100 protein-coding genes, 6 tRNA genes and 2 pseudogenes (2 of these 108 running past the window's edge) are annotated in these 115,343 nt (G+C 42.0%); 54 read left to right on the forward strand and 54 right to left on the reverse strand.

Annotation, left to right across the window (positions count from 1 at the left end):
- The 3 genes from rbtA to cxpE all read right to left on the reverse strand — a co-directional run.
- Positions 1–1,666 carry the 5' portion of a rhombotarget A gene (gene rbtA / locus AC0KVP_RS10650; RefSeq protein ID WP_473336558.1) on the reverse strand. The gene continues 140 nt to the left of window position 1, outside the view, so only the first 1,666 of its 1,806 coding nucleotides appear in the window; its start codon is at positions 1,664–1,666; its stop codon lies off the left edge, out of view.
- 122 nt (positions 1,667–1,788) lie between these two features.
- Complete coding sequence (gene hda, locus AC0KVP_RS10655) at positions 1,789–2,493, reverse strand: DnaA regulatory inactivator Hda (RefSeq protein ID WP_004980630.1); 705 nt, start codon at positions 2,491–2,493, stop codon at positions 1,789–1,791.
- 15 nt (positions 2,494–2,508) lie between these two features.
- Positions 2,509–3,729 (reverse strand): chloramphenicol efflux transporter CxpE, encoded by a 1,221-nt coding sequence (gene cxpE / locus AC0KVP_RS10660; RefSeq protein WP_087010788.1) that lies wholly within the window; start codon positions 3,727–3,729, stop codon positions 2,509–2,511.
- 132 nt (positions 3,730–3,861) lie between these two features.
- Here cxpE and purM point away from each other — a divergent pair, with 132 nt between their 5' ends.
- Positions 3,862–4,932: a phosphoribosylformylglycinamidine cyclo-ligase gene (gene purM, locus AC0KVP_RS10665; protein WP_473336560.1), complete on the forward strand. Its 1,071-nt coding sequence runs from the start codon at positions 3,862–3,864 to the stop codon at positions 4,930–4,932.
- 5 nt (positions 4,933–4,937) lie between these two features.
- Positions 4,938–5,567: a phosphoribosylglycinamide formyltransferase gene (gene purN, locus AC0KVP_RS10670; RefSeq protein ID WP_473336562.1), complete on the forward strand. Its 630-nt coding sequence runs from the start codon at positions 4,938–4,940 to the stop codon at positions 5,565–5,567.
- Between the two features lie 53 nt (positions 5,568–5,620).
- On the opposite strand, the gene AC0KVP_RS10675 is transcribed toward purN, so the two are convergent.
- On the reverse strand, positions 5,621–6,421 hold the full coding sequence (locus AC0KVP_RS10675; protein ID WP_473336564.1) for an alpha/beta fold hydrolase: 801 nt from the start codon (positions 6,419–6,421) through the stop codon (positions 5,621–5,623).
- Entirely contained in the window at positions 6,418–7,437 is a 1,020-nt protein-coding gene (gene sppA / locus AC0KVP_RS10680; RefSeq protein ID WP_010326396.1) for a signal peptide peptidase SppA, read from the reverse strand. Before sppA ends, AC0KVP_RS10675 begins: the two co-directional genes overlap by 4 nt.
- Before the next feature lie 127 nt (positions 7,438–7,564).
- Here sppA and AC0KVP_RS10685 point away from each other — a divergent pair, with 127 nt between their 5' ends.
- Positions 7,565–8,554 carry a lysophospholipid acyltransferase family protein gene (locus AC0KVP_RS10685; RefSeq protein WP_473336566.1) on the forward strand — a complete coding sequence of 330 codons (990 nt, stop codon included), beginning with the start codon at positions 7,565–7,567 and terminating at the stop codon, positions 8,552–8,554.
- Here the strand turns inward: AC0KVP_RS10685 and AC0KVP_RS10690 are convergent.
- The 3 genes from AC0KVP_RS10690 to AC0KVP_RS10700 form a co-directional block, all read right to left on the reverse strand.
- Positions 8,454–10,925 (reverse strand): DNA internalization-related competence protein ComEC/Rec2, encoded by a 2,472-nt coding sequence (locus AC0KVP_RS10690; protein WP_473336568.1) that lies wholly within the window; start codon positions 10,923–10,925, stop codon positions 8,454–8,456. The genes AC0KVP_RS10685 and AC0KVP_RS10690 overlap by 101 nt on opposite strands.
- Before the next feature lie 101 nt (positions 10,926–11,026).
- A complete protein-coding gene (gene lolD / locus AC0KVP_RS10695) occupies positions 11,027–11,710 on the reverse strand; it encodes a lipoprotein-releasing ABC transporter ATP-binding protein LolD (protein WP_004693913.1) in 684 nt (227 codons plus the stop codon).
- Complete coding sequence (locus tag AC0KVP_RS10700) at positions 11,703–12,938, reverse strand: lipoprotein-releasing ABC transporter permease subunit (protein WP_004980646.1); 1,236 nt, start codon at positions 12,936–12,938, stop codon at positions 11,703–11,705. Before AC0KVP_RS10700 ends, lolD begins: the two co-directional genes overlap by 8 nt.
- A gap of 24 nt (positions 12,939–12,962) precedes the next feature.
- Between AC0KVP_RS10700 and AC0KVP_RS10705 the strand changes: the two genes are divergently transcribed.
- Complete coding sequence (locus AC0KVP_RS10705) at positions 12,963–13,532, forward strand: PilZ domain-containing protein (protein WP_004693916.1); 570 nt, start codon at positions 12,963–12,965, stop codon at positions 13,530–13,532.
- A gap of 15 nt (positions 13,533–13,547) precedes the next feature.
- Here the strand turns inward: AC0KVP_RS10705 and AC0KVP_RS10710 are convergent, their stop codons facing one another.
- Both AC0KVP_RS10710 and AC0KVP_RS10715 read right to left on the reverse strand, forming a co-directional pair.
- Entirely contained in the window at positions 13,548–14,459 is a 912-nt protein-coding gene (locus AC0KVP_RS10710; RefSeq protein ID WP_332476977.1) for a DMT family transporter, read from the reverse strand.
- Positions 14,460–14,472: 13 nt separating this feature from the next.
- Complete coding sequence (locus AC0KVP_RS10715) at positions 14,473–14,943, reverse strand: YaiI/YqxD family protein (RefSeq protein WP_004693920.1); 471 nt, start codon at positions 14,941–14,943, stop codon at positions 14,473–14,475.
- A 265-nt stretch (positions 14,944–15,208) separates the two neighbouring features.
- Between AC0KVP_RS10715 and AC0KVP_RS10720 the strand changes: the two genes are divergently transcribed.
- The gene (locus AC0KVP_RS10720) at positions 15,209–16,141 is read left to right on the forward strand and encodes a hypothetical protein (protein ID WP_473336572.1); all 933 of its coding nucleotides are present in this window, start codon (positions 15,209–15,211) and stop codon (positions 16,139–16,141) included.
- A gap of 419 nt (positions 16,142–16,560) precedes the next feature.
- A complete protein-coding gene (locus tag AC0KVP_RS10725; RefSeq protein WP_004693924.1) occupies positions 16,561–16,701 on the forward strand; it encodes a hypothetical protein in 141 nt (46 codons plus the stop codon).
- A 312-nt stretch (positions 16,702–17,013) separates the two neighbouring features.
- Here AC0KVP_RS10725 and sthA read toward each other — a convergent pair whose 3' ends face one another.
- Positions 17,014–18,429 (reverse strand): Si-specific NAD(P)(+) transhydrogenase, encoded by a 1,416-nt coding sequence (gene sthA / locus AC0KVP_RS10730; protein ID WP_004693926.1) that lies wholly within the window; start codon positions 18,427–18,429, stop codon positions 17,014–17,016.
- A gap of 208 nt (positions 18,430–18,637) precedes the next feature.
- Here sthA and lipA point away from each other — a divergent pair, with 208 nt between their 5' ends.
- Both lipA and AC0KVP_RS10740 read left to right on the forward strand, forming a co-directional pair.
- Positions 18,638–19,651 carry a lipoyl synthase gene (gene lipA / locus AC0KVP_RS10735; RefSeq protein ID WP_004693928.1) on the forward strand — a complete coding sequence of 338 codons (1,014 nt, stop codon included), beginning with the start codon at positions 18,638–18,640 and terminating at the stop codon, positions 19,649–19,651.
- 290 nt (positions 19,652–19,941) lie between these two features.
- Positions 19,942–22,386: an acyl-CoA dehydrogenase gene (locus AC0KVP_RS10740; RefSeq protein ID WP_473336574.1), complete on the forward strand. Its 2,445-nt coding sequence runs from the start codon at positions 19,942–19,944 to the stop codon at positions 22,384–22,386.
- Between the two features lie 127 nt (positions 22,387–22,513).
- Here AC0KVP_RS10740 and AC0KVP_RS10745 read toward each other — a convergent pair whose 3' ends face one another.
- Positions 22,514–22,774: a hypothetical protein gene (locus AC0KVP_RS10745; protein ID WP_058869316.1), complete on the reverse strand. Its 261-nt coding sequence runs from the start codon at positions 22,772–22,774 to the stop codon at positions 22,514–22,516.
- 274 nt (positions 22,775–23,048) lie between these two features.
- Between AC0KVP_RS10745 and AC0KVP_RS10750 the strand changes: the two genes are divergently transcribed.
- The 4 genes from AC0KVP_RS10750 (at position 23,049) to AC0KVP_RS10765 (ending at position 26,067) form a co-directional block, all read left to right on the forward strand.
- Positions 23,049–23,399, forward strand: a complete 351-nt coding sequence (locus AC0KVP_RS10750; RefSeq protein ID WP_473336577.1) for a hypothetical protein — start codon at positions 23,049–23,051, stop codon at positions 23,397–23,399.
- Between the two features lie 7 nt (positions 23,400–23,406).
- On the forward strand, positions 23,407–25,134 hold the full coding sequence (locus tag AC0KVP_RS10755) for a PepSY-associated TM helix domain-containing protein (RefSeq protein WP_473336579.1): 1,728 nt from the start codon (positions 23,407–23,409) through the stop codon (positions 25,132–25,134).
- Positions 25,131–25,469, forward strand: coding sequence for a DUF3325 domain-containing protein (locus tag AC0KVP_RS10760; RefSeq protein ID WP_473336581.1), 339 nt, complete (start codon positions 25,131–25,133; stop codon positions 25,467–25,469). The genes AC0KVP_RS10755 and AC0KVP_RS10760 overlap by 4 nt, the downstream gene beginning before the upstream one ends.
- Positions 25,470–25,548: 79 nt before the next feature.
- Positions 25,549–26,067: a tetratricopeptide repeat protein gene (locus AC0KVP_RS10765; protein ID WP_473336583.1), complete on the forward strand. Its 519-nt coding sequence runs from the start codon at positions 25,549–25,551 to the stop codon at positions 26,065–26,067.
- A gap of 268 nt (positions 26,068–26,335) precedes the next feature.
- Here AC0KVP_RS10765 and AC0KVP_RS10770 read toward each other — a convergent pair whose 3' ends face one another.
- Entirely contained in the window at positions 26,336–27,286 is a 951-nt protein-coding gene (locus tag AC0KVP_RS10770) for a DUF4424 family protein (protein ID WP_473336584.1), read from the reverse strand.
- Between the two features lie 20 nt (positions 27,287–27,306).
- Entirely contained in the window at positions 27,307–27,840 is a 534-nt protein-coding gene (locus tag AC0KVP_RS10775; RefSeq protein WP_473336586.1) for a cysteine peptidase family C39 domain-containing protein, read from the reverse strand.
- Positions 27,841–28,061: 221 nt separating this feature from the next.
- On the opposite strand from AC0KVP_RS10775, the gene ahcY reads away from it, so the two are divergent.
- The 6 genes from ahcY (at position 28,062) to AC0KVP_RS10805 (ending at position 38,006) form a co-directional block, all read left to right on the forward strand.
- On the forward strand, positions 28,062–29,444 hold the full coding sequence (gene ahcY / locus AC0KVP_RS10780; protein ID WP_473336588.1) for an adenosylhomocysteinase: 1,383 nt from the start codon (positions 28,062–28,064) through the stop codon (positions 29,442–29,444).
- Between the two features lie 183 nt (positions 29,445–29,627).
- On the forward strand, positions 29,628–30,464 hold the full coding sequence (metF, locus tag AC0KVP_RS10785) for a methylenetetrahydrofolate reductase [NAD(P)H] (RefSeq protein ID WP_473336590.1): 837 nt from the start codon (positions 29,628–29,630) through the stop codon (positions 30,462–30,464).
- 40 nt (positions 30,465–30,504) lie between these two features.
- Positions 30,505–31,221, forward strand: a complete 717-nt coding sequence (locus tag AC0KVP_RS10790) for a 16S rRNA (uracil(1498)-N(3))-methyltransferase (RefSeq protein WP_473336593.1) — start codon at positions 30,505–30,507, stop codon at positions 31,219–31,221.
- Positions 31,222–31,402: 181 nt separating this feature from the next.
- The gene (locus AC0KVP_RS10795) at positions 31,403–34,279 is read left to right on the forward strand and encodes a bifunctional diguanylate cyclase/phosphodiesterase (RefSeq protein WP_473336595.1); all 2,877 of its coding nucleotides are present in this window, start codon (positions 31,403–31,405) and stop codon (positions 34,277–34,279) included.
- Between the two features lie 140 nt (positions 34,280–34,419).
- Positions 34,420–36,699, forward strand: a complete 2,280-nt coding sequence (locus tag AC0KVP_RS10800; RefSeq protein ID WP_168159180.1) for an NADP-dependent malic enzyme — start codon at positions 34,420–34,422, stop codon at positions 36,697–36,699.
- 83 nt (positions 36,700–36,782) lie between these two features.
- Positions 36,783–38,006, forward strand: coding sequence for a multifunctional CCA addition/repair protein (locus AC0KVP_RS10805; protein ID WP_473336597.1), 1,224 nt, complete (start codon positions 36,783–36,785; stop codon positions 38,004–38,006).
- 52 nt (positions 38,007–38,058) lie between these two features.
- Here AC0KVP_RS10805 and epmA read toward each other — a convergent pair whose 3' ends face one another.
- From epmA to AC0KVP_RS10830, 5 genes are all read right to left on the reverse strand, one after another.
- Positions 38,059–39,042 carry an EF-P lysine aminoacylase EpmA gene (epmA, locus tag AC0KVP_RS10810; RefSeq protein WP_473336600.1) on the reverse strand — a complete coding sequence of 328 codons (984 nt, stop codon included), beginning with the start codon at positions 39,040–39,042 and terminating at the stop codon, positions 38,059–38,061.
- Positions 39,039–40,106, reverse strand: a complete 1,068-nt coding sequence (locus AC0KVP_RS10815) for a 4-phosphoerythronate dehydrogenase (protein WP_473336602.1) — start codon at positions 40,104–40,106, stop codon at positions 39,039–39,041. Before AC0KVP_RS10815 ends, epmA begins: the two co-directional genes overlap by 4 nt.
- A 303-nt stretch (positions 40,107–40,409) precedes the next feature.
- Complete coding sequence (locus AC0KVP_RS10820; protein WP_473336606.1) at positions 40,410–41,585, reverse strand: OmpP1/FadL family transporter; 1,176 nt, start codon at positions 41,583–41,585, stop codon at positions 40,410–40,412.
- Positions 41,586–42,209: 624 nt separating this feature from the next.
- Positions 42,210–42,374 carry a rubredoxin gene (locus tag AC0KVP_RS10825; protein WP_473336608.1) on the reverse strand — a complete coding sequence of 55 codons (165 nt, stop codon included), beginning with the start codon at positions 42,372–42,374 and terminating at the stop codon, positions 42,210–42,212.
- Positions 42,371–43,588: an alkane 1-monooxygenase gene (locus AC0KVP_RS10830; protein WP_473336610.1), complete on the reverse strand. Its 1,218-nt coding sequence runs from the start codon at positions 43,586–43,588 to the stop codon at positions 42,371–42,373. Before AC0KVP_RS10830 ends, AC0KVP_RS10825 begins: the two co-directional genes overlap by 4 nt.
- Positions 43,589–43,702: 114 nt before the next feature.
- Between AC0KVP_RS10830 and AC0KVP_RS10835 the strand changes: the two genes are divergently transcribed.
- The 3 genes from AC0KVP_RS10835 (at position 43,703) to AC0KVP_RS10845 (ending at position 46,749) form a co-directional block, all read left to right on the forward strand.
- Positions 43,703–44,737, forward strand: coding sequence for a helix-turn-helix domain-containing protein (locus AC0KVP_RS10835; protein WP_473336612.1), 1,035 nt, complete (start codon positions 43,703–43,705; stop codon positions 44,735–44,737).
- Between the two features lie 172 nt (positions 44,738–44,909).
- Positions 44,910–45,872, forward strand: coding sequence for a hypothetical protein (locus AC0KVP_RS10840; protein ID WP_473336613.1), 963 nt, complete (start codon positions 44,910–44,912; stop codon positions 45,870–45,872).
- Positions 45,873–45,876: 4 nt separating this feature from the next.
- On the forward strand, positions 45,877–46,749 hold the full coding sequence (locus tag AC0KVP_RS10845) for an arginase family protein (protein ID WP_411370997.1): 873 nt from the start codon (positions 45,877–45,879) through the stop codon (positions 46,747–46,749).
- 50 nt (positions 46,750–46,799) lie between these two features.
- Here AC0KVP_RS10845 and AC0KVP_RS10850 read toward each other — a convergent pair whose 3' ends face one another.
- The 10 genes and pseudogenes from AC0KVP_RS10850 to AC0KVP_RS10895 form a co-directional block, all read right to left on the reverse strand.
- Positions 46,800–47,156 carry a roadblock/LC7 domain-containing protein gene (locus AC0KVP_RS10850; protein ID WP_004693972.1) on the reverse strand — a complete coding sequence of 119 codons (357 nt, stop codon included), beginning with the start codon at positions 47,154–47,156 and terminating at the stop codon, positions 46,800–46,802.
- A 39-nt stretch (positions 47,157–47,195) separates the two neighbouring features.
- Positions 47,196–48,188: a hypothetical protein gene (locus AC0KVP_RS10855; RefSeq protein WP_473336616.1), complete on the reverse strand. Its 993-nt coding sequence runs from the start codon at positions 48,186–48,188 to the stop codon at positions 47,196–47,198.
- Positions 48,189–48,271: 83 nt separating this feature from the next.
- Positions 48,272–48,688 (reverse strand): roadblock/LC7 domain-containing protein, encoded by a 417-nt coding sequence (locus tag AC0KVP_RS10860; RefSeq protein ID WP_411370999.1) that lies wholly within the window; start codon positions 48,686–48,688, stop codon positions 48,272–48,274.
- A 9-nt stretch (positions 48,689–48,697) separates the two neighbouring features.
- Positions 48,698–49,242: pseudogene (locus tag AC0KVP_RS10865) on the reverse strand (GTP-binding protein).
- A 649-nt stretch (positions 49,243–49,891) separates the two neighbouring features.
- Positions 49,892–50,950: an enoyl-CoA hydratase/isomerase family protein gene (locus AC0KVP_RS10870; RefSeq protein ID WP_473336619.1), complete on the reverse strand. Its 1,059-nt coding sequence runs from the start codon at positions 50,948–50,950 to the stop codon at positions 49,892–49,894.
- Between the two features lie 13 nt (positions 50,951–50,963).
- Positions 50,964–51,767 carry an enoyl-CoA hydratase gene (locus tag AC0KVP_RS10875; protein WP_473336621.1) on the reverse strand — a complete coding sequence of 268 codons (804 nt, stop codon included), beginning with the start codon at positions 51,765–51,767 and terminating at the stop codon, positions 50,964–50,966.
- Positions 51,768–51,861: 94 nt separating this feature from the next.
- Positions 51,862–52,986 carry an acyl-CoA dehydrogenase family protein gene (locus AC0KVP_RS10880; RefSeq protein WP_473340499.1) on the reverse strand — a complete coding sequence of 375 codons (1,125 nt, stop codon included), beginning with the start codon at positions 52,984–52,986 and terminating at the stop codon, positions 51,862–51,864.
- 126 nt (positions 52,987–53,112) lie between these two features.
- The gene (locus tag AC0KVP_RS10885; protein WP_473336623.1) at positions 53,113–54,768 is read right to left on the reverse strand and encodes an AMP-binding protein; all 1,656 of its coding nucleotides are present in this window, start codon (positions 54,766–54,768) and stop codon (positions 53,113–53,115) included.
- Between the two features lie 85 nt (positions 54,769–54,853).
- Positions 54,854–55,744 (reverse strand): 3-hydroxyisobutyrate dehydrogenase, encoded by an 891-nt coding sequence (gene mmsB / locus AC0KVP_RS10890; RefSeq protein ID WP_473336625.1) that lies wholly within the window; start codon positions 55,742–55,744, stop codon positions 54,854–54,856.
- A gap of 11 nt (positions 55,745–55,755) precedes the next feature.
- Positions 55,756–57,273 (reverse strand): CoA-acylating methylmalonate-semialdehyde dehydrogenase, encoded by a 1,518-nt coding sequence (locus AC0KVP_RS10895; protein WP_473336627.1) that lies wholly within the window; start codon positions 57,271–57,273, stop codon positions 55,756–55,758.
- 169 nt (positions 57,274–57,442) lie between these two features.
- On the opposite strand from AC0KVP_RS10895, the gene AC0KVP_RS10900 reads away from it, so the two are divergent.
- The gene (locus AC0KVP_RS10900) at positions 57,443–58,324 is read left to right on the forward strand and encodes a LysR family transcriptional regulator (RefSeq protein WP_234965711.1); all 882 of its coding nucleotides are present in this window, start codon (positions 57,443–57,445) and stop codon (positions 58,322–58,324) included.
- An 18-nt stretch (positions 58,325–58,342) separates the two neighbouring features.
- Here AC0KVP_RS10900 and AC0KVP_RS10905 read toward each other — a convergent pair whose 3' ends face one another.
- The 7 genes from AC0KVP_RS10905 to lldP form a co-directional block, all read right to left on the reverse strand.
- Positions 58,343–58,810: a surface-adhesin E family protein gene (locus AC0KVP_RS10905; RefSeq protein WP_332476948.1), complete on the reverse strand. Its 468-nt coding sequence runs from the start codon at positions 58,808–58,810 to the stop codon at positions 58,343–58,345.
- A gap of 521 nt (positions 58,811–59,331) precedes the next feature.
- Positions 59,332–59,422 (reverse strand) — tRNA-Ser (locus AC0KVP_RS10910).
- 87 nt (positions 59,423–59,509) lie between these two features.
- Positions 59,510–61,546 (reverse strand): NADPH-dependent 2,4-dienoyl-CoA reductase, encoded by a 2,037-nt coding sequence (locus AC0KVP_RS10915; RefSeq protein ID WP_234964097.1) that lies wholly within the window; start codon positions 61,544–61,546, stop codon positions 59,510–59,512.
- A 188-nt stretch (positions 61,547–61,734) separates the two neighbouring features.
- Entirely contained in the window at positions 61,735–63,432 is a 1,698-nt protein-coding gene (dld, locus tag AC0KVP_RS10920; RefSeq protein ID WP_473336630.1) for a D-lactate dehydrogenase, read from the reverse strand.
- A gap of 331 nt (positions 63,433–63,763) precedes the next feature.
- Entirely contained in the window at positions 63,764–64,918 is a 1,155-nt protein-coding gene (lldD, locus tag AC0KVP_RS10925; RefSeq protein WP_473336632.1) for an FMN-dependent L-lactate dehydrogenase LldD, read from the reverse strand.
- 2 nt (positions 64,919–64,920) lie between these two features.
- Entirely contained in the window at positions 64,921–65,664 is a 744-nt protein-coding gene (gene lldR / locus AC0KVP_RS10930; RefSeq protein ID WP_004694009.1) for a transcriptional regulator LldR, read from the reverse strand.
- Between the two features lie 32 nt (positions 65,665–65,696).
- Complete coding sequence (gene lldP, locus AC0KVP_RS10935) at positions 65,697–67,364, reverse strand: L-lactate permease (RefSeq protein ID WP_473336634.1); 1,668 nt, start codon at positions 67,362–67,364, stop codon at positions 65,697–65,699.
- Between the two features lie 626 nt (positions 67,365–67,990).
- Between lldP and argG the strand changes: the two genes are divergently transcribed.
- The gene (gene argG, locus AC0KVP_RS10940) at positions 67,991–69,334 is read left to right on the forward strand and encodes an argininosuccinate synthase (protein ID WP_004694013.1); all 1,344 of its coding nucleotides are present in this window, start codon (positions 67,991–67,993) and stop codon (positions 69,332–69,334) included.
- 55 nt (positions 69,335–69,389) lie between these two features.
- On the opposite strand, the gene AC0KVP_RS10945 is transcribed toward argG, so the two are convergent.
- Positions 69,390–70,652, reverse strand: a complete 1,263-nt coding sequence (locus AC0KVP_RS10945) for a GGDEF domain-containing protein (protein WP_473336636.1) — start codon at positions 70,650–70,652, stop codon at positions 69,390–69,392.
- Positions 70,653–70,803: 151 nt separating this feature from the next.
- Between AC0KVP_RS10945 and pyrC the strand changes: the two genes are divergently transcribed.
- The 11 genes and pseudogenes from pyrC to AC0KVP_RS11000 all read left to right on the forward strand — a co-directional run bounded on the left by pyrC (position 70,804) and on the right by AC0KVP_RS11000 (position 77,605).
- Positions 70,804–71,838: a dihydroorotase gene (gene pyrC / locus AC0KVP_RS10950; RefSeq protein ID WP_224466791.1), complete on the forward strand. Its 1,035-nt coding sequence runs from the start codon at positions 70,804–70,806 to the stop codon at positions 71,836–71,838.
- Positions 71,823–72,482 (forward strand): ribonuclease T, encoded by a 660-nt coding sequence (rnt, locus tag AC0KVP_RS10955; RefSeq protein ID WP_005399764.1) that lies wholly within the window; start codon positions 71,823–71,825, stop codon positions 72,480–72,482. The genes pyrC and rnt overlap by 16 nt, the downstream gene beginning before the upstream one ends.
- A 20-nt stretch (positions 72,483–72,502) precedes the next feature.
- Positions 72,503–72,578, forward strand: a tRNA-Glu gene (locus AC0KVP_RS10960).
- Positions 72,579–72,697: 119 nt separating this feature from the next.
- Positions 72,698–72,859: a hypothetical protein gene (locus AC0KVP_RS10965; protein ID WP_162841305.1), complete on the forward strand. Its 162-nt coding sequence runs from the start codon at positions 72,698–72,700 to the stop codon at positions 72,857–72,859.
- A 125-nt stretch (positions 72,860–72,984) separates the two neighbouring features.
- A pseudogene (locus AC0KVP_RS10970) lies at positions 72,985–74,415 on the forward strand (amino acid permease).
- 175 nt (positions 74,416–74,590) lie between these two features.
- Positions 74,591–74,666 (forward strand) — tRNA-Glu (locus AC0KVP_RS10975).
- Between the two features lie 109 nt (positions 74,667–74,775).
- Positions 74,776–76,188 (forward strand): amino acid permease, encoded by a 1,413-nt coding sequence (locus AC0KVP_RS10980; RefSeq protein ID WP_473336639.1) that lies wholly within the window; start codon positions 74,776–74,778, stop codon positions 76,186–76,188.
- 80 nt (positions 76,189–76,268) lie between these two features.
- Positions 76,269–77,174, forward strand: coding sequence for an alpha/beta fold hydrolase (locus AC0KVP_RS10985; RefSeq protein ID WP_224466795.1), 906 nt, complete (start codon positions 76,269–76,271; stop codon positions 77,172–77,174).
- A gap of 132 nt (positions 77,175–77,306) precedes the next feature.
- Positions 77,307–77,382, forward strand: a tRNA-Glu gene (locus AC0KVP_RS10990).
- Between the two features lie 24 nt (positions 77,383–77,406).
- Positions 77,407–77,482: transfer RNA gene (locus AC0KVP_RS10995), tRNA-Glu, on the forward strand.
- Positions 77,483–77,529: 47 nt separating this feature from the next.
- Positions 77,530–77,605, forward strand: a tRNA-Glu gene (locus AC0KVP_RS11000).
- A 77-nt stretch (positions 77,606–77,682) separates the two neighbouring features.
- On the opposite strand, the gene AC0KVP_RS11005 is transcribed toward AC0KVP_RS11000, so the two are convergent.
- On the reverse strand, positions 77,683–78,291 hold the full coding sequence (locus tag AC0KVP_RS11005) for a YiiX family permuted papain-like enzyme (protein ID WP_224466797.1): 609 nt from the start codon (positions 78,289–78,291) through the stop codon (positions 77,683–77,685).
- Between the two features lie 62 nt (positions 78,292–78,353).
- On the opposite strand from AC0KVP_RS11005, the gene AC0KVP_RS11010 reads away from it, so the two are divergent.
- Positions 78,354–78,671 carry a glutathione S-transferase N-terminal domain-containing protein gene (locus AC0KVP_RS11010; RefSeq protein ID WP_473336642.1) on the forward strand — a complete coding sequence of 106 codons (318 nt, stop codon included), beginning with the start codon at positions 78,354–78,356 and terminating at the stop codon, positions 78,669–78,671.
- A complete protein-coding gene (locus tag AC0KVP_RS11015; RefSeq protein ID WP_473336644.1) occupies positions 78,631–79,008 on the forward strand; it encodes a glutathione binding-like protein in 378 nt (125 codons plus the stop codon). Before AC0KVP_RS11010 ends, AC0KVP_RS11015 begins: the two co-directional genes overlap by 41 nt.
- 8 nt (positions 79,009–79,016) lie before the next feature.
- On the opposite strand, the gene AC0KVP_RS11020 is transcribed toward AC0KVP_RS11015, so the two are convergent.
- The 6 genes from AC0KVP_RS11020 to AC0KVP_RS11045 all read right to left on the reverse strand — a co-directional run bounded on the left by AC0KVP_RS11020 (position 79,017) and on the right by AC0KVP_RS11045 (position 89,187).
- A complete protein-coding gene (locus AC0KVP_RS11020) occupies positions 79,017–80,261 on the reverse strand; it encodes an NADH:flavin oxidoreductase/NADH oxidase family protein (protein WP_473336646.1) in 1,245 nt (414 codons plus the stop codon).
- Positions 80,262–80,380: 119 nt separating this feature from the next.
- A complete protein-coding gene (locus AC0KVP_RS11025) occupies positions 80,381–81,970 on the reverse strand; it encodes an ABC transporter ATP-binding protein (protein ID WP_473336648.1) in 1,590 nt (529 codons plus the stop codon).
- Positions 81,945–82,958 carry an ABC transporter permease gene (locus AC0KVP_RS11030; RefSeq protein WP_473336650.1) on the reverse strand — a complete coding sequence of 338 codons (1,014 nt, stop codon included), beginning with the start codon at positions 82,956–82,958 and terminating at the stop codon, positions 81,945–81,947. The genes AC0KVP_RS11025 and AC0KVP_RS11030 overlap by 26 nt, the downstream gene beginning before the upstream one ends.
- Positions 82,958–84,019, reverse strand: coding sequence for a microcin C ABC transporter permease YejB (locus tag AC0KVP_RS11035; protein WP_473336652.1), 1,062 nt, complete (start codon positions 84,017–84,019; stop codon positions 82,958–82,960). Before AC0KVP_RS11035 ends, AC0KVP_RS11030 begins: the two co-directional genes overlap by 1 nt.
- 21 nt (positions 84,020–84,040) lie before the next feature.
- The gene (locus AC0KVP_RS11040) at positions 84,041–85,882 is read right to left on the reverse strand and encodes an extracellular solute-binding protein (RefSeq protein ID WP_473336654.1); all 1,842 of its coding nucleotides are present in this window, start codon (positions 85,880–85,882) and stop codon (positions 84,041–84,043) included.
- 35 nt (positions 85,883–85,917) lie between these two features.
- Complete coding sequence (locus tag AC0KVP_RS11045) at positions 85,918–89,187, reverse strand: LysM peptidoglycan-binding domain-containing protein (protein WP_473336656.1); 3,270 nt, start codon at positions 89,185–89,187, stop codon at positions 85,918–85,920.
- Positions 89,188–89,396: 209 nt separating this feature from the next.
- Between AC0KVP_RS11045 and dnaQ the strand changes: the two genes are divergently transcribed.
- The 3 genes from dnaQ (at position 89,397) to nudC (ending at position 93,364) form a co-directional block, all read left to right on the forward strand.
- On the forward strand, positions 89,397–90,818 hold the full coding sequence (gene dnaQ / locus AC0KVP_RS11050; protein ID WP_473336658.1) for a DNA polymerase III subunit epsilon: 1,422 nt from the start codon (positions 89,397–89,399) through the stop codon (positions 90,816–90,818).
- Between the two features lie 126 nt (positions 90,819–90,944).
- Positions 90,945–92,588 (forward strand): chemotaxis protein, encoded by a 1,644-nt coding sequence (locus tag AC0KVP_RS11055; protein ID WP_234951500.1) that lies wholly within the window; start codon positions 90,945–90,947, stop codon positions 92,586–92,588.
- Entirely contained in the window at positions 92,588–93,364 is a 777-nt protein-coding gene (gene nudC, locus AC0KVP_RS11060; protein ID WP_473336661.1) for an NAD(+) diphosphatase, read from the forward strand. The genes AC0KVP_RS11055 and nudC overlap by 1 nt, the downstream gene beginning before the upstream one ends.
- A gap of 42 nt (positions 93,365–93,406) precedes the next feature.
- Here nudC and AC0KVP_RS11065 read toward each other — a convergent pair whose 3' ends face one another.
- The 3 genes from AC0KVP_RS11065 to AC0KVP_RS11075 are packed head-to-tail and all read right to left on the reverse strand — an operon-like array spanning position 93,407 to position 95,432.
- Positions 93,407–94,291: an alpha/beta hydrolase gene (locus AC0KVP_RS11065; RefSeq protein ID WP_010326353.1), complete on the reverse strand. Its 885-nt coding sequence runs from the start codon at positions 94,289–94,291 to the stop codon at positions 93,407–93,409.
- Complete coding sequence (locus tag AC0KVP_RS11070; RefSeq protein WP_010326352.1) at positions 94,281–94,964, reverse strand: BON domain-containing protein; 684 nt, start codon at positions 94,962–94,964, stop codon at positions 94,281–94,283. The genes AC0KVP_RS11065 and AC0KVP_RS11070 overlap by 11 nt, the downstream gene beginning before the upstream one ends.
- 60 nt (positions 94,965–95,024) lie before the next feature.
- The gene (locus tag AC0KVP_RS11075) at positions 95,025–95,432 is read right to left on the reverse strand and encodes a YraN family protein (protein WP_473336665.1); all 408 of its coding nucleotides are present in this window, start codon (positions 95,430–95,432) and stop codon (positions 95,025–95,027) included.
- A 329-nt stretch (positions 95,433–95,761) separates the two neighbouring features.
- On the opposite strand from AC0KVP_RS11075, the gene rsmI reads away from it, so the two are divergent.
- A complete protein-coding gene (gene rsmI / locus AC0KVP_RS11080; RefSeq protein ID WP_473336667.1) occupies positions 95,762–96,607 on the forward strand; it encodes a 16S rRNA (cytidine(1402)-2'-O)-methyltransferase in 846 nt (281 codons plus the stop codon).
- A 212-nt stretch (positions 96,608–96,819) separates the two neighbouring features.
- Here the strand turns inward: rsmI and AC0KVP_RS11085 are convergent, their stop codons facing one another.
- The 4 genes from AC0KVP_RS11085 to AC0KVP_RS11100 form a co-directional block, all read right to left on the reverse strand.
- Complete coding sequence (locus AC0KVP_RS11085; protein ID WP_010326350.1) at positions 96,820–97,749, reverse strand: LysR family transcriptional regulator; 930 nt, start codon at positions 97,747–97,749, stop codon at positions 96,820–96,822.
- Positions 97,750–97,844: 95 nt separating this feature from the next.
- Positions 97,845–98,663 (reverse strand): peptidoglycan DD-metalloendopeptidase family protein, encoded by an 819-nt coding sequence (locus AC0KVP_RS11090; protein ID WP_176537436.1) that lies wholly within the window; start codon positions 98,661–98,663, stop codon positions 97,845–97,847.
- A gap of 153 nt (positions 98,664–98,816) precedes the next feature.
- Positions 98,817–99,587 (reverse strand): 5'/3'-nucleotidase SurE, encoded by a 771-nt coding sequence (surE, locus tag AC0KVP_RS11095; RefSeq protein ID WP_473336670.1) that lies wholly within the window; start codon positions 99,585–99,587, stop codon positions 98,817–98,819.
- A 472-nt stretch (positions 99,588–100,059) separates the two neighbouring features.
- Positions 100,060–100,764 (reverse strand): DUF1003 domain-containing protein, encoded by a 705-nt coding sequence (locus tag AC0KVP_RS11100; RefSeq protein ID WP_473336672.1) that lies wholly within the window; start codon positions 100,762–100,764, stop codon positions 100,060–100,062.
- A 247-nt stretch (positions 100,765–101,011) separates the two neighbouring features.
- Between AC0KVP_RS11100 and AC0KVP_RS11105 the strand changes: the two genes are divergently transcribed.
- Complete coding sequence (locus tag AC0KVP_RS11105) at positions 101,012–102,166, forward strand: catalase family protein (RefSeq protein WP_473336673.1); 1,155 nt, start codon at positions 101,012–101,014, stop codon at positions 102,164–102,166.
- Positions 102,167–102,174: 8 nt separating this feature from the next.
- On the forward strand, positions 102,175–102,450 hold the full coding sequence (locus AC0KVP_RS11110) for a putative quinol monooxygenase (protein ID WP_473336675.1): 276 nt from the start codon (positions 102,175–102,177) through the stop codon (positions 102,448–102,450).
- A 184-nt stretch (positions 102,451–102,634) separates the two neighbouring features.
- Here AC0KVP_RS11110 and AC0KVP_RS11115 read toward each other — a convergent pair whose 3' ends face one another.
- Positions 102,635–103,399, reverse strand: coding sequence for a COG4705 family protein (locus AC0KVP_RS11115; RefSeq protein WP_473336676.1), 765 nt, complete (start codon positions 103,397–103,399; stop codon positions 102,635–102,637).
- A 233-nt stretch (positions 103,400–103,632) separates the two neighbouring features.
- Between AC0KVP_RS11115 and AC0KVP_RS11120 the strand changes: the two genes are divergently transcribed.
- The 5 genes from AC0KVP_RS11120 to AC0KVP_RS11140 all read left to right on the forward strand — a co-directional run bounded on the left by AC0KVP_RS11120 (position 103,633) and on the right by AC0KVP_RS11140 (position 107,321).
- Positions 103,633–104,154: a MerR family transcriptional regulator gene (locus tag AC0KVP_RS11120; RefSeq protein WP_473336678.1), complete on the forward strand. Its 522-nt coding sequence runs from the start codon at positions 103,633–103,635 to the stop codon at positions 104,152–104,154.
- A gap of 311 nt (positions 104,155–104,465) precedes the next feature.
- Complete coding sequence (locus AC0KVP_RS11125) at positions 104,466–104,840, forward strand: MCR_0457 family protein (RefSeq protein WP_087010636.1); 375 nt, start codon at positions 104,466–104,468, stop codon at positions 104,838–104,840.
- A 192-nt stretch (positions 104,841–105,032) separates the two neighbouring features.
- Entirely contained in the window at positions 105,033–105,419 is a 387-nt protein-coding gene (locus AC0KVP_RS11130) for an MCR_0457 family protein (RefSeq protein WP_039889732.1), read from the forward strand.
- Between the two features lie 117 nt (positions 105,420–105,536).
- Entirely contained in the window at positions 105,537–106,685 is a 1,149-nt protein-coding gene (gene dacC, locus AC0KVP_RS11135; RefSeq protein ID WP_004694204.1) for a D-alanyl-D-alanine carboxypeptidase PBP5/6, read from the forward strand.
- A 99-nt stretch (positions 106,686–106,784) separates the two neighbouring features.
- Positions 106,785–107,321 (forward strand): gamma carbonic anhydrase family protein, encoded by a 537-nt coding sequence (locus tag AC0KVP_RS11140; RefSeq protein WP_473336680.1) that lies wholly within the window; start codon positions 106,785–106,787, stop codon positions 107,319–107,321.
- 78 nt (positions 107,322–107,399) lie between these two features.
- Here the strand turns inward: AC0KVP_RS11140 and AC0KVP_RS11145 are convergent, their stop codons facing one another.
- Entirely contained in the window at positions 107,400–108,296 is an 897-nt protein-coding gene (locus tag AC0KVP_RS11145; RefSeq protein ID WP_473336682.1) for a LysR substrate-binding domain-containing protein, read from the reverse strand.
- Between the two features lie 130 nt (positions 108,297–108,426).
- On the opposite strand from AC0KVP_RS11145, the gene AC0KVP_RS11150 reads away from it, so the two are divergent.
- Complete coding sequence (locus tag AC0KVP_RS11150) at positions 108,427–109,104, forward strand: hydrolase (RefSeq protein WP_473336684.1); 678 nt, start codon at positions 108,427–108,429, stop codon at positions 109,102–109,104.
- A gap of 291 nt (positions 109,105–109,395) precedes the next feature.
- Positions 109,396–109,905, forward strand: coding sequence for an SRPBCC family protein (locus tag AC0KVP_RS11155; protein ID WP_473336686.1), 510 nt, complete (start codon positions 109,396–109,398; stop codon positions 109,903–109,905).
- Positions 109,906–109,924: 19 nt separating this feature from the next.
- On the opposite strand, the gene AC0KVP_RS11160 is transcribed toward AC0KVP_RS11155, so the two are convergent.
- Complete coding sequence (locus AC0KVP_RS11160) at positions 109,925–110,824, reverse strand: LysR family transcriptional regulator (protein WP_473336688.1); 900 nt, start codon at positions 110,822–110,824, stop codon at positions 109,925–109,927.
- A gap of 189 nt (positions 110,825–111,013) precedes the next feature.
- On the opposite strand from AC0KVP_RS11160, the gene AC0KVP_RS11165 reads away from it, so the two are divergent.
- The 5 genes from AC0KVP_RS11165 to AC0KVP_RS11185 all read left to right on the forward strand — a co-directional run.
- Entirely contained in the window at positions 111,014–111,499 is a 486-nt protein-coding gene (locus AC0KVP_RS11165; RefSeq protein WP_473336690.1) for an NUDIX hydrolase, read from the forward strand.
- Between the two features lie 4 nt (positions 111,500–111,503).
- Positions 111,504–112,637, forward strand: a complete 1,134-nt coding sequence (gene mnmA / locus AC0KVP_RS11170; RefSeq protein ID WP_005399800.1) for a tRNA 2-thiouridine(34) synthase MnmA — start codon at positions 111,504–111,506, stop codon at positions 112,635–112,637.
- Positions 112,638–112,650: 13 nt separating this feature from the next.
- Positions 112,651–113,382: a high frequency lysogenization protein HflD gene (gene hflD / locus AC0KVP_RS11175; protein ID WP_004980842.1), complete on the forward strand. Its 732-nt coding sequence runs from the start codon at positions 112,651–112,653 to the stop codon at positions 113,380–113,382.
- 57 nt (positions 113,383–113,439) lie between these two features.
- A complete protein-coding gene (gene purB / locus AC0KVP_RS11180; protein WP_473336693.1) occupies positions 113,440–114,828 on the forward strand; it encodes an adenylosuccinate lyase in 1,389 nt (462 codons plus the stop codon).
- 97 nt (positions 114,829–114,925) lie between these two features.
- Positions 114,926–115,343, forward strand: the 5' portion of a protein-coding gene (locus tag AC0KVP_RS11185; RefSeq protein ID WP_473336695.1) for a DUF2238 domain-containing protein. 239 nt of this gene lie beyond the right edge of the window; the window shows 418 of its 657 coding nt (coding positions 1–418); the start codon lies at positions 114,926–114,928; its stop codon lies beyond the right edge, outside the window.

The following is a 115,343-nucleotide window of genomic DNA, read 5'->3' on the forward strand; positions in this document are numbered from 1 at the left end:
GAATATGTTCATCAAAACGTGTCGTGGTTGTGACCAGCTGTAACCTGAAAATATCAGCACCATGCCATGCTCCATTTGGCGTGTAAGTAATATTTCCTAGCTCATCAATCACTACTTTACCTTTGGATACCGTTTGAGTCTGCTGCACCCGCATACAACCGGGTTGCCATTCTTCACCATTTGGCGCTTTAGCCGATTTGAACAAGCTTGCACATTCGGTTTTGGACAGTAGATCACTATCTCCAAGCAGATCTGCAACAGAAAGTTTAGCTACTTGCCCCGCAATCAGATCTTCACCAATTAAGCTAATGGTCGTTGGGACCTCAATTTCGATTGCTCCACGGTCACAAAAAGTATTATTCGTATTTCGATTCACACCGCGTTGATCTGAATTTTCACAGCCAATTAAAGAATCCGTTGTGTTTACAACCACTTTCCCCTTGTTCACAATTGGAGAGTCTAACCAATGTGTCTGACTCATTAAAATGCGTGGACGGATATAGCCTAAAAATTTTTGGTTGGGCACAATATAAGGACACAATAAACTGTCAGCATCTGCAGACATGGTTTTACACTCACCCACCACATCATTGCCTGCAATCAAAGCGCCAGACCAAAACTCATTCGGATAATAACTCGCACCACTGCCACAGTCACTTTGTGTGACTAAGTTGTTCTGAAGGACTGCTTTACTTAAATCCCCAGCGCAGTTTTGTGAGATGGTATTTTCACTATTCCCTAAAATGATACTATTGGCCAGATAAGCCAAGTTTGTAGATGGATTGAAATAAATCCCTTTACTGTTTCCCACCACCGTTAAGTTATTCAAAGCCATGCCATCTCGAACATTGACGACATAACCTGTATTTTTCACAAAGGTACTACTGACCAGACGTGATGCTAAACTGGATAAGGTTGTATCTTCTTTAACCGCTGCATTATTGACAGAGTAAATATTGGCACTGCTTGCATCTGTTGTTTTATTTTCTTTGAAAACTGAATTATAAATCCGAAAAGAAGGCGCGTCCCCATACAATATTGCCCCTTGTACTGCTTGGTTTTGTTCAACCAGAGTAGAGCGAATTTCGACTAGACTACGACTAGTACCATCTTCGAGCAAGGTTGCGACATTATAAATCGCCCCCCCTTGCCCTGCAAAACCACCTGTTAATTTGACGTACTCAAGACCTAAATATTCATTGTTATAAATTAAACCACCTTGATTCACACCGCAGTCTTTCGCACAGCCCTGTAGAGTAACCTCTTTTACTAACACACGAATTAAAGCATTCTCAGCATTATCAACCCTTAATAAGTTGTCAGAACCATTCATTTTTAAGATGGCATTACTTAAACCCTGAACAGTTTCTTCCCCCACAGAACTATCATAACTTGTTCTGAGTGTTAAATCTTTTTTGATCGCAAGATGGGTATTTAGCACATAAGTTTTATTTTTCTCAAGCATGACGGTGGAAATCGCATCTTTGCCCCCGCAGCCATAATAACCCGCCTCAGGCATACCTTGATTAATATAGTCGATAGCTTCGCGAAGTGAACATTCCGTGTCATTTTTGACAATATCGTCAGTGATGGTCACCTTAATATTGTCCGAATAGGCATGACTCGCCACCAATAGCGTAGCTACACCTATGCTCTTCTTGAGCATAACGATCTCCTTGCTTTTATTTTATCTTTTCTTTTTATTCTTAGATTGCAAAATCCCTGCAATATCTAACAATTTTTCGTACTCTGTCACAGCTCGGACAATTTCTCAAGTAATATTATGATTTACCGATATTCGTCAATTAACGCATAAATTTGTCTGAGGTTTGCATTACTCAGTTTGGTTTTCTCACCTTTAAGTAGTTGAATCAGTTGCTCTAAACTTTGCAATAACACCGAGGTTTGATGTGGCCCATGCGCGAGTAAATAATCAATAATCTGTTGATCAATATGAATCCCACGACGCGATAAAACCGACATCACCAGTGTAGAACGATCGGCATACAAACTTCCGTTTGGTACTTTCACACTTACAGCCTGCGTCAGGCGAGATTGTAAATCGGGTAGTTCAAGTTTTAACTCAATCGGCGCAACACGAGAAGAGAACACCAACTGCCCGCCTTCTTCATTGTTGTAGTTGATTAGGTGAAAAACCGCTTTCTGCCAATGCGGCACACCGCTTATGGCTTCAATATCATCTAAAGCGACAAGGTCAAAACGCTCTAAAGAGGTGATTGCTTCTGTTGGCGCATCCAGCAACTCAAGTAATGAAACCTGAATCGCTGTTTTACCTACATCTAAATAAGAGTCACAAATTGCTGAAAGTAAATGGCTTTTTCCAGAACCTGCACCGCCATACACATAAAAACGATTCATTAAACCTGCATGTAACTGACGAATCGCATCGATAACAGGCCCCCATCCCGGCCCAGAAAAATCACTGATTCGGGCATCGAGTTGGGGTTCAATATCTAGTTGCAATTGACGCATGCTGGTTTGTATATCCTAAAGTTCTTTATGGTCTATCTGATCAATCTTACTTGAATTTTCAGATGCTTGCTGAGCTTTTACCGCTTGATTTTTTAGTTCAATATCGACATCGACCTGATCAGTTTCAATCGTAATTGAGCCCGCGGATGAATCTTGCACAACAAAAGTAGGTGTGCTGTACATTGGGCTATTTTCATAGAACTCACGTGCATGTCTTAATAAGACCACAATTACGGCAGCCACAGGCAATGCAATCAACATACCTAAAATGCCGCCCAATTGTGCGCCAGCTAGTACTGCAAATACCACAGCAACTGGAGACAAGCCAATTTTATCGCCCAACAAGAACGGTTGTAAGATATAACCTTCCACTGCCTGACCAATCATAAAGACCACACCAACCAAAAGTAATTGCATCCAATCAATACCAAACTGGAATAAACTTGCAATCACTGCGGCAATAATCCCGACAGCAAAACCTAAGTACGGAATAATACTGCACAGCCCAGCCACCATTCCAATAATCAAACCTACTTCAAGTCCAATTAACTGTAAGCCCATTGCATAAACCACGCCCAAGAGCACCATGACCAAGAACTGACCTTTGACAAAAGCACCAAGTACACTATGACATTCTTTAACAATGACTAAGGTCTGTTCTTCATATCGCCGTGGAATAAGACGACGGAAACTGTCCAGCATGCGATCCCAATCTAATAAAAAATAGAATGCAATAATTGGGATCAGCACAACCGTACCACCAATCTGAATGAAGTTCAGTCCAGACTGAGCCAATTTGGCAATCATAGCCTGAATACTGTCTGCACTATAATTGGTCTGTACATATTCCATAATCGCGGCTGAAATCTGGTCAACATCTAATTCCATTGGGACCAGATTAAAACTGTCAGATAACCAAGGCAGGAATTTATAATTCGCCCAATGTATACCTGAAGGAATGCTGTTCTTCGCATACATCAGCTGTTCCCACACCAGTGGAACCAAATACCAAAATGCCAATGTAATGACAACGCCAATACCGATAAAAACAGCACTAATAGATAACCAACGTGGTAAGCCAATTTTATGCAGTTTATCGACCAGTGGACTAAACAGATAAGCGACTAAAAATGCACCAATAAAAGGTAAAACAACAGGCTTGAGTAGATACAACACCCAGAGTATGAGCGCGATTCCTGCCAAAATAAAAATACGTTTAAGTGTACGATCTTGCATGCAATCTCGCCTTTGTCAGATTTAATCGTTATTGAGAAAAATATTTTAGTAAAGATAACATTTTAGCGCAGAAATAACATATGTGTTTCGTATATTCAGGTATAATCGCCCCGCGAATGCGGAGACTTCATTATGAGCAACTCAACTTCTACCCCAAACACTGGTTTAAGCTACAAAGATGCAGGTGTCGACATTGAAGCGGGCGACGCGTTAGTCGATCGTATCAAATCTGTCGCGAAGCGTACTACTCGTCCTGAAGTAATGGGCGGATTAGGTGGCTTCGGTGCACTTTGTAAAATCCCTAAAGGTTATGAAGAACCTGTTCTCGTATCTGGCACAGACGGTGTTGGTACAAAATTACGTTTAGCATTGAATTTGAACCGTCATGACACGATTGGTCAAGACTTGGTTGCAATGTGTGTAAACGATCTTCTTGTATGTGGCGCTGAGCCATTATTCTTCCTTGACTACTATGCAACAGGCCATCTTAATGTAGATGTGGCTGCAAACGTAGTTACGGGTATCGGTACAGGCTGTGAACTTGCGGGTTGTGCATTGGTTGGTGGTGAAACTGCCGAAATGCCGGGCATGTATGAAGGCGAAGATTACGACTTGGCAGGTTTCTGTGTAGGCGTAGTTGAGCAAAGCAAAATTATTGATGGCTCTAAAGTCAAAGCGGGTGACGTTTTAATTGGTGTTGCATCAAGTGGTGCTCACTCAAACGGTTACTCTCTACTTCGTAAAATTTTAGACGTGAAAAACGTTGACTTGACGCAAATCGTTGATGGTCATCCACTTGCTGATGTTGCAATGGAACCAACACGTATTTACGTGAAGCCTATTCTTCAACTTTTAAAAGAAGTTGATGTACACGCAATGGCGCACATTACTGGTGGTGGTTTACCAGGTAACTTACCACGCGTATTGCCGAATGGTGCTCAAGCTGTTGTGAATGAAGCATCTTGGGAATGGCCAGAATTGTTTAAACTTCTTCAACGTGAAGGTGGTGTTGAACAGTTTGAAATGTATCGCACATTCAACTGTGGCGTAGGCATGGTCTTAGTTGTCGATGCTGCTGATGCTGACAAAACAGTTGAACGACTCAATAGCCTGGGTGAAAAAGCTTTCACTATGGGACATATCGCTGACAATGCTGAGTCAGTTGAAGGCGCAGACGAAAAAATCCGCGTGATATTCGCTTAAGCCATATGATTAAAATTGCTGTTCTGGTTTCAGGAAGTGGATCAAACCTTCAAGCCTTGATTGATGCCAATCTATCAGGCCAAATTGTGGGTGTGATTTCCAACAAACCTGAAGCCTATGCGCTACAGCGTGCTGAAAATGCAGGTATTGCAACAGCAGTCATTGAGCACAAACAGTATCCTCATCGTGAAGCCTTTGATGATGTCATGCATCAACAATTGCTTGATTGGAATGTGGACTTGGTGGTTCTTGCTGGCTTTATGCGTATTTTAAGTGAGAAATTTGTCAGTGCTTGGGAAGGGAAAATGATCAACATTCACCCTTCTCTTCTACCGCATTACAAAGGTATGCATACCCATCAGCGCGTACTAAATACTGGCGATCAACTGCATGGCTGTACCGTGCACTATGTGACGGCTGAACTCGATGCAGGTCAAGCTTTAGCACAAGGTGTACTGAAAGTCAGTTCACATGATGGTGTGAACAGTTTGGCTCAGCGTGTACATACGCTTGAGCATATCATCTACCCGCAAGTGGTAGAGTGGATTTGTACACAAACGATTCAGCACACAGACCAAGGTGTTCTCTACCGCAATACCCTGATGCACGAGCCAATTCAGTTTTGCAAATTTTAAAAATAAAAAACGCCTCCAAGGGGGCGTTTTTTTATGGCTGCTGCAAAGTACTATTAAACATTTTCTTGAATCAGCGTCTTAATCAGAGCAACCGTTTCCTCTGGTCGCTCCAAAGGAAACATATGGCTTCCCTCAACGATTTGATAAGGAATGCCAAATTTCTTTTTCACTATTTGTGGAAAACCTGGACCAATAAAAGGACCTTTTTTAGCAATCATTAAATGCATCGGCACTTGTGGTTTGCACTGAGGCAGCCACCATAAAGAAGGATTGGTTCTGAAGATATGAACTTCATCCATTTTTGCAATCGTAAGTTCAACACCACCACGGATACGATCTTCCGTTAAAGCATAGTCAATATAAGCTTGAAAACAGTCTGAATCAAAGTCTTTATAAAAACCTTTTGGACGTAAAAGTTCAGCTGCTTGCTCACGGCTCTCCCAATGGTCACGACGCCGTAAAGATAGCGCTGCTGGAGACATAGTATCGACCATTTTTAACTTCAGTATCTTCGCAAAGTGTAATGCAAACGAAGCTTTGCCCATGATCAAAGGCGGGTCCATCATGATGACTTGTTCAAATAAATCAGGACGCTGTAATGCCGCCTGAAACGTCAGCACTGATCCTAATGAATGTCCTAAACCAATCACTTTACGACCCTGCGCCTGACGAACAATACTGTCTATCACTTGCTGAGTTAAGCTTTTCCAATGGTTATCAATCGGGTAGCTTCTATCTGGCCCTAATAAAGGGACATAGATCACATCATACTGATCTGACAGTAAATCAAATAATTTCTGATAGACCTTAGAAGGCACGCCATTGGCGTGCGCAAAATGAATTAAAGGTTTCATTGGAGTTTCGTGGTCTGTTCAGATTGCATTTGATTTGAAAGTGAAGATGCAAAACCAGCTCCCATAGATGCACCTAAACGGCCTAATACAGCATCTAGTGGGCTATGTACCACGGTATAATCCATCGCTTTATCGGTATTTAGTTCACGTTTTAAAGTATGTAAATTACCAATACGATCAGCAATACCCAGTTTGACCGCCTGATCCCCTGTCCAGAAAAGACCTGAGAAGAGTGCAGGATCGTTCGACTTTAACTTCTTGCCACGACCTTGTTTCACAGCATTAATAAAATGCTCGTGTACATTATCAAGTACACCTTGAACATGTGCGCGCTGCGCAGGGTTAACGGGTTGTGTCATTGACAATAAAGCTTTGTTTTGACCAGAGGTCATGGTGCGGTCTTCAACACCCAGTTTTTGCATGAGACCATTCACCCCATAGTTCGGCATAATCACACCGATTGAACCCACTAAACTCGAAGGATTTACCAAGATTTCGTCCGCAGCAGATGCGATATAGTAAGCACCTGATGCACCTGTATCACCAATCACCGCATACAATTTTTTATCGCTATGCGCTTTTTTCAAATATTGAATTTCTTGCCAAATTTCATCCGACTGAACAGGAGAACCGCCTGGTGAGTTAATATTGAGCACCACCGCTTGGCTTTGTTTATTTTCAAAAGCTTTCTTTAATGACTTAATCGTGTCATCGCTGTTTACGCTTTGCTCGTCAGCGGCAATGGTACCCACAATATCAACCACAGCAATATGTTTAGATGCAGTTGCATCCGTACCACTAGTCGAACAGCTCTTGGTCATAGCAAATAGAATAAACAAAAGGTAGGCAAAAGTTAGACATTTGAAAAAGATGCCCCAACGACGTGCACGACGTTGTTCCTCGACGGAAGCTAAAACTGCTTTCTCTAAAAGTTTCCATTCGTTTCCTGTCGGTTGTTCATGTACAGGCTGTTGTTTCGGCGTTTCATTTTCTGGTTTTGGTGGCCAATCGGACATATAACAATCCAAACTTGAATAAAATTGCCCTCATTATATACACTGATTTGTAGAAAACTGTCGAAACCGTTCATTTTGGCCTATAATATTTTTTGTTTTTACCCACATATATCATTAACGCTAGAGAATGACTAAAGCACAAGAGCAAAACTCGACCTATCGTTTACTTCGTTTTGTAAGCAAACAACCCATTAAATTTGCGCGTTTTTTTGCTAAGGCTTTGGCGAGTTTAGTTCATCTTCTAAAAATTAGTAAAAACAATGATGCCCTCAGACTCAACTTAAAAATTGCGCTGCCTGAGCTGAGCGATGAGCAACGTGATGTAATTGCGAAACAAGCAGCACGAAATGAACTAACCACCTATTTTGAGTTTTTCAGTATCTGGGGTTCAAGCAACCAAAAAAATATTGCACGCATTCAAAAAGTGTATGGTGAGCATCTCATACATGAAGCACTTGCAGCTAAAAAGGGCTTGGTATTGATTGTTCCGCATTTTGGCACGTGGGAAATCATGAACACTTATTTGGCTCAATTTACCGAAATGACCATTATGTACAAACCAGTCAAAGACCCTGGTGCTGACTTATTTGTTCGTGAGGCGCGCAGCCGTGAAGGCGCCCACCTTGTACCTACCGATGAATCGGGGGTACGCCAGATTTTTAAGGCCCTCAAACAAGGGGGGACAACTGTAATTTTACCTGATCATACCCCAAAACAAGGTGGGGAAATGATTCCTTATTTTGGCTTCCCTTTGGCTTCAAGTAACCTAAGCGCCAAACTCATTCAAAAAACCAAAGCCAAGGCTTTACTGCTCTATGCTATTCGTAATGACGATGGCTTTGATATGTACATTGAAGAAATCAGCGAAAGTATTTATCAAGGTACAGCCAATGATGGCACCTTCGTCATTCACCAAGCCATTGAAGACCTGATTCGTCGTCATCCAGAGCATTATCATTGGACCTACAAGCGCTTTAAAGCCAATCCTGACCTTCGAACGCTGTATAACCTTCCCTTTAATGAGGCTGTGACGCGTTTAGAGCAACTGCGTATGGAACAACAGATTCAGCCGACTGCAACCACTGTCGAGTCTGACGTTGTGTCATCAGCTCAATAAACCCTGTAGACTGCGCAATAAAACCAATACTACCTTGCTCTGCTGTTATTAAGAGTGGGATCTTTAATGCTTTCAAACGGGCTTGCGTTAATGTACTTGGATGTCCATAACGGTTATTGAACCCTGCTGAAGCAATTGCTAATTTCGGTTGATAGTGTTTTAAAAATGCATAGGCTGAACTATGTCGACTGCCATGATGACCCAAGACCAATACATCAACTTTTAAGTCTGGATAATCCTGTAATAATTGAAACTCAGTTTGCCAGCCTGCATCACCCATAATCAAAAAAGACTGATAAGGCTGTACATCCTTCACCTGTATATAGACCACACAAGATAGCTCATTTTGCTGATACGGCACTTGTGCCAATTGATTGGCTTTCGGTGATAAAATTTTGATTTCCACTTGTTCAGACCAGTGCCAGATCTGACCTTGTTGGCAATAGTTAAAGTTTGACGTAGTTGCCACATCCAATTGCTGATTGGAATAAATTTGATTGATCGACAACTCATTTTTTAATGTGGCATAGCTTCCACTATGATCTTGATCCAAATGTGTAAGTATCAGCTGATCTAATTGGCTCACACCTTGCTTCGATAAAAATGGCTGAATAATTTGCTTAGCAACACTAAACTTGGTTTCATCGTAGGAGCCACCAACATCAATCATGGCATGCTGTTGACCATGCTGCATATACACCGCTTGTCCCTGACCGACATCCAGTACGATCAACTCAAAAGGACGGTTTTCGCTACTAAACCCCAACAAAGGAACCAAACCTAGCACCAGCCATGATTTTGGTAGACTCGGTTTGGGCATAAAAACAATGATTAAGAGCACAATCAGTAAAATGACTTGCCAAGTATTGAGCGCAATCGGATACAACTTAATCGGTAGTAGCGCATCCAGTACATTGAGTATGCCCAATAAAAATACCAGCACCCAATCCGCCAACTGAAACAAAAGGCTGCTCAGCGGTTCAAAAAGATAAAAAGTAAATGCTGCCAACACCTCCAGTGGTACAACCAACAAACTGATCAGTGGAATAGCCACCAGGTTACTGATCGGGCTCACCCATGAGATTTGCTTGAAGAAAATAATCACCAAAGGCATCAGAGCCACAAATATTTTCCACTGCGATTCAACCAACAGTTTTAGGCTAAAAACGAGCTTTTTCTGCCAAGACTGCGGGCGAGTCAAATCGATCCGAATCGTGGTTTGATAAATGCGTAAAAGCACAAAGCATGCACCATAGGACAACCAAAAAGCAGCTGATAGAATTGAAAAAGGATCAAACAGTACAAGGAGTGATGCACTCAATAAGAGTAACGTCAAAGCTGAAATTTTCTGCCTGAGCCAAATCAACACACTTAAACAGAAACAACTAAGTAAAGTACGAAGTGCAGGAATCTCAAAACCGACAAAGGCACAATACAGCAATACGCAGCAACAAAATGGCAGTAACAATGCATAAGGTCGTGGGATTTTTAGAAAAATCTGTGGCCAATAACGATTCAGCACCTTTTGTAACAGCCAACACAGCATCACGGCAAAGATCAGCACATGTGGCCCAGAAATCGCTAATAAATGGCTAATGCCAAAGCGTTGAAAAAAGGCTGTCGTCTCTTTATCTAAGAAACTTTCATCCCCAGTCAGGAGCGCTAGAATTAAGCCCTTATGGCTTAAGGGCTGGCTATAAATAAAATGACGAATGTTTAATCGCTGATGTTCTATACCCAGTTGAATTTTATTGAATACACCCTGCTGTTTTCTTAAATGATGGGTATAGCCTAATGCAGAAATTTCTGACTCAGACAAGGGGTGTATGTTCTTGAGTTTGAAACCAGACATAAGATTACGTTGCAGATACCACTGCTCAACATCGAATACACCTTGCACCGCATAACTATGTGCAGGACGTATTTCCCCTGTCAGTCGGTAGTATTTTCCAAGTTCCAAGACCGCTTGCTCATCCGAGATCCTTTTTTGAAAACCCAACCACTGCACTGGTTGCACATGTCGGTTCAAGACCTGTATTTCTTGCTGAATGGTCTCAGCACCCAGTTGGTTAATTTTTGCGATATAAACAATGACTTCAGCATCTTCAACTTTTGTTTCTTTATAGGCTAGACGCTGTTGCAATGCCGATTGTGCATAATGATATCCCGCAGTTAAAAACAGCATGGAATAAATCAGTCCGCATATAAACTGCAAAATAAGGGCGTGTTTGTGCTTAAAGAGAAAAAGCTGTAGAGGCAAAAGTAGGATGACCAAAATCAATGCTGGGTAAAAAAGGTGATTTAGGATGGGGACGGTCTGCCCCATCAGTGCAATTCCTACAATCCAAGCAGCAGCATATAAAAGCTTCATTCTTTTATTCAGTTATTCTTTTTATTAGCGCCATAATAAAGCCCACCGAAGTGGGCTTCAATAGATAGTGGCTTTATCTCATATTTTTATCGGCACTCAGCCTAGTCATTGACCCAAAGACCATCTTGCATATGCAAAATAGAATCGGCGGACTGAGCCAGTTGTTCATCATGTGTCACGATCAACATGGCCATATTGAACTCCTGACGTAAATCCATCAGCAGCTCAAAAATTTTGCTTGCTGTTTTACGATCTAAGTTGCCTGTCGGTTCATCGGCCATCATCAACGCAGGCTTGGCCACCAATGCACGCGCTAATGCAACACGTTGACGTTCCCCACCCGAAAGCTCACCCGGTTTATGGGTTAAACGATGCGTCAATCCTACACGTTCTAGTAAATATTCGGCTTGCTTTTGTACATCTTTAAAGTTGGTGCCTTGACGTAACATCAGTGGCATTGCCACATTTTCCAAAGCCGTAAACTCAGGCAACAGATGATGGAATTGGTAAACAAAACCTAAGTGTTGATTACGTAAATAACCACGCTCAGCTTCATTCAAACTGTCAAAACGACTGCCCTGCAAAAACACCTGCCCAGAACTCGGACGGTCTAAACCACCCAAGACATGCAACAAAGTACTTTTACCCGAACCACTCGACCCCACAATCGAGACAAATTCACCTGCTTTGACTTGTAAAGAGAGACCTTTAATCACTTCAACGGTCGACTTACCATCAGTAAAATGCTTTTCAATATTTTGCGCTTCTAAAACAATTTTACTCATAGCGTAATGCCTCCGCTGGTTGGATTTTTGCGGCACGCATTGCAGGATAAATAGTTGCAAGGAAACTTAAAACTAAAGACAGTGACACAATGGTTAATACATCTTGCCATCTTAAATACGATGGTAAGTAATTAATAAAGTAGGCATCAAACAGATGAAGTCCCATCACATTGTTTAACCAACCCACAAAGCCACTAATTCCAGACGCGAAAACAATGCCGAGAATCGCGCCCGATACCGTACCAATCACACCAATAATCGTGCCCTGAACCATAAAAATACGGGTAATAGTTGCAGGTGATGCACCAAGGGTACGTAATATGGCAATATCCGATTTTTTATCGGTCACGACCATCACCAAGGAGGACACAATATTAAATGCAGCCACTAATACAATCAGGAAAAGTAATAAGCTCACCATGGCCTTTTCCATTTGGATCGCACTAAACAAATTGCCGTGAGTATAGGTCCAATTCGAGGCATAAAAACCGCTTGGCAGATCCATCACAATTTCATCAGCCACTTTAGGTGCTGCAAAAATATCATCCAATTTCAAGCGAATGCCTTGCGCGCCATCAGGTAGGCGTAACAAAGTAGATGCATCATTCAAGGCAATGTAGCCCATCATCGAATCAACCTCAGCACCAATGCTGAAAATGCCCACAATTTTGAAACGTTTAAAACGCGGCACTACACCCGCTGGTGATGGTGTTGCCTCTGGTAAAACCAAAGTCACACTATCATTTAAACCTAAACCTAAGGCATCGGTCATTTGTTTGCCTAAAACAATACCAAACTCACCTTTTTTTAAGTTATCAATACCGCCTTCAACCATGTGGTCTTGGATAATCGAAACCTTTTTTTCATATTGAGGTTCGATCCCCGTGACCATAATTCCAGCCACTTGGCCTTGTGCCGTAAGCATCCCCTGCAATTGAGTAAACGGTGCTACACCTGTGACGTGTTCCTTTGTCTCAATTTTTTTTGCAAGTTCAGGCCAATCTGTTAAAATTTGTGTTGAAGAAACAGTGGCTTGAGGTATCATTCCAAGTACACGTGTTTTCAGCTCTCGGTCGAAACCATTCATTACAGATAAGACTGTAATAAGTACAGCCACACCCAGTGTCAGACCGATCATCGAAACCAGTGCAATAAAAGAAATAAAGTGGTTGCTACGCCGTGCGCGAGTATATCTCAACCCTATATACAGCGAGATTGGTTTAAACATACCATCTAGTCCGAGGTCATAATTATGGAAAATTTACAGCATCAAAACGTTCAAACAGAACGTCGTGTGATGTCACGAATCGATGCGGCCTTGAGAATTAACTATCAGATCATTTCTGATGATGTTGCCCTGAATGACCCTTACGATCCTAATTTTGTTTTACCGCGCTATTTTCTACTACTCGCAGAATTAGATCAATTTGATCATGCACTAAACTACGAATTAGAACAATTATCTGAAAAAGATCAACAAATTGCTCGAATCTTATCCCTATTTAACCAGAAATTAAACCTGATCACGGGGTCTTTGTACGACACAATTGTACAAACCATGTTACCTACGCCTGAACATGTGAACTTTTCAGAAAGTGGTTTGAGTTTCTATAGTGAAAAACAAATTCAAGATGGTACCTATATCCACTTAACCTTGAGCCATCCTGAAAACTTCTTCCATATTGCAGCGATTGCGCAAGTGGTGTACAGCAATGAAGAGGAAAATGGCAAGTGCCGTACGGGAGCATACTTTATTACCTTGCACCCGCAAGATCGTGTCAAATTGGCTGACTGTATTTCTTTGACGGTCGAAGATCATTAAAGCCAGAACCTTGGACTAGTTTTGGCTTTTTAACTTTTGGGCAAGTTTCCGACTTGCCTGAAGATCTTTATAAAAGTAAACGAACAAACCTGACAATAAAACCACTGCACCCAAAATCACCATCATCGAAAGTTTTTCCTGATTCAGTACCGCACCTATAAATAGAGCAATCATCGGCGTCATAACGGTAGTCAGCGATAAAGTCGTGGGTTGAATTTTCTGCACCAATTTAAAATAACAGAACATCGCAATCAATGATGCCATGATGACCGTATATAGCAGCGCCAAACAAGTTTTCAAATCGGGCATTTGCTGCGGTGCATGCTGCCAAATAAACGGCACAATACAGATAGCCGCCAATGTCGACACCAAAATTGAACCTGTCGCTTGTGCAACGGGTTCAATATTTGCATTAACTTTTTTCACCCAGAAAATCGAGGCTGCATAAGAAAATACACTGAGTAACATCAACCCAATCCCAAACGGATGGACATGCTGTGCTGTACCTGCAAGGCAAATGATCGCAAGTCCCAGCAGTGCAATACACATCCCAAGCCACTGCATCGCACTCAAATAGGTCTTAAAGTAAAAACGTCCGATCAGCCCTGCCATAATCGGTGCTAAGCCAAACATCAATGCAATCATGCCTGAACTAATATAGTTGGTCGCCACATAGGTAAAAAACTGCGAGCCAATCAAGCTAAAAGAACCAGCCAAATAACTATGCCAAGCGACTTTATCAGTGGGGAACTGTCGCTTTAAAACCAATAACAAACAAATCGCCAAAGGCAACGCGATGAAAAAACGTAATACCAACGCCCACAGCATATGTAAATCGGTCACACTCCACACAATCGCTAAAGGCGTTGTGGACCAAATAAAAACCAATAATCCATAGGTTGCCATCAGATTGGCTTTAGAAGACATAATCAGCTCGATGCTAAATGGCAGTTTTGCGTTTTTGCTTTTGAATGGTTTGGTCTAAAGAACTAGAAAATTCTCGTTTATCACGCTCAGAAATAGGCGGTGGCCCACCCGTGTTTACACCTGCGCCACGTAATGAATCCATAAAATCACGTAAATGTAGGCGGGCTTTGACATTGGCTGTAGTATAGATTTCACCACGTGGGTGAATTGCGATTCCACCCTTTTCAATCACCTGCGCCGCCAGCGGAATGTCTTGTGTCATCACAATATCATTCTCTTTCATGCGTTCGATGATTTCTTTATCCGCGGCATCGGCCCCACTCATTACTTGAATTGAATTTATACGAACGGAAGGCGTAATCCCTACATTTTGATTGGCCACAAAGGTCACTTCAAGCTGATAACGATCTGAAGCACGTAAAATCACTTCACGTAAAATTTTAGGCAATGCATCTGCATCGACCCAGAGTTTAAATGGCAGCACTGCACATCCATAAACAAAAGAAACTGCCTTAGTCTAACAAACTCAGTGCTTGAGCATAATAGATAAAACCGCTCAAAATCACTTATACAAAGCTTGCTTCATACTTTTTAAGTATCAGGAAGAAATACTTTGCTTTTCTATCTGTCAAATAAAGTAAGGCTTTACTCTTTTTTGATGATTTTCCAGTAAAAATAAAATATAGCACTTGAAATATAGAAATAACCCTCGATTTAATAGGGATATATAACCTCATTCAATCGTGCATATGAACAATCAAAATAGTCCAGAAATAATCACCATTGATGACCAAAACTTTGGTAGCCACGTCGAGCATTGGAATTTACTCACAGATAACCCAGCACAAGATGTCCCTAAATGGTTAGGTTTAGCTTTAAATGCACCTATCATGCCGATGGGTTTATGCCAGACTGAACAAGATATGGATGCGGGTTGCTGGCTCATTCAAGGCCCAAGTCAAGCGGCTGTTCAGCTGACTCAAGTCATCGCGGTTGAAGACAATAAACCTAAAGCCGTTAAAACTGCATTTCCAAGTTTTAATAGCCCCTATAAAGTGTCTGCTGTGGTTGAACGCATCATTCGAGGTCACTCCAACACACAAGCCGTTTTACGCTTAAACTTAGGCAATAACAGCATCGTCTACGCTTATGACAGCTTATATAGCGTTAATCATGCTCAATACCAAAAAGACCAAACCTATATTGCACATCTCAACGCATGGGCATATGAACTAGAAGCGGTCGCAGAACACGAGCAACTGGTGGTTGATGATCCTGCATCGATTAAACATCATCGTGCCTTGAACGATATTTTGGCAGCAAACAATGGCATTGCTCCTGCAAATCTACAAGAACAGATTGATGCATGGGAACCAAAGTCGGATGATGACAAAAAACCTGTGACTGTCGATTTTTCAAAAATGGTCGCTTATTTGTATGGCGAAAAGATCGGTCAGGAAGATGAAGCATGGTTCCAAGGGAATATTGTTGGCAAAACCAGCATGCAATTTATGGAACAAGACTACACTCTGCTTGATGTTGCCTTGATTCATGAAGACAACCAACCTGCGACACTGATTCGTATTGCCACTAAAAATCCAGAGTACGCTAACTTTAATATTGGACAATACATTCGCGGCAATATTTGGATTCAAGCCAATATTTATGCATTAAATCAATAACTTATAAAACAAACCAACGCAGACTATGTAAAATCGATGAATAGGCTGTGTTGGCTTTTTTATTTATATCAGTACGATTTATTTTAATTTGAATTCATTTGTATAAAACTTATCCACATATTTTATTATCTCTTAGTATTTTAAACTCATTTAAAAGAACTTTTATCCACAGTTTTAAATTCAATTATCTTATTTTAACGATGAATAATAAAATCCTAAGTTCTATGACTTTCAGATAGTTAGTTATTGCTAGCTGCTGGCTTCTGGGTTAACTCAGCATAAACTTGAATATTTAAGTGATTATGTATAGTGGAGATCTGATTATTTTTAATTAGTACTTTATTTAAGCATTTTTTTATGTTAAAAATACAAACATGCAATAGGATTTTAACGATAATTAAATCGGAATAAAAACTTCCATGAAAATTATGCAAGAAGAAAATATACAGCATGTTGAACATCAATTAGAAAAGCGTTATCAGCTTGACGCTTATTCGTGCATGTTTTTTGTGTTAGGCATGATGATTTCTGCCTACTTCTTACATCAGTTCATCTTGTAACTGATTTCACGTCGCAGCCCAATTCAAAAAAAGCCAACGTTGTTGGTTTTTTTATGTCTAAAAATATCTGCTACGCCGTATCACTGGATCATTCTTTCCATGTTCTACGCTAAGAAACATGACACCCACAAAATTACTTGTATCTCATAAGCAAAATTGCTCCCTCCCCCTTACTCGTCGCACTCACCTACCACAGCACAAATTGGTGAAAAGTTTTAGACATTGAGACATACATACAATAAAAAATAGCAATTTTAGATATAAAAAAACCTGCAAGTCTAAACTTACAGGTCTCTGAAAATACTATAAAAATTAGAACAAACGGTTCATACCATTTAAAGTCGCTACACGATATGCTTCAGCCATCGTTGGATAGTTAAACGTCGTTTCTACGAAATAATTGATGGTATTGTTTGGACTATTCATCACCGCTTGACCAATATGAATAATTTCCGAGGCGTTATTACCGAAGCAATGTACACCCAGCACTTCCAAAGTTTCACGGTGGAATAAAATTTTCAATTCACCCACAGTGTCACCCGTAATTTGCGCACGCGCCAAATGACGGAAAGAAGCCTGACCCACTTCATACGGAATTTTTTCTTCGGTTAACTCTTGTTCAGTTTTACCAATCGAAGAAATTTCTGGAATGGTATAAATTCCTGTCGGAATATCGACCACAGGCTCTACCCCCACTTCACCGCTCATGTTTGCACCTGCGCAACGACCTTGGTCATATGCAGCAGAAGCCAGTGAAGGCCAACCAATCACATCACCCGCAGCGTAAATATTTTCCACTTCGGTTTGGTATTGATCATTGACTGTAATTTGACCACGGCTGTTTGGCGTAATACCAACATTTTCTAGACCTAAGCCATCCGTATTTCCAGAACGACCGTTACACCACAAAATAGCATCTGCTTTAATTTTCTTACCGCTTTGTAAATGTAGCACCACGTGATCATCATACGTTTCAAGATGATCAATCTGCTCATTATGGCGAATCAAAACACCTTGTTGACGTAAGTGATAAGACAAAGCATCAGAAATTTCATCGTCTAGATAACTCAACAATTTATGCTGTGTATTAATCAAGTCAACTTTATGATCTAGTCCAATAAAAATAGACGCGTATTCACAGCCAATCACACCCGCACCATAAATGATGATTTTTTGGATCGAATAATCAAGGTCTAAAATTTTGTCCGAATCGAATACACGCGGATGATTAAAATCAAGCGCCGCAGGACGGTATGGACGGCTACCCGTTGCGATCACGATTTGTTTGCACATGATCGTTTCTTTGATGCCTTCAGGGCTAAATACTAAAACCGTATTTTGGTCTTGAACATAGGCACGACCATGGTAAATATCAATTTTATTGCGGTCATAAAAACGTGAGTGTGTATCAACCTGTTGTTGAATCACTTTATGTGCATTTTGAAGCACTTGCTTCATTGTAAACTGACGCCAGTCGCCCATTTTTTTAAACATTGGGTCACGGCGATAACGGATAATACTCGATACCGTTTGACGTAAAGCTTTACTTGGAATGGTCCCCACGTGGGTACAGTTACCACCGAGCTGCTCACGCACATCCACAATCGCAACACGCTTTCCAGATTTGGCAAGTTTCATTGCCGCGCCTTCACCCGCAGGGCCTGAACCTAGAACGACCGCATCGTACTTAACGAAAGTTCCACCAACGACCTCTTTTTTACGTGGCATTCAACGCTCCTTCTTCAAAAACTTATTACTTATCTTGGGCATATTATGACGTAATTGCAGGCAATTTGCTGTATTTAGCTTACATATATTAAGTGATAACCACATTTAGTAAATGAATAGTATTTCCGCCCTATCAATTCGCATTTCCGCTATACTAATACTGCTATTTTTAGCATCTCCCCCGTCAAAAACAGTGGAATAGTTGAATATGTCTGAAAACCGTAAACCTGAGCAGGGTATCAAACTTCGTGGCGCAGAAAAGGTCGCGCGTATACCTGTAAAAGTTATTCCTACGGTTGAAACGCCACGCAAGCCGGATTGGATTCGCGTGAAAATGGCAGCACCCGAAGAAGTGCAACGCATTAAATCAACCCTACGTGAACAAAAACTACATACCGTTTGTGAAGAAGCTGCATGTCCAAACCTACCTGAATGTTTTGGTGGGGGTACTGCAACCTTTATGATTATGGGTGACATTTGTACACGTCGTTGTCCTTTCTGCGACGTGGCACATGGCCGTCCTAATGCACTTGACGCAGACGAACCACGTCACATGGCTGAAACGATTTCAAACTTAGGTTTAAAATATGCCGTAATCACCTCTGTAGACCGTGATGACTTACTTGACGGTGGTGCACAGCACTTTGTTGATTGTATTAAAGAAGCACGTGCATTAAGCCCGAATACTTTACTTGAGATTTTGGTACCTGACTTCCGTGGTCGTATGGACATTGCGCTTCGCATTATGACTGAGTGTCCACCTGATGTGTTTAACCACAACATTGAAACTGTGCCGCGTTTATACAAAGCGATGCGTCCAGGTTCAGACTACCAACACTCTTTAAATCTGTTAAAAATGTTTAAAGAATATTGCCCTGACGTTCCAACCAAATGTGGTTTGATGGTCGGTATTGGTGAAACTGAAGAAGAAGTCATTTCACTTTTAGATGATTTGCATGCACACGGCGTTGACTATGTAACAATTGGTCAGTATTTACAGCCTTCAAAAGAGCATGCGCCGATTGACCGCTTCGTTACACCAGAAGAATTTGAACGCTACACTGCGCATGGTCAAAAGCTGGGCTTTAGAAATATTTGGGCAGCGCCGATGGTTCGTTCAAGCTACTTCGCTGACCGTCAATACTATGGCGAACCTGTACCAGCAGTACGTCGCAAAGCAGATCCTGCGAAAAAGATTGCTGTTCAAACGATTGAAGCTTAATTTGCTGTGGTGTTAAACAGTTAAACGCAAAAATTAAAAGCCCTCATATGAGGGCTTTTTTTATTACGACCTTCGTTCTTTATATTTTTCAATTACGTATTCATACATTTCTAACACAGTCATTGTTCAATAAACGTCCTAATCTAATTCAAAGTCTAAAATAATCGTGATACTACACATCACATCAAATTCATTTTATTACACCTTTTTAGTCTACGTTTTACCTTATTTTCCGTGGAATTCTATAAAACGTATGACTGACCTCACGGTGTAAACAACGGGAGGTTTCAATGGGTTTCATTTTCGCCATTCTGTTTTTAATCTGTATCCTCTGGGCTATTTTTTATTTTGAACTCAGTCACTTGCTTGGCGCTGCAATGATTATTTTTGCATCCCTCTTCGCTGCTATTTTTATCAGCCCATGGTCATTACTTCTAGGTCTACCCTTAATTCTTCTCAGCCTGATTGTGGTTATTGATCCATTACGCAAGTCCTTAATCACGCAACCTGCCTATAAAGCGTTAGCCAAAGCCATGCCGAGTATGAGCAGTACCGAACGTGAAGCATTGGATGCAGGCACCAGTTGGTGGGAAAAAGAATTATTTATGGGTGCACCTGACTGGAAAAAATTTGATGGTTATGTCTATCCAACATTGTCTGCTGAAGAGCAATCCTTCTTAGATCATGAAGTTGAACACCTTTGTGGTTTACTGAATGAATGGGAAATTCATCATCACTTAAAAGATCTTCCTGTTGAAGCATGGCAATACATCAAAGAACAAGGCTTTTTAGGTTTAATTATTCCCAAAGAATACGGCGGTCGTGCATTTAGCTCTTTTGCCCAAAGCCGCATCATGAGTAAAATTTCTTCACGTTCACTGACCACTGCAGTCAGTTGTATGGTGCCCAACTCTCTAGGCCCAGGTGAGTTGCTTTTACATTATGGAACTGAGGAACAAAAACAACGCTACCTACCAGGACTAGCCAAAGGTGAAGAAATCCCCTGCTTTGGTTTAACCAGTCCCGAGGCTGGTTCAGATGCGGGTGCAATACCGGACACAGGCGTGGTCTGCTATGGTGTGTTTGAAGGCCAAGAAGTACTCGGTTTACGTATGAATTTTTCAAAACGCTGGATTACACTGGCGCCTATTGCGACTGTGATTGGTCTCGCTTTTAAACTCTATGACCCTGATGGACTATTAGGCGATGCAAGCAAAACTGAATACGGCATCACCTGTGCCTTATTACCTGCCAGTCATGACGGTGTCCAAGTCGGTGCACGACATAATCCTGGTTCACCCTTTATGAATGGCACGGTCGATGGACAAGATGTTTTTATCCCACTCGACTGGATTATTGGTGGGGTGGAAAATGCAGGTAAAGGTTGGCGCATGCTGATGGAATGCTTAGCTGTAGGTCGTGGAATTTCTTTGCCAGCACTCTCTACTGCTTCAGCTGAAATGGCCTATTTAAGCGTCGGTGCTTTTGCCAAAGTTCGCCAACAATTTAAAATTTCTGTAGGACATTTTGAAGGCGTGCAAGAAGCCACCAGTGATATTGCCAGCGGTGCGTATATGTTAGAAGCTTTTCGCTATATGGTGACTTGTGGTTTAAATGAAGGTGGAAAACCTGCTGTTATGACAGCTATGGCCAAATACTATGCCACCGAAACCATGCGTAAAATTGTCAATCATGGGATGGATGTCGTTGGCGGACGGGCAGTACAAATGGGGCCGCGCAATTTTTTAGCATTGAATTATCAAGCCATCCCCATTTCAATTACCGTTGAAGGGGCCAATATTTTAAGCCGTTCTTTGATGATTTTTGGTCAAGGCTCAATACGCTGTCATCCTTATTTATATGAAGAACTTCAACTCCTTCAAGCAGAAGATACAAAGGCAGCTTTAGCGCCTTTCGACACGCTACTTTTTAAACATTTGGCTTATACCTTTAACCGAACAGCCCGTTCATTCAGCTATGGCATATTCGGTGGACGTTCAGATGCTTCCGCACAGACAGATGCTTTCTCACGTCCTTTTTACAAAACCATTAACCGTTTCAGTGCAAACTTCGCTTTAACCGCAGACCTATGTTTAGGCTTACTTGCAGGTGATATTAAGCGTAAAGAAATGCTTTCAGGGCGTTTGGCTGACATTCATGCCCATCTATTTATCGCGACCGCTATTTTGAAGTTTTATGAAAAAGGACAACGTAGTGAGGCTGAACAACAACATGCTCAACTGGCTTTAGAAAAAGCATTTGTCCAAATTCAGGGTGCATTCGATGGACTATTCGCAAACTTTCCTATGCGAGCGGCAGCTTGTGTAGTCAAGTTCATCTGTTTCCCTTTTGGTCGTGTTGCCCAGCAACCAAGTGATCAGCTAAAAACGCAATTAGGACTTTCGATCATGGAAAATAATCCTTTCCGTGAACAACTGAAACAGCATGTTTTTTACAATACCGATCCTAATGACGTCTTTGGGCGTATGGAAAATGCATTCCAAGCCGCATTAAAGATTGATCCGCTGTGGACGAAGTTTAAAAAAGCGGAGTCTAAAGGACAATTTGAAGGCTTAGATTTTGAATCGCATATTCAACATGCACTTGAAACAGGATTCATCAGCCCTGAGGAAGCGGATCAGTTGCTTAATTACAATGCTCAACGCTTCGATAGTATGCTCACCGATATTTTCGATCATGAGCTTGAACAGACACTAGATTTAAAGAATCCCTAGCATACAAAGACTTCCGAGATTCAACCATAACCCTCTCATCGGTTTTCAAAACTCCTAAAAGATAAAAGTCCGTTCACGGGCTTTTATTTTATCCACACAATATAAACCAAGACAACAAAGCGAAGTTTTAAATCCAATACACGTTTAAACGATAATAGAACTCTTCCACTTCCAAACGAACTTGATATCCCAGTTGGGTAAGTTCTGCTGAAAAATGACGAATATCTTCTAGGGGTAAATGTTTTGGCAGAACTGTAAATACCGCAGTATTTCCCTGTTTCGCACTCTCCTCAATTAGTGAGGCTAAACGTAATTTGTAGATCTCAATATCTAAATACGCTTGGTTTGACATAATTTTTGCCTGTTCGGCATTAATAAAAGCAGCCATCTTTTCCTCCAAGTTAGCACCAGTTTTAACTATGAAACTAACGTAGAACACAGCAGCGTGTAATGTGATTTGGTAACACTGTGTAGTTATTCTTAAAAATAAATAAAGATAAGAATCAAGTCGATTTAAAAACTCATCCACTACAATCCAAATTTTTCTATTCACCAAACTCACTTACCGTTACAGAAAAAATAAATAAAGTTACCATCTGTTTTATTTAAATAATAATTGTTATCATTTGCAATATTGTTTACTAATACACCAACTCTCTTCCATGAATAGCACCACTCAAATTGATGCCTTGGTTCATTCGGAAAAAGTCCGTCCGAAGCCTGCCAAAAAGAAGAAAGTCGACACACCTGTTAGCTACCGTCTGATGGTGTTATATCGATTTGCACTTGCCTTGCTTGGAGGGTATCTCCTTGCTGCTCTCTCTGCGTTAACCATTGCTAAAGTCTTTATTGCAAATCCTGTGAATGCGGCCATGAACGCCACCCTCATTGCATTTAGTCTTAACTGTGCTGCCTTTATTTGGGTCTTTATGGTTCAAAAAACCTTAAAAGCAACGCTCGGCATTGCTGTGCCATGTATTGCACTGTATGCCCTACTCAAATTTTTAGGATAGTTTTTCAATGCGTGTTGATCAAAAAGCGGAAGGACCGCGCCAATCCATGTCATGGTTGCATACATGGGCCAGCCTCATTTTAGGGTGGCTGCTGTATGCAATTTTTGTGACTGGAACCCTGAGTTTTTTCCAAAATGAAATTTCTACTTGGATGAAACCCGAAACACATCAATCTATCCCTGCGCAGTCTCAAGTGCAACAGATGCAGATCGCGCTCAACTATTTACAGAAAAACCACCCAGATGCAGGCAGCTGGAATATTCAACTGCCCAACTCACGCCAAACCACAACTGAAGTGACTATTCGTGCCGTTGGCGAAGATCCAAAAGCACGTCGTGGTGGAACACGCATCACCTTAGACAGTGCGACTGGTGAAGTGATTGAACCACGGGATACGCGCGGTGGTGGCTTCCTATATCGTTTCCATTTTGAATTGTACGGTTTACCCCGCCTGTGGACGCGTTGGTTGGTCGGGATTGCCACCATGTTCATGTTGGTCGCAATTGTCAGCGGCATCATTACCCATAAAAAAATCTTTAAAGATTTCTTTACCTTTCGCTCAGGCAAAGGTCAGCGCTCATGGCTAGATGCACACAACGCAACCGCTGTTTTTGCACTGCCTTTTCATCTAATGATTACCTTTAGTGGCTTACTGCTACTCATGTTTATGTTCATGCCTTGGGGGATTAACCAAGCGTATGAAAATCGACAACAGTTTTTACGTGACCAACAGGCCAGCATGATTGAGCAGCCCCAAAAAGCTGAAGATGTGCAGCGCGAAGGTCGAAGTCAACGCGAAGGCGAAAGAGCAGCTCGTGGAGAACGGGGACAGCAACGCGCTGAACATGCTCAAGATCGTGGTGAGGAACGTCCAAAACCCGAACTCCGCCCTGCACCACTGACAGACTTAGCGCCAATTATGGCAGCGGTACAACAACAGTGGAAAGACAATCCAATTGCTTCGATTAACATTATTTCGCCCAATACAGGCCAAGCCAAAATTGAGTTGCGTGCTTTACGTGCTGAAAGTGTCGCGCATCGCAATGTGTATGCAACCCTCAACTATAATGGCGTCACGGGTCAAGATGAAACGGATAAAAATATACGAATCAAAAATCCATCGATTCCAAGTGGCATCTATAACGTGGTCACTGTCTTACACGAAGCGCGTGGCCTCGACTTAGCACTGCGTTGGTTATTATTCTGCTCAGGTATTTTAGGTACGCTCATGGTGGCTACAGGTCTGATCCTTTGGTGTGTAAAACGTGCACCCCAACAGCAGAAACAAGGCTATAAATCGTTTGGTTTCCGACTGGTTGAAGTCCTGAATATTGCAGCCATTATTGGTTTGCCTTTGGCCTGCGCGGCATATTTTTATGCCAACCGTTTCATTCCAGCGGATGTAGAAATGCGCCTAAACTGGGAAATTCGTAGCTTCTTTACCGTATGGTTACTCACGCTAATTTATGCCATTTTCCGTACCCACCGCCAAGCATGGTTAGACTTACTTTTATTGGCAACACTCGCTTTCGCCCTGCTGCCAGTGGTCAACTTGATGACAGGCGGTCAGGCTTTGTGGAACAGCATTGCGCAGGGTCAATGGATGATTGCATCGGTTGATTTAGCCATGTGGGTAATGGCAGTGATTTTCTATTTCGCTTATGACAAAGTTAAAAAACATCAAGGTTTGCCGAACAAAAAAGTGAAAGTACCTGTTCAGGAGGCCGAAGCATGATTTGGTTTCTGATCATTTGGACTTTAGCGACCTTAGGTTTTTTTTCACTTGCCAGCAGTATGTCTAAGCACCAAAAGCAAATCTTTGCTAAAGAACTGACGCTTCAGCAAACACGCTTAGCAACCACCGTGGGTTGGTTACTGTTAATTGTTTCTTTGCTCATTTGCTTAACACAAGGACATTGGAGCACCGAAATCAGTTATTGGGTCGGCGTGATTAGCTTCGCAGCACTGTTTGTTGGCCTTTGCTTGAGTTATTTTGAGCAAAAAATTAAGAATATCGCTGTTTCAGTTTTACTCTTATTTATATTCAGCCTAACTTTGCACCTGATCTGAACCTAAAAGCCAATCTTCGGATTGGCTTTTTCACTTGAAAGCATTAGGCTATCCACAGTTTAAATCTTTGGTTATTTATATGCCTCAATCTCCTAAAATTCCTGCTGAATTAGTCAACCTTGCAACAACGGGTAATAGTGATGCTCAATTTGAACTTGCTGAACTGTATATGCAAAGTGAAAATGAAGATGACATTACGCTTGCAGAAGAATGGGCGCTCAAAGCAGCAGCATTGGGTCATGTGGAAGCCATGTATTGGCTGGGTGAAGGTTATGCTTTTTATGCCAAAGAACTTCGCGAAGAAGATCCGAGCGAAGCTGAAACCTACTTTGGACATGCACATCACTGGTTAAAACAAGCCGCTGAACTGAAACACCCTACTGCAATATTAGAGTTGGCTGGTTTTTACCGTCGTGGCGATGTAGTTGAAAAAGATGTCGCTAAATCGATTGAACTGGTACAACAAGCAGCGGAACTGGGTGAAGCTCAAGCCATGCGTGATTTGGCGTTCATTTATGAAAATGCATTAGGTATCGATGCGGATGAAGAAAAAGCCAAATACTGGCACGACAAAGCAGATGCCGCAGAACAAGAATAAACAAAAGTCCATCCTTTGATGTCATGCCAGTTAGTTAATAAACTGACTGGTATTTTTTAAATTTCATTCGATACGCCATAAGGTCATCCGCAACCTAAACAAGAATAAAAGCAATGCTTTTATTTGCAGCGTAAGACGAAGTAGTCGTCTTTAAAGTGAATTGTTTTTTGCAACAAAAGGCGCTCTACATTCAGAAAGTGAACAGATTTTGTGGATGACAATTGTTTTTGGTTCTTTTGAGGAAACACAAGAACCAAAAACATTAGACTTAAAACTTACGCACAAAAATAATATCTAAATCCTGCTTCGGCACAAAAGTCTTTTCTGTCATTTGAAATTGTGTCGAACTGATCTTTTTCACCTGACCCTTCCAACAAAATGAAACCAACTCATTCGGGTCACGCTCAATGGTCAGTTTAAAACTTTGAATAGGTTTCGCCCAATTTGCACCCGTTTTTAAGATATAGCCCAAAGCTTGATAAGGTGCATATTGTGACTTGGCCTTTTTCAAACCTGCTTTGAAGTTTTGATCCATACAATAGGTCTTTTCATCCTCTTCAGGATATAAAGAGACCGAACCACCGACCAATGGCATGTATTCATGTTGTACATGGGTCAACGCATTGGCCTTAAACTTCTGCTGCCAACTATAAATGATTTGCGATTCCCAATAAATTTCATCGTCCGCCTGATAGGGCTTTAAAAGCTGCTGTACGGTTTTGTCCTGACAACGATACAAACGCTGATTAAGCGTAGAGTCTTGTTGCAATAACCACGGATACATCAAATCTCGATCTGAAAAACCACATTTTTTCAAACCTGCAGTCACATCGACGACGTCACCATTGGAATTGAAGTCACCACCTGTCGTTAAAGCGGGTAAAAATGCACGCACATGCGTTTCTGGCTGAATCTTTTGTGCATTGGCTTGTACTTTAAAGCTTTGAATCAATTGTTCGGTATGCGCAAAATCGCTTTCACGCGAACTGCCCACACGTGGCAAGGGAAATAAAACAGTTTCCGTAATATCTTGAGCGGTAAGATTTTTAAATTGGTAATTCACCCGAATGATGTTTTTACTGATAAACAAATCTTCACTTTGCATACTGATTTTTGGATTTTTCAGATATTGCACACCGCCTGTTGCCACAAAACCCGTGCTGTCATTCGCACTGATCTGCATAGAGATGAACACGCATAGTCCAAGGATTTTTTTCATTTAACATCTTCTTTTCATGTTTATTGTTCTGTTTCCACGCGAGCGCTTGAATGATCAAGCACGATCACTTGTCGGCAGATGCCCTCGACTTGACGTTGCTGTTCAAATACAGATGCAGGCATCGCATCAAAACTGTCAAAGAAACAGATTTCCTGCTCATCTATAGAATAAACCAGTGAGTGGTTTCCGACGCCGTCTAAAGTATCGTAATACACAATGACAAATTTATTTTGTTCAAATGCCTGCAGAATGTGCTGATAATTCATCGCAGACGAAATAGGTAACTTTAACTGTTCAGCTTCGGCATAACTCAATTTTTCTTGTGCTTGAAGCTCTGGGTCTTCATCAGTATAAAATTGAACATCAAAGCCAAACTTCTTTAATCCGACTGCCAAGCCAATAGTTGTCGTTCCGCTTTCTGCATCGTAACCACAGACTTCTATCAACTGTTCAATATCCGCATCGATATATAAATGCTGGAGTAGCATCCATACCGCATAAATACCGCCATTAGCTTCAAGGTTCATTAAGGATTCAGGGATATTCAAAGCCATAACACAATTCAAAAAAGATGATTGTGTTGATAATAAACAAAACATCGTTGGAACTGAATCAATTTCCAAGTACAATACTTCGCTAGTCGAGGGATGCTGCGACTTTTTCACAGGTACATAAATGTGAAATCGCTAGGCTCGACGATCCGGTTCAAATCCCTTTTGAATCAACAACGGCATCCGCGAACTGAATGATCAATTTTTTATATTAGGAGATCGTGATGAACGCGGTTACTGCTTCATTTACAGATTACAAAGTTGCTGATATTTCACTCGCTGATTACGGCCGTAAAGAAATCAAACTTGCTGAAGCAGAAATGCCAGCACTTATGGGCCTACGTAAGCGCTATGCTGCTGCAAAACCTCTTGCTGGCGCAAAAATCCTTGGTTGTATCCACATGACCATTCAAACTGCGGTTCTCATTGAAACCCTAGTTGAATTAGGCGCAGAAGTTCGCTGGACCTCTTGTAACATCTTCTCTACTCAAGACCACGCTGCTGCTGCAATTGCTGCTTCTGGTGTTCCAGTATTTGCTTGGAAAGGCGAAACTGAAGAAGAATATGTATGGTGTTTAGAGCAACAAATCAATGTGAATGGTACGCCTTGGGATGCCAACATGATTTTGGATGATGGCGGTGACTTAACTGCTCTTGTTCATGAAAAATATCCTGCGGTATTGGCTAAAATTCACGGTATTACTGAAGAAACTACCACAGGTGTTCAACGTCTACTTGAAATGTGGAAAGACGGTTCTCTTAAAGTTCCAGCTATCAACGTCAACGATTCAGTAACTAAATCTAAAAACGACAACAAATACGGTTGCCGCCATTCACTAAATGATGCGATTAAACGTGGTACAGATATGCTTTTATCTGGACGTCGTGCACTTGTAATCGGTTACGGTGACGTAGGTAAAGGTTCTGCTCAATCTCTTCGTCAAGAAGGCATGATTGTACGTGTAACTGAGGTTGACCCAATCTGTGCAATGCAAGCATGTATGGACGGTTACGAAGTTGTTGCTCCGTACAAAAACGGCGTTCAAACAGGTAAAAAAGAAGACATCAACCTTGACCTTCTTCAAAACACTGACTTGATCGTAACTACAACGGGTAACTACCACGTATGTGACGCTGCAATGTTAGATACATTAAAAGCTGGTGCAGTGGTGTGTAACATTGGTCACTTTGATACTGAAATCGACACCAACTACTTACGTGGTTACAAGTGGGTTGAAGTGAAGCCACAAGTACACCAAGTGTATCGTTCTGAAAATGACAGCGATTATTTAATCCTACTTTCTGAAGGTCGTCTGGTGAACTTGGGTAATGCAACAGGTCACCCATCACGTGTCATGGATGGTTCTTTTGCCAACCAAGTCTTAGGTCAAATGCACTTATTCGCTGAAAAGTTTGCGGATCTTGCTGAAGATCAAAAACAAGCGTCGATTCGTGTAGAATTACTTCCTAAGAAATTAGATGAAGAAGTTGCGGCAGCAATGGTTGCTGGTTTTGGCGGTGTGTTAACAACTTTGACTCAAGTACAAGCAGATTACTTGGGTGTTCAAGTTGAAGGCCCATTCAAGTCGGATGCTTATAAATACTAAGTTTTATATTTCCCCTCATCCTAGCCTTCTCCCAGTGGGAGAAGGGACTTTTCATTATTAATACAATTTATAGTGAAAGTCCCCTCTCCTGTGAAGCGAGTTTTAAGCACTGCTTTAAAGCTACGCGCAAGAGAGGGCTCGGAAGAGGTCTAAATAAAAAGCATTTATAAAAAGGATTTGAACATGTCGAAACACATTCCTATTTCTTTTGAGTTTTTCCCGACCAAAACGGATGCGGGCGCAGAAAAACTGAAAGTCGTACACCAAGAATTACAGCTGCTAAACCCAGAGTTTTTCTCAATTACCTATGGTGCAGGCGGTTCAACCCGTGAACGCACCTTAGCAGCCATTACTGAATTCAATGGTAAAGGCACACCTGTTGCCCCTCACTTGTCTTGTATTGGTGATGACAAAGCACGTATTGCAGAGTTACTCGACATTTATAAAGATCAAGGCATTGACCGTATTGTGGCGCTGCGTGGTGACTTACCTTCAGGTCAAGTTGGCCTAGGCGAATTACCTTATGCCACGGATTTGGTTCGCTTTATTCGTGAACATTCGGGCGATCATTTCAAAATTGAAGTTGCCGCTTATCCTGAAATGCACCCACAAGCTGAAAGCTTTGATTTAGATATTCAACGTTTTTGTGACAAAGCCAATGCAGGTGCGAATGCCGCACTGACTCAGTTCTTCTTTAATCCAGATGCCTACTTTTACTTTGTCGATCGCATTCAAAAAGAAGGCGTGAACATTCCTGTAGCACCAGGCATTATGCCAATTACCAATGCCAGCAGCTTGATTCGCTTTGCAGATGGTACGGGCGCTGAGATTCCACGTTGGATTCGTAAGCAACTGGCAACCTATGGTGATGACAGTGCCAGCATCAAAGCATTTGGTCATGAAGTGATTGTGAAACTTTGCGAGCGCCTAATTGCAGGTGGTGCACCGAGTTTGCACTTCTACACCATGAACACGACTGACCCTACCCGTCAGCTTGTACTAGACCTCGGTTTAGCATAAGTATTTAAACTAGATTCACCCTATTTGAGAGTAAAACCGAATGCCTCGTTTTTTTATGGAAGCAGAACTCAATGTTGATCACACTGTCGAACTGACTGAAACTGTGTTTCACCACTGGGTAAAAGTTTTGCGTGCTCAAGTCGGTGAAACGGCTACCTTGTTTAATGGACAAGGCGGCGAATATGAAGTGACCTTAAGTGACGTTGCTAAAAAGTCAGCATCAGTTCAGGTCACTGCTTTTAACCCAACCAGTCGTACACCTGCGTTTAAAACTTTACTCGGTCAAGTCATGAGTAAAGGTGATCGTATGGACTATGTCATTCAAAAGGCAGTTGAATTAGGCGTTTCCGAAATTCAACTATTAACGTCTGAACGTTGTGAAATGCGTTTGAAATATGACCGCGACCAAAAGAAGATTGATCATTGGCAAGGCATTGCTATCGCGGCATGCGAACAATGTGGCATGAACATTGTTCCCACTATCCATGCTCCAGTCAGCTTAGACAAATGGCTCGTATCCGAATTACCTGCGACGCGACTTGTACTTGCCCCAAATAAAGAAAAACTCGATGTATTGGCGAATGCAACACCAAACATTGCACTCCTCATTGGGCCTGAAGGTGGTTTAAGTGAGGCTGAAATTATAACAGCCAATGAGCATGGTTTTATCAGCTGGTGTATTGGTGAGCGTGTATTACGAACTGAGACTGCGCCAGTCGTCGCTTTGTCGATCCTCAACTACAATTTAGTGATTTAAATCACATAAACAGCCGAGTCACCCTTTTGTTCTGTTAATATATTGATTATTATGTACAACAATATTACCCTTGACTTATATCAAAATATAAATTGATTGTGTTTTACACAATATATTTAAATTTGAAAAAAGACACAACACAACGCCATTGGGTCATAAAAAAAATAAGGTTTCGCGATTCATGCCAGATATTTCTACAGAAAATCTTGATCGGCACTTGCAGACTGCGCAAATATCGCATTCCATTAGCCATCTTCGTTTCCTCATCAGTAGCTTACTGATTCTTAATTTTTATATTTTCTGTGCATATCACTATAATTTTTCTCAAGATTCTTTTTATTTTAACCTGTGGTTTTTTATTTCCGAGTTTATTCTCAGCATTTTTTGGCTCGTGAACACCGTGTATTTCAACCCGAAAAATCACTCTGCCAAACATGCGCACCGCTGGATTCAAGGCATCTGTTTGAGTATTGGTCTTTTGGTTGCAGCAGGCGTCGTCTGTATCTATTACTATTTACCCAGCCTCTCTGGCAATTTTAACTATACAAATGCCCTACTCTTATCTGCACTTTTAGTGATTGTCACACAGACCGTTTGCCTCACCTATTTAACGCAACGTATCAGTTATTTTTGTTTGGTTTTTATTCCGTCTATCACCCCTTATGTCCTCTCGCAATTTATCAACTTCGATGCCAATCACACTCTTTTTCACCTTGCTGTGAACTTTATTCTGATTGTGATTTTGCTCTGTGCCAATGCCACTAACCGTATTAATCAGCACTTATCCCGTCTCTCAATTAAAAATAGAGAGCTAAAAAAAGAAGCTGAAAAACAAGTCGCTTGGACCGATGATTTATGCAAACAGCTACAAAACGAAGTGAATAAATCCAAAGAAATTGAACAACAGTTACAACTGAATAATCAATTGCTTGAGCAAAAAGTACGTGAACGAACCTTTGACGTTAATCAAATTAATAAAGACTTAAAAAATAAGCAAGAAAACCTATCGCTTGCCCATGAAATTTCAGGTATTCGTCCTTGGGATTGGAATATTAAAGATCGGCTCATTTCCCTGACCAATCACAAACAAGAAAAAGTACTTAAAAATTCCACAGAGCATCAACTTCAGCTTCAGTACCTAATTCATCCAAATGATATTGCCCCGTTTAAATCTGCAATGAAAAGTCATTTACGGGGTCATTCAGACCGCTATGAAGCCACTTACCGTGTGCAACACAATAACGGGAAATGGTACTGGGTACATGACACTGGGCGTGTCATTGCTCGCGATCCAATCAATCAAAAACCCTTACAAATGGTCGGTATCCGACGCGATATTCAACATGAAAAAAGTAACCAAGAACGTCTTCGACTAGCAGCGAGCGTCCTTGAACAAGCTGAACAAGGGATTTTCATCTTAGATGAAGACCTGCGTTATATCGACGTAAATCCCTTCTTTGAACGTTTGGCTGGCTTTGAAGCTGCACAAATCAATGGCAAACATTTGTTTGATATTGTTGCGAACTATAAGTCGCTTCAACGCACCACACATAACCAAATCATTGGCCAACTCCTTAAAAAAGGCGAATACGACGGTGAACTGAATGAAAAGTTTCTGTCGGGCAAAGAGTTGTGTATTTGGATGCATCTGAATGCCGTTACCGATGAGCAAGATCGTGTCACGCATTATATTGGTATCGTGTCCGATTTAACCGAACGTAAACTACAAGAACAGCGTCTTTCTTATTTAGAAAACTACGATACGCTGACTGATTTACCCAACCGTTTTTACTATAACTATCAGCTTCATCAATATTTGGTTTCTCAACAAGATAGCATTAAACAACTGGCGATTATTCGGCTCAATATTGACCGTTTCCGTCCATTGAATGAATTCTTAAGCAATAATGGAGGCGATGAGCTGCTGCGCCAAGTTGCCCAGCGCCTTCGTTTGACCAATGCTGAAGCCCTGATGGTGGCTCACTTGAATGGTGATGATTTTGCAATTGTATATGAGGTCTCTCATATTCGACCCTCAGTTCAGGAACATATCGATCGCATTAATAAAGCCTTTAGTCTGCCTTTTGATATTTTTGGTCAAGAACATATTATTACGCTTTCAATGGGGATTTCGCAGTACCCTGAACATGGTCGTCAACTGGACTACTTAAACAACTGTGCTGAACAAGCGCTGAGTGAAGCAAAACGTTTAGGTGGAAATGCCACAAAGTTCTACAGCCTGAGCAATACCGTTGCATTGGAAGAAGGGATTTATTTAGAGCGCGATTTAAGACTGGCGATACAAAACAATGAGTTAGTGGTTTATTACCAGCCCAAAATCAACTTTCACAATCAGAAAATTTATGGTTTTGAGGCACTGGTACGCTGGAATCATCCAACCAAGGGCATCGTACCGCCAGGTCTGTTTATTCCTATGGCAGAAAAAACCAGCTTGATTTCAGACATCGGTCGCATTGTGATTTTACAAACCGCGAAGCAAATCAAAGAATGGAATAAATTGGGTTTTGATAATATCTGTGTCTCGGTCAATGTGGTTGCCCAACAACTACAACGCGGACAGCTTTTAAAGGACCTAGATGAAGCCCTTGATCGATACAAAATTAGTGGCAGCAGCCTCGAATTAGAAATTACAGAATCCACTTTGGTTGAAAACTCGGAAACGGTAAAAAATCTCCTTGAAACCATCAAATCACGTGGCATTCATATTTCTTTAGACGACTTTGGCACAGGTTATTCCTCGCTGTCTTACCTCACTGATTTCCCAATCGATACTTTAAAAATTGATCGAAGCTTCATTTCAAAAATTGGGCACTGCAAACAAGAAGCTATTGTGAGTGCCATGATTGCCATGGGGAAAGCCATGGGTATGACCGTGGTGGCGGAAGGAATTGAGACCGAACAACAACTGAGTTACCTGCAAAACTTAGAATGTGATATCGCGCAAGGTTATTTATTTTCAAAACCTCTTCCACAGCTCGATGCTACCCAATACTTAAGAGATCATCTAGATACGCCCTCTTATACATACTTAATATAAATCAGACTGTTTTAGCTCTAAGTTTGCCTTAAAAAGCACCAGCTATCACTGGGATATACCAGCAACTAATGGTATATTCGGTCTTGTCTACTAAAAAACCACCAGCTCCGCTGGCTAACCCACGCTACAAAGAGATTCAGATGGACGATCAATCATTAAAACAGCAAGCTTTGTATTATCACGAATTTCCAACTCCAGGGAAAATCAGCGTTACACCAAGCAAGCAGCTGGTCAACCAACGTGACTTAGCTTTAGCTTATTCACCAGGTGTTGCTGCACCATGTTTAGAGATTGAACGCGACCCGTCTACTGCGGCGCTTTACACAGCGCGTGGTAACTTAGTTGCTGTGGTCAGTAACGGTACAGCCGTACTTGGCCTTGGTAACATTGGTCCTTTAGCGTCTAAACCTGTTATGGAAGGTAAAGGCGTACTGTTTAAAAAATTCGCTGGTGTTGACGTTTTTGACATCGAAATTGCAGAAAATGATCCTGACAAAATCGTGGACATTGTTGCTGCATTAGAACCGACTTTTGGTGGTATCAACCTTGAAGACATCAAGGCACCAGAGTGTTTCTATATCGAGCAAAAACTACGTGAACGCATGAACATTCCTGTGTTCCACGACGACCAACATGGTACTTCTATTATTGTCGGTTCTGCTTTGCTAAACGCTTTGCAGTTAAATGGCAAAAAAATTGAGGAAATCAAGATTGTTGCTTCAGGCGCAGGTGCTGCAGCATTATCTTGTTTAGATCTTCTTTGTGCAATTGGTGCGAAGAAAGAAAATATCGTTGTGGCTGACTCTCGCGGTCTGCTCACCACGAAACGTGAAGGCTTAGATGAGTCTAAAAAACGTTATGTACAAGATATCGAAGGCACTCAACTGGCTGACGTGATTGCAGGCGCAGACATGTTCCTTGGTTTATCTGCTGCGGGTATCTTAACCAAAGAAATGGTTAAGGTCATGGCGAAAGATCCGATTATCTTTGCACTTGCAAACCCAGATCCTGAAATTCTTCCTGAACATGCACATGAAGTTCGTGATGACGTGATCATGGCGACAGGTCGTTCAGACTATCCAAACCAAGTGAACAACGCACTTTGCTTCCCTTACATTTTCCGTGGTGCTCTTGATGTAGGCGCAACAACGATCAATGAAGAGATGAAAATCGCATGTGTCTATGCAATTGCGCGTATGGCACACATTGAAGCAGATGCAGCATCTTATGGTGAAAAATCAGCATCTTTTGGTCGTGACTACCTTATTCCACGTCCACTCGATCAACGTCTGATTTTAGAAATTGCACCTGCTGTCGCACAAGCAGCAATGGACTCTGGTGTAGCTGATCGACCAATTCAAGACTTCTCTGCTTATCGTCAGCGTCTGTCTGAGTTTGTCTACAACTCTGCATTTATGATGAAGCCTATTTTTGCTCAAGCAAAATCCGACCCAAAACGTATTGCCTATGCTGAAGGTGAAGACCTACGCGTACTTCGTGCAGTACAAATTGCGGTCGATGAAGATCTTGCAAAACCAATTTTAGTCGGTCGAACTGCGGTTATTGAAGCGAACATTAAAAAGTTAGGCTTACGTCTTGAACATGGTGTGAATATCACGATTGTCGATCAAGAAAAAAATCCTGACTACGAACTGTTTGCAGATGACTACTACACGCTCATGCAACGTAAAGGTGTAACACCTGAATATGCGCAACGTGAAGCACGTCGTCGTTCGACCTTGATCGCGTCGATGTTAGTGAAACATGGTAAAGCAGACGGGATGCTATGTGGTACGTATTCAAGCTACGACATTCACTTAGACTTCGTTAAAAACATCATTGGTAAAAAAGAAGGTCACAACTCTTTCTTTACATTGAATGCTTTAATGCTTGAAGACCGCAACCTGTTCATTGCTGACACTTACATCAACCGTAATCCAACGGCTGAACAACTGGCTGAAATGACTATTTTAGCCGCTGAAGAAGTGCGTCGTTTTGGTATGACACCACGTGTTGCGCTACTATCTCACTCAAGCTTCGGTTCAGACCAGACCGACCCAAGCGCACAAAAAATGCGTAAAGTGTTTGAGATTTTGTCGCAAATCGCGCCAGAACTTGAAGTTGAAGGTGAAATGCATGCGGATGCAGCATTGGATGAAAACATTCGTAGCTTTGCATACTCAAACTCACGCTTCAAAGGTTCTGCGAACCTATTGATCATGCCGAACTTGGATGCAGCCAACATTTCATTTAACCTGTTGAAATCAACGTCAGGTAATAATGTCACCATTGGCCCTATCCTACTGGGTGCAGCAAAGCCAGTTCATATTTTGACACCGACAACAACAACACGTCGTTTAGTGAATATGACTGCACTAACTGTAGCTGAAATTCAAGAAGCGGAGAAAAACGGCGAATAATTGTTTGTCGTTATACTCGCATCTTGTGACTTGAGAAAACCTCTATTCTGTAGCATGATGGCTGCAAGAATAGAGGTTTTTTCATGCAAGTTTATTTAGTAGGCGGTGCGGTCCGAGATCAGCTTCTGGGGCACCCCTATCACGAAAAAGATTATGTAGTTGTCGGTGCAACGCCTGAACAACTGCTTGCCCAAGGTTTCCAACCTGTAGGTAAAGATTTTCCTGTTTTTTTACATCCTGAAACCAAAGATGAGTATGCACTTGCCCGTACCGAACTTAAGTCAGGGCATGGTTATCATGGCTTTGAGTTTTATACCGACAGTACTGTTACCTTAGAACAAGATTTAATTCGGCGTGACCTCACCATCAATGCCATCGCTATGGATGATGAAGGCACTCTGTATGACCCCTATGGCGGCCAACGCGATTTAGAGCTCCGTGTTTTAAGGCATGTTTCTGATGCTTTCGTAGAAGACCCACTACGTGTCCTCCGTGTTGCACGATTTGCTGCACGTTATAAAACACTTGGATTTACAGTGGCCGAAGAAACGTTGGCACTAATGCAGCAACTCGCAGACTCAGGTGAACTGGAGGCACTAACTCCTGAACGTGTTTGGAAAGAAACCTCTCGTGCTCTGATGGAAGATCATGCCGATGAATACTTTGAAGTGCTACGTCGCTGTGGTGCTTTAAAAGTACTTTTTCCTGAAATCGAGGCACTCTACGGTATTCCACAGCGCCCTGAGTATCACCCTGAAATTGACTGTGGTATTCATACCATGATGTCATTACAACAAGCCTGTCGTGCCAACTACGCACTGGATGTTCGTTTTGCTGTTTTGGTGCATGACTTAGGCAAAGCTTTAACACCTGTAGACGAGCTACCACGTCATATTATGCATGAAGAACGTGGGGTCAAACCTGTGACTGAGATGTGCGAGCGTCTAAAAGTCCCAACGCAGATGAAACAGCTCGCAATTACCGTTTGTAAAGAGCACCTCAAATGTCATCAAGCCCTGACCTTAAAACCAGGCACTTTATGGCGCTTACTTCAACGCCTAGATGTACTACGTCGTCCAGAACGGGTCGAAGCCTTTGTACAGGCCTGTGAATGCGACTCACGTGGTCGTTTAGGGCTTGAAGATCGTGAATACCCACAATCTTCATATATTTTAAAGGTGATGGATGTGGTGCGAAATATCAAAGCACAAGACCTACCTGCGGATATCAAAGGCCCGGATATCGGTGAAATGCTGATAGAACGTCGAATACACGCAATTGGAGAGCTGAAGGCTCAGTACAGTTAAAACTTGATCGACTCAAATAAAGCGCCACAATCGGCGCTTTATTTAATTTCACTTAAGAAATGGATGCGGGAAAGGTAATTACTTTTTCCAACTGCATCTGTTCAGTGGCAATCATTAACAAACGATCCACACCTAACGCAATACCTGCACATGCGGTCATTTGAGGCAAAGCAGCCAATAAAAACTCATCGATTGGCATCACATGTAAGTCTAACTTTTCACGTTCAGTATTATCCGCTTCAAAACGTGAACGCAACACCTCCGCGTCGATCAACTCATCATAAGCATTGGCGAGTTCCAAACCTTCAATATACAGCTCAAAACGTGCTGCAACTAATTCACCGTCTTCATCCGTTTTAGTTTTGGCAAGCGAGGCCAGCTCTGGTGGAAAATCAGTCAGAAATACGGGCATATCAAAACCTAGACTTGGCTCTACAAAATGCGAAAACAGCAAATCGATATAGCCAAGCCGGTCATCACTCAAGTCCAAATTTAAACCCACGCGATTACAGCAGTCTTTTAATTCTTTCAAACTGGCTTGCAGTGGATTCAAATCCAAGCGATCCATAAACGCATGCTTATAGCTCAAAATGGTAGGGCGAACCTCACCAAAACGCTGCTTTAATGTGACATTCAATAAGTCTGTCACTTCAAACATCAAATCCTTCAAGCTGAAATTCGGTCTATACCATTCCAGCATGGTAAATTCACTATTATGTTTACGACCATGTTCATCATCACGGAAAACTTTACAGATTTGATAAATTGGCCCACTACCACTGGCCAATAAGCGCTTCATGGCAAACTCAGGTGAAGTCTGCAAATAATGCGTTTGTTGCTTGCCTTGTAGATGACGCTGCGCTTGAACTGAAGCCAAATGCACATCGGTCACACCAGCTTGAGATAAAATCGGGGTTTCAACCTCAAGCACTTCACGTTCAGCAAAAAACTGGCGAATTTGGCTATACATTTGCGCGCGAGCACGCATGGCTTTTAAGTCACAGGTTGGCTGATAATGGATCACGTTCTGACTCATGCCTTTGGTCCTCCGTGTGCAGCCCATTCACGGCGTAATGGATAAGTTTTTCTTAAATGATCAAAGGCTTTTTGGTCAATCATTCCCTCTTTTAAGCAAGAACGTAAGGCTTGGTCATCCCGTGCAATTGGATAGATTTCATTTAAATGCTGTTGAAGTGCAGATTCCAAATCTTGCCCTTCAAAATATTGCGCGCACAAAGGCAACTGCGACTCGAAACTTTTATGTGCTTCAAACTGAAAGGTTTTACAAAAGGCTTCATAGATCATTTGTGTACCACGTGCTTTGCCTTCTAAGCTATAACCTGCGATATGTGGCGTCACTAGACTCACAGCTTTCAACACTTGTTCAGAAATCACGGGCTCATGCTCAAAGACATCTAGTACCACTTTACGCTGTGTTTTTTCGATGTCGGCCAATAAAGCCTGCTCATCAATCACAGGCCCACGTGCAGAATTAATTAATATTGCTGTCGCTTTCATCGTAGCCAACGCTTCGGCGTTGAACAAATGATAAGTTGGATGTGATCCTGTTTTGGTTAAAGGCACATGCAATGAAATCGCATCGGCAGTGCTTAATAACGTATTTAAATCGACCTGCTGAATCGTATCTTGCTGTACAAAAGGATCATGACCGATCACATTCCAGCCCAATAGTTTGGCCATATAAGCTAAGCGAGAACCGACATTTCCTAGGCCAATAATGCCCAAAGTAAAACTTTCTTCAGCATTCATCAATGCTGGCTTGAGATGGAGCAAAGCCGTAATCACATATTCAGCCACCGCCTGCGCATTACAACCTGCGGCATTCGCCCATTGAATATTCTGTTTCTCAATGGCTTCAATATCTAAATGGTCTGTACCAATGGTTGCACTCCCTACATATTGAAGTGTGGTGTTATTGATTAATGCTGGATTGACTTGTGTTACGGAACGCACCAACAGTGCTTTGGCATCTACAACATCGGCATGCGTTAAAGTCCGCCCTGCTTTGTGCTCAACTTCACCAAATTCGGCAAAAAAATAATCGGTAAATGCGAGATTTTCATCTGCCACGATTTTCATAATGTTTTCCAACGCTTTTGTTCGCTCTATGATAACTGTTGCACAAGCGCAACACTATGTTGCTCTGCAATACATCTGAATAAACAGTCACAATGTTTCATCTGAATGGTGAAAATCGAATCCTTGAAAGGCTGGTTTCATCTAGTTTGACTACATTCAAAAGGCTGAAAAATATGCAGTGAACTCAGTACGTCTTATGACAATACAAAGCATTAGACAGATAATTCAGTACTGCTAAAAAAAGCCTTCTCCCAACATTTCAGAGAGAAGGCAAAACCTCAAGCAAGTAATAAGCGAGATGAATTATTTAGATTTATAAGAGAGTTTCATCCCCACGATATAGCCTGTGTTGTCCTTAAAATCACCCTTGATCGTACCATCAGGTGTTGAACCTTTTGCATCACCAAACCACATGTAACGGCCGCCTAGGCTAAAAGCAATTTTCTGATTAATATTATATTTCGCTGCCAAGCCCATACCCCAATATCCGTTCACAGGTCCTAACGTTGGAGCTGGGTCACCTGCACCTGAGTCCCACAAACCAGATACAGAAATCGCCAAGTTTGGTGCTAAACGTTTACCGATACCCAATTCAACTGCCGTTTGATCATCGGAATAATTAACCAAAGGTAAGCCTTTGCTTAACTGCTTTGCTTGTGCTGTTGCTGCTTCAAGTACTGGCGGATAGTAAGCAAAGTCTCCCCATGGTACATAACGAACTTTTGCATAAACTGCTGTGGTCGCATTCAGGCCCGTTTGCAGGTTTAAGTTGATAGACTCTGGGGTCGTGATCGTGCCTGAGTTCTGGTGCGAATAATCGATCCCCAACAAATCTGCTAAAGGGACGTCTTCTTGAATGGTGGTTTTATGATCAATTTCAGAGCGATAGGTTAATGAGGCCAAAATCCCCTTTTCAGGTTTGGCATAGCTCACACCTGCAACCCAACCGACTGCTATATCATCAAAAATGTTGTTATAACCACTATTTGGTCCGTAAGTTAAACCACGCAAATGCACGTCTGCTTGGAGTTGCTGAAGTGCTGGGCCAGCATAAATCATGACATTTTTATTCAGGTTATAACCGAATAAGGTCGTGACATTTTTCGACTTGACCTCAACACGCGTCTGAGCATCTTCCGCTGGACTGTTTGTTGCAATGAAGTTATTCTCGCCCTCAAACTTTACTTTTGCACCAAAAGGCTCGTCATAAATCACCGCCAGACGTAACTTCGGGTTTATATCCGTTTTTACCGCATAATTGAGCGTTTGGAAGTCCTCAGCCATATCAGAAATTTTATTTCCACTGATATCTGTCCCAGTCACATCGGGTGAAATATGGCTGTAACCGACTTCTGCATAGGTGCCAGATTCAAATAAAGCATCAATTTGTTGTGGCGAACGCTCAAGACCCGCAGCATAGGTTTGGCCTGCGCATACGGACAGTATCGCCCCAATGAGATACTTCTGATTCAATTTCATTTCTATTCCTTTAGTTACGTTTTAAAACAGCAAGTACCGACCATTCCTATGAAAAGCACTCACCATATCTGATTAAATCTTGGATGACTTAATCCTTTTTGTTGGCCTCAAACATGTATTAAGGCGTATAAAACCCGATGACTCTTATGGCGTATTTGGGAGCGATAAATAACGTATGCTTGGATATACACATTTCAATGCGGATTGGATTTGAAAATTGATAACGGCGGTTCTGTTCTTCTGATTCATCATAGCTCTTCATCCTGTTAAGCTTTGTTCTCTTGTAATCCGCTACAAGACTTCTCTATCTCTGTTATTTTCGAATTTTCTATCTCGTTACTATCATTCGATTTCACATCGATCTTTTTTAAATATGCTTTGGATTTTAAAGAAACCCTCAATCATCCTTAATCGAGGGTTTCTTTAAAACATGACTTACGATTTTCACTCTGAGACGGAGCATTAAATCTGCTTGAGAAGATTAACAGTCTTAAAGCGCAGAGCAACCATGCGAAAGAATGGTTCTAGAATGGTTTAGCAGAATAAATCATCAAATAGAAAGGTTTTGGGTACAGCCACAGTCTGTAGCAACACCCTATTACAGAATGCGTTCAAATCTATTGTTTAAATTTCGACCATATCAAAGTCAGCTTTAGATACCCCGCAGTCAGGACAGGTCCAGTTTTCAGAAACATCTTGCCATGATGTACCCGCCGCAATTCCTTCCTGTGGCCATCCGAGCTGCTCATCATAAACCCATCCACAAACTAAACATTGATAGCGCTTCATGTTGCATCCTCATCTATAAGGGATGACTGAGAGAACAATCCCGCAAACTTCTGATGAATTTTCTGCTTGGCTTTGGGGTAAATATTCATTTTGCTGAAATCGCCTGCATAATGCTCCACCACCCGTTGATCCATCAATTTAAACCACCACTTCGGAATCAGTGCCGGTAAAATCATGGCCCCATAACCTGCTGGAAGCTGGGGTACGTCTTCATAGTTTCTCAGGGTTTGGAAACTTCGCGTTGGATAAGCGTGATGGTCAGAGTGGCGCTGCAACTGATATAAGAACAGATTCGTCACCAAGTTGTTATTGTTCCAACTATGTTCTGGCTGGGTGCGTGCATATTGGCCATTTTCAAGCTGATCCCGCTTTAAGCCGTAATGCTCAATATAATTTACGACCTCAAATAACGTAATGCCGTACAAGGCTTGAGTGGCTTGGGTAACCGCAATATTTTTCCCAAAACATTTCAGCATCGCCGCATGATAAAGCCCTGACATCACCCAACCTTGCAACAACTCATTCTTGAGTGACCAGAAACCGAGACCTTGGCGCTCTAAACGTCGAGTTTCAATTTCAACTGCCGACTTAAAACTACCCACAACCGTTCTCGGCCAAAACTGCCAAAAAGACTCGCCCATTTGCGAAGACGCAGGGTCCTCAGGTGTGGCCACACGGCGATGGTGCCCATAAGGATGCTCAATCCGAAAATGATTATAAGCCGTCGGTGCCAATGCCAAATGCGACAACATTTGTTCTAATTTATTCAGTTTATGACTCAGCTCATGCGCAGTATTAATCGCGACACCATTCAATACGCCCAATAGTGTGCCAATAAGCACACGATCATGTGTTGGGGTGCTATCACGACTAGCGAGGTATAAAGCATAAAAATTGGCACTGTATTGTAGTGGAATAAACAACTTCACAATACGAGCATAGTAGGGATCAGCCTCTAAGGCTGCAATTGCGGTATCAGGTGGGTTTTCGCTGTCCTCACCAATCAATTTGTCTAACGCTGGCATGACCACGTGCATAAAAATCGGGCCTGTCGAGGCAAACACCGAACGCAGTTTTTTGGGGCCAAACTGATAGCTTGCCAAAGCACCCATAGCAATACACGGATAAGCCAAACCAAATAACCATAAATGCCGTTTTTTATCCTTAAACTGATGTTCACTGTGCTGCTGCTCAAGCAAGGTCAGTGCATTCATGCGGTACTCCTTTTTATTTTAGATAGAACACTTGCTCATTATTGGTAAAATCAGTTGTTATCATTATTCATTTTAAGACACTATATATTCAAAATAGGACATCACTTTAAAAATATGAATCCTCACATTCCATCTATTCCAGCCCGATATTATTTGCGTTTGCTGCCTTTATTGCTGGAACGTCAGATGGATTTAACTGAGCTTTTTCAGCTGTTAGGGACGGATTTGAGCAGCTATGTACAACAGGAGGATGCCAAGCTTTCTCTGGCACAAATTGAAACCTTGGTCAGCTATTTACTCAAATTTCCAGAAAACCGTGATTTGGCCTTTGAGCTCGGTCGCTCCTTAAAATTGAGTGCCCATCATTTGGTAGGTTATGCCTTACTCAGCTGTGAAAATGTCATGCAAGCCTTAGGCGTCATGTCGCAATATTTCAGCTTAATCATGCCGAACTTTCGACTAAAAGTGACTGAGTTAAGTAACGTCGTGGTTTTGGACATTCACCCGCTGCAAGCCATGAGCACACTCACATTAAATTTTCATTTAGAAGCCATTGCCGTGGGTTTTTGCAGCAGTTTTGCTGAATTGCTCAACCAAAACGTTAAACCCTATGACATTCATTTATCCGTTTTTCAACCGACTTATGTACAAGCTTTACAGCAACTCAAGCCCGCTCAGTTTCACTTTGGTACACTCATTCGTCCTAGCATTAAAATCTTTATTCAAGCGGATAATTTAGACACTAAACTCCCCAAAGCAGATGCATTTTCATTGAACATTTTGGAACAACAGTGCCGCGAACAACTGAAACAAATCAGTTTAGATGGAGAGATTATTGACTGGATCAGTATGATGCTCCGCGAAGCATCTCCCCCGCCAAGTTTTGAAGACTGTGCTCAAATGTTGAACGTCTCAAGTAAAACCCTGCAGCGCTATTTAAAAAAGCAGAATGCCAATTTTAATACCATTCGTAAGCAAGTTATTCTGAGCCGCGCGAAGCATCTGCTGATGCACACCAACAAAAGCATCACCGAAATTAGTTTTGAGCTGGGCTACTCCACGGCAGCGAATTTTTGTAGGACATTTAAAGCTGAATTAGGTATCACACCTCAGATGTATCGGCTGAATTCCACGCCGAAGATAAGCTGACCTTTGTAGTTTCAATAAAAGATACGTTAATAAGAGTTCATACCAAATAAAACAATGATTATCCTGCCAAAATAAATGTCGTAATTCCTGCTAGTTTTTATTTCAATATCAATAGCAATTTGATATATAACTGTATAATAAAACAGATTTTAAATTTATTTTTGGGGCAAGGATGCGCGAAACTGATCACGAAATTATTCAACTTTTTAAACAACACGTTCACCCCCTTTCAAACAAACTCACCGAAATGTTAAATGAGCATTTCTCCCACCAAACGGAACGTCGTGGTTGTGGCTATACGCAGGCGACACGCGTTTTAGCAGACTATATTAACAGCCCCAGACTCAGCCAAGATTTTGCCGACTTAAAACTGTTTGACCAATACGAAACCAAGACCTTAAAAGTATTGCTTGAGCAATCGCAGTACATGATTTCAGATTGGCATAATTTAGATCTGAATGAGCAAATTCAACCGCTGCTGGCAACAGAAAACAGCTCTGAATTTGCTCAGCAAGTGCAACGTCAGCGTCAGTTACAACACCAATTACGCAGTATCACCGCACAAGCACAACTGAAGGAAACTCAAATTCTGTGCCAACTGATTGCCGATATTATTCTCCCGCAAAGCACAGCGAAAACAGGTTTGGTTGAGCTCGAAGCCTTGGCTGAAAAACCGAAAGTCGGTTCTTGCCCCATGGCTGAAAATTTCTTTCTTAAAATTGCCCATGGTCGCGTCTTAAGACAGGGCGAACTCAATATATTTGTGGATGAACAACAGCAGCCCTTATTGCTGGAAAAACTCAATATGGGAGATGATCATTCCTGTATTAGCCTCAAACCGATCCTGATGAATGGGGTGTGTTTGCCTGCGGGTTCATTGTTCTCAGTCAACTATGATCGCACAGCCATTCAAAACAAAACTCAAAACCAGCAATACAAAGGTTATGTGATCCCCTATTCTGAGATCAACGGCTTTTGGTTTTTAAGACTCACGACCTTAGCCATTTCTCCTGAAAATCGTGCACGTGCTTTTACAACGCATTATCAGCAGCAAGTTGAAAATGGTTTATTTAGTCCGGGAACCACATGCCTACAACAATTGGTTGATGTCGCGACCGCGCAAATACGGAACTAAACGCATGCTACAGGTTTGCTACTCACCGGATTATTATGCTCAGACCCACACCAACAGTATGGAAAAACTGAGCGCTGTCGCCGATGCTTTAGATCCGCTTGGTATCGTGCAGTTCCATCGCCCTGAAAAGCTCTCCATAGATATTTTAAAACAACTGCATGATCCAAAATATGTCGATGCTTTTGACATAGGGTTCCCTGAAAAGTTAGCCACGTTCCAAGGTTTTAAGCCTTGGAATACTCAACTGCGTGATGCGGTGTACCAGATTAATGCAGGGCAAGTCCTCGCAGCAGAATTGGCATGGAAATATCAAATTTCAGCCAATATCGCACAAGGCTTCCATCATGCAGTTTACGAACACGGTGGGTCTTTTTGTACCTTTAACGGGCTGGCTTTGATCGCACAACAGTTTCCAGATAAACGTATCTTTGTGCTGGACTGTGATCAGCATGGCGGTAATGGTACGGCAGAATTTACCCGTCGTTTTGACAACTTTTTTAATTATAGTATTTATGGGCTGGCCTTTGGCTGTCCGACCTACGAACGTTCAGAAACCTATCATGTACACAAACATCAAGGGAACTTCAGCCAATATATTTTAGCTATCCATCAAGCCTTTCAATGTGCCTTAGACTGGAATGCTGATTTAATTATCTTTCAGGCGGGAATGGACTGCCATCAAGATGATCCTTGCGGCTCATCATGGTTCAGTACAGAACTGATTGAAAAACGCGATGAAATTGTATTTCGCTTGGCCAAAAAGCACCAACTGCCTTTGATGTTTGTTTTAGCTGGCGGCTATCAAGCACTACCAGAACTGGTCAAGCTTCATGTGGGGACATTTCAAACTGCTTATAAAACTTACTATGCCGAATAAAAAATGCCAGCATATTGACATACACTGGCATGGATAGCTCGGCTGTTTAATTAAGAGAAATCAAGCTCTTTCTCAAAACCTTTTAACTCATAACGCGCCATCGCTAAGTTAGACTTGGTACGGTCAAGGACCAAATATAAAAACAATGTTTCATTGCTATCAAGCGGACGAATCAAGTGATATTGCTTACCCAAAGTAATCAAAATATCTTCAATGTTATCGTTTAATTGTAATGCTTTCGCAACTTTACGCTTAGAACGCACAACCTCAGTATTACCTGCTGCTGCTAATTCTAAGTCTACACCACTCCCCTGAGTCGCAAGTGCTAAGCCACTATCACTGTCTACCAGTGCAGCAGCAACAAAACCATCAATCCCTGTTAACGTATCTAAACTAACACGTGCCATCTTATTCTTACCTCTAGTTATAGCGTTACCCCAAAAAATTTAAAGACCTAGTTTCTTACGCAACTTTCCAATAAAACCGCGTAATTTATTCATTTGCCCTGTTTCTACTTGTTGTGTATCTGCCTGATACTTCACTTCATTTTGATCGATAAACTGACCTAATTGCAGTAGAACAGCACATGCTACAAAATTCAATACCCTTTCATTACTTAAATTTAAGGACTGTTTTACTTGATCAATTTGTGCGCCTTGTGAGAAACAGGTTGCCATCTTCAAAAAGTCACGACGTTGTAAATCTTTTTCAAACTGAGGCCATATTTCAAGCCTAAAGTTCTGATTCAAGCTGACTTGCGGTAACTGAATCGCAGACGAAGTACTCACCACTTTCCATAGCCAAACTCTTAGATCATAAACGTCTTTATCTTTAATCGTATCTTGGACCAACTGCGCAGTTGCATACGTCTGGTTCAAGGTCTCATTAAACTGAATCTCTTTATTTGGCTCGACCCAAACACGTTCGGTCCGTGTATCGACCAAAGCGAGAAAACCATGTGCATCGAACAACTGAATATAGCCATTACGTGGTGTAAAAATTTCGCTAAAAACCTGTGCCGTGGTCATTACTGGGTTCAGCACTGTAGGCATAACAGATTGAAAAGGCATAATGACTTCAAGTGTTGACTTTACATGCGCGGTAAGTTCATGTTGTGAAAGTACTTTTCTAGATAACCAATCGTGCAAATGCTCTATGTTTGAAAATGGATAGAACAATTGATCTCCGACAATTTGCCCTGCATTTTCAACCTTTTTGACCAGACGCAAATACACAATGTTTTGAATAGTCAGCAACTTTTGAATACCAGGTGAATTAAAAAACACATCATTGACCAGCAATAAATCGATTTTTTGCTCAGCAAGATTGACCCATTTCACATTCAAATTTTCAGGTAAAGACAGTAAAATTTGTTCTTTTATTTGCTCTAACGAGTTTAAACTTAAACCAAATACTGCAATATTTAATACGTTTTTCATGCCTAAACCCACGACAACCTCACCCTTTAAATCACAGCATCACGCCGATTGATATAATTAAAAATCAAAAAATATAGAATTTCTTATGATGCAAGGCTGAGCGGCGCACTGCTTAATCGTGCACTTAACTCTTTGTAGTAATACAGCATCTGCCCCATCAAAATATCTGTGTGGGTGACCGCCACCATGACCATCGGATGCTGTGGGTGGTGGACAGCCGTTAAAAACACTTTGCCATTGTCCGCATCAAGAGTAATGGTTTGGCAGCCCAACAATTGAATTTCTGTAATAAATGCATTCACCATAGCCAACATGGAACTGCTGACTGCTGCAATTTTTCCAGTATTTTCGATATTTTTCTTTGAAGCCAAAGCAAGCTCAAAACCATCCGATGAGCACAACATCACAAAGTCGATGCCTATAACGGTATTTAAAAAGCGTTGTAACTCGATATGGGCAGACTCAATCAGTGCTTGCGGAATTTCACGTGAACTATTCATTTATCCTACCTATGTAACTGCAGATTCAGCTTGCATTTCTATTGTTGTAATTAGTGTTTCAATCATCAGTAAAACATCATCTTGTTCACGCGCATCAACGGCAAACAGCGGAAATTGTTTTTGATGGATCTGCATCCAATCACGGTAAATTTTGAGCTTATGCTGATCTTCTGGATCTAAATGCGTAATGCCAACCGCCACATTTGATCCATACTGCTCAAATGCTTTTAAATAAAACTCTAAATCCTTTAAACGATCTGCTTGGCTATGATCGATTAAGATCACGATTCCCATTGCACCCTTGCAGACAATAGACCACATAAAATCAAAACGATCTTGGCCTGGAGTACCGTACAGGCCTATCTGCGTACCGTCTTCAAGGCTAATTTCACCGTAATCAATACCAACAGTCGTCAAAAATTTATGGTGCGTGCAGTATCAGTATTTACTGCTTCTGTCGTCACGACAGGAATATCAGACAATGCTTGAATGGCAGCAGATTTTCCTGCCCCCATGGTTCCCCCGAAAACAATTTTGTACTGCTGTAGTATCATCAAGAAGTCCCAAGAAGAATAAAATGCCTAATACGTCACATTATATTTAATTTTATTGACAAAAAACATCAAGTTTTAAACCATTTAGTAAAATCCACTTACATATTCCCCTACTTTTTGTATACCTTTTGAGCTTTTTTATACACATGTATACTATTTAAATTAGCTTAAGTATCTGTCTTTTCTTATTATTTAAATTAAATAATAATAATCATACTCAGTTAGGGCGTGATTGGCATTTTTTACCAAGTAAAATTCAATCTATAACTCAGATCAAAAAATACATTTGAAATATTTTTTTCAATCAACAAAACAGGAAACTTCACGTTTTTCATATGTTTAATCGATAGTTTCTTCGCTTAATTTCTGTATCCAAACGTCATTCACCAATTTAAACGAAAAGTCACTATCGATTTTGATTCTTTATTCGGGCTTGAACTGTACGCTTTGGCTTATTCGAATAAGGGTTTAGTTTTTTCTAGTGGCTTATTTTCATTACGGAATGAAACTGTTGAAACTCATCAGAACTGTAATCACGATGAACGTTTAAGAGGCTTCAGTTATTCGATGCATTTATCTCTCTAACGTTCTCATCATAAAAAAATCCTCCAAAGTATTGGAGGATTTTCGGTACAGATTGAAAGCAAGCTTATATTTGCACACTCACCTGACGTTGCTGTCGTGAGGCTGGCAAAAGTTCTTCGAATCTCTGCATCAGTTCAGGGTTCTCAGTTTGCCATTTCGGCTGCTTGTCTTTATCAATCAGTAAGGCACGGACACCTTCAAGCATGTCACCCTGCTCAAACCAGATATCTTGTAAATCTCGCTCCAACTGCATGCATTGCTCTAAAGATAGCCCCCGCCCAACATGCTGTAGCTTTAGACTGATTTGCTTGGCCAACAAAGAACGCTGTTGTAAATTTGCTAAGATCCTTTCAGCCCAATCCATACAATCACTATCTAATGTATTGGCAAGGCTGTCTTCAATTTGAGCCAATTCAGCATGAGAAAAATGCTGGCGAATCGCATCTTCATACTGTTTTAATTCACTAGGCGCAGGTTCTTTTAAATAACGTGCAATGGTCTGCTCAATCGATTGTTGGGTTAATTGCGCGGCATGTCCCAGTTCTGTTTGTAACTGCTCTAAGTGTTCACTCGGCACCAAGTAATCAATTAAATCTAAGTGCAAAGCATCACTACTACTAATCTGTTCACCCGTAACAGCCATGTACACACCGATATCGTCTAAACGAGACAGAAAATGGGTTGCGCCCACATCGGGGAAAAAACCAATTGCTGTTTCTGGCATCGCAAAACGTGATTTTTCACTGCTGACAATAATCTGGCAAGCTTGTGCCAAACCAAAACCACCACCCAAAACATAGCCATCTAAAAACACCAATACAGGTTTCGCATATTGGCGCAGGCTTTTTAGCATGTGATATTCATCGGCAAAATAGCGCTGATAATTGGCAGTTCCATTTTGATAACTGTCATAGAGGAAACGAATATCCCCGCCTGCACAAAAGGCTTTCGGGCTATTGGAGTTAATCAAGATGGCTTGAACTTGTTCGTCCTCGCGCCACAGTTCTAGCTGCTGGCTAATGCCATGAATCATGCTTAAGGACAGTGCATTCAAATGACTCGCGCGGTCTAACGTAATCACACCCAAATGTCCTTGGAGGCTGATCTGTAAATTATTTTCCATGCACAGACTCCTTTTATTGATTTTTAAATTGTGCTGGACGCTTTTCCACAAAGGCTTTCATCCCTTCTTTCTGGTCAGCTGTCGCAAAGATGGAATGGAAAGTACGACGCTCAAAGCGTAATCCTTCACTTAAACTCACTTCAAAAGCACGATTAATGCTTTCTTTAATCATCATGGTGGCCGTGAGGGATCGTTGCGCAATTTTTTCCGCAGCCTCTAGGGTATAGGCCAATAATTCTTCTTTCGGTAGCACACGCGCCACTAAACCACTTTGCTCTGCCTCAACTGCGCCCATTTGCCGTGCGGTTAAACACATCTCCATAGCTTTGGCTTTACCCAATGCCAACGTTAAACGCTGCGTTCCACCGATGCCAGGAATCACACCGAGTGTTACTTCAGGCAAACCAAATTTGGCATTGTCCGCGCAATAGATAAAATCGCACATCAGGGCCAATTCACAACCGCCCCCCAGTGCATAACCACTTACCGCAGCGATTAATGGTTTACGACGCTGCGCAATTCGATCTGCTAAATGGAAAAAATCATCAAAATAGATATTCGGGAAATTCAGCTCTGCCATTTCTTTAATATCGGCACCCGCGGCAAAGGCTTTTTCCGAACCCGCCAACACCATACAGCCAATTTCAGCATCGCGTTCAAATTGGTCTAAGACTTGGTTAATTTCAGCAATCAGTTGACTATTCAAGGCATTCAACGCTTTAGGACGATTCAGCGTAATCACCCCGACGCCTTTACGCTTTTCAACTAAAATTGTGTCCCACTGTAAGTCTTCGATGAATGTTTTTTCCCACTGCATGTTACGATCCTTCTTTTATAGACCAATGCACACATACCTTTAAAATCTCGTGATCACTCACATGTGCAAGAGTCAATTTTTTTCGATATTGGGTTTATAAACTACGAGCAATGACTAAGCGTTGAATATCACTGGTGCCTTCGTAAATCTGACAAATTCGGGCATCACGATAAATACGCTCAATCGGGAAATCTTTCAGATAGCCATAACCCCCAAAGATTTGTAAGGCATTTGAACAAACCCGCTCGGTCATTTCAGAGGCAAATAATTTCGCCATCGAAGCTTCAGTCAAACACGGTTGACCCGCTTCTTTTAAACGCGCCGCCTGATGTACCAACTGTCGTGCCGCGGCAATTTCTGTTGCCATACTGGCCAGTCGGAACGATACCGCTTGCTGCTCGAAAATGGGTTTACCGAATGCCACACGCTCCTTGGCATAACGGGTCGCTTCCTCCAAAGCGGCACGCGCTAATCCAACAGCCTGCGCGGCAATCCCAATACGCCCACCTTCCAGATTCGACAAGGCAATTTTTAAACCTTCGCCTTCTTTACCGAGCAACATACTTTTGTGCACACGCACATCAGTCAAGGCAATTTGGCAGGTGTCAGAGGCATGTAAACCCAACTTTTCTTCGACCCGAATCACTTCATAACCCGGCGTATTACGCGGGACTAAAAAGGCACTCATGCCTTTTTTCCCTGCGCTCGGATCGGTCACGGCAAACACGATAATCACGCCTGCATTGTGCCCTGAAGTAATAAATTGCTTGGCACCATTGATGATGTAATGGTCACCATCTTTCACGGCGCGGGTTTTAATGGCTGCGGCATCAGAACCTGTGTGTGGTTCAGTCAGTGCAAAAGCGCCAATCATTTCCCCTTTGGCTAAAGGTACGAGAAATTGCTGCTTTTGCGCCTCAGTCCCAAATTTCAAAATCGGCACGCAACCGACTGAATTATGTACACTCATAATGGCCGATGTCGCACCATCGGCAGCCGCAATTTCTTCTAGCGCCAGTACATAAGCCAAGTTGCCAGTTGCCGAACCACCCCATTCTTCAGGCACCAACATACCCATAAAACCCAATTGCCCCATTTGCTGTAAGGCTTGCGCAGGAAAAGTCCCCTGTCGGTCCCACTCACTGGCATAGGGTTTAATTTGTTCTTGGGCAAAGCTTTTTGCCATATCCTGAATCAAGACTTGTTCTTCAAAAAACATACCTTGTCGATCCCACTCACTGGTATTCGGTTTCATCTGCTCTTGGGCAAAACTTTTCGCCTTGTCCTGACTCAGGACATGTTCCTCAGTGAATTGCATAAATCCTTTCCTTACAATCTCTTCAATTTAAACAGTAGCCGCAGTTTGTTGCTTAGCAATTTCCTGATTGCGCAGTAAAAAGCGTTGAATCTTCCCACTTGGTGTTTTTGGAAGTTCAGTCACAAACTCAATCAAACGCGGATAGGCATGGGCAGATAAGCGTTTTTTCACAAATTGGCTTAGTTCATTTTCGAGTTCAGTACTGGCTGCACTTTCACCAGATAAAATCACAAAAGCTTTAATCACTTCTGTTCGCTCAGGATCAGGCACACCAATCACAGCGGCTTCAATCACGGCATCATGCTCTAGCAATGCACTTTCGACATCGAATGGGCCTACGCGATAGCCCGACGTGGTAATCACATCATCACTGCGTCCGACAAAACTCATACTGCCATCGGCATGCATTTCAGCGGTATCACCGGTTAAATAATAATGTCCAATAAATGGCGATTTACGACTTTCTTGATAGCCGCCAAACCACATCATCGGAGATTGGCTAATATCCACCGCTAAAATTCCTGGGCTATCGGCACCTAACTCCTGACCTTGTTCATCCAACGCGACAACACGATAGCCGGGACTGGCAAAACCGGCCGAACCTGCGCGAACCTCATGTTCCAATGCATGATGATTACACACCACCATCCCGACTTCAGTTTGACCATAGTGGTCAAAGATCGGGGCATCTAACACTTGTTTGAACCAGCGAAACACTTCAGGATTCAAGGGCTCACCTGCACTGCTGACGACACGGAATTTGCCACGGAGTTTCGCCATTTGCTTTGGATCGGCCGCCATCATCATGCGGTAAGCTGTGGGTGCACCTGCCAAGTTATTCACGCCATAGTCATCAACGATCTGGCATAGACTGTCGGCGGTAAATGCGCCTTCATAAAAAATGGTCGGATGACCCAATAAGAGCGGGCCTGTAATGCCGTAATACAATCCATACGCCCAACCCGGATCGGCAATATTCCAAAACGAATCTTCAGCTCTTAAACCAATCGCATCTTGCATATAGGCACCAAATGCAATCAGCGCTTTAAGGGGCACTTGCAAGGGTTTAGCAGGGCCTGTGGTACCTGAAGTGAACATCAACAAAAACGGATCTTGGATGTTCATCATCACCAATTCGCACTGATCAGATTGGCGATTGACCTCTGCCCAAAAGCTATAATCCCCCTGATACAAACCTGTGCCTTTGGCTCCTGTGACCGTCACAATGGCAGGGCAACCGTCTACTTCCTGTAATTTGTCACGATTGCCCACATCGGTCACCACCAGTTTGCTTTGTGCCAACTGTAAGCGGTGCTCAATGGCTTTCGGGCCAAATGCAGTAAATAGCGGTTGATAGACTGCACCAATCCGCCATGCTGCTAAAATGGTAATAATCAACTCTGGGGTACGTGGCAATAAGCCAGAAACGCGGTCACCTTTAGTCACCCCTTGCGACTTTAAAAAGTTAGCAAATTGGCTGGCACGTTGTTGTAACTCTCGAAAAGTATATTGCTCTTTACGACCATCTTTACCCTGCCAAAACAAGGCAATCTGCCCCGGCAAAGCATGCCGATCACAGCACTCATAACACGCATTCAGCGCATCGACTGAACCTGATAGAAACCGTTGCGCAGCCTGTTGTAAATCAAAGCTTTGCTGCGCTTGTTGATAATTTGAAGTCATCCTTTCACCTCAGTCACATTTTTTGTTATTCACGACAAGGGTTTTTTATCGGGTGCACTCATTGCACCCTTTCATTTCTTTTGAATCAATTTTCTCGGGGTAAATACTGCTGGATAATGCTAGAAAAATCTAAATGCGCATTGCCTTGCAAACACAATTGTTGATAAAGCTGCTGTGCCAAACCACCAAGTAATACAGGTTGCTTGACTTGACCTGCCGCTTCAATGGCCAAACCTAAATCTTTGAGCATGAGTTGCGAAGCAAATCCATCGGTATAGCCACGTCCTGCAGGTGCATTTGGACTAATATCTGGCCAAGGATTACAGATTTCAGAACTCCAGCAACGGCCACTTGAACTATTAATCACCCCTGCCAATGCATGTGTATCAATGCCCAGTCGACTGCCCAATGCCATACCTTCTGCCACCGCCGCCATGGAAATGCCCAGAATCATGTTGTTGCAGATTTTGGCAATTTGTCCTGCACCCACCGCGCCACAATGCACGGTGTTTTTGCCCATAAAACTGAGAATTGGTTTGACCTGCTCATAAGTCACCTCATCGGCACCAACCATAAAGGTGAGTGTCCCTGCTTTGGCACCAATGGTGCCACCAGACACAGGCGCATCACAGACTTGAACCTGATGCTTTAAACCCTCAGCAGCCACATCTTTAATGGTTTGCGGATCGATAGTACTAGAGTCAATACAGAGACTACCTGCTCGCATCACCGCCAGAATCCCCGTTTCACCCAAATACACCTCACGTACATGCTTGGCCGCAGGTAACATACTGATGACGACATCTGCTTGCTCAGCCGCAGCTTGCGGACTGTCACAAACAATCCCGCCACTTTCAGCAAACTGTTGTAAGGCTTTTTCACTCAGGTCATAGCCCAACACTGTTTGCCCTACTTTGAGCAGGTTCTGTGCCATCGAACCGCCCATATTCCCTAAACCAATGAAAGCTATCTTCATCTCGCTACTCCTTAGCGTAAACTGATGGTGGTATTGACTTCCCCTGCTTCTTGACTGTCTTCAAACCAACGACTGGTAATAGTTTTGGTTTGCGTATAGAACTGTACCGCTTGTTTGCCATAAGGGCCTAAGTCACCCAATTTCGAACCACGTGAACCTGTAAAGCTAAAGAATGGCACAGGGACTGGAATTGGAATATTGATGCCCACTTGACCAATATCAATATGGTTTTGGAAGGTACGGGCCACTGCACCACTTTGGGTAAATAAGCCCACGCCATTCCCAAATGGATTGGCATTCACCAGCTCAATCGCTTCATCCAAAGTCTCCACACAAAGAATGGTCAATACAGGGCCAAAGATTTCTTCTTTATAAATACGCATATCCGTCGTGACATTGCTAAACACTGTTGCCCCAACAAAGTTGCCATTTTCATAGCCTTTGACTTGAATATCACGACCATCCAGCAACAGTTCCGCACCTTGCTCGACACCGCTGTTTATTAAATCAATCACACGGGCTTTGGCACGCGGTGAAATCACAGGACCAATGTCCGTATTCGGCTCATGTCCCGCATTCACACTCAAGGTTTTGGCTTTTGCAACCAATTCATTGATCCAGTGTTTACTGTCACCGACCATGACTGCAACCGAAAGCGCCATGCAACGTTGTCCTGCTGCACCAAAGGCTGCACCAACCATGGCATTTAAAGTTTGTTCTTTATTGGCATCAGGCATCACGACCACATGGTTTTTCGCGCCCATCATCGATTGCACACGCTTGCCATGTTGACCTGCCAAGTTATAGACATGCGTACCAACCGCAGTTGAGCCCACAAAAGAAATGGCTTTAATGTCTTGATGCGTACACAGGGCATCGACCACCTCTTTGCCACCATGCACCACATTCAGTACGCCAGCGGGAATACCTGCTTCGATTGCCAACTCGACCAACATCATGGTGGAGAGCGGATCTTGTTCAGATGGCTTCAAAACAAAGGTATTACCGCAGACGATTGCCATTGGGAACATCCACAAAGGAATCATCGCAGGGAAGTTAAATGGCGTAATGCCTGCACATACACCTAAAGGTTGTTGCAAGGTATAGGTATCTACGCCACGTGCCACACCTTCAGTATATTCGCCCATTTGCAAAGTGCCAATTGAACAGGCATGTTCCACCACTTCCAAACCACGCTGAATATCACCTTCAGCGTCGGCCAAAGTTTTACCTTGTTCTGCGGTGAGTACCTGTGCAATTTTCTTGGCATTGTCACGAATCAGTTGCTGTAGTTTCAGCATAATGCGCATACGCGCTTGAATCGGGGTTTCTCGCCAGCTGGCAAAAGCAGATTTTGCTGAAACAATCGCGGCTTGTATTTCCTCAGGCGTTGCAAAAGGGACTAAGCCAATCACTTCTTGGGTTGCAGGGTTGATAATGTCTTGCCATTGCTGGGTTTTAGACTCGACAAACTCACCGTTAATCAAAAGTTTAGCTGTAGTAATTTGGATATTTGAGACCGTATTCATAACCTCTCCATAGGCATTCATTTTTATTGTGTCACTGTTGAAACATACGACTTAAACCGTATATCCAATTTCTGCTTTTCAACTCAGACTAGCAAAGAAAACTTTGACCACCAATGCATATTGGTGCACGATGGTTGTGCAATTTTGCACAGGATGTGGAAAATAAAAAATGAAAGTAGATTGGGATCATCTGCAGTTTTTTTTGGTCTTGGCACGCGCTAAAACCCTGACCAATGCAGCACGGATTATTGGAGTCGAACACAGTACTGTGGCACGGCGGGTACAGTCTTTAGAAGTCGCTTTAGGTACACCGCTGTTTAAACGTGAAGCCACAGGCTATGAACTCACCGTCGATGGCATGGCACTAGTGCCGCGCGTAGAGCAAATGGAACAGGCCTTTTTGCAAATTCAGAAACCACAACAGCCACTTGAAGGACGAGTGCGCATTGGCGCACCTGAGGGTTTCGGCACAGCGTTTTTAACCCAGTTATTGGCCGAACTGTCATTGCAATTTCCACTACTCACCATCGACCTGATTCCTGTACCGAAGATGATCAAACTGTCGCATCGTGAAGCAGATATTGTGATTTCTATTGACCGTCCAAAATCAGGTCCCTACATCATTACCCGACTGACCGATTACTGTTTAAAAATTTATGGAAGCAAGCGCTATCTGGCACAGCATCCGCCTATACAGCGGATGGAAGATTTAGCGACCCATCGCTTTGTCAATTATATTGATGATCTGATTTATAGTTCAGAGCTGTATTGCTTGGAACGGCTACCCATTCCTCTGACGGCAAATTTTCGCAGTAGCAGTATTTTGGCCCAACAAATCGCGGTCAATGCAGGGGCAGGATTGGCCATTTTGCCGCAATTTCTGGCCCATGACCAACCCGACTTAGAACAAGTATTGCCCGAACAGGTACGCTTCACGCATACCTTTTGGATGCTGACTTTTGTCGACCTACAACACGAGCCACGGATTAAATTGGTCTGGGATTATTTGCGTAAACAAGCCGACTTAAAACAAGGCATGCTGATGGATTAAATCATACACAGCAGGTACTTATTTATATTCTCCCGTCGCAATGCGTCGAGCCAGTTGTTCCAAACGATCGACTTTTTGACGTTGTGGTAAAACATGGCAAACCATCTCGGCGGTATAATCCACAGCAGTATTGGGTATCAACGGTCGAGTCTGACTTGTTGCATAGTCTTGACTACTAAGTAAGGATCCATTTTTTTTAAAATTGGCAGATGAACGAATACTATAGACTTCATTATCACAGCCAACTCTGTATAACGCGAGTGAGTAATCCCCTAACTCCAAGCCGTCTTTTTCTTTGTCGCTTTTAATGAGATATTTGACCCAATATTCAACTTCATTACGACTCGTATCAAGCATTTTAACTCTATCAAAATCGACATAAACATATTGTGAACGATCATAATTGGCATTCACAAACGTCCATTCGGCAAACGCAGATCCTCCCCACAATACACAAAGAAAACCCAATAAAATACGACTTAACACATCACTATCCCCCAAGATAGACGGGCAAGATTATAGCGACTCCCTTAGATAAAGCACATTAAAAACCAAACTAACATACTGAAATATATCTATTTAATTGATTTTAAAAAGTGAATTTCAACACATATATCCGCGCTTAATTACAACTAACTATCATTCTATATCGACTTTGTGGCTTTTTTTGCACACACATATAGCAGATCGTATTTGTCTGCTGAAAAATCAAATTGTATTTCGAAGAAATGATCTTCTAGGCATAAAATATACAAGGTATTTTATAACGCTGTTTTAATAAAATGAGACAGCAAGATATTATCGATAATGAGTAAAATAACTACATTCAACTCTCGATTTTTATTGCGTTATTCACGATAGAACAATCTATTTCTAAAAAAAAATTATTAAATATTTTTCTATTTTCAGCATCATTTTTTCTTTTCAAATTCATTACTTAATGTATGCGTGATGATGTAAGTATAATTAAAAAAAGCCCCCTGTAACTACAGAGGGCTTTTCAAATTTGGCGGAAGCGGTGAGATTCGAACTCACGGAGGGGTATAAGCCCTCGTCGGTTTTCAAGACCGGTGCATTAAACCGCTCTGCCACGCTTCCATGTGCGCCATCATACGGAGCTTTTGTTTTCATGACAAGTAAAACTTACCGTCAAAGCAACCAACTGCATATTGTTTCATCAAAAGCTTATAATTTCGAAGCGATTTCTGCACCTTCGCGAATCGCACGCTTCGCATCTAACTCAGCCGCCAGCTTAGCACCACCAATAATGTGATAATTCGCTAATGTATTTTGCTCAGAACTTGGCATCAAGTCTTTCACTGACTCCTGCCCAGCACACACGACGATAGTATCGACACGGAGCAATTGATCTTGTCCTGCCATATCCACCCAAAGCCCTTCATCAGTCACAGCTTTGTACTGAACCCCACGTAACATACGTACTGCATGCTTTTTCAACTGTGCACGGTGTACCCAGCCCGAAGTTTTGCCCAAACCTGCTCCAAGTGCAGAGGTTTTACGCTGTAATAAATAAATCTCACGAACAGGCGGATGAACTTCTGCGGCCTGCGTGCCTCCTTCAGAAACATAATTCGGGTTTGGATCTACGCCCCATTCACGTTGCCAATCTGCAAGCGGTTGTGGCTGAGGTTGATGCTCTGGTTTCAATAAATACTCAGACACATCAAAACCAATCCCTCCAGCACCAATCACCGCAACTTTTCGACCGACAGGTGCGCCGCGTAACACTTCTGCATAAGACAAGACTTGCGGTGAATCACTCCCTTCGATACGTAATGCACGTGGCACAACACCCGTGGCAATGATAATTTCTTCAAAGCCTTCACGCTCAAGCTGCTCACGATTCACCTTGGTGTTTAAACGTAAGTCGACTCCCGTTTTTTCAATCTGTACTTTGAAATAACGAATGGTTTCATGAAACTCTTCTTTACCGGGTACAACTTTTGCCAGGTTGAACTGTCCACCCACTTCATGACTTGCTTCAAACAATGTCACTTGGTGTCCACGACTGGCTGCAACCGTCGCGGCCGACATACCTGCGACACCACCACCAACAACAGCAACTCGTTTCGGTTGTTTCGCTTTCAAATAAACCAACTCTGTTTCAAACGCTGCACGTGGGTTGACTAAACAGGTTGCACGTAGGTTTTTAAAAGTATGATCTAAACATGCTTGGTTACAAGCGATACACGTATTGATCTCGTCGATACGATTAGTCGCTGTTTTATTCACCCAAAAAGCATCGGCCAATAACGGACGCGCCATTTGCACCATATCCGCTTTGCCCGATGCCAAAATCTCTTCTGCCGTGTCTGGCATATTGATACGGTTTGAGGCAATCACTGGCACAGCCACGTGCTTTTTCACTTCCGCAGTATAGTCAACAAAAGCAGCACGTGGCACAGAAGTCACAATGGTCGGAATTCGCGCTTCATGCCAGCCAATCCCTGTATTCAACAAGGTAATGCCTGCTTTTTCTAGTGCTTGCGCAATGGTAATCACTTCTTGCATGGTATTGCCATCATGCACTAAATCTAGCAATGACAAACGGAAGCAAATAATAAATTTCTCGCCGACTTGTGCACGTATCCCTTTGACAATTTCGACCGCAAAACGCATACGGTTTTCAATCGGCCCACCCCAACGGTCTTCACGTTGGTTCACATGACGGCTTAAGAACTGATTCAGTAAATAACCTTCTGAACCCATAATTTCCACACCGTCATAGCCTGCCTTTTTGGCAAGACTAGCGCAGTTAACGTAGTCATCAATGGTATTCAAGATTTGTTTTTCAGACATTTGACGCGGTTTAAAAGGCGAAATCGGCGACTTGATTGGGCTGGCAGAAACAACAAAGGGTTGATAGCCATAACGTCCAGCATGCAAAATCTGCATTAAAATTTTTGCGCCATGCTTATGTACGGCATGGGTCACTAAACGATGTGGAGCAATATCCCCCAGCGTATTCATCGTCCCGCCCGCAGGAAGGAGCCAACCTTGACGGTTTGGAGAAATCCCGCCTGTAATGATCAGGCCGACTCCGCCTTTAGCACGCTCACCGAAGTATGCTGCCAATTTTGGATAATTATAAAAACGATCTTCCAAGCCCGTATGCATGGAGCCCATCACCACACGGTTTTTAATGGTGGTAAAACCCAAATGTAAGGGTTTTAAAATATGTGCATAGCTATTGGTTGTCATCATGAATCCTTATCTTTGGCTTTGCAACTTGTTGCATACTACTTTAGCTGTTTTTTAAAATATTGGGATGACAATTTATAAAAAATTCTTGGCATCTACGGTCAATTCAACTGAGCTCTCAAAAACATAGACAATAAAAAAACCAGTGACGTTGCCCTCACTGGTTTAGTTTTTTAGACCAAAGTCCTTTACTGCCAATGCTTTAACTTACTGGTTTGACCAATACCCACATTAAAACTATTGGTTGGATCAAGCTTTTCATAATGCGTTCGTAGTGCAGGTTTTGCTACATATAAATGTCCGACATTATGCTCAGCTGGGTATTCCGCCCCACGAGCATCCAGTAAATGCCACATTTGATGTTCCATCGCCAAAGGATCCACGCCTTTTTTCACAATATAGTCCTGATGAAACACATGACATAAAAAGTGACCATAATAGAGTTTATGAACAATCAGATCATCCATCTCTTTGGGTAAGGTTTCCACCCACTCGCGATCATTACGACGCAATGCGATATCCAGAGCTACAATATCTTCAACTTCTGAACGGTGCGTATCCCGATAGCGAATTGCTGCACCTGCAACGGCAAAGCGATGTAAAAATGCTTTACGTCCTTCTTCCTCTGTACAGTGGAAAAAATCACCTGAGGTTTTATCTTGGAAATAATGTCTTAAAAAGCTTTCAACTTGCTCGACATCTTGATTTTCAACCCGAATAACCAAGTGATGTTCATACAGATCACGGAAAGCATTCATCCGTTTCGGTAAATGATTAGGCAAAAATTTGGTGATCAATTGCAGGACTTTATCTGACAGTCCTTTCATACCAAATTTTTCTAAGTATGCATCGACCTTATCTTTCATTGCAAATGCAGCAGGTACTTTGGCTGTGCCGAGTTTTTCAATGAACATAAAGGTATCTTTGCCGTACTCCGCCCCAATGTCATAAGCCACACGGTGGATGTATTCCCCTGCAATCGGCAATCGCGGCAAATCTTTTAGTAAAAAACGTCGAATTGCAGTCAAATCATCATGTGAGTTTGTACCTACATAGAACACCTGACTTGGGATTTTTTCAAAGGTATCCAAACGTACGGCAAAAACACACACTTTACCTGCCGAACCCGATGCTTCATATAAACGAGACGGATCGGCATTAAAACGTGCAGGCGTATTTTCATCAACTTGTTTAACATCATGTCCATAACGATGGTCCGATGCGCAGCAGTCTGAGTTATTGATAATATCGCCGATTTGATAATTTTTCGTTTCAAGCTTGCTTAGAATTTCTTCAGGTGTATCTCCGAGATTTACCCCTAGATGATTCACCAACTCTAACTGACCATCATCATTAACACGGGCATACAATGCCAGCTCAGTATAAGCAGGACCACGGCGCACCAAAGCACCGCCTGAGTTATTACAGACGCCACCTAAAACTGAAGCTCCAATACACGATGAACCAATCACCGAATGCGGTTCCCGATTAAATGGTACCAACTCTTTTTCAAGACGATCTAGCGTTGCACCGGGTAGACAAATCACTTGCTGACCGTCATTAATAACCTGAATGCCAACCAAACGACGCGTGCTGATCAGTACCACAGGACGGTCATAGTCATCGCCAAAAGGCGTTGAACCACCGGTCAAACCTGTATTGGCTGCTTGCATAATTACAATACAATCTGCCTCAACAGCCGCTTGCAGTACTTGCCACTGTTCCAGTAATGACCCTGGTGCAACAACAGCTAGTACTTTCCCTGCACCGTAACGACGACCTTGGCGGTATAAACGTGTGTCTTTATCGTCAGTTAAAACGTGTTGTTTACCAACAATGGTGATGAGTTTTTGAATAGTTTGCTGTGGAGATAATTGAGTTTGCATAAGGAGTTTTCCTATTCCAAATTTTAATTAAGGAATAATGTTTATTTATTCATTTATTTAACTTCTTATATTCGAATTCAAAGTGCAAAGATAAATTCCATATTTGAAATCCCCCTATATCCCCCTTTTCCAAAGGGGGACTTTTCTTTTACCTAGATCAATTCAAGTAAAAACAAGCCCCTCCGTTTACAAAGGGAGAGTATTGCAAATTTTACAATCAATTAATTTACAACATTCCCCTCTTTTATAAAGAGGGGTTAGGGGAGATTTACATTGTGAATTAAAACAACTTCACACTATCCATTTTCATACAATAGAAATTATTAAAAACTTACTCAGCCAACTCTCGTTCTAACTTCACTAAACAGTCAGATGTAATATCAGCAATGGTTTTTGCCCCTGTTAAAGTCATGGCAACACGCATTTCTTTATCAATCAATTCTAAAAGATTTGAAACACCTTCACCGCCTGCTGCACCTAGAGCATAAACAAAGGCACGACCAAGCATACACGTGTCTGCACCCAACGCCAGCATACGCACAACGTCTAGACCATTACGAATACCCGAATCCGCGAGGATTTTAATATCGCCTTTGACTGCATCTGCAATTGGTGGAAGTGCGCGTGCAGAAGATAAAACGCCATCGAGCTGACGACCACCATGGTTTGAAACCACAATCCCATCTGCACCGAAACGCACTGCATCTTTGGCATCTTCAGGATCCAAAATTCCTTTAATGACCATTGGCCCATCCCAAAACTCACGAATCCACTCAAGGTCTTTCCACGAAATAGACGGATCAAAGTTAGAACCTAACCAACCAATATAATCTTCTAGACCTGTAGGCTTACCTAAGTATTTAGAAATATTGCCCAAGTCATGCGGACGTCCCATCATGCCGACATTCCACGCCCAGTGTGGGTGGAAACACGACTGCATATAACGGCGCATTGCTGCATTTGGGCCACTCATACCCGAGTGGGCATCGCGGTAACGCGCGCCCGGAACAGGCATATCCACAGTAAACACCAAGGTTGAACAGCCTGCCGCTTTAGCACGCTCCAAAGCATTTTTCATGAAACCACGGTCACGCAGTACATAGAGCTGGAACCACATTGGACGCTGAATCGCAGGTGCCACTTCTTCAATTGGACATACTGAAACGGTAGATAGTGTAAATGGAATACCCTTGTTATCTGCAGCGACCGCAGCTTGAACTTCGCCGCGGCGTGCATACATGCCTGTTAAACCCACAGGAGATAATGCAACAGGCATCGACAAAGTTTCATCAAACAGTTTGGTCTCTAAACTTAACTGCGACATGTCGTTCAGTACACGCTGGCGCAAAGCAATTTTTGATAGATCTTCTACATTGCGCTTCAGGGTATATTCTGCATACGCACCACCATCGATGTAATGGAATAAAAATGGCGGTAAACGACGTCGTGCCGCTTCACGGTAGTCATTGGCAGAAGAAATAATCATGCTTATATCCTGTTTAATCGACTGGCGCGCTGACGACGAGCTTCTTCTTCATCAATCATTCGCACCTGTTGTACTACAAACTCAATGTGTCCACAGACTGCTTTACGTGCAGCTTCTGGATCACGACGTTCAATTGCATTCATGACTTGAAAATGCTGATCATGCAATTGATCAAAACGGTGTGCTTCGCTATAGACTTTTCGGCGTCCCAAAGCGACGTTGAACTGCAACAAATCGAACAGACCACGCATCATCTGAATCAAGACCAAATTATGAGATGCTTCAGCAATCGCTAAATGAAATTTCGCATCTGCACGAGCTGCCTCGTCATCATTTCCCAAAGCCTGAAAATGGTTAATCTGATCATAATGATGTCTGATGTTCACCAGATCTTCTTGGGTTGCGCGTTGTGCTGCATACCAAGTTGTTCCACCTTCTAAAATAATGCGCGCCTCTTGCACATCAAATCGGTAGGCAGGATCTTCACTCATCAAATTACTAATCGGTTGTACGATTTGATAACTGGACCAAGTTGCTGGTAATTGTTTTAAAAAAGTCCCCGCCCCCACTTTGCTGACCAACATACCCATGCTGGTCAACTGCGAAATGGCCTCTCTTAAAGAAGAGCGAGAGACTTGAAGCTGTTCACACAGTTTTCTTTCAGCAGGCAGACGGTCTCCAACTTGCATATTGCTTTGTTCAATCAATACACGCAGGCTTTGTACAGCTTTATCGGAGACTTTCATCTGCTTTCCTTAACGTTGATACACAATTTGTGTTATGGAATCATCCATGGGAACACATAAGCTTGTAGGGTAATCATAATACCCATCATAATTGTGAACGTTATACTGTGTTTTAAGGTAAAACGGAATAAATCAGACTCTTTACCAACCAGTCCTACCGCCGCACACGCAATCGCAATCGATTGAGGTGAAATCATCTTACCGGTCACACCACCACTGGTATTGGCTGCCACCAGTAAAACTTCTGGCACACCAATTTGCTGAGCCGTAGTGGCTTGAAGTGCTGAAAACAGTGCATTGGCAGAAGTATCTGAACCTGTGAGGAATACCCCCAACCAACCCAAGAAAGGTGAGAAGAACGTAAATGCTGAACCGGTATGTGCAAGGGCCAAAGCCAAGGTCGAAGACATACCCGAATAGTTTGCGATAAAAGCAAAAGACAACACCATACCAATTGAATAAATGGGAACTTTCAACTCATTCAGGGTTTCACCAAAAGTTACCACAGCATCTTTCGGTTTCATCTTCAAATAGGCAATGGTGATCAATGCTGCAATAAAGATCGCAGTTCCTGTAGCCGAGATCCAGTCAAACTTGTAAATCGCGTCATAGTCTTTAATTTCAGCAACCACAGGCGGCATTTTTTGAATCATTTGATGCAAAAATGGTACTTTGATTGAAATCACGAGATCATGCAATGCACCGTCTTTGGCAAATAAATCCTTAAACGGTTTCACACTCCAGATCGTCACCATCACAGTTAAAATCGCGAATGGAGACCATGCTTTTGCAATTTGTCCTACAGTGTATTTTTGCTGTTTTTGTGCAGCCACATCTTCACTCATCGTTGCATCTTGATCTGCAAAACGGAAAATGTGCTTCGGCTGCCAGCATTTAAACAAAATTGTTAAAGAAACCAAGGATGCAATTGCAGCCGTAATATCGGGTAATTCTGGACCAACAAAGTTAGAAGTTAAGTATTGTGCAATTGCAAAGCTACTTGCGCCCACCACAACTGCTGGCCATGTTTCTTTAACACCACGCCAGCCATCCATGATTGCCATAATCCAGAACAACACGATTGGCACCATAAATGGTAGCTGACGGCCCACCATTTGGCTGATTTCCATCGTATCGACACCAGAGACTTGTCCAGCAACAATAATTGGAATACCCATCGCACCAAAAGCTACAGGTGCTGTGTTTACGATTAGACAGAGACCTGCTGCATATAAAGGTTTAAAGCCTAAACCGACTAATAGTGCTGCGGTAATCGCCACAGGAGCACCAAAGCCTGCCGCACCCTCTAAGAAGGTACCGAAAGCAAAACCCACCAACAGCATTTGTAAACGCTGGTCTTCAGTAATTGAGAGAATAGAAGAACGAATGATGTCGAACTGGCCTGTCTTCACTGAAATTTTATACAGGAATACAGCACCAATAATGATCCATGCAATCGGCCATAAACCGTAGAGGAAACCATAAGCCATCGATGCGAATGCCATCAGCACAGGCATCTTATAGGCAAATAAAGAGACAAGAAGTGCAAGTACAACAGTGATCGTACCTGCCACACTGCCTTTTAAACGAAATACCGCGAGCGCCAAAAAGAAGAAGATAATCGGAATCAGTGCAATTAGACTTGAAATCCAAATATTCCCCATCGGGTCATACATTTGCTGCCATTGAAGCATTGTCATCTCCTTGAAATGCTTACTAAGATTTAATTTTGAGCATATTATTGGCACTTTTGCCAATATTGGACAGACCAATATAAGCAACTGTAAAGAGAAACAAACCAATAATGACTTATACTTGGCTTATTTTGATTTAAAATGAAGTAAAACTTCAATTAAAAGTTAACATTGGTATGACCAATACAAACTACCTTTGTAAACTAGATCATATTTCAATCAAATTAATATCATTGTTTTTACTGGTATTTTTATGTAAATAATGCCAATTTTAGACTTTAGTCTAATAATATAAAAAATAATCACCCAACTTAAATCCAGCTTAATCCTCAAAAAATGGAAAAATCACACAATATTGGTAATACCAATTTAAAACCAAACCAACTTCCCCACTTTTCTGATTAATTTACAGCCTAAACATCTTCTAAAAAGACAAAAAGTGAACACACAATATAGAAACCGATTTTCTCCAGAAATTTTTCAACAGTATCGATATGCGCATGAGCTTTAATATTTTTAAAGCCCTATGATTTTTTAGAAAAACCATTTGGAAAAGTGCTACAATCGCGGACATATGTATTCTTTCAGGCCACCTATTCTCGGTGCCTATATTTATATCGTTAGGATTAACAATGACTGATAATGCAACTATCTTGCAGAATGTCCCAGTTGGCAAAAAAGTTGGTATTGCCTTCTCTGGTGGTCTAGATACTTCAGCTGCACTTTTGTGGATGAAACAAAAAGGCGCAGAACCTTATGCTTATACAGCAAACTTAGGTCAGCCTGATGAAGACGACTACGATGCGATTCCCAAAAAAGCGGAAGCGTATGGCGCAGTAAAAGCTCGCTTAGTTGACTGCCGTTTACAGCTTGCCCTTGAAGGTATTGCTGCGATTCAATGTGGTGCGTTCCACATTTCAACTGGTGGTGTACCGTATTTCAACACCACGCCATTGGGTCGTGCAGTAACAGGGACTATGCTTGTTACCGCAATGAAAGAAGATGATGTCAACATCTGGGGTGATGGTTCAACATATAAAGGAAACGATATTGAACGTTTCTACCGTTATGGTTTGTTGACCAACCCTGCACTTAAAATCTATAAACCTTGGTTAGACCAAACGTTTATTGATGAATTAGGTGGCCGTGCTGAAATGTCGCAATTCTTGATCGACAACGGCTTTGACTACAAAATGTCAAAAGAAAAAGCTTACTCAACTGACTCAAACATGTTGGGTGCGACCCACGAAGCAAAAGATCTTGAATACCTCAATGCAGGGATCAAAATTGTTGACCCAATCATGGGCGTTGCATTCTGGAAAGACGACGTAGAAGTTAAAGCTGAAGAAGTATCGATTACTTTTGAAGAAGGCTTCCCTGTTGCAATCAATGGTCAACGTATCGAAGACCCTGTTGAGTTCATCCTTGAAGCCAACCGTATCGGTGGTCGTCATGGTCTAGGTATGTCAGACCAAATCGAAAACCGTATTATTGAAGCAAAATCTCGCGGTATTTATGAAGCACCAGGTATGGCACTTCTACATATTGCTTATGAGCGCTTGGTGACAGGTATTCATAATGAAGACACGATTGAACAGTACCGCATCAACGGGCTACGTTTAGGTCGTTTACTTTACCAAGGTCGTTGGTTCGACTCTCAAGCATTAATGCTTCGTGAAACTGCACAACGTTGGGTTGCGAAAGCCATCACAGGTACTGTGACTTTAGAACTTCGTCGTGGTAATGACTACACCATCATGAACACTGAGTCTGAAAACCTCACTTATGAAGCTGAGCGTTTGACGATGGAGAAAGGTGATTCAATGTTTACGCCAATGGACCGTATTGGTCAGTTAACTATGCGTAACTTGGACATTACCGATACTCGTGCGAAACTTGGTATTTATACCAATACTGGTTTATTAGCTGTAGGTACTGGTTCTGCTGTTCCACAGTTAAAAGACAAAAACAAATAAGCTTGTTGAATGTCAAAAAAACCGCTCATAAGAGCGGTTTTTTTATTTTAGCGATTCATTCTATACACGTCGATGTGGTTAAAGGCTGATAATAAATCTGATTACGCCCCAATTGCTTGGCGCGGTATAAAGCCTGATCTGCGATCCCCAGCAACTCGACTTTGCTCAAATCCACCTCACCTTTAAAGACTGTAATCCCTAAACTAATAGTGACAAATGGAGACACTTCAGACATTTCATGCGGAATTTCCAAACGCTCAATCGCTCGGTAAATATTTGAAGCCACCGCATAAGCGCCATGTGCGTCGGTTTCTGGCAATAACACCACAAACTCTTCGCCGCCATAACGCGCCACAAAATCCATATGTCGAATCGCATTTTTAATAGATTTTGCAATCGATGAAATCACATCATCGCCCTTTTGGTGACCATAAAAGTCGTTATATTTTTTGAAAAAATCAACATCGATGAACAAAATGGATAAAGGTGTTTCATCCTGACGTGATTGCTCATAATAGGTATCCATCATTTCGTCAAAATTACGCCGATTTGAGATCTTTGTCAGCTCATCATTCTGACTCAAATGCAGCAATTCTGAAGTATGTATTCGATGTATTTTTTCACTAATTTTAGCACGGCGAATATTTAAAAAAATGATGCGCTCGCGAGCATAAATCATACGACTAATGATAAACCCCAGCAAACAGCTACCAAACATCACACGCCCCATCACGATCGCGTCAAACTTGACTAGAGTCGAAATCAGGACTAAAAATGAAACCCCAGCAGCTACTACGCCTGTGATAAAAACATATCCTGGCTTTACTCCAGTTAGCAAATACCCCAAGACATAAATCATGCAGATAATCATCATTGCTTGATGGCGCAAAGCTTCGGTATGTACCGACATGGTCAACCAAGTCGTCGAGATCACAGCCCAAAACACAGCAAACATGGCTGCATAGGCAAAAAAAGGCTTTAGTTTGGTAAAATGTGAAAAAACATAAAGGAATAAAAGACAAACAGCACCATTTAGCAGCCCCAATAAACAATGAATAAAATCTTGTTTAAAATGAGACTGCTCAATAATCCAATAATCCCCCGGAATCGTTAAAATGGCGAAAATAAAATAAGCCAAAACACCAGACCAAAGAAAGTCATTAATATTGCGACGCGCGCGCTCTAAGTTTAATCGCCAAAACTCTTGTTCTAATTTCTGAGGAAAAACCTGACCAATACGACGGTTGTGTCGTGTAATCAGCTCTTCCATTTTTTCTTTATCGTACTGAAGTTTGGCGAGGTTGTATTTATATTCCATACCAGACCAGATTTAATTCTTGTAGTTGCTTAAAAATAACACAAATTTACAAAGATAAATCATAATAATCAGACAAGATGCCTTTATTTGTCATTACCATTTTTGCCGTATATGCATTATCATCTGTTTTATTTCTTTGACAGAAATCGCCTTGAATACGATTACGATCCTCCAGCCAGATGACTGGCACGCTCACCTTCGTGATGGTCTTGCATTACAACGTACGGTTCCCGATTTAGCCCAACAGTTTTCACGCGCTATTTGTATGCCAAATACCGTACCGCCTGTTAAAACAGTTGAGGAAGCGAATGCGTACCGTGAACGCATCATGGCGCACGTACCAGAAGGCAATCCCTTCGACCCACGTATGGTGTTGTATTTTACTGACACAACTTCGCCTGAAGAAGTCAAAAAAATTAAAAACTCTGAGTTTGTAAATGCGATTAAACTCTACCCTGCTGGCGCGACCACCAACTCAGACAATGGTGTAAGCGACATTCGTAAAGTCTATGCCGTTATTGAGCAACTTGAAGAACATCAGGTTCCATTACTTCTGCATGGCGAAGTTACACACAATCATGTCGATATTTTCGACCGCGAAAAGCGCTTCTTAGATGAAGTTCTTTCTCCGCTGCTAAAGCAATTTCCAAAACTGAAGTTGGTTTTAGAACACATTACCACCAGTGAAGCAGCCAACTTTGTTTTAGAACAAGACCGCAATGTGGCTGCAACCATTACTCCGCAGCATTTACTGTTTAACCGTAATGATATGTTGGTTGGTGGTATTAAACCGCACTTCTATTGCTTACCCATTTTAAAACGTCAAACCCATCAGCAAACTTTGCTCGAAGTTGCGACCAGTGCCAACCCTAAGTTTTTCTTAGGCACAGACAGTGCACCACACTCTAAAAATGCCAAAGAAAATGCATGTGGATGTGCAGGCTGCTACAGCGCACCAACGGCAATTGAACTTTATGCTCAAGCATTCGATCAAGTGGGTAAGCTTGAACGCCTTGAAGGTTTTGCCAGCCACTTTGGTGCAGACTTCTACGGTCTACCGCGTAATACTTCAACAATTACACTCGTAAAAGAAGACCAAGTCATCCCTGAGAGTTTAGACTATTTGGATGGTGAACACATTATTCCGCTGTATGCGGGTAAAACCATTCAATGGAGAAAAGTGTGACAAATGAAACATTGCCAATAATTGGTCAGCGTTTCCGTGGTTTTCTACCTGTTGTTGTCGATGTCGAAACAGCAGGTTTTAATGCACAGACCGATGCCTTATTGGAAATTGCTGCAATTCCGATTATTTATAATGAAGAAGGTCAATTTGTACCGGGTCCTGCACATCATGCGCATATCAACCCCTTTGAAGGTGCAAATCTAGACCGTCGCTCATTGGACTTTATTGGTATTGACCCCTTTAATCCCATGCGCATGGCCATGGCTGAAGACGAAAAAACAGCATTAAAACGTATTTTTAAAGCCGTCAATGAAGTCCGTCGCCAACAGAACTGTACACATGCGGTCTTGGTCGGTCATAACGCCCACTTTGATTTAGGTTTTGTACAGGCAGCGATTGCCCGTACAGGGACTAAAAATCAAAACCCATTTCACAGTTTCTCTGTATTTGACACCGTCACCTTAAGTGCTGTGATGTTTGGACAAACCGTTCTTGCGAAGTCATGTATTCAAGCAGGGATTGAGTTCGATGGTAGAGAGGCCCACTCGGCTTTATACGACACTCAAAAGACCGCCGAACTGTTCTGTTATATTTTGAACAAACTCGCGCCACACCTACTTGACACTCTGGTGGCGGATCAATAAGATACCGCCATCCTCGCAACGTCCCTATCGTCTAGAGGCCTAGGACATCGCCCTTTCACGGCGGTAACCGGGGTTCGAATCCCCGTAGGGACGCCATCTTTTTCTAGAAAATAACACTTTTTATTTAATCGGTTCTGATAGACCACCGATATTTCATTTCAATTTTAACCATGCACTCGCTATACGATGCTTCGTGTTTTTCAAGGTTGATTGCTATGCTTAAGAAGTTTTTAATCTTTTTATTGATCCTATCGCCTTCTATTTTTTATCTATGGTTTGTCCAACAAGGGACCAATAACACCAAACAAGACCCTGTTGCACAAGAACTACATTCAAGTGCTGAAAACAGCTCTTCTTATCCAACACCCGACCACTAAAAAATTGACTTTAAACATTTGTTTTTTAAATTGATACCGATAGTTCATCAGAAAATTTCAATTCACGTGATTTTTCATCTTATTAAAAACTAGAATATAACTTTAAGCCCATTGTTTGATTTTCTATGCAATCTGCAACGCCGCCTTCGCAATCCTCAACTGATTCACCGCAAAATACCTCATTAAAACGTGCCATGAGCACACGCCACCTGATCATGTTATCGCTTGGTGGTGCCATTGGCACAGGCCTGTTCATGGGCTCAGGCGAAGTTATTTCTCAAGCAGGCCCTCTCGGTGCTGTACTGGCTTATATTATTGGCGGGTTGATCGCATATATGGTCATGCTTTGCCTTGGGGAGCTTGCAGTACATTTACCTGTTTCTGGTTCATTTGGAGCCTTTGCAACACTTTATATTGGCCCTGGCACAGGTTATATGGTGTCGTGGATGTATTGGCTCGGCTGGTCGGCAACACTCGGCACAGAATTTACCGCAGCAGCAATTTTGGTACAGGAATGGTTCCCACAAACGTCGATCTGGTTATGGACGTTAATCTTTGCCAGTGGTGTACTGATTTCAAACCTCAGTTCAACCCGAGCTTTTGCAGAGTCTGAGTTTTGGCTCTCCATGATTAAAGTCGCAACTGTACTTATTTTCATTCTATTAGGCTTTGCCTGTATTTTCGGTGTTATCCCTTTTCAGGGGTATGAGTCTGCACCCTTATTTAACAACTTAACCGCACAAGGCTGGCTACCGAATGGTCTTATTCCTTTGTTTACCACTTTATTAATTGTGAATTTCGCTTTTAATGGCACAGAAATGATTGGTATTGCCGCAGGTGAAACTGAAAACCCAGAAAAAAATGTGCCCAAAGCCATTCATGCCGCGGTTTAGCGCCTGATTATTTTCTTTGTTGGTACTATCATTGTCATCAGTTCGCTACTTAGCTATAGCAACACTGGTTTGCAAGTGGGTGGACATGGCGGCTTAAGCAGCAGTCCATTTGTGACTGTATTCACCCAAATGGGCATTCCCTATGCCGAAGACTTTATCCGTTTTGTAATTATCACGGCATTATTATCAACTGCGAACTCAGGCTTATATGCCGCATCTCGTATGATGTGGGCCCTGTCCTCACAAAACCAACTCCCCAAGCTTTTTGCTAAAGTAAGTAAATCTGGCGTGCCTTATATTGCTATTTGGGTCACCATGATTGGTGGCTTGCCGGGCTTGCTCTCAGAGCAGTTTGGTGCAGATGTCATTTTTAAGAACTTGATGGGTGTTGCAGCATTCACTATGGTGATTGTCTGGATGAGTATTTGCTGGAGTCAGTTTAACTTCCGTCGCCAATGGTTAAAGCAAGGGCGGGCTTTATCGGAGCTGAAATTCCGTACCCCTTGGTATCCGTTGGTTCCGATCCTAGGCTTTATCTGCTGTACAGCAACAGGCTTAAGTATGGCGGCTGACCCTGAAATGCTTTCAGGTTTTATTGGCTGCTTGCTCTTTATGGCGGCTTGCTATGCTAGTTACTATTGGCTCTATCATAATAAAAACTAAGTACCTTCAGCAAAGTGAGCTCAAGCTTATTTTTTGGGCTCACTTTTGCAACAATAAAAAATTCATTCAATTTAATTACTTGTTTTGCCTAATGTTTGAACTTTCAACCATCACAGAGCAAAAACCCTTTTGACAAATAGGCCTTTAGTCCTTAATATACGCATCACCTCGCAACGTCCCTATCGTCTAGAGGCCTAGGACATCGCCCTTTCACGGCGGTAACCGGGGTTCGAATCCCCGTAGGGACGCCATCTCTTGATCTTATCCGATCAACACTTATTCATAATTACTATTATTTCATTGCAGATTTGCAGTTTTTCACTACAATAGCCCGCTTCATTCCTGAACTTATTAACGCTTATGCACTCATCTCCGAATGATGCTTCGCATCAGGGCAATTCTGCGCCTTTAAAACGCGCTATGAGTACTCGACATCTGGTTATGATTTCGCTTGGTGGCGCAATCGGGACTGGCCTATTTTTAGGATCGGGTGAAGTCATTGCACAAACGGGGCCTGTAGGTGCCATTATTTCTTATTTCCTCGGCGGGATCATTGCATATATGGTCATGCTGTGTTTAGGGGAACTTGCTGTTCATATGCCTGAGTCTGGCTCATTTGGTGCTTATGCCAAACGCTACATCGGACCAGGTACAGGTTATACCATCACATGGCTGTACTGGCTAACGTGGTCCGTCACGCTAGGCACCGAGTTTACAGCTGCCGCTCTGCTCATGCAGGAGTGGTTTCCAGATAGTTCAATGTGGATGTGGACTCTAATTTTTGGTGCTTTTGTATTTAGTTTAAATATGATTTCGACCAAATGGTTCGCAGAATCTGAGTTTTGGTTAGCTTTAGTCAAAGTTATCACCGTTGTTATTTTTATTTTACTGGGCCTACTCGCTATTTTTGGCGTGATTGGCTACAGAGGCTATGAAGCTGCACCTTTATTTAGCAACTTAACGGCTCAGGGTTGGTTCCCAGAAGGCTTGTTCCCTATCTTTACCACCATGTTGATCGTGAACTTTGCATTTTCTGGTACAGAGCTAATTGGTGTTGCTGCGGGTGAAACCAAAGATCCTGCTAAGAATGTACCCAAAGCCATCAATACTGCGATTTTCCGCTTATTGATTTTCTTTGTGGGTACCATCTTGGTCGTGACTTCACTCCTCCCGCATCAAGAAGCAGGTTTAGCAGCTGAAGGCGTGAGTAGCAGTCCATTTGTAACCGTATTCCAGCACATTGGCATTCCTTATGCTGAAGATATCATTCGTTTTGTGATTATCACTGCGTTGCTATCTGCTGCAAACTCAGGACTATTTGCCGCTTCGCGTATGATGTGGTCGCTATCTTACCAAAAGCAATTACCAGCAGTATTCTCAAAAATCAATGCACGTGGTGTCCCTTATGTGGCAGTTATCGTGACCATGATTGGCGGTATGCCGGGTTTACTGTCTGAACAGTTTGCACCTGAAGCCATTTTTACAAACCTTTTAGGTATTGCAGCGTTTACCATGGTCGTCGTTTGGATGAGTATTTGCTTAAGCCAATTTAACTTCCGTCGCCAATGGTATAAACAAGGACGTAAAAAAGAAGAATTAGGTTTTGCAGCGCCGCTGTTTCCTATTGTGCCAATCCTTGGCTTTATCTTCTGCTTTATCACCTGCGTCAGTATGGTGTTTGATCCAAGTATGCGTATTAGCTTCTTTGGTTGTTTATTGTTTATTGCAGCATGTTATGCCAGTTATTACACCTTTTATCACAAGAAATCTTAATCCGTATTGTTAAAAAGAGCGACTTCGGTCGCTCTTTTTTTTATACTGTTTTTATCGAGTACATCATCGGTGCATGCCTGATGAATATTGTATGGATTCATGGGATGAATCAGCAGCATAAGACTGCGCGTACCCTGCTTCAACATTGGCTTATGATCTTACAACAGGTACTGAGTGAACTTGGCCGTGCAGATGACCTTCCTTATCTTCAGCGGCACAGTCGGCTGGCCTTTTACGGAGATCTCCTAACACGTCAGCATTTAGAAAATACCCTCAACGCCAGCACCCTCATGCCACAACATTGGTCTCCTTTTTCCTTTTTACATCCTATTCACCTAACGCACACCGCCGCACCCAATATCGAACATCAAGCTGAAATTTCTAAAAACCCTCAGCTCACAATTTCAGATGAACTCTCATTCAATAATAAAATTAAATACATCAGCCTCCTCGGCAAAGATCTGGCCTTACGTGATTTAGCCAGTTTAATCAATCACTTTCCGGAGTTGCATAGCAGCTTTATTCATCGTTTTTTGATGGAAGCGTATCTATATTTATCCAATCCACACTTCATCCACACCGTGCATACACGTCTGCATGAGCACTTACACGGTACGAAACCCAATATTGTGATTGCCCACTCTCTAGGCAGCGTGATTGCCTATAATTATTTAATTCAACACCCTGAACTTAAGATTCAAACACTGATTACCCTCGGTTCACCACTGGCCTTTCGCGTTATTCAGTGTCATTTGCAGCAACCTATTCAACGGCCCGCTGCTTTATATGGCGATTGGATCAATTTTTATTCAGATGCTGATTTTCTGAGTGCTTTTCCACTGAACCAAAAACCGTTTGCTTTTACTCCCGCCATTATCAACAAGCAAATCACTACTGATCTTGCTCATCCTCATCTGATCGAAGGCTATTTACGCCACCCCGAGTTCATCAACAACGTGCTTCAATTGCTTAAAAAATCGGCTTAAATCATATGATTTTTAATCATTTTATCTAGATTGTTTTAAATTTATGCACTCAACACGGAAAACTGGAATTATTTAGAGAAAAGCGTTTGACACCCCTCTATTTTCGCCCTAATATACGCCCACCTCTGAAACGTCCCTATCGTCTAGAGGCCTAGGACATCGCCCTTTCACGGCGGTAACCGGGGTTCGAATCCCCGTAGGGACGCCAATTTCAGAAGTAAAGTTTTATTAAGTCCCTATCGTCTAGAGGCCTAGGACATCGCCCTTTCACGGCGGTAACCGGGGTTCGAATCCCCGTAGGGACGCCATTACTTAAGATCAAAAGTAATTGGTTTTAAAACATCACTTCTGTACTGTCCCTATCGTCTAGAGGCCTAGGACATCGCCCTTTCACGGCGGTAACCGGGGTTCGAATCCCCGTAGGGACGCCATATTCGAGATTGATTCTTTCTAAAGTCATCTCACAAAAAAGCCCAAGCATTATGACTTGGGCTTTTTTATTGCTTGTCTATTTACGATCAACTTCAATTAAAGCGGTCGAGGCAAAAATAGCCTGTGGCGCAATCACAGTTTCATTCAAGGGAATGTTTTTCCCATATCGCTGTTGCATGAGTTGCTTGACTTCAGGCGAACTTAAATTAAATTGCTTCAGTTTGGATAACGGCGCCAACTCAATGCCTAAAGCATCATGATAGGCCTTCCAGACTATTTCTGAGCAATATAAAGCACGATTGTCCCACTCAAAATAAAGATCATAAGGCTGGCCTAAGTATTGTTCTGCATTCTTGATCAGTTGCTGCTTTTGCTGAACAGTCAAATTCGTTTTAAAGCGCTTCACCACATAATGCCGTTCAACCCCGCGATCAATCCACTGCTGAAGTACCGTATATTTCACAGGCTGAACTGCCTCTAAAACCCATGCTTTTCCATTTTTATGAACAATTAAACCCATATGGCTATAACGAGACTTGGTCGCTTTTTGTATCCCTAAACTTTGTTGAGATTTCGAGACGTGAAAAATAATATCGCCTGTTTGATAGGACATATTCGCCCATAGCTGTTGAGGACTTACCAAAACTAAAACAGCACTTAAAATCGCAACATTTCTATTTTTCATCCTAGATTTCCTTTATTCTTCTTTTTATAGATACGATCAATCACTTAAAACTAAAAATATTTATGATCTTACATCATCTTCAAAACTCGCGCTCACAACGTATTCTTTGGCTACTTGAGGAACTTGAGCTATCTTATGAACTCCAGCTGTATGATGCAACACAAGCTAAACAAACAAATCTGAAATTTCCAACGCTCGACATTTCACATAATACTCAGACGATACGACTTACGGAAAGCAGTGCAATCGTAGAATACCTATGCCAACTGTGCCAGAAGTTGATTATTCCCCATGAACATACACAGTATTGGAACTTCTGCTTTTATAGCCATTATAGCCATGCCCAATTTGGCATTGAAACAAGTTTTCCAACACATTAAACAACAAACACCTTTTGTTGTACGTTTTGTGAGTTTGGCCTTTCAAGGCGCCTTCAATCACGCTTATTTAAACCCTGAACTCCATCGACAACTGAAAGAAATTGATACTCACTTAAGCACGCATGTATACGTTGCAGGCGATGTGTTTAGTTATGTAGATATCTTGATGTGGTTTCCACTCTATGCGGCCAGTTATGCCACACCACAGTTTGCTCAGTATCAGTCCATTCAATACTATTTCGCCCAAATACAAAGCAGACCTGCCTTCAATGCTGCAATGGCACGTGGGCAATGGTCTGCTTCCTATTTTGAACAATATTGGTCTATCACGCAGTAATGCTATGCTTAAGCTGACTTTCTAGAGTTGACTTGCCCTTTAATCACCGCCTTTACATTGCCTTTTAAATAATTAAAAAACACTTTGAGCGGTGACAGTTTCGGATTTGGTTTTTTACCTTCTGCGATATCATTAAATTGCGCGGCATACCAGATCACTTCCATAATCGCCATTTTATCGATCATTGAAATGCCTGTTTTGATCTTATCGACTGCATAACGTACATCTTGCCCTGCAATTAAACGATTGGTCACGTCGGGTTCTACCGCAAATGGACGCGCCATCCCAATAAAGTCACACGCGCCACTTTCTAAGGCTGCGTTCATACCCGCAGCAGTACGAAAACCGCCTGTCACCATCAACTTACACTGGACTTGTTCACGAATTTTTTCAGCAAACTCTAAGAAGTAAGCCTCACGTGCAATGGTCGACGCTTTACGTTTTTCTTGCTTCACCCCAGCCATGGCAGGTGCTTCATAGCTACCACCTGAAATTTCAATCAAATCAATCCCAGCCGCATCAATAGCTTTAAATGTCGCAATGACATCTTCTTCCGAGATTCCACCACGCTGAAAATCTGCTGAATTAAGTTTGACCGAAATAACAAACTGCTCTGAAGTCGCTGCACGTACTGCTTTATAAATTTCCAATAAAAAACGCATGCGGTTTTCAGCAGAGCCCCCCCATTGATCTTGGCGTTTATTGGTCAACGGCGATAAAAACTGACTGATGAGATAACCATGTGCACCATGTAATTGCACGCCTTCAAAGCCTGCTTTCTCACAAATGGCAGCTGAAGTTGCAAAGCGCTGGATAATATCAAGGATTTCATCTTCACGAAGCGCTCGCGGCGTTCCAAAACTCATTGATAAAGCGGGACTAAACGGTACTGCTGAAGGTGCAACCGTTTCCTTATTTAAACCCTTAGGACACTGACGGCCCGGATGTGACAACTGCACCAATTGCACCATGTCATATTTTTTACCAATCGCAGCCCATTGTTTTAGTGGCTCTAAGTCACGTTCAGTTTCAATCACCACCACGCCTGGTTCATTTTTAGCTCGAAAGTCCACCATCACATTGCCTGTAATAGCACAGCCTAGGCCTCCTTTTGCCCAAGCCTCATACAAGCCTAAGTGCAAATGATTCGGCTGGCCAGCATTATTGGCGAGTGCTTCACTCATCGCCCCTTTAATCATCTTATTTTTAAAATGGACCTGCCCAATGGCGATTGCGCTTGCAAGCTGGCTCATGAAAATTCATCCTTTAATATTTTTTAGTGTTTTTACTCTATGTGTTTTTTGGCGACAGTCAAGAAAATTTGACAATTCATTTTGTCAAATTTTCTAAGTTTTTATTTAGCAAAATAATTTTACTGATACTGACTGGCTTGAATCAATTGACGCGTATAGTCAGACTGCGGTTGCTCAAAAAGTTGTTCAGTGGCTTGCAATTCCACCACTTTGGCATGACGCAAGACCAAAACCTGTTGGCAGAGTGCTCGTACCACTTGTAAGTCATGACTAATAAACAAATAGCTCATACCCTGCTCGTGTTGTAGACGGCGTAATAACGCCACAATCGAACGCTGCGTACTTCGGTCTAAGGCCGAAGTTGGTTCATCTAAAATCAACAGTTTAGGTTGAAGTACCAAGGTTCGTGCCAAAGCTACACGCTGCCTCTGCCCACCGGATAGCTCATGTGGATAATAGCTTTTAAATGTGACTGGCAACTCCACCTGAGTTAAAACATTCTCAATACGCTGTGTCCTCTCAAATGAAGACAAAGGTTTTAAAGTCAAACCTTCTGCAATGATTTGCTCAACACTCATGCGTGGATTCAAACTTGCAAACGGGTCTTGAAACACGATTTGAAAATCACCGCGAAGCGGACGTAATGCTTTTTGCGAAAATTGGTTTAAATCATGTTCCCCAAACAGGATCCGCCCTCGACTTTCAATCAACCTTGCTACAGCCAGTGCCAAAGAACTTTTGCCTGCACCACTTTCCCCCACCACTCCCAAAGAATGCCCTTGAGCCAAGCTCAAGTCCAAAGCTTCAACCGCAGTAAGATGCTGTGTCGTGCGATTAAACCAGCCTTTTTTAATCGGAAATTTAACCTCAAGTTGTTTTAAGCGGAGCAAAGGAGCAGCATCTTGTACACTAATGGCTTGGCCAAAAGAATGATTGAGTAGGTTTTGAGTATAAGTAGACTGCGACTGTTCAAAAATCTGCGCAACCGCCCCTTGCTCTACGACCCTACCTTGATGGATGACCACGACATCATCAGCATAATGTTTCACCAAGTTGAGGTCATGGCTGATCAAAATCATGGCCATGTTATGGCGCTGTTGTAAAGACTTTAGCAAGTCTAAAATTTGAACTTGTAACATGACATCTAGTGCCGTGGTAGGCTCATCAGCAATCAAAATGTCAGGCTCTTGCACCAGTGCCATAGCAATCATGACCCGCTGACGCTGGCCGCCAGACAGCTCATAAGGAAAACGCCGCAACACACTTTCAGGATTTGGAATACCCACATCCTCTAGCAAGGCAATTACTCGTTGTCGCGCTTGCTTTTTAGACCAGCCCTGTGACCATAAAGTCTCGGCAATGATCTTTTCCACCCGATGCAAAGAATTTAAAGCGCTCATTGGCTCTTGAAAAACCATCGCGATTTTTTGCCCACGAATCGACCTAAGTTGTGCATCGTTTAACTCTAGTAGCTCTTTTCCGTCTAACAGTACTGAGCCATGTACTTGCAATGCTTTCGGTAATAACCCCATCAAGGCTAAAGCACTGATCGATTTCCCTGAACCGCTCTCTCCAACCAGCGCTAAAGTCTGCCCAGCACGTAGTTCAAAACTGAGCTGATCGACCAATAGCCGTTCTGCACTTTGAATGCTCACTGCATTCACTTCAAGTATGGAGGCTGTTCTATTGGTGTCTAGGGTCAAATGCATCGCGCAAAGCCTCCCCGATATACATCAGCAACGCAAGCACAATGGCCAAGCTGAAAAAGCCAGACAGTGCTAACCAAGGTGCATTTAAATTATTCTTTCCTTGCAACAAAAGCTCGCCCAATGACGCAGCATCAGGCGGTAGGCCATAACCCAAGAAATCCAGTGCTGTTAGCGCAGTAATATTGGCAGTTAAAATAAAAGGCAGTTGTGACAGGCTAGAGCTGATCGCGTTGGGTAAAATATGCCGAAAAATAATAGCTCGGTTGGTGACACCCAAACTTCGCGCGGCACGGACATAGTCTAGCTGACGTGCCCTTAAAAACTCAGCACGTACCAGTGGAACTAAAATTGTCCAACTGAATAACAGCATGATTAAAAATAACCAGTAGACATTAGGGCTGAACATGCTGACTAAAATCATCACCATGAACAGCATGGGTAACCCGCCCCACACTTCTAAAATGCGCTGCCCGATTAAATCGACCCAACCACCGTAATAACCTTGTAGTGCACCAATCACAATGCCCAGTACAGCTGAACTAAAAGTCAAAACAAAACCGAACAGCAATGAGACACGTAAACCATACAACACACGCGCTAAGACATCACGACCTTGGTCATCTGTCCCGAGCCAATTTTGCATCGTGGGCGGGGACGGTACAGGAACAGTCAAATCTACGTTGGGGGTTTGATATGAATATCGAATCAACGGCCAAACAGCCCAACCTTTTGCCTGAATCAGCTGTTGTACCACTGGATCTTTGTATTCAGTTTCAGTCTCAAAAACTCCACCAAAAGTCGTTTCAGGATAGTGTTTCAATACAGGGAAATATAAGGTCTGATCATACTTAAGCAACAGCGGTTTATCATTCGCAATCAGTTCTGCGGCTAAAGACAACACGAAAACACAAAGAAATAAAATACAACAACTGAGACCGAGCCTATTTTGCTTAAATCGCTTGAAACCTGCCTGTAAAATAGGTGACATCAGCCTCTCCCTTGCGAATCAAAATGTATTCGCGGATCAATCCACTGATACAACACATCGCCAATTAGACGCAGCAGCAAGCCCAACAAAGTAAAAATGAACAATGTGCCAAAAATCACAGGATAGTCACGCTGCACAATAGCTTCAAAGCCCAATAAACCTAAACCATCCAGATTAAAAATGATCTCAATAAATAAATTGCCTACAAAAAAGTAAGCGATTAAAGCTTCAGGTAAACCTGCCACCACAATCAATATTGCATTGCGAAACACATGACCGTACAACACTTGAGACTCAGTCAGACCTTTAGAACGCGCCGTCAGCACGTAGGGCTTGCTGAGCTCTTCCATAAACGAAGACTTGGTGAGATAAGTCACTGTGGCAAAGCCACCAATCACCATCGCTAAAAACGGTAAAGCCATGTGCCAAAAATAATCTTTAATTTTTCCCCATAGTGACAAGTCCGCAAAATTTTCCGAGACCAAACCCTGCAAGGGAAACCATTGGAAATAAGAACCGCCTGCAAAAAAGACAATCAAGAGAATTGCAAAAATAAATGCGGGAACTGCATAGGCCACTGCCAACAGTAGCGATGTAGACTGATCAAACACCGTGCCGTGCAATCGGGCTTTTTTAATGCCCAAAGGAATGGAAATCAGATAGATTAGCAAGGCACTCCACAGCCCCAAGGACACGGATACAGGTAATTTATCCTTAATCAGTGCTGTAACGGGCTGGTCTTTAAAAAAGCTCGTACCGAAGTCCAGTTGCACATAATTCTTTACCATTTCAAAAAAGCGTATATGCATGGGCTGATCAAAACCATAATGTGCTTTGATCTTTGCGAGCATTTCATCACTGAGTCCTTGTGCGCCTTGATAGACATTTGAGCTTCCACCTGCACCGCCCAGATTACCCAAAGTTTGCATAGCTTCCGCTTGTTGAATGGCTTGCTCAACAGGACCACCGGGCGCAATTTGGATCACAGCAAAATTGATCAGCAAAATCAGAAATAAAGTTGGAACAATCAGCAACAGCCTTTTGAATATATACATATGCATCTCCAAAACCCCTATGCCAGCTTATGGCTTGGCTGCCTGACCTAAATACCGACCCACCTTTTTTGCCTGTTTGGCATCACTCCACCAATAATCCAAACCGACATGCAACTGTGGACTCTGTTTTGGTTTTTGATACATATTCCAATAGGCATACCATTGATCCGCTTTACCATAGGTCGGTATTTGATAATAACCCGCACGTAGCAAGCGATCTAAAATACGCGTTTGAACGACCACTTGCTTACGATCAGGCGCTTGAATCAACTGTTGGATCATCTGATCAATCACCGGATTTTGAATACCCGAATAATTATAATTTCCCACCTGATGGGCTGAAGCACTGCCCCACAGTTGCACCTGTTCTTTGCCCGGTGTCAAAGACTGTGGCATCGTTTGTAGGGTCATATCAAAATCTTGAGTACGCATCCGCTCATAATACTGCGGTGTGTCAACCTGTCGAATCCTCAGCTGTATTCCTAGGCGCTTTAGATGGCGAACAAAAGGCGTAATTTCACGCACAGCATCACTCGGCTGAATCAGAAACTCAAACTGAATCGGCTTGTTCTTCCGATCCAACAATTGCCCTTTGGCATTATATGTATAGCCGTTTTTTAATAAAATCTGTCGTGCAATGAGTAAATTATTTCGATTATAGCCCGATCCATCTGAAGCTGAATAACGCCAGTTCTTTAAAACGCCATCTCGCTGTACGGGATGCAATTTAGCCAAATAAGGCTTTAAGATTTTGATTTCAGCAGCCGAAGGCACACCCTTCGCCTCTAGTTCGCTATTAGAAAAATAACTTTGCAAGCGTTGATATTGCCCATAGAACATCGCTTTGTTTTTCCACTCGAAGTCGTAGGCATAAGTCAAAGCTTGGCGAAAATAAATATCTTGAAAAGGCTGACGACGGGTATTAAACACAAAACTTTGCGTCGGTATCGGATTGAAATGCTTAAATCGATATTTTTTAATGAGACCTTGTTTCGCTGCGGGAAAGTTATAAGCAGTCACCCATTGTCGTGCGGACTCTTCCTCATGCAAAGTATATAAACCCGCCTTAAACGCAGTAAAAGCAATATCTTTGCTACGATAATACACATAACCCACGCGGTTAAAATTATAGCGCCCTTGGTTAACCTTTAAATCTCTGGCCCAATACTTTGGATTACGCTTATAAACAACGCGCTGCCCTGCATTGATTTTCTCTAAAAGATAAGGGCCTGAACCTAAAATCGGCTTGACTGAAGTTTTACTAAAATCTTTGCCTTGCCAGTCTTTTTTGGAATAAATTGGCATTCTGGCCACAATCAAAGGCATTTCCACATTATTTCGGGTTTTAAAATGCATTTTGACACTGTATTTGGACAACACTTCGGTCTTGGCTAAATCCGACAAATACATCTGTAAACCAAAATTGGACTTGGTTTGAAAGATATCAAAACTGAACTTTACATCGGCTGCGGTAACAGAACTGCCATCACTAAACCGTGCTTTTGGGTTTAAATGAAAAATGATCGCGTTAAAGTTTTTCGGGTCATAGCTGACCTTTTCTGCCAGCAATGGATACATCACCGCAGGCTCATCCAAAGAACTACTCATAAGTGAGTCAAATAAATAGTTGGTTCCCTCAACCGCAGTACCGCGACCATTCATGCTGTTTAAGTTATCAAAACTCCCAATGACTGCACGTGTTAATTCGCCACCCTTCGGTGCCTGCACATTGGCATAAGGCAGATGATCCAATTGGCTGTATTTTGGCGTAGCATAAGGTGCAATAAAAGGCATGGTCTGCAGTGCAGACCATGCCTTAAATGGAATCGCTACAAGGCTGAACAGCAAGAATATTGTTCTAACCTTCATCGGAGCTTTCTCTGAAATTGCATTTCAACTCAATATTAGTTCGGCACCTTAATTACATCCCCAATGCGCAACTGCGTATTCGGTTTAATGTCATTGAGCTCAGCCAATTGCGAAGTGTCCATACCATAACGACTTGCCAGTCCAATTAGAGTATCACCACGTTTCACCGTGTACTGCGAAATCAGTTTCGGGATTTGAATGGTCTGCCCAACTTGTAAGCCCGCACGCGGACTCAAATTATTTAAACTAGCAAGCTCTGACACAGACATCCCAGCACGGTTTGCAATTGAGTTTAACGACTCACCTGACTTCACTTTATAAGCTTCAGTTGCACGGCTAGAAGTTGCTTGTGGCTTTGCTGCCACTGTTTCTGTTTTGATTGGAGCTGAATCAACATCACCTTCAATTTTCAAACGCTGACCGACACGAACATTGGCTGTACGGCTTAGGTTGTTTAATTCAGCCAAATAGTTCAGTTGCAAGTGATACTTACGCGCAATGCTATTTAGGGTTTCACCCGATTTCACAACGTGAATATCGGTTGAGTTATTGCTTGCAGTAGTTTGTTTTTCGACTGTTTTCGGCGTTTCAACAGCAGGCACTTCACCCGTTAATTTGAGCTTTTGACCCGCACGTAAGCCCGCTGTACGACTCATGTTGTTGAGGTCAGCAATATAATCCATACCCAAATTATATTTCGAAGCAATCGCAGTTAACGAATCTCCTGACCGAACGGTATAAGTATCTGGCACCGTTGAACCCGCAGGGATCTTAATACTTTGACCCACTTGCAAGCCGCTATTGGTTGAAAGATTATTGAGATCAGCTAGCTCCGACAGGCTCATCTTCGACTGTGATGCAATGCTATACAAAGTATCACCACGTTGTACTTTATAACTTTCAACTTTGAACTGTGGCTCAGCTTTGACTGGAGATGCTTTGGCACTACTTGTCGTTAAGCTTTTGACCTCATTGAGTGGCACATTAATTTTTTGTCCCACCAACAGGTTGCTGCCCGCATTTAAACCCGGTGTTAAATCTGCCAATTCTTGATTTGACAGCGCATAACGGTCTGCAATCAATTTCAGATATTCACCACGTTTCACGGTATAAGACTGGGTTGCCACTTTGGTTGGGCTGCTGTTTTTTTCATCGTTGGATTTAGTACGGGATTGAGCTGTTTCTTTTAATGATAGCTTTTGCCCCACACGTACACCACTGGTTACGCTTAAACCGTTATAGTCAGCCAACTGTTTTAAGCTTAAACCAAACTCATCCGCAATGCCTGTTAAGGTATCATTGGCACGAACAGTATAACTCTCAGGTTTAGTCTCAGCTTTCACGGTAGAACGTACTTCTACTTTTTCAGCTTGTGGTTTTGCATCATATAAATAAATTGATGTACCGACATAAAGTGTGGCATTGGCATCCATTTGGTTCCACTTCGCCACATCACGCCAGTTCACGCCATTTTTGGCAGCAATCAGCGCCAAAGTATCACCCGGTTGTACGGTATAAGTTGAACGTTTACCTTTTGGCGGCACAATCACAATTTCAGAGTCAGTCTTAACAAAGTTTTTGCCTTGATTACGCTGCACTTCATCTGAATCTAAACGGGTATTGTCAGCCACAGACTTTGGATAAGCAAAACCTTTGGTTAACTCTTTGCCTTGCAGTTCAGCCACTGACTGACTGGTTTGAATTGCAGTCAGCTTAATTTTACCATCCAGAGGATCTACAATTTCTGTGCCTTGAGGGGCTAAAGCCTGAATTTCAGCTACCACTTCAGCTTGCTCTGCTTTCGTCGCAACTGGTTTCAGAACTTCATCGACAGTTTTGCTTTGACCTTCAGCTTGAATTGCCGCGGTTAACTGCTCACGTTCTGCCGCTGAAATTGGTGGTTCAACGGAAACTGGTTTCACTGGGGTCGCTGGCGTCACTGCAACTGGAATACGCGGCGCACTTGGAATATCGCTATTAGCAGCAAAAGCAGCCAGTGCATTAGAACCCTTAGGCGTTGAACCACGAGGCGGCGTAGAGATAGCTGCACCGCTTGACGACGCAACCACAGATGAAGTGGTAGGCTTTCCTGTTGTGGTTTTTGTGGTTGTCGTCGCTAAAACAGGTGGTGTAGTTTTCGACGGTGTGATCGCTTTGGTGTTCAACGTTGGCGGTTCAATTTTGCTTGGTTGAATCGTTTGGTTATTTTCAGGCAGTTTGGTATTTGCAGATGCCCACAAGCCGCCTGAACCACCCTGTAATTTTTTCAAACGTACATCCACTGAAGGGCTCAAATCCGCAGGAATTAAAATCCGCATTGGACTTGCACCATCAATCCATTCACCACGGTGTCCCGGATTTAACTGATACAGCTCGGCACGACTTAAACCTGTAATCGACGCAACTTCATTTAGACTCACCGCGCCCACAGTAACCTCTCTAAAGTGCGGACGGTTCGCAATCGGCGGTAAATTGATGTTATAGGCATTTGGATTTTTAATGATCTGCGCAACCGCCAAGAAACGTGGCACATAGTTCATGGTTTCTTCAGGCAGTTTTAATGACCAATAATCTGTCGGCAAACCTGCGGCTTTATTACGGTTAATCGCTTGTTGAATACGGCCCGGACCTGCGTTATAAGCCGCTAGTGCAAGTTCCCACGAACCAAACTGGTTATATAAACTGCCCAAGAACTCATACGCAGCACGTGTTGACTCGACCACATCACGGCGACCATCGTATTGGCTACTTTGTTTTAAGCCATAAATACGTCCCGTACTTGGAATAAACTGCCATAAGCCCGCAGCCGCAGCACTACTGGTTGCAGCAGGGTCATACGAACTTTCAATCACAGGCAGTAGAGCCAGCTCTGTTGGTAAACCGCGACGCTCGGCTTCTTTAACGGTGTGATACAAATAACGTGAAGCTCGTGCACTTAAACGATCCAAATACGGTTGGCGTGAAATAAACCACCCGCGCTGAGCATCAATACGCGGATTCCAATGATCGGTGTTCATTTTAAAGCCCACGGTCATACGCTTCCAAACGTCACCGTGCTTTAACACCAACAGGCGATCCCCTTCCACCGCACGCATGTCGGTTGCAGAAAGTAAATCTTCTAAAGAATCTAGGCTGTTTGCATCTAGGTAGTTCGATCCGACTTGTTTGGATTTAGATGTTTGCGTTGCACTTTGCGTCGAGGAACAACCAGCCAGTCCAAGTGTCGCAAGTGCTGAACCGAGTACTGTAATTTTAAATAATGTCGGTAACATCGGTTGGCCAAAAATGGCAGCTGACTTATACATAAGAAAATCCAAACAACTCGTATAAAATTTATTTTTTAGATCTGCCATTGTAGTAAAGCACGCCGCAGACACAAGGCGTTAATTTAACTTGAAATCAGTATAAATGTTACAAGAAATTAAAAAAGCTGCATGTTATACACTTCTCTAGTGCATTTGCGTTATACAATGGTGCCCGCTTAGTTTTAATTTTCAGTTTACGGAAGTTGTGTATGTCACAAACAATTACCCTGTATGTCGATGGTGCTTGTCGTGGAAACCCTGGTCTTGGGGGATGGGGCGCGTACATTATTACAGAAACTGAAGAACATAAAATGTGCGGCGGTGAAGACAACACCACCAATAACCGTATGGAACTTACCGCAGCCATTGAGGGCATTCTTTTTTGCCCAAATGATGCGAAGTTGGTTGTCTGGACCGATTCAACCTATGTCAAACGCGGCATTACCGAGTGGATTACAGGTTGGAAAAAGAAAAACTGGAAAGACGTTAAAAATCCAGATTTGTGGAAAAAACTCGATGCAGCCTGCCAAGGCCGTGATATCGATTGGCACTGGGTCAAAGGCCATGCAGGTCATGAAGGTAACGAAATGGCAGATCAATTGGCGAACCTTGGTGCCGATCAAACACAGGCTCAACTTCGTCAGTCTAAAACAGCGACAACAGAACCGTCTGTAGATAAAAAAAAAGTTGAACCAGACTGGTTGTTAAACGACCCTTTTGGTTTGGGTTTCGATGACGAAGAAGTCGATAACAGCGAAGATTTAACCGAAAGTGAAATACACATTGCAGAACAAGAGCCAAGTTTAGTCGCTGAACCAGAACTTGCTACAACGGTGCCTTCTATTGAACAAACGCCTGAAGTTGCAACAAATGTCGATTTAACAAAACTCAAACAACATCCACAAATTGTGATTACTCCACGTAAGGTTGAGGTCTTTGGACCTCGACAGCTCATTCTCGATACAGAGACCACCGGTTTCTATTATCAAGATGGCGATCGCATTATTGAAGTTGGTGCGATTGAAATGGTCAATCGAAAGCTCACAGGCAGCTCGATTCATATCTACATCAACCCGAAAAAACCTGTGGGCGACTCTGAAAATGTCCACGGTATCTCTGATGACTTTTTAAAAGATAAACCGCTGTATCAAGAGATTGCAGACACTTTATTTGCCTATCTCAAAGGTGCGGAAATCATTGCACATAATGCAAGCTTCGATATGAACTTCTTAGACATGGAGTTCAAGCGTGCAGGATTTGTTGCGCTTTCTGAAGTTTGTGCGGTGACAGATACCCTCGCGATGGCAAAATCTAAGCATCCGGGGCAAAAAAACTCACTCGATGCCTTAGTTCGCCGTTACGAAATTCCACAGCGTGACCGTACCTTCCACGGGGCCTTACTGGATGCTGAAATTCTAGCCGACGTTTACTTGGCTATGACGGGTGGTCAGGTTTCCTTTGATATGGATGCCCTGTCACATAGTGAACAACAAAATGGGCAAAGTCAGCGCCAAGCACTGGATATTGAACTGATGGTAATTCACCCTTCAGCCGAAGAACTTAAAGCACATGAGACTTGGGTCAAACAATACCAAGAAAAACATGGCACACCCTGCCTTTTTGCCAAATAAATTCTAAAGTTTTTGTTAACTTTTGTATTACAAGATTTTTCAGTTAGGCTATAGTGATGAACAAGTTGCTATGCCTTCTTTGGGCCGCATATAAACACGATAAAACACTAGGATAGGTGCAGATCAATGTCTTACCAAACCTCTATTCATTTTGATCCAACGGCGCTGCTGATAATAAAAAATGAAGTGGATAACTCCATTAAGCTGGTTGAATCAGCTGTGAGCACCTTAGCAGAAGATCAGACTTTACCTTTTGGAATTGACGACGCATTAAACCAATTTGAGCAGTGTGCTCAAGTGCTTGCATTAATTGATATGTCAAGCTTGGCCAAAATTGCTGAATATTCCGCAGAACTTATGCGCAAGATCATGGGGAATCCTGCACAGATTAATACGCAAGATGTGATTGCTCTCAGCGAAGGCACGACCATGCTGAAGCGCTATATTGAGTTCATTTGCTTAAGAGAAGTGAAAATTCCACAGTTTTTACTCGATACCTTAAACCGTCTTGAAATTGCATTAGCAAAGCCTCTAACGCAAGAAGGTCAACACATCGAGTCCTTACTGGACTGTATTACCCCAGATTTCAGCCTCCCTCAAGCACCAAGTCTTGAAAAATCTCAATATGTTCACCGCTTGTACAAGCTGTCTTTAAGCCAAATGCTGAAACAAGAAGAAAGCGAACTTGATTTACAAGCAATGAAATTGGTGGGAACTTATTTAGCGGGTCTAGCAGAACAAACGCCGAGTAAACAATATTGGAACTTGGTCTATGTTGCACTCAATCAAATTGAACAATTGCTCATTAATGAACCACGTTTACGCACTTTGATTAGCATCGAACGTAACATTGCACAGTTCTTTACTGCGCCTGAACGTTTCAAAGCCAGCCTCACCGATCTTGCCAACATTCTCAGCCTATGTATCAGCCAAGAAGACGAAGTTTCTCAACACATCCGTGGCAAACTCAATATTGGCGATGACTTACTCACAGATACGCAGCTGCAAGTTTTCAGTCGTCATCTGTATGGCCCAGATTTCGACACGATGCATACCATTAGTGATTTGGTAACCACCGAAATGTCGCAAATCCGCAATGACATTGAGTACAACTACCAAAACATGACCCCTGAAAAGACCCAAGAGCTCCAAGCAAAACTGGTCGATTTGGCGAACATTTTCAAAGTATTGAACTTAAATGAAGCGCATAATGACTTAAACCGTCAAGCAGCATCACTTAGTCAAGCAGATATGCTGAAAGATGAAGGTTTTGCGCAGCAGTTGATGAACGTGATCTTGTCGGCAATGAACTCGATTGGCGTGTTAGAACGTCACCATACTTCAAGCCGCCTACAGCTTCGTGTGAACAACATGAATATTTCACTAGACCGTTTAGATGAAGCCCATGCTGCTTTATTGACTGAGGCTAAAACGTCTATTGACTTAAGTAGTCAAGCGTTGGCGCAATATCAGCAAGAACAAGATTTAACTGCCCTTGAGAATACTCCTGCACAACTACGTGAAGTTGCTGGCGCAATGCTGTTCTTAGGCGCTGAAAATGGTCAAACTGCTCTGAATCTTTCAGCAGATTTTGTGCAACAACAAATCACGGCTGAAACTGCGCTCACTGCCGCTCAGGTGAATCATGTACTTGATGCTCTCGCAAGTGCAGATATGCTGATTGATAACTTAAAAAACAAACAGCCTGTATTACACAGTATGTTTGATGTAGCATTGAACAGTAGCCAAAAACTAAAGACTGTTGCCTAATGTCAGAACTTTCACTTGCTTATATTTTCCACCAACAACAATTGTTGGTGGACCATAACTTTCAATTGCCTCGTGTAGAAAAGCTAGCAAGTGATTTAAGTTTTCACTCGGATGATCAAGTGATTGCCCGAGACCTGCTAGACAATGAGCCAATCCCTGATGGCTTAGAACTCATCCCAATTCGCCAGTTGCTTCCACTCTGGAGCACCAAACAATTCGAACAGGCCAGTCGAGCTATTCAACTGTTAGAATGGCGTCGCAATCATAAATTTTGTAGTCATTGCGGCCACGCCACAGAAGCGCATGCCAGCGAATATGCCATGATCTGCCCTGCCTGCGGTTATCATCAGTATCCACGGGTACAACCCTGTGTTATCACCGTCATTACACGAGGTGAAGATGAAATTCTGTTGGCAAAAAATGCGCGTAATACCCGCAGCAATATGTATGGTTTGATTGCAGGCTTTGTTGAAGTCGGTGAAACCTTAGAAGAAGCTGTACGCCGCGAAACCTTGGAAGAAGTCGGCATTCAAGTTAAAAATGTTCAATACTTAGCGAGCCAGCCTTGGCCTTTCCCAAGTAACTTAATGATTGCATTTAAAGCAGAATACGCATCGGGTGAGCTTTGCTTACAAGAAGAAGAAATCAGCGATGCCCAGTTCTTTAAGTTTGATCAATTGCCTGAAATTCCGTTCAAAGGCAGTATTGCACATGCCATGATCATGCATGCGACAGAAGGCACAACGGTCGCGGATGACACACGTGAGTGGCTGTAAGCTCACTCACCATCTCTACAACAAATATACTTTAAAACCCAATTAGTGCTTAAGCGCATCCTCTAGCGCCTGCATAATTTTTTGCTTGGTCGTGAAGTAACGACTAAACAAACTCGATACTGAACCAATCATTGAAATATGACCAATGCGTGGCACCGTCCAAAGTTGACTGTAGTTGCCTTTTTCTTTCAACCTACGATCCAAATCAACAGCATTGCTTAACCCAACAACATCATCATTCTCAGCAACCAACAGATAATGTTTAACCCTATTCGACTCGACGAAATAATATGGCATCACTTCTTGATAAGGTCTGTTCTGATCAAAAGCATCCGCACAAATTGGATCGCCTTTATAGTCGAAATGATAAGGTCCGGCTAAACCAATAATGGCGGTAATTTGGCTGCGGCATTGTATTTCATACGGTTTCGGATGATAGAGCGCAGACATCACATTAAATGCGCCCGCAGAATGCCCCATCAACACCACTTTTTCAGTCGAAATTTGATATTTAAGTTGATGTACATTGAGATAATTTAAAGCCAAGCTGAGATCATCAATAGAGGCAGGAAAAATATGCTCAGGCGCCAAGTGATAGTTAATCACCGCCACATCAAAGCCTTCTTTGGCAAAGGCTTCGCCAATAAAACGATAATCTTTTTTATCGCCATGCATCCATGCGCCACCATGCACAAATACAATCAGAGGACGGTGTTCACGCGGTGTTTGTGTACGAAACAAATCTAAACGGTGTCGCGCACGTAACCCATAGGCTACATTTTCTTGGACCGAATAACCCTTACGCGGTGTTAAACGGTTTAAGGCATAACTACCGACATCATAAATACGAAAGTCACGATAGAGTAATCTTGCATACTCTACCGAACGATTCAGTCTTTGAACAAAAGGCTGAAGCTTATTGAACATTATTTGGCTCAACTTGGTCTGGGTCTATCGCAACAGGCGTTTGCTCTGTCGGTGTTGAATTAATCATTGGTGATGCAAATGCACTGGTCGTTTGCGTCTGTTGCTCTATATTATCCACCAATGTGATAATTTTAGTCACATTCCCCACTTGCTGTAACACTTGGTTTAAATCGGTAATTTCAGCACCATTTAAACGTCCCATCACATATAACACGCCATCTTCGGTGTGAATACGCACTTTCGCATCTGAAACAACTGCAGCTTTCATGATCAAGCCACGTGTATTTGCTGTAACTGAGGTGTCTTGCATGATGGTGCTATAACTAATTTGGTTTCCAACTGTAATGTAGTTATGCACGGTTTTGACGTCCGACATCGCCCGTACATTGTCTTCAGCCAACTGACGTAAGTGTTGATCGGGTACTTGTCCTGTTAACAAGACATTCCCATGAAAACTTTCGATATTGACACGTGACTGTTTAAAACGGCTGTCCAATTTATATAAGTTAATTTTTGCAGTACGCTCAATTGAAGAGTCAATAAAGACCTGCCCTAATGAACGTGCACCGCTTTCTGTTCCTACAGCGGCTGTTCCTGTCCCACCCGAAATGAAACTTGCACATCCAGATAAACTTGCGACGCATAATACGGTCATTGCAATACGATTGAACACTCAGCAAGACTCCTCAACTTTTCAAACTATTTTAATTCAGCATTTCAGCTTTGATTTTGTTCAAAGATTAATAAAGTCTTGATCAAAAGTAAAAGCATTTTCTATCCATTGCTGATCATAAGTGAATTTTGAAAAATCTTGCTGTATGGTTTTTGCAATTTCTTTAAAAAAATCAAAACAAATCACATCAAAGCGGCAATAATATTGCTGGAAATGTGGATGATCTTGTAAAAATAACATGGCTGTTTTTGCTATTTTGCGTTGTTTTGAATAGGAAATTGTTTCAGCAGCCTGTGCAAAATGCGTTTTTGAACGTGCTTTGACCTCAACAAAAACCAATTCTTGACCTTTTTGTACAATCAGATCAATTTCGCCAAAGCGCGAGTGATAATTGGACTGTACATGAACATAACCCTGTTCTTCTAGCACCGCCAAAGCTTGTTGCTCCGCCCATTGTCCCAGTTTCATGTCTTTATCCTCCCTACTTCTTTTTATTTTTTAATCAGCAAATTTCGAAAAACTCAATTTCGATCAAAAATCTAAATTTTTGATGTTTAAAACCACTGCTGCGAATCTCTCGAACCAATCAATTCATTTCATTCTACGTTTTAAAGCCTTCTTGACGTTTATATTTCAGCCGAATGTCTCACTGACTCCTGCAAATGCATCGCCGACAACATTCTAGCTCACGCCACGACGGACAATTCAGGTAGAATGCTTATCGCGGTATCGGTTGAATGCATCAAAGCACTCAAACCAACCTATCATTTTATTATTTTGCAGCGCGGAGAAAACCCATGAGTGCCCAGTTATTTGTAGTCGCAACCCCTATTGGACACTTAGATGACATGACTTACCGCGCAATTGATGTACTAAAATCAGTCAAAATCATTGCTGCTGAGGATACACGAACTTCAGCACAATTACTGAAACACTTTAATATTCAAACACCGCTCACCGCATGCCACGATCATAACGAAAGCAACAAAATTGACATCCTTATTCAGCGTTTGTTGAAAGGTGAAGATATGGCGCTTATCAGTGATGCAGGAACGCCTCTTATCAGTGATCCAGGCTTTAAATTGGTTCGTGCCGCACAAGAGCATAATATCCGCGTAATCCCTGTACCGGGCGCTTGTGCTGCGATTGCCGCTTTAAGCTCAGTGGGCTTACCAAGTGATCGTTTCAGCTTTGAAGGTTTTTTGTCTTCTAAACAAACCCAACGACTGGCAAGCTTGGAAAAACTCAAAGACGAAACGCAAACCCTGATTTTTTATGAGGCACCACATCGTATTTTAGACAGTGTCAGTGACATGGCTAAAGTCTTTGGTGCTGACCGCCCTGTCGGTTTTGCCCGTGAAATTACCAAAACCTTTGAAACCATCAAGAAGATGACATTAGGTGAGTTGGTTGAGTTTATTGCAAAGGATCATCATCAACAAAAAGGTGAGATTGTATTGATTGTTGGTGGCGCGACCACTGAAAAAGATATGGCACAAGAAAAACTCGACCAGCTTTTAACGCGTCTCTTACAAGATTTGTCGGTGAAAGCTGCATCACAGTTAGCGGCTGATTTGACCGGCATCAAAAAGAAAATTGCTTACCAACGTGCTTTAGAATTAACACAAGGTCAGGCTGAATAGGCTTCGATAGCTTAGAATAAAAGTATTGATTTTGTTTTGAATGAAAAAAATAAAGAACAGCAGATTTAAGTGCTTTGGCCTTTCTCTGCTGCTCTCCATGTTAAGCGGATCCATCTGAACCGCTTAACTCAAATTATGTAGTTATGTCATTTAAAATTTATAAGCATTTGTACGGGTTGACTGACTGATCGTCAATTACAATCTCTATCGAATTAGCTTGCTTCTTGATAAATACGACCGCCGGGTAGTTGGCAAAAGTATTGTTTCAATGCATCCAAACAACGATGGATCTTCATCGGCTGTTGTTCATGCTTTGAAATGATGGCATATAGCGTAAAGTTAGGGAGCTTCCACTCTGGAAGAACTTCCACTAAAGAACCGTTAACCAATTCTTTTTGCACATCCAAATATAAAATACGTGCAACCCCATGCCCATGTTGGCATAAAGTCTTTGTCACTAAAATATTATTACTGGCTACTCTTGATTTCATCTCAAGTTTAACCGCGTCACCTGTCACCACATTTTTAAAATCAAAATCATGATTATTTTTCATAATCGTGATCGGAATAAGATCATGATTTTTCAAATCTTCAGGTCGTGAAATTGGTGCAGACTGATTCAAATAGCTCGGTGAAGCAACCAAAATCTGTTCCACGCGCGCCAATGGCACGACATGTACGCTTTGATCGTCAACTGTTGGGCTCATTCTGAGGGCAATATCAATTCGCCCATTCATCAAATCCACATAATGATTATCTGCTTCAATATGAATAGATAATCCACGATGTGCAGACATCCAATGCGACAAAGCAGGAATCACGTGATTGGCACCTAACTCTGGCGTAGTGGCTATTCGCAGCTCACCCACGAGATCATCGCGCAATTCATTGATACGTATTTTGCCACGTTCAGCAGCGGCGAGCATTTCTTGACAGCTGTGGAAAAAAGCCTGGCCTGCTTCAGTTAAATTCAACTTTCTTGTTGAGCGATGTAAAAGAACAACTTCCATCTCTTGCTCTAAAGAACGAATTTGCTGACTCACAGCACTTGTAGTAATGCCTAACTCACGCGCGGCACCACTAAATGAACTCTTTTCAACAACACAAGCAAAAACACCCATTGCCCGTAGTTGATCTAACATAAAATTCTCTCTGGATTCATGAGAAGTTTTCATCTATTTGATAAAAACAACTCATTGTATTATACGGTGAATTTTTTGCGTTGCATCCAGATTTTTTAATTTAATGGTAAAACTATAGTCGGATTGATTGGCTTGCCATCTAAGCGTACTTGGAACTCTAACATGGTGCGCGTTGCACCTGTGGAGCCCATTTCAGCAATTTTCTGTCCTGCCGTTACATTTTGACCGCTCTTCACATTCATCGCACTGTTGTGTGCATATGCTGTGATATAACCATCAATATGCTTAACCAAAATTAAGTTCCCATATTCTTTCAATCCGTCTGCGGCATACACCACTTGGCCATCTGCTGCTGCATAAATTGGATCACCTTGATTACCAGCATAGCGAATACCTTTCACATTATTTGCTAAATTATAACCTTGCAAAACAGCACCATTACTTGGTTTTACCCAGCGTAAAGTTGAACTTTTCGAGCTCGCAACAGGTGCGGTCGGTACTTTAGCAGGAGTTGTTGTGGTTGTGGTGGTCGTATTTTGACTCGGGAGACCAACATTTTGACGTTGAATTGGGGCGGTTTGTGTAATAGGTTGCGTCGTGGTTGTACGTGGGCTACCCGAGCCTTTTAAACGTAATGACTGCCCCACATAAATACGATACGGCGCAGCAATATCATTCATGTCTGCAACAGAGGTATAACTCAGCCCATAACGAGTTGCAATACCGCTCAGCGTGTCGCCTGAACGAACTGTATAATAGTCTGGTGCTTTCGCAAAACGTGTTGCATTGTTAACCTGTGGTTTAGAAGCACAACCACTCAAAATAACAGTTGAAACTACAGCAGTGGATAACACGACAGTTTTCAGTAGTGCTGTAGGAATTGCAATGAAACGAATTTGAGACAACACAGACATTTATCTTACTCTCTAAAAATACAAAAAATAATCAGTTTAATTTGCGCTAAGATTAGCAAAAAAGTTTGTGAAAATAGTATCTCTGCGCGTATTTTCACAAAGTTATAACAAACAGCTGAATACATTCCCTGTATTGCTCAACTGTAGCGTCTTTTAAGCAGTTATTTGCCCTTGTAATGCATGCAAAACTTCATAGTTGGTTGCATCCATCTGAATAGGCGTAATACTGACAAAACCATTCGCCACGGCGAAAAAGTCCGATTCTACCTCATCATAACCTCTTTTCGGTTCTGCCACTGCTTCACCTGCAAGCCCAATCCAGTACACTTGACGACCACGTGGGTCAACATGACTGCTAATCGGCTTAGACTGCAGACGACGTCCTTGATAGGTAATTTTAGCGCCTTGTAACTCAGCTACATCAGGAATATTAATATTTAAAATATGGCGTGGTGGTAGTGCAGGCAAACCTTGCTTCACAAAATCATGCACCCACTGTGCTGCATGATGATAATCTTCTGGGCGGTTGTACGATCGCACTTCAGGGCCCGCAAGTGATACCGCAATGGCAGGCTGTTTCATCAAACGCCCTTCAAAGGCTGCTCCAACTGTACCTGAGTAGAGTACATCATCACCCAAGTTTGCCCCGCAATTGATGCCACTAACAACCAGATCAAAATCAAAATCAAATAAGCCATTCATGGACAAATAGACACAGTCCGCGGGTGTTCCATTAACTGCCCACATGTCGGGTGCAATTTCGATTGGGCGTAAGGGTCGATCTAAAGTCAAAGCACTGGAAAAACCACTGCGTTCACTTTCGGGCGCTACGATCACCACGCGACCTAATGGACGTAAAGCATGTGCGAGCGCTTGAATACCTGGTGCAAAAAGACCATCGTCATTGGCTATTAAAATATTCACTGATGGATCTTCTTAAATCTATATGAGTCGGTAAAAGCCTTATACATCTCATTGACACTCGTCTTCGTCTTTTTAATCTGCAATTAAAACAGGTAGATTTACGGGTAGCTTGAAAAAACTAAATCTTTAAAGCGAAAAGAAAAGCCATAGAGTCCTCGATGCAGAAAGACTATACATTGAGATCAGGCAATCTGAAAAGATGAAATCATTGATCTGGGTGAGTACTTTACTCTTACATGAGCAGAGTACAAAAGAGAGAGCTTAAAAATAGAAGAAGCTAAGCATACGTTTAAAGTGTTTACTGGAGAGTACGCCTTCAAAAAGATAAAATATAGATCTCTTTATTCTGTAAAATCACTCTTCTCTTACATAAATAAATATAAAGCAATGAGTTAAAAAATTTAAGAGAGCGAGTCTAGCTATGACTCACTATTACAGAACATGCTTTTAAGTGTTTGGATATTGAGCCAAGCTATTCGCGTTTTTTACTCATTTCGGATAACAAATCCAGTTGTATTTCTTGTATTTGGGCTAACCTATTCCACTGATGCATCAACAGATGATCTAGTTTTTCATTTAAATGTTGAATTTCTAACTCTGCCTTTAAATTAATTTTATAATCGTTTTGCGAGCGCAATCTGTCTTTGGCCTCCTGTCTATTTTGGCTCATCATAATCACAGGAGCTTGAATCGCTGCAATACAGGATAAAATTAAATTTAATAAAATAAAGGGATACGGATCGGCAGGATGCGTGACCATAACCACTGTATTCACAATAATCCAAATGGCGAGGAAAGTCGCAAAGCACATGAGAAAAGCCCAACTACCGCCAAAGGTCGCAATTTTATCTGCCAGCCTTTCCCCTAAAGTCCAATTTTTATCCAACTGATTTTCAACATTTTTGGTGATCACTTCATGTTGTTGCAAACTTTTAATCACCTCATATTCAAGATCAGTCACTTCCCCCTTTTCAGACTTTAACAGTGAATGAACATACTGAATTCGATATTTGGTTAAGTCTGCTTGGCATATATAACTTTGAGGCGACCATTCTGGAAAATCATGTGAAATTTCTTCGGTAATAGATTTTCGTATTGCCCCCATAGGAATGAGGTTTTTAATGAGGAATTTCTGCCCACAGACTAAACATTCATGACTTTGATTTTTTTCGCTCATGCTCGTTCTCTTTTATAATCATTATAAGTTTTAGGGGAGATAAACATCATCGAACAAATTTTAAACCAATGTCAAATTTTCAGCACCTCTAAGATTAGCTGCTCATTAAGTTTTTTCTAGACAGTAGCCATGAATAAAAAAATGCCACAGATATAATCATGATTCTGTGTCTTAAATAAGGCTAAACAAGTTCATATCATCAGGCTAAAAATTAAAAAAATCCAGCTTTAGAGCAAGGAGACAATCAATGCCGAACTCCGCAAGGCCTATGCGTTTAGGTCTACTTTTTCATACCATATTACTCACAGGTATCACCGCTAACGTAGATGCGAATACACCACCTGTAATGTTGACTTCTCCTAAAGATTTTATATACCCAGATGTAGATCATGGTCTAAATGAAAGTCTTTATCCGAATGAGGCCGCCACCGCTAAGGAAATCGCGAACATCATTGAAATGACGATCCGAAAACAATATGCCACAGATATCGCGCTACGTGATGCGCATCCTAAAGCACATGGTTGCGTACGCGCAGAATTTAAGATAAATGAGACATTGCCTCAAAACATGGCCCATGGTGTTTTTATTCCGGGAAAAACTTATCAAGCGTGGATTCGTTTTTCGAATGGATCGAGTAATGCAAAACAGGCGGATATAAAAAAAGATGCACGTGGCATGGCAATCAAACTTTTAGCCGTGCCAGAGAAAAACCTTTTAGATGAACCTGCGTCTACGCAAGATTTCGTTATGATCAATCACCCTGTATTCTTTGCCAATGACCCTGCTGGTTATCTATCATTTATGCAAGATATCAATAGCGATCGATTTCTAAAAAAACTGCATGTCCCTTTTGCATTAGGAGCTAAAGGAACTTGGATTGCCTTGAACACTAGAAATAAAATTTCAAATCCGCTGCAAACCAGATACTGGTCTATGGTGCCCTATCAGTTAGGAGTCGGCACGCATCGTCAAGCAGTAAAGTACTCTGCTCGTGCATGTTCAAGCGTTGTTAGCCCGATTCCAGCTACTCCTCAAAAGGACTTTTTAAGAGCGGCACTTCGAACGACGTTACAAGATCGTGATGCCTGCATGGAGTTTTTAGTACAACCTCGGACATCCAGCTCAATGTCTGTTGAAGACTCGATGACGGAATGGAAAGAAGACCAAGCCCCTTTCTATAAGGTGGCCACTATTCGTATTCCTCAGCAAGTTTTTGATACCCCTGAGCAAAATAAGTTTTGTGAAAATCTATCCTTTACACCATGGCATGCATTAGCTGAACATAAACCACTGGGTGCGATAAACCGAATGCGCAAAGTCATATATGACCAGATTAGTCGCGTCAGACATGAGATGAATTCGGCTAAACAAACAAACGCTAACAATGTCGAAGATCAATAAGGAGTCCTATGGTTAAACTCAATGGCCTGTTAATCTGTGTGTCTAAAGAAGAAGTCTATATGGTGATAGAACTCCTTCCAGCGCATATTGAATTAACTCATCAAGAAGAAGGCTGCATTTCTTTTGAGGTCAAGCAAAGCCTCGACCCTTTTATCTGGGAGGTGCAGGAAGTGTTTGATAGCATGAAAAGTTTTAAGCATCACGAAAGTAGAACGGCCTCGTCCATTTGGGGAGTGAAAACGCAAAATATTAAACGGCAGTACAAAATATCTGAGGGTGAATAAGGTTTAAGTTTCTAGCTATAAAATGACAGGTCTATGACTAAAACTTGAAATAGCCCTCAAATGAAAGCCCTCTCTATTCAGATCATAAAATTTAAAAATGTTCTGCACTAAGAAACACAATGAATAATAGCGATTTTTGTATGGATCATCATGAATTGAGCAGATGTTCAACCTAATATCTTATTTAGTGAGCGGTCGCTGCTGCTTTGGGTTTAAAAGCCACCAAACAAAAGACGATAAAAGCACATAGAACAAAGGATGCGCCAAATCGACTCAGATCCAACCCTCCGTGACTAATGGGCTTATCTAGGAAATCCCCCAGTACGGCACCTAATGGACGCGTGAGTACAAATGCAGCCCAAAATAAGAAAGTTCTAGAGATTTTGGTCCACATATAAAGCATCGTCAGCAATAAAAGTAAACCGCCAAAGATAAGTGCTGCACTGGTATAGCCCAGCCCTTGCGTATCTGCTGTCCAATCCCCTAGCGCTGTGCCCAATGTTTGGGAAAACATGATGGTCAGCCAATAAAACGCTTCACTTTTAGAAGATTGAATACTTTGTACCGCAATTGACCCGCTGCTGTAGTACCATGCCAATAAAGATAAAATAAGTAAGCCGAATAAGATTAAGCTACCACCTAAATAGCCCAATCCTAAGGTACGATCAACATAGTCCGCTATAGTTGTCCCTAGAGTTGTTGTTGCAATAATTGTAGACCAATAAAAAAATGCATTATATTTTTTGGCCTTAATCTGTGCTACGACGAATATTGCAAAAATAATGGCGAAGATGCCCGTACTTACGATATATCCCAGATTAAGCGACATGGATAAGGCATCCCCCGCTGTTTCACCCAGTGTTGTTGCCGCAATTTTAATGATCCAAAACAGCAAAGTGACTTCAGGTACTTTGCTCAGCACCTCATGCAGTGTTTTTTCCTCAGTCATGATACGCACCAAACCTTATTCTTTTGTCTATGCTGAATAATAGTGCTCACAACTGAAACCAAGCTGAGTTGCGTTAAACAGCTAATCATGTTGTCGCTCGCTACCCGTAAAGACAGCTGTAAAATAAGCCATGACAAATGTTCTGTTCGCATCAATTTATTTGCGATATTTTTGAATTCACCTGATTGACCCGTCAATAAGTAAAGGGTTTAGCTTAATGGAACAATGAACGAATGATGGAAACTATGCTTACTGTATCTCGCTTAGCGAAAAAACTCGGGTTATCCAGAACGACTATTCTCTATTATGAGAAACAGGGTTTATTAAAACCAAGCTTAATCGCTGAAAATGGATACCGGTGGTACGGTGAAAGTGAAATTGAGCGTCTTAAAAGCATCATCTCCTACCGTTCTTACGGACTATCCATTTCAGATATTCGTTTGCTTTTAGAACCACTTAGCATATCCCAAGGGCAGATCTTGGAAAATCATTTTCGTGCATTGGAACAAGAGATCAATAACTTAAGAGCTCATCAAAAAGCCATCATTGAGTTATTGAAAAAGTCCATTTTATTAAAGGAAAAGTTCGTGAATAAAGCCAAATGGGTAGAGATTATGATCGCAGCAGGTTTATCAAAAGAAGATATGATTAAGTGGCATCAAAAATTTGAAGAGATGGAACCTGAGGAGCATCAAAAATTCTTAGAGTCACTCGACATGACACAAGATGAGATTACGGCTATTCGAAGCTTATAGTGCTTTTTAGCTCTCAATATTTGAACATTTGAAAATCAAACCCAATAGCTCTCATCTAAGGGCTATTGAGTTCACTGCTTACCTATCGTAAGCATTTTTTATCCCTAAATATTATTCCTGCACCAACAAGCAGCTCATCCTAAAGACCGCCAAAACTGAAGATTAGAAGTCGTTAGGATGATCATTGGCGATTAAAAGGTCTAAAACAAAAAACTTTATTAAAAAATGACTGGTCAGAACTTTTCATTGAATTCTAATTGAAAATATATATATTGAGTCTCCGCATCCACCATAAATATGTGATTTTAAAAATGATTAAAAGCTTAACATTACGTAATTTCTTCGGATTAGGCATGACTATCATGATCTCTCAATCTGCTTTTGCACTAGAGGGATTAAGCACAGAAGAAGCCAACACCATCGTAAAAGAAGATATTGCAGCAGCGCAAGTCATGACCGAATTTTGCCCTGCTTTGGTGGGTCAAGGTCCTAAAATTGAAAGCAACATTCAAACTTTAATTCAAACCTATTTACAAGACTACTCAGATAAGTCGATGACCTATGCAAAATTACAGTCAGACAGCGAATACCAGTCGATTCTGAAAGAAGCTCGTACAGATGCAAAGGGTACTGACAAAGCAGAACAAAAGTCAGTATGTGATGACGTTGTAAACTTTGAAGGTTAATTCAAGTTCTACATCTATATCGCAAAGAAAGGATGAATAATGGGGTTATTCATCCTTTTTTATTGGACTGAAAAATGTAAAAACGATGAAGCGACTTCAACAGCTTCTATACATTTTTGCGCTTACATTTACTTAAAATTTGTTTAAGCTCATCCTATTATGGCAACAACATGTATGCACTTAGGGTTTAGAATGAATTTAAATGTAATGAAAAAAGTGATTTTGGCAGTTTGTGGTTCTTCTTTGATTGCTATCGGTTCGGCTCATGCGGCCAATAAAGACGAAAATATTGAAGTGACTCCACTGCAACAAGTGACGCAGCAAGAGTTGGCTGCAATTTATGTCCTATCAGAAGTTTGTCCAAGTCTCGTTTCAGACCAGAGTCAGTTTGAAAATGGCTACAACACTTTGGCCAAAGAATATCTACCGCAACAGAAAAACCCGACTGAATACCTTAAAAACCTCAGCAAAGAGAAAAAATTTAAGCCTATTTTAGCCGAAGCTCAAGCCGATGCGAAAAAAGCAGGTAAAGCGAAAAACCAAGAAATTTGTAAAGAATTGAGTACTTACAGCAAATAATACCAATTGGTTACAATATCTTTGAAATAAGCCGATTTCTCCCGTAGAAGTCGGCAGAACTTTGTCCTAAAATGCAAAGCTCTCGTGCTTATACTAAAGAAATCGGAACCCCTTAGAATGATTCAAAAAAGCGCCCTTGCTGCGGCATTACTCGTACCAAGCATTTCATTTGCAGCAACTGTCTTATCCTCACCACCAGAACTAAATAATAAATCATATGTGCTGATGGATTATGAGACTGGGCAAATCCTCGCATCTAAAAATGAAAATGAAAAATTAGCACCAGCGTCAATGACAAAAATGATGACGAGTTTCATTATTGAGCAAAAGTTGTTGGCGGGCGAGCTAACCGAAGATGAAAAAGTTCGGATGAACGAGTCTGCTTGGTGTCGTGGTAGTAGTTCAGAATCATGTATGTATGTGCCATTAAATGGTACTGCGACTGCATTAGAGATGTTACGCGGCATTATCATTCAATCAGGTAATGATGCATCTAAGGCCATGGCTGAGCACATTGCTGGGAACGAAGGTACTTTTGTTCATATGATGAACACTGAAGCAAAACGTATCGGCATGACCAATACCAGCTTCATGAACTCAACAGGTATGCCTGCTGAAGGTCACTACTCGACTGCTAAAGACATGGCAACGCTTGCACAGCACATCATTCACGACAGTTCAAAATATTATCCGATTTATTCTGAAAAAGAATTTACCTTTAACGGTATCAAACAAGGCAACCGTAATGCCCTGCTTTATACTGACCCAAGTGTCGATGGTTTAAAAACTGGTCATACTGACGAAGCGGGTTATTGCTTAACAACTTCGGCTAAACGTGGCCCAATGCGTTTGATTTCTGTGATTTTTGGTGCGCCAAGCATGCAAGAACGCGCAACGCAAACACGTGAAATTTTAGCGTGGGGTTATGCCAACTTTGAAACTAAAAATGTTCAAGCTGCGAACCAAGTTTTAGCAAAATCAAAAGTATGGTTTGGTAAAGAAAGTGACGTACAAATTGGTTTAGCTGAAACCTTCAACGTGACTATGCCTAAAGGCCAAGCCAACGCAATCAAAACACAACTGGTGGTTCAACCGAAACTGACTGCACCTTTGAAAAAAGGTCAAGTGGTTGGTAAATATGTAGCAAGCCTTGATGGTAAAGTGATTGCTGAAAAACCACTTGTTGCGCTAAAAGATGTTGAAGAAGCAGGTTTCTTTGCACGTATGCTTGACCACATCAAACAATTCTTCTCAAACTTATTCTAAGCAGTAATACTTAGACTTAAGTTAAAGCATCCACACACACCTCGGTCTGGGTGCTTTTTTATTTTATAATGGACACCTACATAAAAGCAGAACACCAACATGGCTAAAAATATTCGCCCTTATTTGAACAGCACGCCACAGCTTGGCAACAACTGTTATATCGATGAAATGTCGGTAGTGATTGGTGATGTTATATTGGCTGAAAATGTTTCTGTATGGCCTTTTGCCGTGATTCGTGGTGATGTAAACCATATTCGGATTGGTAAAAATTCGAATGTACAAGACCATGCAATGCTGCATGTTAGTCATAAAAAAGCAGATAAACCAAATGGCTCGCCTTTAATTATTGGTGAAGATGTCACCATTGGTCACCATGTCACCTTACATGGCTGCACCATCGGCAACCGTGTTTTGATTGGTATCAATAGCATTATTTTGGACGATGTCATCATTCCTGACGATGTTATGATTGGCGCAGGAACACTAGTTCCGCCAGGGAAAGTGCTTGAGAGTGGCTACTTATATGTCGGTAGTCCTGCCAAAAAAGTTCGTCCTCTCACAGAAAAAGAGTTGGCATTCTTACCGTATTCAGCACAAAACTATGTCAAAGTATCGGGGCATTATTTAGAGTCATAATCATTGGGAGCATTTTGCTCGCCTTTTAACATCAGCTCGTATAACAAGCATTACTTTCACAAATACTGAATCTGCGGATTAATACTTCTCAAACTCGATCACTAAAAAATCAATTAGAGCTTTTACCGATGGTAATAAGCCACGTCGCGAGGTATAAGCCAGATGAATCAGTTCGGGTTTTGGCTCCCAGCTTGGAATCACTTTGACCAAACGGCCTTCTTTTAAATCATTATGAATAATCAGCTCTGGTAACTTGGCAATCCCAAGACCTTGTAAAGTCGCTAAATGCAATGCGTTAAGATCGGTTGTAGTCAGCCTTGGTTCACATTTCAATACATAAGCTTCGTTCTGTTCATCGAATAATTTCCAATGATATTCAGGTACAAAGGATTCCATCATCAACACTGGCCACTGATTCAGCTCTTTGGGATGTTGGATCGAAAACTGCTGATAAGCCAATTGTGGACTCGCCACAATAAACTGTCTTGATAACGACAAATTACGGACCACCAACCCACTGTCTTCTAAGGGTAAGGGTCGAATTCGTATTGCCAGATCGTAACGTTCATTCATCAAATCCACTTTTCGATTGGTGGCTTCGACGTGCAAACGGACTTTGGGATATTTTTTTAGAAAATCATTTAGCATGGTACTGACATTCAGATGCAGTAAATTCACGGGACATGAGATTTTCACTGTGCCTACAGGTTCCAAACTGAGCATTTCAATGGCTGCATCCGCCGCTTCTGCTTCAATAATCATGGCTTGGCAGTGCTGATAATAGACTTTTCCAACTTCCGTCACGGACACACTGCGTGTGGTTCTATTGAGTAACTTTACCCCTAAACGGTTTTCCAACTCGGCAATTCGGCGACTCAGTAATGATTTGGTGATCATCAGTTCATTACTGGCCGCGGAAAAACCACCGTACTCGATCACTTTGGCGAAATAATAAAGGTCATTGAAATCTTTCATTTAATCATCCCCCGCTTAAAACCACACTGTTCTTTATACATGACAATGTTTCTCATATTAGATATTTTTCAACCTTTGTCATGAAATTAATATAGGAGTCACAAATTAATCAGTACTAAAGGTAATAACAATGTCTACTCCAGCAAACTTCAATGGTCAACGTCCAGTCATCGATCCAACAGATTCAGTTATGTTATTGATCGACCATCAAAGTGGTTTATTTCAAACTGTAGGCGACATGCCTATGCCAGAACTACGTCAACGCGCAGCTGCTTTGGCAAAAATTGCATCACTAGCTAATATTCCTGTGATTACAACAGCGTCTGTTCCTCAAGGTCCAAATGGCCCCTTAATTCCAGAAATACACCAAAATGCACCGCATGCACAGTATGTGGCGCGTAAAGGTGAAATTAATGCATGGGATAATCCAGACTTCGTCAATGCAGTCAAAGCGACAGGTAAAAAGACGTTAATTATTGCAGGAACCATTACTAGCGTATGTATGGCTTTCCCTGCCATTAGTGCGGTTGCTGAAGGTTTTAAAGTTTTTGCAGTTATTGATGCGTCAGGTACATATACCAAAATGGCGGAGGAAATTACCCTTGCTCGTGTGGTTCAAGCCGGTGTTGTACCGATGGATACTGCAGCTGTTGCTTCTGAAATCCAAAAAACATGGAACCGTGAAGATGCGCAAGAATGGGCACAAGTCTACACCCAAATCTTTCCTGCTTATGCTTTGCTAATGGAAAGCTATGTGAAAGCGCAAGAAGTGGTTCAAAATAAAGAAGTTTTAGACTCAAGTCACTAATCTAAAATGATCAAGGTTGAACCACCTCTAACATTTTAAAGCTAAATTGAAAATAAATAGGCATCTCATTAATAGGTGCCTATTTTTACTGAACTGGAGTTTATGTCTAAGTCACTCATTTTCAACAAATAGAAAAAACTACATATTTATCAAACTCTTAAAATAAAAAATGCATTAAAATGAGCACTATTTAGATATAAAAAAAACGTATAATTAAAATTAAAGAATACAATTAGTATTATATAGGAGAAAAGCAGATCATTTGAATCCTAGAAAACAACAGGATTTAACATGCTTAACGCAATCCACTGGCCTGAAAATTACCTCCCTGGACATACCGATAACTTTGTTTCTAATGAAGTGATTGTTTCAAACTTATCCGTTCAAGATATTTGGCCTTTTTTAGTCAATGCGCATCTATGGCCTTCATATTATGGAAACTCCTCAGATATTGATTTGAATGGCGCAGAATGTTTAGAACCAAACTTAGTCTTTTTCTTTAAAACTTTTGGCTTTCCAGTCAATGCTCAGGTCGTTGAGTATGCCCTGCCTAAAGATCATCAACCCGCTAGAATCGCATGGCATGGCTGGGCAGGTGAACCAGATTCTAGCGATCGGTTGGATGTCCACCATGCTTGGCTGATTGAAGACCTTCCTCATAACCGCGTCCGTATTTTGACTCAAGAAACCCAAATAGGCCGACCAGCTCAAGAATTAGCACAAACTAAACCGAACCCGATGCTAAATGGACATCAAGACTGGTTAGACGGCCTAGTTAAAATAGCAAAAGCTAAAATTTAGAGGGTTCTCAGCACAAACCTCACTTTGCTGTCTCAATTAATAAATGCCGTAACCACTGCTGGGCTGCATCACGGTGGTTACGTTCATGCCAAGCCAGTATTTTAGTAAAGTGAGGAATATCTAAAGGAGGTTCAAAAACTTTAAAACCTTGCAGATTCTGAGTTAAACGTGACGGTACAACAGCGATTAAGTCTGTAGTACTCAAAATCTCAGGCAAAATTAAAAAACTATTCACCGACAACATCACCTGTCGTCTTTTTTTTAATCCTTTAAGCTGTAAGTCAGTCACCCCAACAAACTTTCCTCCATCATGAGAAATCAAAGCATGGTCTGCAGAACAAAGATTATCAATACTCAATTGCTTATTTTGTGCCATGTGATGTTGATCACTCATGAGACAAACATAGTGTTCTTCGAATAAATCGTAAGTATGTAAATCTAAATGTGCATGTTCTGGTGTAATTAATGCGAAATCAATAACACCACGTTCTAATTGAGTAAATATCTCATCATTGTGTACAGAAACCACCGAAATTTGAACTTTAGGTGCTGAGCGTCTCAGCGCAGCAATATAAGCTACCAATATTGTCTTTAAGGCATAATCTGTGGCTGCAATACGTAGCGTAAGCTCAGCCTCTTTTGGCTCAAAAATACTGGGTTTAAGTAAAGTATGAATATCACTTAAAATATTTTTAACGACTGGTGCAAGCTCTAATGCCCTTAAAGTTGGGTTTATTCCCCGTTGAGAACGGGTAAATAATGGGTCTTCAAAATAGTCACGCAGTCGCTGTAACATTCCACTCACAGCAGGCTGAGTGAGGTACAACTTCTTGGCCGCACCCGTTACACTACGCTCATCAAAAAGTGCATCAAAGGTTTTCAGTAAGTTTAGATCTAAATTTTGGATATCATGCTTCATGATATGAGGGCCTTAAATTTATTATTTTCATTATAAGATAGAAAGCCTTATTCGCTATACCTAGCAAAAGTGTTTAAAAATCAGCTAATCATCATATTGAGCATATTCATCTTCAAGAAAAAAACATTCAACATAGCCACCACCGCCTAAATTTTGTAGAATACTCCTTTTACCCCATGGTGCTTTTACATGACCGCTTGGACAGCTCACGTCACCGTCGCAACTGTTGTTGAAAAAGACGGAAAATTTCTATTTGTAGAAGAGCATACTGCGGGTGTGACACACACTGTATTTAACCAGCCTGCTGGCCATGTTGAATCAGGTGAAACACTCATCGAAGCTGCCATTCGTGAAACTATGGAAGAAACTGGACATGAAGTGTCTATAGATGCGTTATTGGGCATTTATACCTATACCCCCCCCATGTTTCCAGACCGTACGTATTATCGTTTCTGCTTTTTAGCGCAGTCACTTCATCACAATCCAACGGCTGAACTCGATACAGGTATCGTGGGTGCAATATGGATGACTTTGGATGAACTACTCGAAACGGCCCGTGCACGTAGTCCATTGGTGATTAAAGCAGTTCAAGACGCACTCGCGGGTCAAAAATATCCTTTATCGCTCGTTTATGAGCATCAAAATTCTCCCCTTATTTCAAGTTTGGATGCCTAGTCCTATGCAACAACGTGTCATCGTCGGTATGTCGGGTGGTGTAGATTCATCTGTTTCTGCTGCTCTTCTTCTTCAACAAGGTTATCAAGTTGAAGGTCTTTTCATGAAGAACTGGGAAGAAGATGACGGTACGGAATACTGCACGGCGATGGAAGACTTAGCCGATGCTCAAGCGGTCTGTGATAAACTAGGGATTAAACTACACACCGCCAACTTTGCTATGGAATATTGGGATCGTGTATTTGAGCATTTCTTAGCGGAATATGCTGCAGGCCGTACTCCAAACCCAGATATTTTATGTAATAAAGAAATCAAATTCCGTGCGTTCTTAGATCATGCTATGCAACTGGGCGCAGACTTTATTGCGACGGGTCACTATGCACGTCGCGGCGAAACTATGACCAACTCTAAAGGTGAGGAATACGCACCTTTACTGCGTGGTTTAGATAAAAACAAAGACCAGACCTATTTCTTACACGCTGTACATGGCCGTGAAATTAATAAGACGTTGTTCCCTGTAGGGGAAATTGAAAAGCCTGAAGTACGTAAAATTGCGGAACAATATGACCTAGTCACAGCGAAGAAAAAAGACTCAACGGGCATCTGTTTTATTGGTGAACGTCGTTTTAATGACTTCTTAAAACAATACTTGCCTGCACAAGCTGGAAAAATCGTCTTAGATGATGGCAAAGAGGTTGGTGAACATCACGGCTTAATGTACTATACGCTCGGTCAACGCGGTGGTATTGGTATTGGTGGTTTGAAAGGTGTGGCTGAAGGCGCATGGTTCGTTCTACACAAAGATATTGAAAACAACCGTTTGGTGATTGGTCAAGGTCATGAACATCCACTCATGCAAAGTACTACACTTTGGAGTGAAACGATTGACTGGGTCGCAGGTGAAATGCAGATTCCTGAAACAGGTTTCCGTTGTACCTCACGGACGCGCTATCGCCAAGATGACCAAGATTGTGTGATCTTTAATGATCCGACTACCCCAGGTGGCGTACGTGTTGAGTTCGATGAACCCCAACGTGCCGTAACTCCGGGTCAGAGTGTCGTATTCTACTCAGGTGAAGTTTGTTTAGGCGGTGGCGTGATTCATCATACCAATGCGCCTAAACCTGATTTTATTTAAAGGATTTTAAGACATGGCTGAGTTACCGTTTCAACAGCCTCAAACTTTGAACGAACGTCAAAACCGAGCTTTGGCGTTGGCGGCTGTTTTTCAGTCCGCGCAACTGACGCATATGACCGCCTTGAGCGGTCAACAAAGTATTGGGGAAAGCGGTAACTTCTATTTAGAGCAGTTGATTAAAGCCAGTTTAAATATCCGACCGAAGGGCAACCAAAGCGGACAAACTTTAGACTTCTTTCATCAGCTGGCGGACATCTCCTTAGGACTAAAAACTTTAGAAAGTAGCATTACCCAACCCTTTAATACCTCACCTAAAACTCGAATTCCCAAATTATCCACTGCTAAACTTCCCATGACCTATGCCATGGCACTCTTACAACTCGAAAAGAAAGTGTATAGCAACCCCAAATTCGTTGAAATTATTGAACAGTCCCAACAAAAAATCTTAAGACAGCTTTCTTTTTTCGATAACAACTATTTACATCCAAGCATCATTGCCAACCTCGCGCAAACCTACGTCGACACCGCAGGACAAATTAACCCACGCATTATGGTGCGAGGTAATGCAGAAGCATTTAAAGATTCATCGCATACCAACCGCATTCGTGCTTCCCTCTTCACTGGCTTACAAATGGCACATTTATGGCGTCAGCTCGGTGGAAGTTCATGGGGCATGGTGTTTAGCAAACGCAAGTTGCTTAAAGATATTCAAGATCTCGCTCGTTTACAGTATCAGGTGATTTAACACATGATCGACGGGCTTTTTAGTTTTACGTTTAATTCCAAAGTTTAAGGAATCGCTATGAACGCTTTAACCGCACTTTCTCCATTAGATGGACGCTACGCTAGCAAATGTGATGCGCTTCGTCCTTTCCTCTCTGAGTTTGGTTTAATCCATGCTCGTGTGACTGTTGAAGTGCGTTGGTTACAAGCGCTTGCAAACCGTCCAGAAATCACTGAAGTGCCTGCTTTCAGTGCTGAGACCAATGCTGCACTTGATGCAATTGTTGCTGACTTTTCTGAAAACGACGCCAACCGTATTAAAGATATCGAACGTACCACGAACCATGACGTTAAAGCCGTTGAGTACTTCCTGAAAGAAAAAATTGAAGGCATCGAAGAGCTTAAAAATGCGGGTGAATTCATTCACTTTGCATGTACGTCTGAAGACATCAACAACTTGTCTCATGCATTAATGCTGAAAAGTGGTCGTGATGTATTGATTGCATCTATGCAGCAAATCATTGACTCAATCGTGGCATTGTCTGAAAAGCATGCTGACCAACCTATGTTGTCTCGTACACATGGTCAGACGGCAAGCCCAACCACTTTGGGTAAAGAAATGGCAAACGTAGCTTATCGTCTTGCGCGCCAAATCAAACAATTCAAACAAGTTGAACTTTTAGGCAAAATCAACGGTGCTGTAGGTAACTATAACGCTCACCTTTCTGCTTACCCAGACATCAACTGGCCTGCACACTCACAAGCATTCGTTGAGTCTTTAGGTCTAAGCTTTAACCCGTACACCACTCAAATTGAGCCACATGACTACATGGCGGAACTGTTTGATGCTTTACGTCGTTTCAACACGATTTTGATCGACTTTAACCGTGACGTTTGGGGTTATATTTCACTTGGTTTCTTCAAGCAAAAACTTAAAGATGGTGAAGTGGGTTCTTCAACGATGCCACACAAAGTAAACCCTATTGACTTCGAAAACTCAGAAGGCAACTTAGGCTTAGCCAATGCTGTACTTGCACACCTTGGCGAAAAACTTCCAATTTCTCGCTGGCAGCGTGACCTAACGGACTCAACTGTACTACGTAACATGGGTGTTGGTTTTGCACAAAGCTTGATTGCTTTTGAAGCTTGTTCAAAAGGCATTGGTAAACTTGAACTCAATGCTGCACGTATTGATGAAGACTTAAACAATGCACAAGAAGTTCTAGCTGAACCAATTCAAACCGTAATGCGTCGTTACAACGTTGAAAAACCATACGAAAAACTAAAAGCATTAACTCGTGGTCAAGCCATGACACGTGACATGATGGTTGACTTCGTGAATGGTAATGAACTTGAAGCTGTTCCTGCTGCTGACCGTGCACGTTTAGCGGAAATGACACCTGCAACCTATACAGGTAATGCAGCTGAACAAGCAAAACAAGTTGCTGACTTAATTTCTAAAATCTAATTTTTAGAAATTAACAAAAAGCGAAGCTTCGGCTTCGCTTTTTTATCTATAATGCAAACAAGAATCTACTATATGCATAATTGAAAAACCAATAAAAATGATGACAATCCTGAAAAGTACAACAACGAAAGCGCGCATTGACTATCAACTGAAAAAGCCGCATTGGATTGCGCTCATTGTACTAGCAGTCGCCATTGCTTTCGCATCGATCCACCCCCTTGAACTCAGCTCTTATATTTTGCATCAGGTCGGAACCGTATTCATGTTGGTGACGCTGATCATTTGTCTTTATAAAATGGGGCTCAGCTTAATCAGCTTTATGCTTTATATTGGGTTTTTGCTGATTCATATACTCGGTGCGCATTATCTATATTCTTATGTGCCCTATAATGAATGGTCAATCCAATATTTAAACCTAAACCTCAACCAGAGTTTAGGTTGGACACGTAATATGTATGATCGCTTTGTACATTTAGCGTACGGTCTACTGCTCTACCCATTTTTCTATCGTCTGT

It is taken from the genome of Acinetobacter sp. DL27 (assembly GCF_055810995.1).

Excerpts from the sequence above, each read along its gene's own strand:
- hda (WP_004980630.1), bottom strand. The coding sequence starts at position 2,493 with ATGCGTCAATTGCAACTAGATATTGAACCCCAACTCGATGCCCGAATC.
- cxpE (WP_087010788.1), bottom strand. The coding sequence starts at position 3,729 with ATGCAAGATCGTACACTTAAACGTATTTTTATTTTGGCAGGAATCGCG.
- purM (WP_473336560.1), top strand. The coding sequence starts at position 3,862 with ATGAGCAACTCAACTTCTACCCCAAACACTGGTTTAAGCTACAAAGAT.
- purN (WP_473336562.1), top strand. The coding sequence starts at position 4,938 with ATGATTAAAATTGCTGTTCTGGTTTCAGGAAGTGGATCAAACCTTCAA.
- AC0KVP_RS10675 (WP_473336564.1), bottom strand. The coding sequence starts at position 6,421 with ATGAAACCTTTAATTCATTTTGCGCACGCCAATGGCGTGCCTTCTAAG.
- sppA (WP_010326396.1), bottom strand. The coding sequence starts at position 7,437 with ATGTCCGATTGGCCACCAAAACCAGAAAATGAAACGCCGAAACAACAG.
- AC0KVP_RS10685 (WP_473336566.1), top strand. The coding sequence starts at position 7,565 with ATGACTAAAGCACAAGAGCAAAACTCGACCTATCGTTTACTTCGTTTT.
- AC0KVP_RS10690 (WP_473336568.1), bottom strand. The coding sequence starts at position 10,925 with ATGAAGCTTTTATATGCTGCTGCTTGGATTGTAGGAATTGCACTGATG.
- lolD (WP_004693913.1), bottom strand. The coding sequence starts at position 11,710 with ATGAGTAAAATTGTTTTAGAAGCGCAAAATATTGAAAAGCATTTTACT.
- AC0KVP_RS10700 (WP_004980646.1), bottom strand. The coding sequence starts at position 12,938 with ATGTTTAAACCAATCTCGCTGTATATAGGGTTGAGATATACTCGCGCA.
- AC0KVP_RS10705 (WP_004693916.1), top strand. The coding sequence starts at position 12,963 with ATGGAAAATTTACAGCATCAAAACGTTCAAACAGAACGTCGTGTGATG.
- AC0KVP_RS10710 (WP_332476977.1), bottom strand. The coding sequence starts at position 14,459 with ATGTCTTCTAAAGCCAATCTGATGGCAACCTATGGATTATTGGTTTTT.
- AC0KVP_RS10720 (WP_473336572.1), top strand. The coding sequence starts at position 15,209 with ATGAACAATCAAAATAGTCCAGAAATAATCACCATTGATGACCAAAAC.
- AC0KVP_RS10725 (WP_004693924.1), top strand. The coding sequence starts at position 16,561 with ATGAAAATTATGCAAGAAGAAAATATACAGCATGTTGAACATCAATTA.
- sthA (WP_004693926.1), bottom strand. The coding sequence starts at position 18,429 with ATGCCACGTAAAAAAGAGGTCGTTGGTGGAACTTTCGTTAAGTACGAT.
- lipA (WP_004693928.1), top strand. The coding sequence starts at position 18,638 with ATGTCTGAAAACCGTAAACCTGAGCAGGGTATCAAACTTCGTGGCGCA.
- AC0KVP_RS10740 (WP_473336574.1), top strand. The coding sequence starts at position 19,942 with ATGGGTTTCATTTTCGCCATTCTGTTTTTAATCTGTATCCTCTGGGCT.
- AC0KVP_RS10745 (WP_058869316.1), bottom strand. The coding sequence starts at position 22,774 with ATGGCTGCTTTTATTAATGCCGAACAGGCAAAAATTATGTCAAACCAA.
- AC0KVP_RS10750 (WP_473336577.1), top strand. The coding sequence starts at position 23,049 with ATGAATAGCACCACTCAAATTGATGCCTTGGTTCATTCGGAAAAAGTC.
- AC0KVP_RS10755 (WP_473336579.1), top strand. The coding sequence starts at position 23,407 with ATGCGTGTTGATCAAAAAGCGGAAGGACCGCGCCAATCCATGTCATGG.
- AC0KVP_RS10760 (WP_473336581.1), top strand. The coding sequence starts at position 25,131 with ATGATTTGGTTTCTGATCATTTGGACTTTAGCGACCTTAGGTTTTTTT.
- AC0KVP_RS10765 (WP_473336583.1), top strand. The coding sequence starts at position 25,549 with ATGCCTCAATCTCCTAAAATTCCTGCTGAATTAGTCAACCTTGCAACA.
- AC0KVP_RS10770 (WP_473336584.1), bottom strand. The coding sequence starts at position 27,286 with ATGAAAAAAATCCTTGGACTATGCGTGTTCATCTCTATGCAGATCAGT.
- AC0KVP_RS10775 (WP_473336586.1), bottom strand. The coding sequence starts at position 27,840 with ATGGCTTTGAATATCCCTGAATCCTTAATGAACCTTGAAGCTAATGGC.
- ahcY (WP_473336588.1), top strand. The coding sequence starts at position 28,062 with ATGAACGCGGTTACTGCTTCATTTACAGATTACAAAGTTGCTGATATT.
- metF (WP_473336590.1), top strand. The coding sequence starts at position 29,628 with ATGTCGAAACACATTCCTATTTCTTTTGAGTTTTTCCCGACCAAAACG.
- AC0KVP_RS10790 (WP_473336593.1), top strand. The coding sequence starts at position 30,505 with ATGCCTCGTTTTTTTATGGAAGCAGAACTCAATGTTGATCACACTGTC.
- AC0KVP_RS10795 (WP_473336595.1), top strand. The coding sequence starts at position 31,403 with ATGCCAGATATTTCTACAGAAAATCTTGATCGGCACTTGCAGACTGCG.
- AC0KVP_RS10800 (WP_168159180.1), top strand. The coding sequence starts at position 34,420 with ATGGACGATCAATCATTAAAACAGCAAGCTTTGTATTATCACGAATTT.
- AC0KVP_RS10805 (WP_473336597.1), top strand. The coding sequence starts at position 36,783 with ATGCAAGTTTATTTAGTAGGCGGTGCGGTCCGAGATCAGCTTCTGGGG.
- epmA (WP_473336600.1), bottom strand. The coding sequence starts at position 39,042 with ATGAGTCAGAACGTGATCCATTATCAGCCAACCTGTGACTTAAAAGCC.
- AC0KVP_RS10815 (WP_473336602.1), bottom strand. The coding sequence starts at position 40,106 with ATGAAAATCGTGGCAGATGAAAATCTCGCATTTACCGATTATTTTTTT.
- AC0KVP_RS10820 (WP_473336606.1), bottom strand. The coding sequence starts at position 41,585 with ATGAAATTGAATCAGAAGTATCTCATTGGGGCGATACTGTCCGTATGC.
- AC0KVP_RS10825 (WP_473336608.1), bottom strand. The coding sequence starts at position 42,374 with ATGAAGCGCTATCAATGTTTAGTTTGTGGATGGGTTTATGATGAGCAG.
- AC0KVP_RS10830 (WP_473336610.1), bottom strand. The coding sequence starts at position 43,588 with ATGAATGCACTGACCTTGCTTGAGCAGCAGCACAGTGAACATCAGTTT.
- AC0KVP_RS10835 (WP_473336612.1), top strand. The coding sequence starts at position 43,703 with ATGAATCCTCACATTCCATCTATTCCAGCCCGATATTATTTGCGTTTG.
- AC0KVP_RS10840 (WP_473336613.1), top strand. The coding sequence starts at position 44,910 with ATGCGCGAAACTGATCACGAAATTATTCAACTTTTTAAACAACACGTT.
- AC0KVP_RS10845 (WP_411370997.1), top strand. The coding sequence starts at position 45,877 with ATGCTACAGGTTTGCTACTCACCGGATTATTATGCTCAGACCCACACC.
- AC0KVP_RS10850 (WP_004693972.1), bottom strand. The coding sequence starts at position 47,156 with ATGGCACGTGTTAGTTTAGATACGTTAACAGGGATTGATGGTTTTGTT.
- AC0KVP_RS10855 (WP_473336616.1), bottom strand. The coding sequence starts at position 48,188 with ATGAAAAACGTATTAAATATTGCAGTATTTGGTTTAAGTTTAAACTCG.
- AC0KVP_RS10860 (WP_411370999.1), bottom strand. The coding sequence starts at position 48,688 with ATGAATAGTTCACGTGAAATTCCGCAAGCACTGATTGAGTCTGCCCAT.
- AC0KVP_RS10870 (WP_473336619.1), bottom strand. The coding sequence starts at position 50,950 with ATGGAAAATAATTTACAGATCAGCCTCCAAGGACATTTGGGTGTGATT.
- AC0KVP_RS10875 (WP_473336621.1), bottom strand. The coding sequence starts at position 51,767 with ATGCAGTGGGAAAAAACATTCATCGAAGACTTACAGTGGGACACAATT.
- AC0KVP_RS10880 (WP_473340499.1), bottom strand. The coding sequence starts at position 52,986 with ATGTTTTTTGAAGAACAAGTCTTGATTCAGGATATGGCAAAAAGCTTT.
- AC0KVP_RS10885 (WP_473336623.1), bottom strand. The coding sequence starts at position 54,768 with ATGACTTCAAATTATCAACAAGCGCAGCAAAGCTTTGATTTACAACAG.
- mmsB (WP_473336625.1), bottom strand. The coding sequence starts at position 55,744 with ATGAAGATAGCTTTCATTGGTTTAGGGAATATGGGCGGTTCGATGGCA.
- AC0KVP_RS10895 (WP_473336627.1), bottom strand. The coding sequence starts at position 57,273 with ATGAATACGGTCTCAAATATCCAAATTACTACAGCTAAACTTTTGATT.
- AC0KVP_RS10900 (WP_234965711.1), top strand. The coding sequence starts at position 57,443 with ATGAAAGTAGATTGGGATCATCTGCAGTTTTTTTTGGTCTTGGCACGC.
- AC0KVP_RS10915 (WP_234964097.1), bottom strand. The coding sequence starts at position 61,546 with ATGACAACCAATAGCTATGCACATATTTTAAAACCCTTACATTTGGGT.
- dld (WP_473336630.1), bottom strand. The coding sequence starts at position 63,432 with ATGCAAACTCAATTATCTCCACAGCAAACTATTCAAAAACTCATCACC.
- lldD (WP_473336632.1), bottom strand. The coding sequence starts at position 64,918 with ATGATTATTTCTTCTGCCAATGACTACCGTGAAGCGGCACGACGTCGT.
- lldR (WP_004694009.1), bottom strand. The coding sequence starts at position 65,664 with ATGAAAGTCTCCGATAAAGCTGTACAAAGCCTGCGTGTATTGATTGAA.
- lldP (WP_473336634.1), bottom strand. The coding sequence starts at position 67,364 with ATGACAATGCTTCAATGGCAGCAAATGTATGACCCGATGGGGAATATT.
- argG (WP_004694013.1), top strand. The coding sequence starts at position 67,991 with ATGACTGATAATGCAACTATCTTGCAGAATGTCCCAGTTGGCAAAAAA.
- AC0KVP_RS10945 (WP_473336636.1), bottom strand. The coding sequence starts at position 70,652 with ATGGAATATAAATACAACCTCGCCAAACTTCAGTACGATAAAGAAAAA.
- rnt (WP_005399764.1), top strand. The coding sequence starts at position 71,823 with ATGGAGAAAAGTGTGACAAATGAAACATTGCCAATAATTGGTCAGCGT.
- AC0KVP_RS10965 (WP_162841305.1), top strand. The coding sequence starts at position 72,698 with ATGCTTAAGAAGTTTTTAATCTTTTTATTGATCCTATCGCCTTCTATT.
- AC0KVP_RS10980 (WP_473336639.1), top strand. The coding sequence starts at position 74,776 with ATGCACTCATCTCCGAATGATGCTTCGCATCAGGGCAATTCTGCGCCT.
- AC0KVP_RS10985 (WP_224466795.1), top strand. The coding sequence starts at position 76,269 with ATGAATATTGTATGGATTCATGGGATGAATCAGCAGCATAAGACTGCG.
- AC0KVP_RS11005 (WP_224466797.1), bottom strand. The coding sequence starts at position 78,291 with ATGAAAAATAGAAATGTTGCGATTTTAAGTGCTGTTTTAGTTTTGGTA.
- AC0KVP_RS11010 (WP_473336642.1), top strand. The coding sequence starts at position 78,354 with ATGATCTTACATCATCTTCAAAACTCGCGCTCACAACGTATTCTTTGG.
- AC0KVP_RS11015 (WP_473336644.1), top strand. The coding sequence starts at position 78,631 with ATGCCCAATTTGGCATTGAAACAAGTTTTCCAACACATTAAACAACAA.
- AC0KVP_RS11020 (WP_473336646.1), bottom strand. The coding sequence starts at position 80,261 with ATGAGCCAGCTTGCAAGCGCAATCGCCATTGGGCAGGTCCATTTTAAA.
- AC0KVP_RS11025 (WP_473336648.1), bottom strand. The coding sequence starts at position 81,970 with ATGCATTTGACCCTAGACACCAATAGAACAGCCTCCATACTTGAAGTG.
- AC0KVP_RS11030 (WP_473336650.1), bottom strand. The coding sequence starts at position 82,958 with ATGTCACCTATTTTACAGGCAGGTTTCAAGCGATTTAAGCAAAATAGG.
- AC0KVP_RS11035 (WP_473336652.1), bottom strand. The coding sequence starts at position 84,019 with ATGCATATGTATATATTCAAAAGGCTGTTGCTGATTGTTCCAACTTTA.
- AC0KVP_RS11040 (WP_473336654.1), bottom strand. The coding sequence starts at position 85,882 with ATGAAGGTTAGAACAATATTCTTGCTGTTCAGCCTTGTAGCGATTCCA.
- AC0KVP_RS11045 (WP_473336656.1), bottom strand. The coding sequence starts at position 89,187 with ATGTATAAGTCAGCTGCCATTTTTGGCCAACCGATGTTACCGACATTA.
- dnaQ (WP_473336658.1), top strand. The coding sequence starts at position 89,397 with ATGTCACAAACAATTACCCTGTATGTCGATGGTGCTTGTCGTGGAAAC.
- AC0KVP_RS11055 (WP_234951500.1), top strand. The coding sequence starts at position 90,945 with ATGTCTTACCAAACCTCTATTCATTTTGATCCAACGGCGCTGCTGATA.
- nudC (WP_473336661.1), top strand. The coding sequence starts at position 92,588 with ATGTCAGAACTTTCACTTGCTTATATTTTCCACCAACAACAATTGTTG.
- AC0KVP_RS11065 (WP_010326353.1), bottom strand. The coding sequence starts at position 94,291 with ATGTTCAATAAGCTTCAGCCTTTTGTTCAAAGACTGAATCGTTCGGTA.
- AC0KVP_RS11075 (WP_473336665.1), bottom strand. The coding sequence starts at position 95,432 with ATGAAACTGGGACAATGGGCGGAGCAACAAGCTTTGGCGGTGCTAGAA.
- rsmI (WP_473336667.1), top strand. The coding sequence starts at position 95,762 with ATGAGTGCCCAGTTATTTGTAGTCGCAACCCCTATTGGACACTTAGAT.
- AC0KVP_RS11085 (WP_010326350.1), bottom strand. The coding sequence starts at position 97,749 with ATGTTAGATCAACTACGGGCAATGGGTGTTTTTGCTTGTGTTGTTGAA.
- AC0KVP_RS11090 (WP_176537436.1), bottom strand. The coding sequence starts at position 98,663 with ATGTCTGTGTTGTCTCAAATTCGTTTCATTGCAATTCCTACAGCACTA.
- AC0KVP_RS11100 (WP_473336672.1), bottom strand. The coding sequence starts at position 100,764 with ATGAGCGAAAAAAATCAAAGTCATGAATGTTTAGTCTGTGGGCAGAAA.
- AC0KVP_RS11105 (WP_473336673.1), top strand. The coding sequence starts at position 101,012 with ATGCCGAACTCCGCAAGGCCTATGCGTTTAGGTCTACTTTTTCATACC.
- AC0KVP_RS11110 (WP_473336675.1), top strand. The coding sequence starts at position 102,175 with ATGGTTAAACTCAATGGCCTGTTAATCTGTGTGTCTAAAGAAGAAGTC.
- AC0KVP_RS11115 (WP_473336676.1), bottom strand. The coding sequence starts at position 103,399 with ATGACTGAGGAAAAAACACTGCATGAGGTGCTGAGCAAAGTACCTGAA.
- AC0KVP_RS11120 (WP_473336678.1), top strand. The coding sequence starts at position 103,633 with ATGATGGAAACTATGCTTACTGTATCTCGCTTAGCGAAAAAACTCGGG.
- AC0KVP_RS11125 (WP_087010636.1), top strand. The coding sequence starts at position 104,466 with ATGATTAAAAGCTTAACATTACGTAATTTCTTCGGATTAGGCATGACT.
- AC0KVP_RS11130 (WP_039889732.1), top strand. The coding sequence starts at position 105,033 with ATGAATTTAAATGTAATGAAAAAAGTGATTTTGGCAGTTTGTGGTTCT.
- dacC (WP_004694204.1), top strand. The coding sequence starts at position 105,537 with ATGATTCAAAAAAGCGCCCTTGCTGCGGCATTACTCGTACCAAGCATT.
- AC0KVP_RS11140 (WP_473336680.1), top strand. The coding sequence starts at position 106,785 with ATGGCTAAAAATATTCGCCCTTATTTGAACAGCACGCCACAGCTTGGC.
- AC0KVP_RS11145 (WP_473336682.1), bottom strand. The coding sequence starts at position 108,296 with ATGAAAGATTTCAATGACCTTTATTATTTCGCCAAAGTGATCGAGTAC.
- AC0KVP_RS11150 (WP_473336684.1), top strand. The coding sequence starts at position 108,427 with ATGTCTACTCCAGCAAACTTCAATGGTCAACGTCCAGTCATCGATCCA.
- AC0KVP_RS11155 (WP_473336686.1), top strand. The coding sequence starts at position 109,396 with ATGCTTAACGCAATCCACTGGCCTGAAAATTACCTCCCTGGACATACC.
- AC0KVP_RS11160 (WP_473336688.1), bottom strand. The coding sequence starts at position 110,824 with ATGAAGCATGATATCCAAAATTTAGATCTAAACTTACTGAAAACCTTT.
- AC0KVP_RS11165 (WP_473336690.1), top strand. The coding sequence starts at position 111,014 with ATGACCGCTTGGACAGCTCACGTCACCGTCGCAACTGTTGTTGAAAAA.
- mnmA (WP_005399800.1), top strand. The coding sequence starts at position 111,504 with ATGCAACAACGTGTCATCGTCGGTATGTCGGGTGGTGTAGATTCATCT.
- hflD (WP_004980842.1), top strand. The coding sequence starts at position 112,651 with ATGGCTGAGTTACCGTTTCAACAGCCTCAAACTTTGAACGAACGTCAA.
- purB (WP_473336693.1), top strand. The coding sequence starts at position 113,440 with ATGAACGCTTTAACCGCACTTTCTCCATTAGATGGACGCTACGCTAGC.